The organism is Stenotrophomonas veracruzanensis (assembly GCF_032911525.1).
Taxonomy (GTDB): domain Bacteria; phylum Pseudomonadota; class Gammaproteobacteria; order Xanthomonadales; family Xanthomonadaceae; genus Stenotrophomonas; species Stenotrophomonas africana.
Window position 1 is genome coordinate 57,672 of sequence record NZ_JAWJTI010000002.1, and the last position, 113,089, is coordinate 170,760.

The 113,089-nt window shown below is 66.0% G+C and carries 108 protein-coding genes, 1 tRNA gene and 1 pseudogene (2 of these 110 only partly in view); 57 read left to right on the plus strand and 53 right to left on the minus strand.

The features are described 5' to 3' along the window. The 7 genes from R1H25_RS02040 to R1H25_RS02070 form a co-directional block, all read left to right on the plus strand. A protein-coding gene (locus R1H25_RS02040) for a hypothetical protein (RefSeq protein WP_317222507.1) crosses the window boundary here: on the plus strand, positions 1-189 show its 3' portion. It extends 171 nt beyond the left edge of the window; 189 of the gene's 360 nt are visible here — the last part of the coding sequence; the start codon falls outside the window, past its left edge; its stop codon occupies positions 187-189. Next, the gene (fliP, locus tag R1H25_RS02045) at positions 179-922 is read left to right on the plus strand and encodes a flagellar type III secretion system pore protein FliP (RefSeq protein WP_317222508.1); all 744 of its coding nucleotides are present in this window, start codon (positions 179-181) and stop codon (positions 920-922) included. The genes R1H25_RS02040 and fliP overlap by 11 nt, the downstream gene beginning before the upstream one ends. A gap of 1 nt (position 923) precedes the next feature. Further along, entirely contained in the window at positions 924-1,598 is a 675-nt protein-coding gene (locus tag R1H25_RS02050; RefSeq protein WP_317222510.1) for a sigma-70 family RNA polymerase sigma factor, read from the plus strand. Between the two features lie 258 nt (positions 1,599-1,856). Then, positions 1,857-2,762: a TIM barrel protein gene (locus R1H25_RS02055; protein WP_317222511.1), complete on the plus strand. Its 906-nt coding sequence runs from the start codon at positions 1,857-1,859 to the stop codon at positions 2,760-2,762. A 27-nt stretch (positions 2,763-2,789) separates the two neighbouring features. Next, entirely contained in the window at positions 2,790-4,475 is a 1,686-nt protein-coding gene (locus tag R1H25_RS02060) for a GMC family oxidoreductase (RefSeq protein ID WP_317222512.1), read from the plus strand. Further along, complete coding sequence (locus tag R1H25_RS02065) at positions 4,475-5,050, plus strand: gluconate 2-dehydrogenase subunit 3 family protein (protein WP_049446037.1); 576 nt, start codon at positions 4,475-4,477, stop codon at positions 5,048-5,050. The genes R1H25_RS02060 and R1H25_RS02065 overlap by 1 nt, the downstream gene beginning before the upstream one ends. Then, positions 5,050-5,808, plus strand: a complete 759-nt coding sequence (locus tag R1H25_RS02070; protein WP_317222513.1) for a DUF1080 domain-containing protein — start codon at positions 5,050-5,052, stop codon at positions 5,806-5,808. The genes R1H25_RS02065 and R1H25_RS02070 overlap by 1 nt, the downstream gene beginning before the upstream one ends. Positions 5,809-5,838: 30 nt before the next feature. On the opposite strand, the gene R1H25_RS02075 is transcribed toward R1H25_RS02070, so the two are convergent. The 5 genes from R1H25_RS02075 to R1H25_RS02095 are packed head-to-tail and all read right to left on the minus strand — an operon-like array spanning position 5,839 to position 10,471. After that, positions 5,839-6,135: a cytochrome c gene (locus R1H25_RS02075; RefSeq protein ID WP_049446035.1), complete on the minus strand. Its 297-nt coding sequence runs from the start codon at positions 6,133-6,135 to the stop codon at positions 5,839-5,841. Between the two features lie 18 nt (positions 6,136-6,153). Continuing rightward, positions 6,154-7,017 carry a sugar phosphate isomerase/epimerase gene (locus tag R1H25_RS02080; protein ID WP_317222514.1) on the minus strand — a complete coding sequence of 288 codons (864 nt, stop codon included), beginning with the start codon at positions 7,015-7,017 and terminating at the stop codon, positions 6,154-6,156. Between the two features lie 19 nt (positions 7,018-7,036). Further along, positions 7,037-8,161, minus strand: coding sequence for a Gfo/Idh/MocA family oxidoreductase (locus tag R1H25_RS02085; protein WP_317222515.1), 1,125 nt, complete (start codon positions 8,159-8,161; stop codon positions 7,037-7,039). Positions 8,162-8,173: 12 nt separating this feature from the next. Beyond that, on the minus strand, positions 8,174-9,391 hold the full coding sequence (locus R1H25_RS02090; RefSeq protein ID WP_317222517.1) for a nucleoside permease: 1,218 nt from the start codon (positions 9,389-9,391) through the stop codon (positions 8,174-8,176). Positions 9,392-9,418: 27 nt separating this feature from the next. Next, on the minus strand, positions 9,419-10,471 hold the full coding sequence (locus R1H25_RS02095) for a sugar phosphate isomerase/epimerase family protein (protein WP_317222518.1): 1,053 nt from the start codon (positions 10,469-10,471) through the stop codon (positions 9,419-9,421). A 95-nt stretch (positions 10,472-10,566) separates the two neighbouring features. On the opposite strand from R1H25_RS02095, the gene R1H25_RS02100 reads away from it, so the two are divergent. The 4 genes from R1H25_RS02100 (at position 10,567) to R1H25_RS02115 (ending at position 15,820) form a co-directional block, all read left to right on the plus strand. After that, positions 10,567-11,574 (plus strand): LacI family DNA-binding transcriptional regulator, encoded by a 1,008-nt coding sequence (locus tag R1H25_RS02100; protein ID WP_317222519.1) that lies wholly within the window; start codon positions 10,567-10,569, stop codon positions 11,572-11,574. 145 nt (positions 11,575-11,719) lie between these two features. Beyond that, a complete protein-coding gene (locus tag R1H25_RS02105; protein WP_099589043.1) occupies positions 11,720-12,772 on the plus strand; it encodes a sensor domain-containing diguanylate cyclase in 1,053 nt (350 codons plus the stop codon). Positions 12,773-12,890: 118 nt separating this feature from the next. Further along, the gene (locus tag R1H25_RS02110) at positions 12,891-13,916 is read left to right on the plus strand and encodes an AI-2E family transporter (protein ID WP_057499742.1); all 1,026 of its coding nucleotides are present in this window, start codon (positions 12,891-12,893) and stop codon (positions 13,914-13,916) included. Between the two features lie 161 nt (positions 13,917-14,077). After that, positions 14,078-15,820 (plus strand): GGDEF domain-containing protein, encoded by a 1,743-nt coding sequence (locus R1H25_RS02115; protein ID WP_317222521.1) that lies wholly within the window; start codon positions 14,078-14,080, stop codon positions 15,818-15,820. A gap of 155 nt (positions 15,821-15,975) precedes the next feature. On the opposite strand, the gene R1H25_RS02120 is transcribed toward R1H25_RS02115, so the two are convergent. After that, positions 15,976-16,335 carry a PaaI family thioesterase gene (locus R1H25_RS02120; RefSeq protein ID WP_317222522.1) on the minus strand — a complete coding sequence of 120 codons (360 nt, stop codon included), beginning with the start codon at positions 16,333-16,335 and terminating at the stop codon, positions 15,976-15,978. Between the two features lie 36 nt (positions 16,336-16,371). Continuing rightward, positions 16,372-16,770, minus strand: a complete 399-nt coding sequence (locus tag R1H25_RS02125) for a hypothetical protein (RefSeq protein ID WP_317222523.1) — start codon at positions 16,768-16,770, stop codon at positions 16,372-16,374. A 324-nt stretch (positions 16,771-17,094) separates the two neighbouring features. On the opposite strand from R1H25_RS02125, the gene R1H25_RS02130 reads away from it, so the two are divergent. The 6 genes from R1H25_RS02130 (at position 17,095) to R1H25_RS02155 (ending at position 21,900) form a co-directional block, all read left to right on the plus strand. Continuing rightward, complete coding sequence (locus R1H25_RS02130) at positions 17,095-17,526, plus strand: pyridoxamine 5'-phosphate oxidase family protein (RefSeq protein WP_107379266.1); 432 nt, start codon at positions 17,095-17,097, stop codon at positions 17,524-17,526. A gap of 94 nt (positions 17,527-17,620) precedes the next feature. After that, a complete protein-coding gene (locus R1H25_RS02135) occupies positions 17,621-18,202 on the plus strand; it encodes a hypothetical protein (RefSeq protein ID WP_317222525.1) in 582 nt (193 codons plus the stop codon). Between the two features lie 184 nt (positions 18,203-18,386). Continuing rightward, on the plus strand, positions 18,387-18,854 hold the full coding sequence (locus R1H25_RS02140) for a DUF2975 domain-containing protein (RefSeq protein ID WP_295558100.1): 468 nt from the start codon (positions 18,387-18,389) through the stop codon (positions 18,852-18,854). Beyond that, the gene (locus R1H25_RS02145; RefSeq protein WP_094002110.1) at positions 18,854-19,078 is read left to right on the plus strand and encodes a helix-turn-helix transcriptional regulator; all 225 of its coding nucleotides are present in this window, start codon (positions 18,854-18,856) and stop codon (positions 19,076-19,078) included. The genes R1H25_RS02140 and R1H25_RS02145 overlap by 1 nt, the downstream gene beginning before the upstream one ends. 43 nt (positions 19,079-19,121) lie before the next feature. Further along, on the plus strand, positions 19,122-20,660 hold the full coding sequence (locus R1H25_RS02150) for a TerC family protein (RefSeq protein ID WP_317222526.1): 1,539 nt from the start codon (positions 19,122-19,124) through the stop codon (positions 20,658-20,660). A 103-nt stretch (positions 20,661-20,763) separates the two neighbouring features. Beyond that, positions 20,764-21,900: a metallophosphoesterase gene (locus R1H25_RS02155; RefSeq protein WP_317222527.1), complete on the plus strand. Its 1,137-nt coding sequence runs from the start codon at positions 20,764-20,766 to the stop codon at positions 21,898-21,900. A 12-nt stretch (positions 21,901-21,912) separates the two neighbouring features. On the opposite strand, the gene R1H25_RS02160 is transcribed toward R1H25_RS02155, so the two are convergent. The 5 genes from R1H25_RS02160 to R1H25_RS02180 form a co-directional block, all read right to left on the minus strand. Further along, positions 21,913-22,584: a hypothetical protein gene (locus tag R1H25_RS02160; RefSeq protein WP_317222528.1), complete on the minus strand. Its 672-nt coding sequence runs from the start codon at positions 22,582-22,584 to the stop codon at positions 21,913-21,915. Positions 22,585-22,635: 51 nt separating this feature from the next. Beyond that, on the minus strand, positions 22,636-23,370 hold the full coding sequence (locus tag R1H25_RS02165; protein WP_317222529.1) for a putative DNA-binding domain-containing protein: 735 nt from the start codon (positions 23,368-23,370) through the stop codon (positions 22,636-22,638). Then, the gene (locus R1H25_RS02170; RefSeq protein ID WP_317222530.1) at positions 23,363-24,208 is read right to left on the minus strand and encodes a DUF692 domain-containing protein; all 846 of its coding nucleotides are present in this window, start codon (positions 24,206-24,208) and stop codon (positions 23,363-23,365) included. The genes R1H25_RS02165 and R1H25_RS02170 overlap by 8 nt, the downstream gene beginning before the upstream one ends. A gap of 56 nt (positions 24,209-24,264) precedes the next feature. After that, positions 24,265-24,741 (minus strand): EF-hand domain-containing protein, encoded by a 477-nt coding sequence (locus R1H25_RS02175; protein ID WP_317222531.1) that lies wholly within the window; start codon positions 24,739-24,741, stop codon positions 24,265-24,267. Between the two features lie 95 nt (positions 24,742-24,836). After that, a complete protein-coding gene (locus tag R1H25_RS02180) occupies positions 24,837-25,481 on the minus strand; it encodes a DoxX family protein (protein ID WP_317222532.1) in 645 nt (214 codons plus the stop codon). A 342-nt stretch (positions 25,482-25,823) separates the two neighbouring features. Here R1H25_RS02180 and R1H25_RS02185 point away from each other — a divergent pair, with 342 nt between their 5' ends. The 6 genes from R1H25_RS02185 (at position 25,824) to R1H25_RS02210 (ending at position 31,731) form a co-directional block, all read left to right on the plus strand. After that, positions 25,824-26,618, plus strand: a complete 795-nt coding sequence (locus tag R1H25_RS02185) for an alpha/beta hydrolase (protein WP_317222533.1) — start codon at positions 25,824-25,826, stop codon at positions 26,616-26,618. A 3-nt stretch (positions 26,619-26,621) separates the two neighbouring features. Further along, a complete protein-coding gene (locus tag R1H25_RS02190; protein ID WP_049445995.1) occupies positions 26,622-27,167 on the plus strand; it encodes a redoxin family protein in 546 nt (181 codons plus the stop codon). A gap of 58 nt (positions 27,168-27,225) precedes the next feature. Then, on the plus strand, positions 27,226-27,966 hold the full coding sequence (locus R1H25_RS02195) for a response regulator (RefSeq protein WP_032960784.1): 741 nt from the start codon (positions 27,226-27,228) through the stop codon (positions 27,964-27,966). Further along, complete coding sequence (locus R1H25_RS02200; RefSeq protein WP_317222534.1) at positions 27,963-29,276, plus strand: HAMP domain-containing sensor histidine kinase; 1,314 nt, start codon at positions 27,963-27,965, stop codon at positions 29,274-29,276. The genes R1H25_RS02195 and R1H25_RS02200 overlap by 4 nt, the downstream gene beginning before the upstream one ends. Before the next feature lie 103 nt (positions 29,277-29,379). After that, positions 29,380-30,393: a hypothetical protein gene (locus R1H25_RS02205; RefSeq protein ID WP_317222536.1), complete on the plus strand. Its 1,014-nt coding sequence runs from the start codon at positions 29,380-29,382 to the stop codon at positions 30,391-30,393. A gap of 78 nt (positions 30,394-30,471) precedes the next feature. Then, the gene (locus R1H25_RS02210; protein ID WP_317222537.1) at positions 30,472-31,731 is read left to right on the plus strand and encodes an MFS transporter; all 1,260 of its coding nucleotides are present in this window, start codon (positions 30,472-30,474) and stop codon (positions 31,729-31,731) included. A gap of 4 nt (positions 31,732-31,735) precedes the next feature. Here R1H25_RS02210 and R1H25_RS02215 read toward each other — a convergent pair whose 3' ends face one another. Beyond that, positions 31,736-32,683: a nucleoside hydrolase gene (locus R1H25_RS02215; protein WP_317222538.1), complete on the minus strand. Its 948-nt coding sequence runs from the start codon at positions 32,681-32,683 to the stop codon at positions 31,736-31,738. Between the two features lie 151 nt (positions 32,684-32,834). Here R1H25_RS02215 and R1H25_RS02220 point away from each other — a divergent pair, with 151 nt between their 5' ends. Beyond that, positions 32,835-33,167, plus strand: a complete 333-nt coding sequence (locus R1H25_RS02220; RefSeq protein ID WP_317222539.1) for a hypothetical protein — start codon at positions 32,835-32,837, stop codon at positions 33,165-33,167. 71 nt (positions 33,168-33,238) lie between these two features. Here R1H25_RS02220 and R1H25_RS02225 read toward each other — a convergent pair whose 3' ends face one another. The 13 genes from R1H25_RS02225 to R1H25_RS02285 all read right to left on the minus strand — a co-directional run bounded on the left by R1H25_RS02225 (position 33,239) and on the right by R1H25_RS02285 (position 47,593). Then, positions 33,239-33,958, minus strand: a complete 720-nt coding sequence (locus tag R1H25_RS02225) for a GntR family transcriptional regulator (protein ID WP_088480563.1) — start codon at positions 33,956-33,958, stop codon at positions 33,239-33,241. A gap of 56 nt (positions 33,959-34,014) precedes the next feature. Next, complete coding sequence (locus R1H25_RS02230; protein ID WP_049445977.1) at positions 34,015-35,382, minus strand: SLC13 family permease; 1,368 nt, start codon at positions 35,380-35,382, stop codon at positions 34,015-34,017. A 104-nt stretch (positions 35,383-35,486) separates the two neighbouring features. Beyond that, positions 35,487-36,407, minus strand: a complete 921-nt coding sequence (gene mdcH / locus R1H25_RS02235) for a malonate decarboxylase subunit epsilon (RefSeq protein WP_049445975.1) — start codon at positions 36,405-36,407, stop codon at positions 35,487-35,489. Further along, positions 36,404-37,261, minus strand: a complete 858-nt coding sequence (gene mdcB, locus R1H25_RS02240) for a triphosphoribosyl-dephospho-CoA synthase MdcB (RefSeq protein WP_317222542.1) — start codon at positions 37,259-37,261, stop codon at positions 36,404-36,406. The genes mdcH and mdcB overlap by 4 nt, the downstream gene beginning before the upstream one ends. After that, complete coding sequence (gene mdcG, locus R1H25_RS02245; protein ID WP_317222543.1) at positions 37,258-37,899, minus strand: malonate decarboxylase holo-[acyl-carrier-protein] synthase; 642 nt, start codon at positions 37,897-37,899, stop codon at positions 37,258-37,260. Before mdcG ends, mdcB begins: the two co-directional genes overlap by 4 nt. Next, positions 37,892-38,596 (minus strand): biotin-independent malonate decarboxylase subunit gamma, encoded by a 705-nt coding sequence (gene mdcE / locus R1H25_RS02250; RefSeq protein ID WP_317222682.1) that lies wholly within the window; start codon positions 38,594-38,596, stop codon positions 37,892-37,894. The genes mdcG and mdcE overlap by 8 nt, the downstream gene beginning before the upstream one ends. Before the next feature lie 2 nt (positions 38,597-38,598). Next, complete coding sequence (locus tag R1H25_RS02255) at positions 38,599-39,507, minus strand: biotin-independent malonate decarboxylase subunit beta (protein WP_317222544.1); 909 nt, start codon at positions 39,505-39,507, stop codon at positions 38,599-38,601. Continuing rightward, positions 39,504-39,824: a malonate decarboxylase acyl carrier protein gene (gene mdcC, locus R1H25_RS02260; protein WP_164158067.1), complete on the minus strand. Its 321-nt coding sequence runs from the start codon at positions 39,822-39,824 to the stop codon at positions 39,504-39,506. Before mdcC ends, R1H25_RS02255 begins: the two co-directional genes overlap by 4 nt. Positions 39,825-39,834: 10 nt before the next feature. Continuing rightward, positions 39,835-41,478, minus strand: a complete 1,644-nt coding sequence (gene mdcA / locus R1H25_RS02265; RefSeq protein ID WP_057499715.1) for a malonate decarboxylase subunit alpha — start codon at positions 41,476-41,478, stop codon at positions 39,835-39,837. Between the two features lie 156 nt (positions 41,479-41,634). Continuing rightward, positions 41,635-43,827: a TonB-dependent siderophore receptor gene (locus R1H25_RS02270; RefSeq protein WP_317222545.1), complete on the minus strand. Its 2,193-nt coding sequence runs from the start codon at positions 43,825-43,827 to the stop codon at positions 41,635-41,637. A gap of 324 nt (positions 43,828-44,151) precedes the next feature. After that, positions 44,152-45,840, minus strand: coding sequence for a malate dehydrogenase (quinone) (gene mqo / locus R1H25_RS02275; protein ID WP_088480557.1), 1,689 nt, complete (start codon positions 45,838-45,840; stop codon positions 44,152-44,154). 231 nt (positions 45,841-46,071) lie between these two features. After that, positions 46,072-46,518 carry a GNAT family N-acetyltransferase gene (locus R1H25_RS02280; protein WP_049445959.1) on the minus strand — a complete coding sequence of 149 codons (447 nt, stop codon included), beginning with the start codon at positions 46,516-46,518 and terminating at the stop codon, positions 46,072-46,074. A gap of 169 nt (positions 46,519-46,687) precedes the next feature. Further along, positions 46,688-47,593 carry a LysR family transcriptional regulator ArgP gene (locus R1H25_RS02285; protein ID WP_317222546.1) on the minus strand — a complete coding sequence of 302 codons (906 nt, stop codon included), beginning with the start codon at positions 47,591-47,593 and terminating at the stop codon, positions 46,688-46,690. A gap of 138 nt (positions 47,594-47,731) precedes the next feature. Between R1H25_RS02285 and R1H25_RS02290 the strand changes: the two genes are divergently transcribed. The 3 genes from R1H25_RS02290 (at position 47,732) to R1H25_RS02300 (ending at position 52,567) form a co-directional block, all read left to right on the plus strand. Next, a complete protein-coding gene (locus R1H25_RS02290; RefSeq protein ID WP_005408523.1) occupies positions 47,732-48,367 on the plus strand; it encodes a LysE/ArgO family amino acid transporter in 636 nt (211 codons plus the stop codon). A gap of 165 nt (positions 48,368-48,532) precedes the next feature. Further along, positions 48,533-50,518 (plus strand): S9 family peptidase, encoded by a 1,986-nt coding sequence (locus tag R1H25_RS02295; protein ID WP_317222547.1) that lies wholly within the window; start codon positions 48,533-48,535, stop codon positions 50,516-50,518. 66 nt (positions 50,519-50,584) lie between these two features. Continuing rightward, positions 50,585-52,567: a prolyl oligopeptidase family serine peptidase gene (locus R1H25_RS02300; RefSeq protein ID WP_317222548.1), complete on the plus strand. Its 1,983-nt coding sequence runs from the start codon at positions 50,585-50,587 to the stop codon at positions 52,565-52,567. Between the two features lie 48 nt (positions 52,568-52,615). Here the strand turns inward: R1H25_RS02300 and R1H25_RS02305 are convergent, their stop codons facing one another. Then, on the minus strand, positions 52,616-54,370 hold the full coding sequence (locus R1H25_RS02305; protein WP_317222549.1) for an oligopeptide:H+ symporter: 1,755 nt from the start codon (positions 54,368-54,370) through the stop codon (positions 52,616-52,618). Between the two features lie 255 nt (positions 54,371-54,625). On the opposite strand from R1H25_RS02305, the gene R1H25_RS02310 reads away from it, so the two are divergent. From R1H25_RS02310 to R1H25_RS02320, 3 genes are all read left to right on the plus strand, one after another. Next, the gene (locus R1H25_RS02310) at positions 54,626-56,590 is read left to right on the plus strand and encodes an OPT family oligopeptide transporter (protein ID WP_057500138.1); all 1,965 of its coding nucleotides are present in this window, start codon (positions 54,626-54,628) and stop codon (positions 56,588-56,590) included. 182 nt (positions 56,591-56,772) lie between these two features. Continuing rightward, positions 56,773-58,851: a S9 family peptidase gene (locus R1H25_RS02315; protein WP_317222550.1), complete on the plus strand. Its 2,079-nt coding sequence runs from the start codon at positions 56,773-56,775 to the stop codon at positions 58,849-58,851. A gap of 93 nt (positions 58,852-58,944) precedes the next feature. Next, the gene (locus R1H25_RS02320; protein WP_373695545.1) at positions 58,945-60,201 is read left to right on the plus strand and encodes a DUF819 domain-containing protein; all 1,257 of its coding nucleotides are present in this window, start codon (positions 58,945-58,947) and stop codon (positions 60,199-60,201) included. Between the two features lie 112 nt (positions 60,202-60,313). Here the strand turns inward: R1H25_RS02320 and R1H25_RS02325 are convergent, their stop codons facing one another. The 5 genes from R1H25_RS02325 to R1H25_RS02345 are packed head-to-tail and all read right to left on the minus strand — an operon-like array spanning position 60,314 to position 63,335. Further along, positions 60,314-60,793: a hypothetical protein gene (locus R1H25_RS02325; protein WP_317222552.1), complete on the minus strand. Its 480-nt coding sequence runs from the start codon at positions 60,791-60,793 to the stop codon at positions 60,314-60,316. Positions 60,794-60,839: 46 nt separating this feature from the next. After that, positions 60,840-61,100 (minus strand): cell division topological specificity factor MinE, encoded by a 261-nt coding sequence (gene minE / locus R1H25_RS02330; protein WP_004148073.1) that lies wholly within the window; start codon positions 61,098-61,100, stop codon positions 60,840-60,842. Positions 61,101-61,102: 2 nt separating this feature from the next. Next, entirely contained in the window at positions 61,103-61,912 is an 810-nt protein-coding gene (gene minD, locus R1H25_RS02335) for a septum site-determining protein MinD (RefSeq protein ID WP_049445948.1), read from the minus strand. A gap of 35 nt (positions 61,913-61,947) precedes the next feature. Next, positions 61,948-62,793, minus strand: coding sequence for a septum site-determining protein MinC (gene minC / locus R1H25_RS02340; RefSeq protein WP_317222555.1), 846 nt, complete (start codon positions 62,791-62,793; stop codon positions 61,948-61,950). Beyond that, entirely contained in the window at positions 62,739-63,335 is a 597-nt protein-coding gene (locus R1H25_RS02345) for a GNAT family N-acetyltransferase (RefSeq protein ID WP_005408535.1), read from the minus strand. Before R1H25_RS02345 ends, minC begins: the two co-directional genes overlap by 55 nt. A 150-nt stretch (positions 63,336-63,485) precedes the next feature. Here R1H25_RS02345 and R1H25_RS02350 point away from each other — a divergent pair, with 150 nt between their 5' ends. From R1H25_RS02350 to R1H25_RS02365, 4 genes are all read left to right on the plus strand, one after another. Beyond that, complete coding sequence (locus R1H25_RS02350; protein ID WP_049445944.1) at positions 63,486-64,682, plus strand: sensor histidine kinase; 1,197 nt, start codon at positions 63,486-63,488, stop codon at positions 64,680-64,682. Continuing rightward, a complete protein-coding gene (locus tag R1H25_RS02355) occupies positions 64,682-65,323 on the plus strand; it encodes a response regulator transcription factor (RefSeq protein WP_049445942.1) in 642 nt (213 codons plus the stop codon). Before R1H25_RS02350 ends, R1H25_RS02355 begins: the two co-directional genes overlap by 1 nt. A gap of 233 nt (positions 65,324-65,556) precedes the next feature. Next, the gene (locus tag R1H25_RS02360) at positions 65,557-66,630 is read left to right on the plus strand and encodes an SRPBCC family protein (protein ID WP_049445941.1); all 1,074 of its coding nucleotides are present in this window, start codon (positions 65,557-65,559) and stop codon (positions 66,628-66,630) included. Positions 66,631-66,735: 105 nt separating this feature from the next. Beyond that, positions 66,736-67,107: a DUF423 domain-containing protein gene (locus R1H25_RS02365; protein WP_317222559.1), complete on the plus strand. Its 372-nt coding sequence runs from the start codon at positions 66,736-66,738 to the stop codon at positions 67,105-67,107. Between the two features lie 496 nt (positions 67,108-67,603). Here R1H25_RS02365 and R1H25_RS02370 read toward each other — a convergent pair whose 3' ends face one another. From R1H25_RS02370 to R1H25_RS02390, 5 genes are read right to left on the minus strand one after another with little or no spacing between them, the layout of a single operon-like run. Then, positions 67,604-68,413, minus strand: coding sequence for a D-alanyl-D-alanine carboxypeptidase family protein (locus R1H25_RS02370; protein WP_317222560.1), 810 nt, complete (start codon positions 68,411-68,413; stop codon positions 67,604-67,606). Positions 68,414-68,422: 9 nt separating this feature from the next. Then, the gene (locus tag R1H25_RS02375) at positions 68,423-69,016 is read right to left on the minus strand and encodes a PH domain-containing protein (protein WP_057500067.1); all 594 of its coding nucleotides are present in this window, start codon (positions 69,014-69,016) and stop codon (positions 68,423-68,425) included. A 3-nt stretch (positions 69,017-69,019) separates the two neighbouring features. Next, positions 69,020-69,199 carry a DUF4177 domain-containing protein gene (locus R1H25_RS02380; protein WP_005408542.1) on the minus strand — a complete coding sequence of 60 codons (180 nt, stop codon included), beginning with the start codon at positions 69,197-69,199 and terminating at the stop codon, positions 69,020-69,022. Further along, positions 69,196-69,375, minus strand: coding sequence for a hypothetical protein (locus R1H25_RS02385; protein WP_005412615.1), 180 nt, complete (start codon positions 69,373-69,375; stop codon positions 69,196-69,198). Before R1H25_RS02385 ends, R1H25_RS02380 begins: the two co-directional genes overlap by 4 nt. A gap of 45 nt (positions 69,376-69,420) precedes the next feature. After that, the gene (locus tag R1H25_RS02390) at positions 69,421-70,302 is read right to left on the minus strand and encodes an SPFH domain-containing protein (protein ID WP_024956284.1); all 882 of its coding nucleotides are present in this window, start codon (positions 70,300-70,302) and stop codon (positions 69,421-69,423) included. 137 nt (positions 70,303-70,439) lie between these two features. Here R1H25_RS02390 and purT point away from each other — a divergent pair, with 137 nt between their 5' ends. Beyond that, the gene (gene purT / locus R1H25_RS02395; protein ID WP_317222561.1) at positions 70,440-71,627 is read left to right on the plus strand and encodes a formate-dependent phosphoribosylglycinamide formyltransferase; all 1,188 of its coding nucleotides are present in this window, start codon (positions 70,440-70,442) and stop codon (positions 71,625-71,627) included. A 62-nt stretch (positions 71,628-71,689) separates the two neighbouring features. Here purT and R1H25_RS02400 read toward each other — a convergent pair whose 3' ends face one another. The 3 genes from R1H25_RS02400 to R1H25_RS02410 form a co-directional block, all read right to left on the minus strand. Next, positions 71,690-71,926 carry a hypothetical protein gene (locus tag R1H25_RS02400; RefSeq protein WP_317222562.1) on the minus strand — a complete coding sequence of 79 codons (237 nt, stop codon included), beginning with the start codon at positions 71,924-71,926 and terminating at the stop codon, positions 71,690-71,692. A gap of 67 nt (positions 71,927-71,993) precedes the next feature. Further along, a complete protein-coding gene (locus tag R1H25_RS02405; RefSeq protein ID WP_164176469.1) occupies positions 71,994-73,211 on the minus strand; it encodes an endonuclease/exonuclease/phosphatase family protein in 1,218 nt (405 codons plus the stop codon). Between the two features lie 38 nt (positions 73,212-73,249). Continuing rightward, positions 73,250-74,005, minus strand: coding sequence for an arginyltransferase (locus R1H25_RS02410; protein ID WP_049447050.1), 756 nt, complete (start codon positions 74,003-74,005; stop codon positions 73,250-73,252). Between the two features lie 156 nt (positions 74,006-74,161). Between R1H25_RS02410 and R1H25_RS02415 the strand changes: the two genes are divergently transcribed. Then, the gene (locus tag R1H25_RS02415; RefSeq protein ID WP_088480548.1) at positions 74,162-74,728 is read left to right on the plus strand and encodes an EF-hand domain-containing protein; all 567 of its coding nucleotides are present in this window, start codon (positions 74,162-74,164) and stop codon (positions 74,726-74,728) included. Positions 74,729-74,780: 52 nt separating this feature from the next. On the opposite strand, the gene R1H25_RS02420 is transcribed toward R1H25_RS02415, so the two are convergent. From R1H25_RS02420 to R1H25_RS02435, 4 genes are all read right to left on the minus strand, one after another. Further along, positions 74,781-75,998 carry a sigma-70 family RNA polymerase sigma factor gene (locus R1H25_RS02420; protein ID WP_317222563.1) on the minus strand — a complete coding sequence of 406 codons (1,218 nt, stop codon included), beginning with the start codon at positions 75,996-75,998 and terminating at the stop codon, positions 74,781-74,783. Between the two features lie 208 nt (positions 75,999-76,206). After that, positions 76,207-76,716, minus strand: a complete 510-nt coding sequence (locus R1H25_RS02425) for a pathogenicity-like protein (RefSeq protein WP_049447046.1) — start codon at positions 76,714-76,716, stop codon at positions 76,207-76,209. A 3-nt stretch (positions 76,717-76,719) separates the two neighbouring features. Beyond that, positions 76,720-77,628 carry an acyl-CoA thioesterase II gene (tesB, locus tag R1H25_RS02430; protein ID WP_005412623.1) on the minus strand — a complete coding sequence of 303 codons (909 nt, stop codon included), beginning with the start codon at positions 77,626-77,628 and terminating at the stop codon, positions 76,720-76,722. Positions 77,629-77,768: 140 nt separating this feature from the next. Beyond that, positions 77,769-78,545 carry an enoyl-CoA hydratase/isomerase family protein gene (locus R1H25_RS02435; RefSeq protein ID WP_317222564.1) on the minus strand — a complete coding sequence of 259 codons (777 nt, stop codon included), beginning with the start codon at positions 78,543-78,545 and terminating at the stop codon, positions 77,769-77,771. A 34-nt stretch (positions 78,546-78,579) separates the two neighbouring features. On the opposite strand from R1H25_RS02435, the gene R1H25_RS02440 reads away from it, so the two are divergent. Further along, positions 78,580-79,026 (plus strand): copper chaperone PCu(A)C, encoded by a 447-nt coding sequence (locus tag R1H25_RS02440; protein WP_317222565.1) that lies wholly within the window; start codon positions 78,580-78,582, stop codon positions 79,024-79,026. A 42-nt stretch (positions 79,027-79,068) separates the two neighbouring features. Here the strand turns inward: R1H25_RS02440 and R1H25_RS02445 are convergent, their stop codons facing one another. The 3 genes from R1H25_RS02445 to uvrA form a co-directional block, all read right to left on the minus strand. Beyond that, a complete protein-coding gene (locus R1H25_RS02445) occupies positions 79,069-79,794 on the minus strand; it encodes an enolase (RefSeq protein ID WP_317222566.1) in 726 nt (241 codons plus the stop codon). A gap of 124 nt (positions 79,795-79,918) precedes the next feature. Further along, positions 79,919-80,326: a thioesterase family protein gene (locus tag R1H25_RS02450; protein ID WP_317222567.1), complete on the minus strand. Its 408-nt coding sequence runs from the start codon at positions 80,324-80,326 to the stop codon at positions 79,919-79,921. Continuing rightward, a complete protein-coding gene (gene uvrA / locus R1H25_RS02455; protein WP_317222569.1) occupies positions 80,326-83,319 on the minus strand; it encodes an excinuclease ABC subunit UvrA in 2,994 nt (997 codons plus the stop codon). Before uvrA ends, R1H25_RS02450 begins: the two co-directional genes overlap by 1 nt. Positions 83,320-83,659: 340 nt before the next feature. Between uvrA and rplU the strand changes: the two genes are divergently transcribed. The 3 genes from rplU to cgtA all read left to right on the plus strand — a co-directional run bounded on the left by rplU (position 83,660) and on the right by cgtA (position 85,480). Continuing rightward, positions 83,660-83,968, plus strand: coding sequence for a 50S ribosomal protein L21 (gene rplU / locus R1H25_RS02460; RefSeq protein ID WP_005408557.1), 309 nt, complete (start codon positions 83,660-83,662; stop codon positions 83,966-83,968). An 18-nt stretch (positions 83,969-83,986) separates the two neighbouring features. Beyond that, positions 83,987-84,250 carry a 50S ribosomal protein L27 gene (rpmA, locus tag R1H25_RS02465; RefSeq protein WP_005415704.1) on the plus strand — a complete coding sequence of 88 codons (264 nt, stop codon included), beginning with the start codon at positions 83,987-83,989 and terminating at the stop codon, positions 84,248-84,250. Between the two features lie 177 nt (positions 84,251-84,427). Then, positions 84,428-85,480, plus strand: a complete 1,053-nt coding sequence (gene cgtA, locus R1H25_RS02470; RefSeq protein ID WP_317222570.1) for an Obg family GTPase CgtA — start codon at positions 84,428-84,430, stop codon at positions 85,478-85,480. Between the two features lie 153 nt (positions 85,481-85,633). Here cgtA and rpsT read toward each other — a convergent pair whose 3' ends face one another. Beyond that, on the minus strand, positions 85,634-85,903 hold the full coding sequence (gene rpsT, locus R1H25_RS02475) for a 30S ribosomal protein S20 (protein WP_005408560.1): 270 nt from the start codon (positions 85,901-85,903) through the stop codon (positions 85,634-85,636). Between the two features lie 117 nt (positions 85,904-86,020). Here rpsT and murJ point away from each other — a divergent pair, with 117 nt between their 5' ends. The 7 genes from murJ to R1H25_RS02510 all read left to right on the plus strand — a co-directional run bounded on the left by murJ (position 86,021) and on the right by R1H25_RS02510 (position 95,726). After that, positions 86,021-87,625 carry a murein biosynthesis integral membrane protein MurJ gene (murJ, locus tag R1H25_RS02480; protein WP_317222684.1) on the plus strand — a complete coding sequence of 535 codons (1,605 nt, stop codon included), beginning with the start codon at positions 86,021-86,023 and terminating at the stop codon, positions 87,623-87,625. Between the two features lie 75 nt (positions 87,626-87,700). Further along, positions 87,701-88,648, plus strand: coding sequence for a bifunctional riboflavin kinase/FAD synthetase (locus R1H25_RS02485; protein ID WP_049447038.1), 948 nt, complete (start codon positions 87,701-87,703; stop codon positions 88,646-88,648). Beyond that, positions 88,645-91,476, plus strand: coding sequence for an isoleucine--tRNA ligase (ileS, locus tag R1H25_RS02490; RefSeq protein WP_317222571.1), 2,832 nt, complete (start codon positions 88,645-88,647; stop codon positions 91,474-91,476). The genes R1H25_RS02485 and ileS overlap by 4 nt, the downstream gene beginning before the upstream one ends. Beyond that, on the plus strand, positions 91,476-92,000 hold the full coding sequence (lspA, locus tag R1H25_RS02495; RefSeq protein ID WP_049434638.1) for a signal peptidase II: 525 nt from the start codon (positions 91,476-91,478) through the stop codon (positions 91,998-92,000). The genes ileS and lspA overlap by 1 nt, the downstream gene beginning before the upstream one ends. 27 nt (positions 92,001-92,027) lie before the next feature. Continuing rightward, positions 92,028-92,978 (plus strand): 4-hydroxy-3-methylbut-2-enyl diphosphate reductase, encoded by a 951-nt coding sequence (gene ispH, locus R1H25_RS02500; protein WP_317222572.1) that lies wholly within the window; start codon positions 92,028-92,030, stop codon positions 92,976-92,978. A gap of 202 nt (positions 92,979-93,180) precedes the next feature. Continuing rightward, on the plus strand, positions 93,181-95,064 hold the full coding sequence (locus tag R1H25_RS02505) for a peptidase M61 (protein ID WP_317222573.1): 1,884 nt from the start codon (positions 93,181-93,183) through the stop codon (positions 95,062-95,064). Beyond that, positions 95,061-95,726, plus strand: coding sequence for a lysoplasmalogenase (locus R1H25_RS02510; RefSeq protein ID WP_049447031.1), 666 nt, complete (start codon positions 95,061-95,063; stop codon positions 95,724-95,726). Before R1H25_RS02505 ends, R1H25_RS02510 begins: the two co-directional genes overlap by 4 nt. An 83-nt stretch (positions 95,727-95,809) precedes the next feature. Here the strand turns inward: R1H25_RS02510 and R1H25_RS02515 are convergent, their stop codons facing one another. From R1H25_RS02515 to R1H25_RS02535, 5 genes are read right to left on the minus strand one after another with little or no spacing between them, the layout of a single operon-like run. Beyond that, a complete protein-coding gene (locus tag R1H25_RS02515) occupies positions 95,810-96,529 on the minus strand; it encodes a hypothetical protein (protein ID WP_317222574.1) in 720 nt (239 codons plus the stop codon). After that, positions 96,526-97,482 carry a hypothetical protein gene (locus tag R1H25_RS02520; RefSeq protein ID WP_317222575.1) on the minus strand — a complete coding sequence of 319 codons (957 nt, stop codon included), beginning with the start codon at positions 97,480-97,482 and terminating at the stop codon, positions 96,526-96,528. The genes R1H25_RS02515 and R1H25_RS02520 overlap by 4 nt, the downstream gene beginning before the upstream one ends. A 46-nt stretch (positions 97,483-97,528) precedes the next feature. Next, positions 97,529-100,315 carry a TonB-dependent receptor domain-containing protein gene (locus R1H25_RS02525; protein ID WP_317222576.1) on the minus strand — a complete coding sequence of 929 codons (2,787 nt, stop codon included), beginning with the start codon at positions 100,313-100,315 and terminating at the stop codon, positions 97,529-97,531. A gap of 14 nt (positions 100,316-100,329) precedes the next feature. Beyond that, positions 100,330-101,298, minus strand: coding sequence for a FecR domain-containing protein (locus R1H25_RS02530; RefSeq protein WP_317222577.1), 969 nt, complete (start codon positions 101,296-101,298; stop codon positions 100,330-100,332). After that, positions 101,295-101,822 carry an RNA polymerase sigma factor gene (locus R1H25_RS02535; protein ID WP_080354881.1) on the minus strand — a complete coding sequence of 176 codons (528 nt, stop codon included), beginning with the start codon at positions 101,820-101,822 and terminating at the stop codon, positions 101,295-101,297. Before R1H25_RS02535 ends, R1H25_RS02530 begins: the two co-directional genes overlap by 4 nt. 237 nt (positions 101,823-102,059) lie before the next feature. Between R1H25_RS02535 and R1H25_RS02540 the strand changes: the two genes are divergently transcribed. The 10 genes and pseudogenes from R1H25_RS02540 to R1H25_RS02580 all read left to right on the plus strand — a co-directional run. Further along, on the plus strand, positions 102,060-104,933 hold the full coding sequence (locus R1H25_RS02540; RefSeq protein ID WP_317222580.1) for an autotransporter outer membrane beta-barrel domain-containing protein: 2,874 nt from the start codon (positions 102,060-102,062) through the stop codon (positions 104,931-104,933). A gap of 97 nt (positions 104,934-105,030) precedes the next feature. Continuing rightward, complete coding sequence (locus tag R1H25_RS02545; protein ID WP_049447021.1) at positions 105,031-106,035, plus strand: 2-hydroxyacid dehydrogenase; 1,005 nt, start codon at positions 105,031-105,033, stop codon at positions 106,033-106,035. A gap of 50 nt (positions 106,036-106,085) precedes the next feature. Beyond that, positions 106,086-106,161 (plus strand) — tRNA-Thr (locus R1H25_RS02550). 251 nt (positions 106,162-106,412) lie between these two features. Beyond that, positions 106,413-106,736 (plus strand): hypothetical protein, encoded by a 324-nt coding sequence (locus R1H25_RS02555; protein ID WP_317222582.1) that lies wholly within the window; start codon positions 106,413-106,415, stop codon positions 106,734-106,736. 146 nt (positions 106,737-106,882) lie between these two features. Beyond that, positions 106,883-107,581: a hypothetical protein gene (locus R1H25_RS02560; RefSeq protein WP_317222583.1), complete on the plus strand. Its 699-nt coding sequence runs from the start codon at positions 106,883-106,885 to the stop codon at positions 107,579-107,581. 103 nt (positions 107,582-107,684) lie between these two features. Further along, positions 107,685-107,906, plus strand: a pseudogene (locus R1H25_RS20345) (Arm DNA-binding domain-containing protein); the annotation flags it as partial. A gap of 217 nt (positions 107,907-108,123) precedes the next feature. Beyond that, a complete protein-coding gene (locus R1H25_RS02565) occupies positions 108,124-111,099 on the plus strand; it encodes an Ig-like domain-containing protein (protein ID WP_317222584.1) in 2,976 nt (991 codons plus the stop codon). Between the two features lie 74 nt (positions 111,100-111,173). Further along, positions 111,174-111,614, plus strand: a complete 441-nt coding sequence (locus R1H25_RS02570) for a hypothetical protein (protein ID WP_141097680.1) — start codon at positions 111,174-111,176, stop codon at positions 111,612-111,614. 161 nt (positions 111,615-111,775) lie between these two features. After that, entirely contained in the window at positions 111,776-112,735 is a 960-nt protein-coding gene (locus tag R1H25_RS02575; protein ID WP_088480531.1) for an RHS repeat-associated core domain-containing protein, read from the plus strand. After that, a protein-coding gene (locus R1H25_RS02580; protein WP_154348697.1) for a hypothetical protein crosses the window boundary here: on the plus strand, positions 112,732-113,089 show its 5' portion. It continues 227 nt past the right edge of the window; the window shows 358 of its 585 coding nt (coding positions 1-358); its start codon is at positions 112,732-112,734; its stop codon lies beyond the right edge, outside the window. The genes R1H25_RS02575 and R1H25_RS02580 overlap by 4 nt, the downstream gene beginning before the upstream one ends.

Genomic DNA, 113,089 nt, shown 5'->3' on the forward strand with positions numbered 1-113,089 from the left:
GTGGTGCCGGCCGCAGCGGACATGCCACTGGGCCTGAGGGTGGAGCAGGTGGTGCGGCTCAGCCCGCGCACACGGCTCTATCGGGTCAGCGACGGTGTAGCGGTCTTCACGGTGGTGGAGTCCACCGCGCATGCGCAGATCGTGCCCGGCACCGGACGCGCTGAGCCGGAGGCTACCGATGCAGGCTGACCGCCGCTGGCGCGTACTACCGCTGGTCGCTGTCCTGATGCTGGTGGCCGGCCAGGCGTGGGCGGGCCCGACCGAGGACGCCGTGGCTGAGGCACTGAAGCAGGATTACTCGCCCGCACTGCGCAACTTCGTGATCCTCACGATGTTGTCGCTGATTCCGGTGCTGATGATCGGCATGACCGCCTTCACCAGGATCATCATCGTGCTGTCCCTGCTGCGGCATGCGCTGGGTATTCCGCAGACGCCGCCCAACAGCGTGGTGATCACCCTGGCAATCTGCATGACCTACTTCACCATGTCGCCAGTACTTGATCGCATGAACCATGATGCGATCGCGCCCTACATGAGTGAGCAGATCACCGCCCAGCAGGCCATCGATCTGGGCAGCCGACCGCTGCGTGAGTTCATGGTGTCGCAGACGCGCGAATCGGACCTGCGCACGGTGATCGAGATGGCCAAGGCGCCGGCGCCCAAGACCATGGACGATATCCGCTTCGGCCACCTGGTCACTGCGTTCCTGCTGAGCGAGCTGAAGACCGCCTTCCAGATCGGCTTCGTGATCTTCCTGCCTTTCGTGCTCATCGACCTGGTGGTCGCTGCGGCACTGATGGCGCTGGGCATGATCATGCTGCCACCGACCACCATCAGTCTGCCCTTGAAGATACTGCTGTTTGTACTGATCGATGGCTGGGTGTTGCTGTCCAAGGCGTTGCTGGGCAGCTATTGGAACTGACATGGACACGCATGCCACGGATGGCGAGGCGGCACTTTGGTCCCAGCTCAGGGAGCAGCGCTGCTCGCAGGCGCGTGATGCGCTCTATCTGCGCTACAGGCCGTGGGCGACTGCGATCGCGCGGCGGGTACACCGCCGCTTCCCGCGGCTGGGCGCGGATCGGGACGACTTCATCCAAAACGCCAGCATTGGACTGCTGGAGGCGATTGATCGGTTTGATCCGGCACGCGGCATTGCCTTCCAGGCCTATGCAATGACCCGGGTACGCGGCTCTGTTTTCAATGGGCTTCGCGTGATCCTTGGGAGCACATCGAGCGAGCGTTATCAGGAGCGGCTGGACACCCTGCAGGGCGTGTCCGATGACCCCTTCAATGAGTTGGTCGCTTCGATCGTCGGGTTGGGCCTGGGCTACATGCTGGACGATGCGGCCAATCCGCTGGCCATCGATAGTCACGATGCGCTTCGCTTCGCCGAGGATCAGCAGGTCGTAGGCCAGTTGCTGGCCGGAGTGGAGCAGCTACCGCTAAGGTTGAAGGCGATCATCGTCCGCCACTACTTCGAGTTCACACCGTTCATCGAGCTTGCCCAGGAGTGGGGACTGAGCAAGGGACGCATTTCGCAGCTGCACCGTGCGGCGCTCGATGCGCTGCGACTCAGCATGCAGGCAGTTGATTGAAACCCGTTTTCCCGTAGGGGGACATAGCCGGACCCTAGTGCCTTGTCTCTGAGCTGCTGGCCGTCTCCCCATACCACGAAAAGAAAGCCCTGGCCATGCGGGGCTTTTCTTTTTCCGCGCTTGCATCGGAGTTGTGCCTCGCAGCATCAGTTTTCGTGCACCGCGACTTGCAAACAGACAATTTCCTCCCCTATGGTGCAATCGATTGCATTGCTGTGAATCGTTGCGTTTGATACCGGTTGGGAGGCCGGAAGGTGGATGTCCATCCATTCGATCAGACCGGCCCCGGCGACGGGCCTCACGCGGCGCGATGCGCTGCGCCTCGCAGTTGCCGGCAGCATTGGCCTGGGGGCCGTGACGGCCGCGCGGGCGTTGCCCGCATTCGCCGCCACGGCGCCGCTCAAGGGCAACCTGAAGCACTCCGTCGCACGCTGGACCTTCCCGCAGCTGTCGGTCGCCCAGCTCTGCGCGACGGTAAAAGACATCGGCTTTGCCGCGATCGACCTGGTCGGCCCGGAGGACTGGCCCACCCTGAAGGCGCACGGCGTGGACAGTTCGATGTGCAACGGCGCGGAGCTGGGCCTTACCAAGGGCTTTGCCGGCCGTGAGTTCCACGACCAACTGGCGGAGCGCTACACGCGGCACATCGATCTGGTGGCCGATGCCGGTTACCGCAATCTCATCTGCTTCTCCGGCAACCGCAACGGTATGGAGCCGCATGACGGCATGGCAAACGCCGAGGCCGGCCTCAAGCGCATCCTCGGGCATGCCGAGAAGCGTGGCGTCGTGCTGGTGATGGAGCTGCTGAACTCCAAGGTCGATCATCGCGACTACCTGTGCGACCACTCTGCGTGGGGCGTGGAGCTGTGCCAGCGGCTGGGCTCAGACAATTTCGGCCTGCTCTACGACATCTACCACATGCAGATCATGGAGGGCGACATCATCGCCACCATCGGCAAGCATCACGCCTGCTTCAAGCATTACCACACCGCAGGCGTGCCTGGCCGGAACGAGATCGGAGACCAGCAGGAGCTCCACTATCCGGCCGTCTGTCGCGCGATCCGCGACACCGGTTTCAAGGGGTATCTGGCGCAGGAGTTCACGCCTGCAGCGCCGGATCCCGTTGCCTCATTGCGCGAGGCGATCCGCCTCTGCGACGTCTGAAACGATATCCACCCAGGTGAGAAACCCATGGCAGATAATCACTACGACGCCATTGTTGTTGGCTCGGGAATCAGTGGCGGTTGGGCAGCGAAGGAGCTGACCGAGAAGGGCCTGAAGGTCTTGATGCTGGAGCGGGGCCGCAACATCGAGCACGCCAAGGACTACGTCAACGCGATGAAGGAGGCGTGGGATTTCCCGCACCGAAACCGTCCGACGCAGGCGATGAAGGCCAAGTTCCCGGTGCTGATGCGCGACTACGGCCTCGCAGAGAACCTGGAAGGGATGTGGGCCGACGAGCAGGACTCGCCCTACATCGAGACCAAACGTTTCGACTGGTTCCGCGGCTACCACGTGGGCGGTCGCTCGTTGATGTGGGGCCGGCAGAGCTATCGCTTCTCCGATCTGGATTTCGAGGCGAATCTCAAGGACGGTATCGCCGCGGACTGGCCGATCCGCTACGCCGACATCGCGCCGTGGTACGACCACGTGGAGAAGTTCGCCGGCATCGCCGGCACGCGCGAAGGACTGGACGTGCTGCCGGACGGCGAGTTCCTGCCGCCGATTCCCCTGAACATCGTCGAGAAGGATGTGGCCGCGCGGATCAAGAAGGCCTTCGGCGGAACGCGCCATATGATCCACTCGCGCACTGCCAACATCACTCAGCCGATGCCTGAGCAGGGGCGCGTCAACTGCCAGTACCGCAACAAGTGCATCCTGGGCTGTCCTTTCGGGGCCTACTTCTCGACCCAGGCGGCGACGCTGCCAGCGGCGATGAAGACCGGCAACCTGACCTTGCGGCCGTTCTCCATCGTCAAGGAAGTGCTCTACGACAAGGACCGCAAGCGCGCGCGTGGCGTGGAGATCATCGACGCCGAAACCGGCCAGACCTACCAGTACACGGCCAAGGTGATCTTCCTCAACGCGTCGTCGTTCAACTCGACGTGGCTGCTGATGAACTCGGCCACCGATGTCTGGGAAGGGGGGCTGGGCTCCTCGTCGGGTGAGTTGGGGCACAACGTGATGGACCACCATTTCGGTGCGGGCGCCTCGGGCCGGGTCGAGGGTTACGAAGACAAGTACTACTTCGGCCGTCGTCCGTGCGGTTTCTACATTCCGCGGTTCCGCAACGTCGCCTCGGACAAGCGTGGCTACCTGCGCGGCTTCGGCTACCAGGGCGGTGCCAGCCGCACCGGTTGGTCGCGCGAGATCGCCGAGCTGAACATCGGAGCCGACCTGAAGGAGGCGCTGACCGTACCGGGCGACTGGCGCATCGGCATGACCGGGTTCGGTGAAATGCTGCCGCACCACGACAATACGATCCGCCTGGACCACGACCGGAAGGACAAGTGGGGGCTGCCGGTGCTGGCGATGGATGTTGCCATGCGTGCCAATGAACTGGCGATGCGCAAGGACATGGCCGCCGATGCCGCCGAGATGCTGGAAGCGGCCGGCGTCAAGGACGTGAAGATGCACGACAACGACTATGCCCCGGGCAAGGGCATCCACGAGATGGGGACCGCGCGCATGGGACGTGATCGGAAAAGCTCGGTATTGAATGCGCACAACCAGGTCTGGGATGCGCCCAACGTCTATGTGACCGACGGTGCCTGCATGACCTCCAGCGCCTGCGTGAATCCCTCGCTGACCTACATGGCGCTGACCGCGCGCGCGGCCGACCATGCGGTACGCGAACTGAAAGCGGGGAACCTCTGATGGATCGCCGCGAACTGTTGAAGATGATCGTTGCCGCCACCGGTGCGGCCATGGTTGGCCTGCCTGCGCTGGTGCAGGGGCAGGCGCCGGCGGGCGCCACGAAGATCCATTTCTCCGACGCCGATGTCGGCATGCTGGACGAGATCGCCGAGACCATCCTGCCGCGGACAAGGACACCCGGGGCCAAGGACGCGGGTGCCGGTGCGTTCATGGCGACGTTCGTCAGCGACTGCTACACGGCCCGGCAGCAGGCGACGTTCCGCGCCGGCCTGGCCGACATCGACAAACGCGCCGGCGGCCGCTTCGTATCGCTCACGCCGGAAGCCCGCACCGGGTTGCTGCGAACGCTGGACGCCGAAGCCAAGGCACGCAATGCCGACGTGACCGAGACCGGTACGCCTGAAGAGGGCGAGGCGATGCCGCATTACTTCACGATGCTCAAGCAATTGGCCATCTTCGGCTTCTTCACCTCCAAGGTCGGTGCGACCGGGGTGCTGCAGTACGTCGCCGTGCCGGGTCGCTACGACGGCGACCTAGCCTATGTTCCCGGCACGCCTGCGTGGGGGACCAGCTGATGGACACCAGCCTGATGACCCGATCTCTGTTGATTGTCACCGGCCTGCTGGCCGCCACATCTGCATTCGCCCAGGACAGTGCCGACGCCGCGCGCGATCCGAAGAAGACCGAAGTGTGGACCCCCGTGCCCGCAGTCGTCGCCACGCCACCAGGCAAGGCACCGTCCGACGCCATCGTGCTGTTCGATGGCAAGGATGTCTCCGCGTGGGAGTCGGAGCAGGGCGGACGCGTGCCCTGGAAGGTTGCCGATGGCGCCATGACCGTCGTGCCCGGCAGCAAGGGCATTCGCACCAGGCAACGCTTCTGCGACGTCCAGCTGCATGTCGAGTGGCGCACGCCTGCCGACACGAAGGGCTTCGACGGACAGAACCGCGGCAACAGCGGCATCTTCCTGCAGGAGCTGTACGAGCTGCAGGTGCTCGACAGCTACAACAACCCGACCTATGCCAATGGCCAGGCGGGCTCGATCTACAAGCAGGCCATGCCACGGGTGAACGCCTCGCGCGCACCGGGCCAGTGGCAGGTCTACGACATCATCTGGAAGGCGCCGCGCTTCTCGCAGGGCGGCGGCCTGGCGTCGCCCGCGCGCATCACGGTGCTGCACAACGGCGTGCTGGTGCAGGATGACACCGTGCTGGCTGGGAAGACGGAGTACATCGGTGCGCCGTCGTACGCGCCTCATGCGTGCGCGCCGCTGTATCTGCAGGAGCATGACTCCAAGGTCAGCTACCGCAATATATGGGTGCGCGAACTGTAGCCGCACACGGCCGGCGTGGTCGCCGGCCGCTTACTTCGCCAGGTAGCTGGCGATGTCATCGATTTCCTGTTGCGACAGCTGGGAGAAGGGCGGCATCAGTCCACCGCCCTTGCTGATCTTTTCCTTGATCTGCGCCGGTGCCATGCGCTTGCCGATGTCGGTGAGCGCCGGGAACGCGCCCGGCATGCCCGCACGATCGGCGCCGTGGCAGGCCACGCAGTTCGCGGTGTAGAGCTTTGCGCCCGCAGCCGGGTCGTCCTTGCACCAGGCTGCCGTCGCAACGCTCATGCCGCCCAGGCCGACAGCCATTGCCAGGATCATTCTCATGTGGGGCTCCTTGATGCGTCAGCGGCGCGCACGGGCGTGCACGCGGGTGGTCAGATGTTCACGCAGGTAGTCCGCACCGGTCTGGATGACCTTGGCCGGATCGCGTGGCTGGTCGTGCTCGATGATGTACCAGTGGACGCCGGCGGCTGCTGCAGCAGGCAGGATCGCATTCCAGTCCAGCACGCCCTGGCCCACCGCAGCGAATCCGCCTTCGTCCTGGGCCTGGCCCTTGGGCGCATTGTCCTTGGCGTGCACCGCGAATACGTGGCCGCGGAGCTTTGCCAGCATCACTGCAGGGTCCAGGCCCGCGCGCGCGACCCAGGCCAGGTCCAGCTCGGTCTGCAGGTCTGGACCGGCGGCGGCGAACAGCAGCTCCAGTCCGGTCCTGCCATCGAAGTCGACCAGTTCGAAGTCGTGGTTGTGATAGGCCAGGCGCATGTCCTTGCCGCGCACCTGCTTGGCGAGGCGGCCCAACTCCTGGCCCAGTGCCGTCCAGCCCGCCGCATCGGTCGGCCGGTCCTTCGCATCCAGGTAAGGCACCACCAGCGTGGTGTTGCCGATCGAGCGGTTGAAGGCCACCACCCCATCCAGATTGCCGCGCAGCTCGGCCAGCGGCACATGCGATGAAATCGCCTTGATCGAGTACCGGTCCAGCAGCTGCTTGAGTTCGGTGGCGCTGGTGTTCTGCGTACCGACCGTTTCCACCGCATGGACGCCCGCGTCGTGGACGATCTTCAATTGCTGCTCAAGCGGGCCTGCATCGCGCAGGGTATACATCTGCACCGCGATCGGCTTCTGCGTGCTGGCGGCTTCGCCTGCGAAGGCGGGCAGGGCAGCGAGCAGCAGGATGAGGCCTGCACTTCTACGGAAAAGGGCTTTCATCAACAGATCCTCCCGGCATTCAACCGATGGTGGTCCAGGCGCGTGACCTGGCCGATGCAATGACACGATCAACGATCTGCGCCGAGCGCAGGCCGTCTTCGAAGGTGGGCAGGCCCTGCGGCTGATCGCCTTCGATGGCGCGATAGGTGTCGGCGACAAACGCTTCGAAGCACTGGGCGTAGCCCTGTGCATGCCCGGCCGGCAGCGCGGACAGCCGGCGCTGTTCGGCACTGCCGGCGCCTGGCCCGCGTACGAAGATCTCCTCGCGCTGGTCGGGCAGGCCGATCCAGAGTCGTTCGGCGTCCTCCTGGTTGAAGGCCACGCTGGCCTTGGCGCCATCGATCTCGAACCAGAGGCGGTTGTGGCGCCCGGCCGAGACCTGGCTGACCGTCAATGAAGCCAGCGTACCGGCGCCGGTCCTGAACATCGCCGCGGCAACGTCCTCGCTCATGACGGCCTGCATCGCGCTGGCTGCCATTGGCGTGCTGAAACTCTGCCCGCTGACGGCGCCGCGCTTGGCGATCACCGTGGCGAATGCCGCGTTCACTTCGGCGAAGCGCTCGCCACTGATCCATTCCACCAGGTCGCACCAGTGCGAACCGATGTCGGCGAACACGCGCGACGTGCCGCCCAGCGCCGGGTCAACACGCCAGTTGTTGCTGGCGGGGTCAAGAAGCCAGTCCTGCAGGTAACTGCCGTGGATGAGGTGCAACGGCCCCAGTTCACCGTGGGCGATGCGGGCGCGCGCCTCGCGGACCACCGGGTGGTAGCGGTAGACGAAGGGGACCGTGGCAACCAATCCAGTCGAGGCGGCCAACGCCGCCAGCGCCTGCGCATCGTCCAGCGTCGTCGCCAGCGGTTTCTCGCAGATCACGTGCTTGCCGGCTTCCAGCGCGGCCTGTGCCATGGCGCGGTGCAGATGGTTGGGCGTGCACACATGCACGACCTGCACCTGGGGATCGGCGATCACGTCCTCGATATCCCGGTAGGCACGGGGGACATTCCAGGAGTGTGCTGCTTCATGCGCGCGCTGCGGTGACGAGGCGGCCACGCCGCGTACCTCGGCACCTGCCAGCAGTGCCGCACGACGATGCACTGCACCGATCATGCCGGCGCCAACGATGGCGATTCCAAGCTTGGGCATCGACGGGGATCCTCAGGGTGTGGAGGGCGCGGCCGCAGCCGCCGGCCGATCGCGGAACAGCAGCAGGAAGGCGACCAGCACCACCAGCGCAACACCGGCCGGGAACAGCCAGATCTGCTGCCAGTCGGGTCCGGCTTCGGTGGTGAAGTGCTCCACCACCGCGCCGGACAGGAAGGTGCCGATCAACATGCCCACGCCATAGGTGGCCAGGGTGATGAACCCCTGTGCGCTGCTGCGCGCGGCAGGGCCGGCATGGGCATCGGTGTAGATCTGGCCGGTGACGAAGAAGAAGTCGTAGCAGATGCCGTGCAGCATGATGCCGATCACCAGCAGGGAGAAACCGCTGCCCGCATCGCCGAAGGCGAACAAGGCGTAGCGCACCACCCAGGCGGCCATGCCGACCGCCAGCATGGTCTTCACCCCCAGCCGCACGAACAGGAACGGCATGGCCAGCATCAGCAGCACTTCGGAGACCTGGCCCAGCGACTGCAGGCCTGCTGCACCCCGCACGCCCAGGTCGTTGAGATACGGATTGGTGAAGTTGTAGTAGAACGACAGCGGGATGCAGATGGCGATGGAAGCCAGGAAAAACACCAGGTAGGCACGCGACTTCAGCAGACGCAACGAATCCAGCCCCAGGATCTGTCCCAGCCCGGCATCGCGCTGTTGCGCCAGCGGCGGCGTGTGCGGCAGGGTGAACGCATACAGGCCCAGCACCAGCGATGCCAATGCGGCCATCCGGAAGGTGAGTTCAAGCCGGTGCGCCTGTTCCCAGCCCAGCCAGCCGATCAGCACGCCGGCGACGATCCAGCCGATGCTGCCCGCCACCCTCACCAGCGGGAACTGTTTCTCGGGCGACTGCATGTGCCGCATCGCCACGCTGTTGGCCAGTGCCAGCGTCGGCATGAACAGCAGCATGTAGCCCATCACGCAGGCAGAGAACATGCTGAAGCTGGTGGCCGTGGACGCCAGCCACATGAGCACCGCACCGGCCAGATGCAGTACCGCAAGGATGCGCTGCGCCGCAAAGTAGCGATCCGCGATCAGCCCGACCAGGAACGGCGCCACGATGGCGCCGATGGATTGGCTGAGGAAGGCCGTGGCCACCTGGCTGGCGCTGGCCTGCAGCGGGCCCTGCACCAGGTAGGTGCCCAGGGTCACGAACCACGCTCCCCAGATGAAGAACTGCAGAAACATCATCGCGCCCAAGCGCGACATGGCGTGCGACATGGCTTGCCCTCCCGGGGCGGTAATGGCTCAGATTCCCAGCATGCGGTGCAGTGATGCGGCGTCCGTTCCGCTGTCGGCGAAGTCGTCGAAGGCGCGCTCGGTGACCCGGATGATGTGGTCGCGTATGAAGGCGGCACCCTCGCGTGCGCCGTCTTCCGGGTGCTTCAGGCAGCACTCCCATTCCAGTACCGCCCATCCGGGGAAGTCGTACTGGGCGAACTTGGAGAAGATTGCCTTGAAGTCGATCTGGCCGTCACCGGGTGAACGGAACCGCCCCGGGCGATCGATCCACTTCTGGTAGCCGCCGTACACGCCGCTGCTGGCACTGGCGTGGTACTCCGCATCCTTGACATGGAAGGCACCGATGCGCGCGTGGTAGCGGTCGATGAAACCCAGGTAGTCCATCTGCTGCAGCAGCAGATGGCTGGGGTCGTACAGGATCTTCGCGCGTGGGTGGTGATCGACCACATCGAGGAAGCGTTCGAAGGTCGCGCCGTCGTGCAGGTCCTCCCCGGGGTGGATCTCGAAGCACAGGTCCACGCCGCAGGCATCGAACGCATCGAGGATGGGGCGCCAGCGGCGACCGAGTTCGGTGAAGGCTTGCTCCACCAGTCCCGGTGGGCGCTGCGGCCAGGGATAGAAGTACGGCCAGGCCAGTGCGCCGGAGAACGTGGCGTGTGCGGTCAGTCCCAGCCGCTCGCTGGCTTTGGCGGCCAATAGAAGCTGCTCCACGGCCCAGGCCTGGCGGGCGGCGGGATCGCCGCGCTTGTCCGCGGGTGCGAATCCGTCGAACAGGCTGTCGTAGGCCGGATGCACCGCGACCAGCTGCCCCTGCAGATGGGTGGACAGCTCGGTGATCTGCACGCCATGACCGGCCAGCATGCCGGCAATGTCGTCGCAGTACGCCTGGCTGCGCGCGGCCTCGGCCAGATCGAGCAGATGAGGCGCGCTGGTCGGCACTTGTACGCCAGAATAGCCCAGACCCGCGGCCCACCCGGCCAGCGTGTCCAGCCGATCAAAAGGAGCTGCGTCGCCGATGAACTGCGCCAGGAACAGCGCTGGACCCTTGAGCGTCTTCAACGTGATTCGCCCTCGATGCAATCGATTGCATTATCCTAGCAGGGGCTCACGCAGGACCTGTTGTGCAGTGCACAGCGGGCAGGAGGACTAACGCCATGGCCACCATCTACGACATCGCAAAGCACGTGGGCGTCTCCGCAGGCACGGTGTCGCGGGCGCTTTCGCGGCCGGACAAAGTCCTGCCGGCCACCCGTGCGCGCATCGAGCAGGCCGCCGCCGCGCTGGGCTACGTGCCCAACACGGTTGCCCGCACGCTCAAGACCCAGCGCAGCGGCAAGATCCTGGTCACCGTCCCGGACATCGCCAATCCGTTCTTCGCGCAGATCCTGCAGGGCGCGGAGGAGGCTGCGCAGGCGGTCGGCTACGCGGTTCTGCTGGGCGATACCCAGCATCAACCCGACCGCGAAGAACGCTACGCGCAGATGCTCCGGCGCAACGAGGCCGACGGCATGATCGTGCTGGGCCATCGCCTGCCACCCACGGCGCGGGAGATCGTCGCACAGCGGGGCGCGGCCGCGCCGGTGGTCAACGGTTGCGAGTTCGATCCCGCATTGGGCATTCCCAGCGTCCACATCGATAATGCGGCCGCCGCGCGCGCGGTGATGGAACACCTGTATGGGCTGGGGCACGAACGCATCGCAGTGGTGGGCGGACCTCCCGACAATCCGCTGCACCAGCAACGGCTGGAAGGGGTCCGGGCAGCCGGCAAGGCGCGTGGACGCCTGCGCCAGTTGAACATCGTGCCGGGTGACTTTTCCGTGGAGTCGGGCCATGCAGCCGCGATGTCGATGTTGGCCGCCGCGCCGGTACCGACCGCGGTCTTCTGTTTCAGCGACCAGATGGCGCTGGGTACCCTGGCGGCCTGCCGGGAGCGGGGCATCCGCGTGCCGGAGGACCTGTCCATCGTCGGCTTTGACGACCTGGCCTCCTCGCGCTACCTCACGCCGCCGCTGACGACGATCAGGCAGCCGATGCGGGAGATTGGCGAGCGCGCGGTCAACCTGCTGCTCGCCATCATCGAGCACGTGGATGTGCCGCTGCAGCAGACGCTGGAGTTCAGCCTGATGCTGCGGGGCTCGACGGCTGCACCCAGGGCCGGGTGAAGGCAGGGCAGCGCTCGCTGCCTCATGATTGTCGCCAGACGGCTTCTGCAACCTTGATCCCGAATTGACGCAGAGCTGTCAGACTAACGGCAGGCAGCCCGGCAAGGGCCTTGGTGGCAGCTGCGATCGCTCAAGGGGGTCGGCAATGCCGTTCTTGACGGACTCGACCGAGGTCTCGGTCGAAGGCATCGGTGCGGCACGGCGCATCGGCTGGATGCGTTTCGTGGGCAACGGGTTGGGGGCGGTCCCCATTGCCTCGATCATGCTCGAACGCCAGGACGGCGCGCTGGCGTGGGTCCTGCTGCTGCTCAATGCGCTGGCCTGGCCGGCGCTCGCGCTGGTACTGACCCGGCGCTCAAGGCAGCCTGCCGTGGTCCAGTTCCGCTGCATGGTGATTGATTCCTACTTTGGCGGTGGCTGGATCGCCTTCATGGGGCTCAGCGTCGTACCCAGTGCGTTGTTCGCCGCGCTGCTGGTCGCCGACAAGATCGCCGCCGGCGGGGTGAAGCTGGCGGTACGGGCCACACTGGCCCTGGTAGTGGGGTTCGCGCTCACCTGGTGGGTGCTTGGGTTTCCCTACCAGCCGGTGTCATCGCAGCGCACGATCGTGCTCAGTGTGCCGTTCCTGTTCGTCTACGGCATCGGCCTCAGCATCCTCAGCTGGCAGCTGGCGCGACGGGTGAAATCGCAGAACCGCCAGTTGAAGCGGCTGAGCCGGATGGACCCGCTGGTGGAGCTGGCCAACCGCGGCTTCCTGATCGTCCGCGCGCAGCAGGCACTGGACAAGGCGCAGGGGCAGGGTGGTTTCGCCTGTCTGCTGATGCTTGATGTGGATGACTTCAAGCGCATCAATGACTCGTATGGTCACCGTGCAGGGGACGAAGTGCTGCGCCATATCGCGTCCACCTTGCGCGCCTTCGCCCGGCCCGGCGATACCCCCGCGCGGCTGGGAGGTGATGAGTTCGTCGTGCTGCTGCACGACTGTGCGCCCGGCGATGCGATGCATGTGGCAGAGCGGGTTCGCCTGCAACTTCTGGAAGCCGCGCGGCAGGCAACGCCGGGCATCGAATTCAGTGTCAGCATCGGGATCGCAGCGACGCCGCGTGGCGGCAGCGTCGAGGACTGGCTGGCACTGGCCGACCGCGCGCTCTACCACGCCAAGCGCCAGGGCAAGAACAACGCCAGCTATGGCGAATGAGTCGGCGCGGGCCGCAGCAGCGCTGTCGCAGCACGAGGCCTGATGCCCGTTCATCCTGCACCCGGAATCGTTGCCGCCAATCCTCTACCATGGGCCACCCCGCCCGGACGCGCCGCCCATGCAAGACGCCCTCGTTGCCCAGCCCAAGCCCCCTGTTCCGAGGATCGCGGCCTGGCTGATGATGCTGCTGGGCATGTGGCTGGCGTTGAAGCTGGGCCTGGTGGTAACCCTGCTGTCGGGGCTGCTGGTGTTCCAGCTGACCCACGTGCTGGCGTCCACCGTGGAAGGCAGGCTGCCGCCGGGACGGGCGCGGGCAATTGCGGTGATCGTGCTGTCGGCGATCATCATCAGCGGGCTGGTGCTGGCCGGGATCGGCGTGGCGTCGTTCTTCCGCAACGAAACCGGCGGGCCGGACGCGCTGCTGGCGCGGCTGATGGATATCCTCAATTCGTCGCGCCATCAGGTACCGGCGCTGCTGCAGCCGTATATCCCGGAGGACATGCCGGCGCTGCGTGCGGCGCTCAATGACTGGGCCGCCGAGCACCAGCGCCAGCTGGGCGTGGCCGGCACGTCGGTGGTGCAGGTGGGCGTACGCGTGCTGATCGGCATGGTGCTGGGCGCGATGATCGCGCTGTACGACGAACTTCCGCTGCCGAAGATGGGGCCGCTGGCGCAGGAGCTGGTCGGGCGCACCAGCCGCCTGGCCACCGCGTTCCGCCAGGTGGTGTTCGCGCAGCTGAAGATCTCCCTGCTCAATACCGTGTTCACCGCGATCTTCCTGCTGGGTGTGCTGCCGCTGTTCGGCGTGCACCTGCCACTGTCCAAGACGCTGGTATTGATCACCTTCATCGCCGGCCTGCTGCCAGTGGTGGGCAACATCATCTCCAACACGATCATCGCCATTGTCGCGCTGTCGGTCTCGTTCTACGTGGCAGTGGCCGCGCTGCTGTACCTGATCGTGATCCACAAACTGGAGTACTTCCTCAACGCGCGCATCGTCGGCGGTGAGATCCAGGCCCGCGCCTGGGAGCTGTTGCTGGCAATGCTGGTGATGGAAGCGGCGTTCGGCCTGCCCGGCCTGGTGGCGGCACCGGTGTTCTACGCCTACGTGAAGCGCGAACTGGTCGACCAGCGCTGGATCTGACCCGGCGTGACCTGTCGCATCTGACCGGCTGGACGGGGGGCGCCGGCGTTGTCGGCGCGTTCGCGCGCGCTGCGCTATATCCCCCCTGCGGATCGTACGGCGCTGGCTTGGCGCCGCCGGAGCCGCTCGCTACAGTGAGCCGCACTTCAGGGGAATTCTGCATGGCCGGCAAGGCATCGCCCATCAGGTTGCGGACCTGGGTCTGGATCCTGGCTGGGCTGTTCGTGGTGTGCACGTTGCCGTTGATGGCCATCGCTCTGGTCCAGGGCACGCTGCGCTACACCGCCGCCGAAGAGAACCTGGCCAGCCTGCGCCAGTTGCGGCAGACCTTCGATCTGGCAAACCTGGCTTCGGCCGAGCGCGGCCCGGCCAACAGCCTGCTGGGGGCTGACCCGGCCGACGCCGCCGAACGGGCGCGGCTGGCCGCGCAGCTGGCGGCCGCGCGCAGGCGGGTCGACACCGCTATGCTGCAGCTGGACACCGTACTCAAGAACGACCCGGGCGTGGTGGATGAGCATGGCCTGCTGGCCGACGCGCAACGTCGCCTGCGGTCGGCGCGCGCCGCGGTGGACCGGATGGCGGCGCAGCCGCACGGTGCGCGCCGGGTGGAGGAGGTGGAGCGTGCGATCAGCGGCATGTTCGCCGTGGTTGATCGCCTGCACCTGCTGACTTCGGCGCAGATCAACGTGCTGGTCAGTGCCGACCGTGAAGCGGCGATTCCGGCGATGCAGGGCCAGGTACTGATGGATCTTCGCGAGCATGGCGGCCGCCTGGCGTCGAACGTGATGGCGCCGGTGGCGGTGCCGGGGGCATGGCGCGAGGAACAGGTGCGCGCTGCGCAGCAGACCGAGGGCCGCCTGCTGGAACTGTGGCGGTTGGCGGTCAGCCATGAGTCGGTGTTCCGCAGTGACGCGGCATTGTCATGGCACTGGGACATGGCACGCCGGCAGTTCTTCGGTGAATCGCTGCCGATGATCGAGCAGTTGATCGAGGATGGCCGCCGTGGCGTACCACCGCCGTGGACCGCGGCCGAGTTCACCACGCGCTACGTGCCCACCCTGCAGTCGCTTGAGGCGTTGCGCGATGGCTACCTGAGCGTGTCCATCGCCCGCTTCGAACGCACCCGCGATCGCGAGGCCATGCGCCTGGCGGTGCTGGCGGCGACCGCGCTGGGCACGCTGGTGGTGCTGGGCGTGGCCCTGCGCATCGCCCACCTGCAGATCCTGCAGCCGTTGCTGCAGGCGCAGAAGCAGGTGATCCAGCTCGCCTCGGATGCACCCGGCCCGGAGCAGCATGTCACCCATCCGCTGGCCGAGATGCAGCGCCTGTTCGACGCCATCGAAGTACTGCGTGAGAAATCGCGCGAGCGCTCGGCACTGACCAGCGAGCTGCGCCAGCTCGCTGGCACCGACGAGCTGACCGGATTGTTGAACCGGCGCGCGCTGGATGAAGTGGTGCAGCAGAGACACGCGGAGGGCGATGCAAACGCCGTGGTGATCCTGCTGGATGTGGATCGCTTCAAGGCGATCAACGATGGCCATGGCCATGAAGCCGGCGACGAAGTGCTGGTGCAGGTGGCGCAGTTGCTGCAGCACCACCTGCGCCGCAGCGACAGCATCGCCCGTTATGGCGGCGAGGAGTTCCTGGTGCTGCTGGCCGACGGCGATCTGGCCGGTGGCCGCCAGCTGGCCGAGTCGCTGCGGGTGGCGCTGCAGCGGCTGGATATCGCCCTGGTCGGCGGCAAGGTGCTGCGGGTCACCGCCAGCTTCGGTGTGGCCGAGGGCGGTACCGACGCGCTGGGCTGGCGCACGTTGCTGCGCGCTGCGGATGCGGCCATGTACCAGGCCAAGGCGCAGGGCCGCGATCGCGTGCGCGTGGCGGTTGGCGCTCGCATCACGCGTTGAGGGCACGCGTCAGCCGATGCGTGCATGCACGCGCCGCAGCGTCCGCCCAATCATCCGGCGCGCTATGGGACGGGGTACCGAGAAGCCACGCCACCGCAGCGCACCCACCCGGAAGGTGGCGGTGGCGGTGGCCAGTACCTTGCCTGCCGGGTCGGTCAGCCAGCCACGCGTGAAGGCGATGCTGCCTTTGCTGTGTTCGACTTCGCCCAACCGATGATGCGCCCTGGTCGTGCCGGACTGACGAAACTGGTCTTGGATTCCACCGTGACCGCGATGCGGTTGGCGGGCAGTGTGGCGTAGATCGCCGGCCCCATGCAGTCGTCGAGCATCGCTGACAGGAAGCCGCCCTGCACGTTGCCCATCGGATTGGTCAACACCTGGCCAGCCTCGAATTCGACCTGGATGCGGCGCAGTGCGTCGTCGTAGTCGACGAATCGCCAGCCGAGCAGAGTACCCGCCCGGGAGGGCGGCAGATCACCGTTGACCACGCTGTAGAAGATCGATTCGGGATTCATCGTGGAGCCTCGTGGGGGAGGGGAGAGAAAGGGAAGTCACAGCGGTAGCGACAACAGGGCCAGCACGAATCCGATGACCGACAGCAGTACCACCATGGCGCCGGCGGGCACCGGTGTGCGCGCACCGGTACGCCGTCGCACGCCGGCAGCGACCAGGACCGGCGGCACGGTGGCGGCCAGGCAGAACAGCTGGAACGCCAGCAGCTGCGGCAGCGCGAAGTGACCCCCGAAGAAGATCAGCCAGGCCAGCATCACGCCAGCGCCGGCCAGTGCGATCCAACCTGCGCCGACCACGCGGATGAGTGCCATCAGCAGCACCTGCATGCGCGGCTCGATCTCGGTCCACGGCATGCCCACGGCCTGGCCGTGGTAGGTCATGAAGTCGGAGCGCTTCAGATAGGCGGCAGCAAACAGCGAGACAATGAAGAACGCCAACAGGTAACAGCCGAACGCGAGTCAGGCGAACAGGTCCATGTGGAGGCCATGCGGTTGCGGAGAAGTCGCAGCGTGCACGCCGGCAGCCATGCCGGTCATGCCACGGGGTTGCGCGATTCTCGGGCAGCCCCCCGTTAGAGGCGCGTCGCGGCGTGCAGGGCCATTCCTCCATCTGCTGTTAACGCCAGTGTGGTGGTGAGGAATGCGTCACGCACGCGCCATGCGCCCTATCTCGTTTTCTGTGAAGAGGCCGCAACTGCTCATCCACGCTTCGGTCACTGCTCCGCGCAGACGCTGGGATTCCATCCGAAGAAGGACGACGCCATGACCCAGCTCACCCTGCCCGAACTGGCCAAGAAAATGGCTGGCATTGATTTCACCCTGCTGCAGACCCACGCCGATGGAGAGATCGCGGGTCGTCCAATGAGCAACAACGGTGACGTGGACTACGACGGTGACAGCTGGTTCTTCACCACGGAGGACACCGACATGGTGCGCGAGATTGAAGCTGACCCCGCCGTTGCGCTGGGTTTTTCCGGCAGCAAATCGCTGCTGGGCAAGCCGCCGCTGTTCGTGCACGTGCAGGGCAGGGCTGTGCTGGTGCGCGACCGGGCCACGATGAGCCAGCACTGGGTAAAGGACCTGGAGCGCTGGTTCGAACAGGGAGTGGATACACCAGGACTGGTGCTCATTCACGTGCGTGCCAGCCGCATCCACTACTGGGATGGCGAGGATGAAGGCGAAATAGCCGTCTGACCTGGCAGAGGGAGGCTGGCGGCCGTCGCGGCCATTGCGCGGCGCACCCGGGCTTTGCCATCCTCCCTGCTGTTTTCCGTAGCGTGGAATCCCGATGCGTCCTGCGTTCTGGCTGGCTTTGGCCCTGCTGCCCACCCTGGCGGTGGCGCAACCCGCGCGTACTCCCAAGACCAAGGCTCCGGGGCAGGATCCCTTCAGCGAGCTGTTCGATACCGCCTGCATGCAGCACATCGGTGCCCCGGCGCGGTTGCAGTCGCTGATGGAATCCAATGGGCTGTCGCCGTTGCAGCCTGCCGAAGCCGCGACGCTGTTGCAGGGGCAACCGGGCGTGGCCTGGATGGTGCCTCTGGCCAGTGGCCGCTATGCGGTGAGCTGGGCTGACGATGGCACGTGTACGGTCTACGCCGAAAAGGCCGACGCGGCGGTCGTGCAGAAGGGATTTGCGCGGTTGGTGCAGGCCGCACCGAAGCCGTTGCAGGTACGGTCGCTGCCAGGGCGTGGGCCACTGTCGGCCGATCAGGTGGCCATCCAGTACGGCTGGGCGACGCCGGGGCAGGGCAAGCTGCAGGTGCGCTTCCGTCTGGTCACGCGGGAGGCGGCTGAAGCCGGCGTGCAGGCGATGGCCTCGGCGGCCCCGGGCGAAGCGATGCTGGAACAGGGCGCGCCTGGGCCCTGACAGGGGTCACGTTCCCGATTCAGACTTTCACGCGGCGGGTGATATATCGTTTATCGATAAATTCACCGTGGGGCGGCGAGGCCACCCCAATGCCGGAGGCCGCTTGACCGCTCGTCCCGCCCGCGCCAGACCCGCGCGAGGCCTGTTCACCCTGGCCCAGGCCGCCGTACAGGCCGTCCGGGCGATGTGCTGGCTGGGCATCCTGGCCGCACTGCTGGCCGTGCCACTGGTCGCCCACGACCGCCGCTGGCTGCTCGACAGCGTGCACGATGCCGCTGCCGCCGCCGCGCATGGCAACGATCTGTTCCTGCATTTCTGCCTGGGCCTGGGCGCGATCGTCGCGCTGCTGGTGCTGTGCCTGGTGTTCCTGCGCCATCTGCTGCGGCTGCTGAAGTCGGCGGCGCGCGAGCGGCCGTTCACCCATGCCAATGCACAGCGCCTGCAACGCATGGCGTGGTTGATGCTGTCGATGGAGGTGCTCTCGATCCTGATCGGCGCCTACGCCGCCTGGATGGGGCCGGACTTCACCTGGATGGAGGTGGGCGGGGGCATGTCGATCACCGGCCTGGTCGCGGTGCTGATGCTGTTCGTGCTGGCACGCGTGTTCGCCGTGGGCGCGGCGATGCGCGATGACCTCGATGGTGTCATCTGATGGCGATTGTGATCACCCTGGACCGCATGCTGCAGGAACGGGGCATGACCCTGTCCGAGCTGGCCGGGCGCATCGATATCACCCTGGCCAACCTGTCGATCCTGAAAACCGGCAAGGCGCGCGCCATCCGCTTTTCCACGCTGGATGCGATCTGCCGTGAGCTGCAGTGCACGCCCGGCGATCTGCTCGGGCATGACCCGATGCAGGCGCAGGACGCTGACTGAGTGCTTTCCCTTCTCCCTTACCTACTGACGAAACGGACCTGAAATGGAATGGTTGGCTGACCCCTCGATATGGATGGGCCTTGCAACCCTGGTCGTGCTGGAGATCGTTCTCGGCATCGACAACCTGGTGTTCATCGCGATCCTTGCCGACAAACTGCCGCCGCATCAGCGTGACCGCGCGCGGGTGATCGGCCTGGCGCTCGCCCTGCTGATGCGGCTGGTGCTGCTGGCCGCGCTGGCCTGGATCATGAAACTGACCGAGCCGCTGGTCACCTTGTTCGACCACAGCTTCTCCGGGCGTGACCTGATCCTGCTGGGCGGCGGCCTGTTCCTGCTGTTCAAGGGCACCATGGAGCTGCACGAACGGCTGGAAGGCCGCGAGCATCACGAGGATGGCAAGAAGGTCTATGCCAGCTTCGCGATGGTGGTGGCGCAGATCGTGGTGCTTGATGCGGTGTTCTCGCTGGACTCGGTGATCACCGCAGTCGGCATGGTCGACAACCTGGGCGTGATGTACGCCGCCGTGACCATTGCGATGGCGCTGATGCTGTTGGCCAGCAAGCCGCTGACCCGCTTCGTCAACAAGCATCCCACGGTGGTGGTGCTGTGCCTGGGCTTCCTGCTGATGATCGGTTTCAGCCTGGTGGCCGAAGGCCTGGGCTACAAGATCCCGAAGGGCTATCTGTACGCGGCGATCGCTTTCTCGATCCTGGTCGAGGCGTTCAACCAGTGGGTCCGCTTCAACCGCGAACGCAACGAGCGCCGCCAGCCGTTCCGCCAGCGCACCGCCGATGCCGTGCTGCGCATGCTGGGCGCGCGTCCGGCGAACGGCCACGACGACGAAGGCGTGGACGAGCAGGTGGACGCCGCCGAGCGCCTGCAGCCGGCCGAACACGAGATGATCCGCAGCGTGCTGGGCCTGGCCGATCGGCCGGTATCGAGCGTGATGACCGTGCGTGCCGATGTGCAGTGGATCGACCTGGCGCGCGGCGAGGAGGATGTGGTGGCACGCCTGGTGGCGTCACCGCATACCCGGCTGCTGGTGGGCGACGGTGATCTGGACAGCCTGCGTGGCGTGGTGCAGAGCCGCGACCTGCTGGCCGATCTGCTGCAGGGCAAGCCGCTGCAGCTGGAAGGCAACCTGCGTGAGCCACAGTACGTGCTGTCCAGCGCCAGTGCGCTGCAGGCGCTGGAGCTGATCCGCCAGCATCCGGTGCCGTTGGCGGTGGCGGTGGACGAGTACGGCAGCGTGGAAGGCCTGGTGACCGCCAACGACCTGCTGGCGGCCATTGCCGGTGACCTGGTCGACACCCAGGATGAGCGCTATGGCGTGGTCGCGCAGGGTGAAGATTGCTGGGAGGCCGATGGCGCGCTGACCCTGGACGACCTGCAGCGCCTGGCGGGCATATCGCTGCCGCGCAGCGCCGACTACATGACCATCTCCGGTCTGGTGCTGGAGCGTCTGGGGCGCCTGCCGGACATTGGTGACGCGGTGGAGATTGCGGATGTACGCATCACCGTACTGGCGATGGAGAAGCGGCGCATCGCCCGCCTGCGGGTTGAACGCCTGGGCCATCTGTAGCGTCGAGCCATGCTCGACTGCTTCCTGAGCAGCCGAGCACCGGCTCGGCTCTACACAACATCTCCCGCAACCGTCACCATGGCGGGCCCGCTTTCTTTTCCGGATGGTTGCAGTGCTGAGTACGATCGGTTTGTTGATGGGCCTCTATGTGGCCTGGCGCCTGTTCTGGCCACTGCGCATGCCCATCTGGATGAAGGTCGTGCTGTCGCTGCTGCTGGTGGGCGTTGCCGTGCAGTTACGCATCGTCGCCACATTCTGGGGCACGATGGCCTCGCCGGAGATACCGAAGCTGGCCATCGCCACGCTGGCCACCGGCTCCACCGCCGTGTTGCTGCTGGCGCTGGTGATGCTGGTGCTGGATGTGGGACTGCTGCTGTCGCGCCTGTTGCGCTGGCCACGTGCGGTAGCCGCAATGTGCACGCGGCGTCTGCGACCGGTGGCCGGCGTGCTGGCACTGCTGGTCAGTGGCTATGGTGTCAGCCAGGGCATGGCGGTGCCCAAGCCCCGGCAGATCGAGGTGAGCATCGCCGGATTGCCGGCCGCGTTCGACGGCTATCGTGTGCTGCAGCTGACCGACATCCATGCCAGCCGCCTGCTGACCGGCGACTGGGTGCGCAAGGTAGTGGATGAGAGCAACGCACTTTCGCCGGACCTGATCGTGATCACCGGCGATCTGATCGACGGCAGCGTCGAGGCGCGTCGCGAGGACGCCCGCCCGTTGGCTGATCTGCATGCACCGGACGGCGTCATCGCCATCACCGGCAACCACGAGTACTACGCGCAGTACCAGGCGTGGATGCAGGCGTTCCGCGCACTGCACATGCAGGTGCTGGAGAACAGTCATCTGCAGGTGCGGCGCGGCGATGCGGCGCTGACCATCGCCGGTGTCACCGATCCGGTGGCCGCGCGCTACGGCCTGCCGCTGCCGGATCTGGAGGCCGCGTTGGCCGGTGCCGATCCGTCCGCGCCGGTGATCCTGCTTGATCATCGCCCGCGCAATGCGCGCGAGGCGGCGGCGCGTGGGGTGAAGCTGCAGCTGTCCGGGCATACCCACGGCGGGCAGATCATCGGCATGGACCAGTTGGTGAAGCGGGCCAACGGTGGCTATGTCTCCGGGCGTTATGAAGTGGACGGCATGACCCTGTACGTGAGCAACGGTGCAGGCCTGTGGGCCGGTTTCCCGGCGCGCATCGGCGTTCCATCGGAGATTACCCTGGTGACGTTGCGCGGCGCGCCGTGATCTCTACTGGGGTCAGATCCCTTTGCCACCGGCGAAGGGCTCTGACTCTGTGCCCAACTGCGCGGGGCGCACATGCGCACTTCGGCGCAGCGCCTGTGCCCGCTTGGCGATCCAGCGCACCACGAAGGCGGTGAACAGCAGCGCCGACGGCACCGCATACCAGAAGTTGCCCGGCACGCGCTTGAAGTACGAGTAGGTAAACACCGCCGCGATGATCCACATGCCGGTGACGTGCAGGCGACGCCAGACGGTGGGTCCCATGCGCCGGGCGAGCCCCCGGTGCGAGGTGATGGCCAGCGCCAGGATGGCGATGTAGCCCACTGTGCCCGGGAGGTTTGCCAGCGCGGATCGTGCTGGCCAGAACGCCGGGTTTAGGATGCCGAAACTGGTGATGGCAATTGCATGCAGCAGGTGCGAGAACGCGAACGACAGGCCGATGACGCGCCGTTCGCGCAGCAGCAACCGCGTGAACGGGCCGGGCAGAAGGCTGGCGAACGACGATGCCGTGAACGCTGCCAGGAACAGCAGGAACGATGTGCGCGCAGTGACCCGGATCGCCGCTCGGCTGCCCTCGGCCACATCGGCATGCAGGGCGAACGCGACCAGCGCGAAGGCGATCAGTACCACCGCGATGGCCACGAACAGGCGCCAGCCGTGCAGGAAGGAAGTGTTGGATGGAGCCATGATGAGACCTCGGAGCAGGGGGATGGTAGTGCCGGCCGCTGGCCGGCAACTTCAGAAAGCAGGCCACGCGACCAGCACGCCTGCCGTGCACAGCTCGTCCAGAACGGGCGCGCAGGCCATGCGCAGTGCATCCGTTGCCACGCCATGTGTTTCGGACAGCACCTGCAGTGCCTCATCCACAGGCGCGCCGTCGTCGCCGAACACCGATAGCAGCGCGTAGGCAAGCGGTGACAGTTCCTCGACCTGCAGGCTGGAATCGGCGAGGCGCTGGATCACCAGCAGCGTGGGAGCTGCGCTCGATACCGGCTCCAGCACCTCGTCCTCATGTACCGGCCACTGGTAGCCAAGCACCCGCACCCACGGCGAAACCGCCAGCACATCGCTGCCCGCGGGAACGCGGTGCAGCGGCGGCCCGGCGTCACGCGCTTCAATATGCAGCGACTGCTGCGTGCTCTCGTAGTGGGCCATTTCCGCTGCCCAGGCCGGCAGCGCCAGCGTGTCCTGCACCGCCAGCCAGTCCGCGAACTCGCTGGCGATCCGTGGGAACAACGGGGTGTGACAGGCGTGGCTGGCGTAGTAGTGCTCCACTGTGTCGCGCCAGCAGGCGTCGCCCAGCTGCGACTTCAACCGCGGCAGACTGCCCGCCAGCAGGCTGTCCAGACTGTCAATGCACAGGCGGCGGTAGACCGCCATCCGCCGTGCCTCGACGCCATCGGGCGCAGGCATCGACGGGTCCCGCACATGATCGGCCCAGCGCCGTTGCAGGGTAGCCAGCGACTCAGCCATGGGCCACCTCGGGCAAACGTGCCTCGGCCTGCGCCTGGCGGATCTGCGCAACCTCGCCCAGCAGTTCTGCAAGCGGCGGGAAGTTGAAGTCGCGTTCGAGCAGCGTGGGGCGTACGCCCACCCGCGCATAGGCCTCGCGCAACAGCGCCCAGACCACACCTTTCACCGGCGCGCCGTGGGTGTCGATCTTGAAGCCATCGTCTTCATCGAAGTGGCCCGCTACGTGCAGCGAGGCGACACGGTGGGACGGCACGCGGGCCAGGAATTCGAAGGCGTCGTAACCGTTGTTGCAGGCGTTGACGAAGACGTTGTTGATGTCCAGCAGCAGGTCGCAGTCGGCTTCGGCGAGCACGGCGTTGATGAAGTCGATCTCACTCAAGTCCGCGCCGGCAACGGCGTAGTAGGAGATGTTCTCCACCGCGATGCGCCGGCCCAGCACGTCCTGTACCTGGGCGATGCGGCCGGCCACGTGGTGTACGGCCTCGGCGGTGAACGGCAGTGGCAGCAGATCGTAGAGATGGCCACCGGCGGCGCAGTAGCTCAGGTGTTCGCTGTACAGCTGCACCTGGTGCACGTCGAGGAAGGCACGGGTCTGTGCCAGCAGGGTGCGGTCCAGTGGATCAGGACCGCCCAGCGACAGTGATAGTCCGTGGCAGGTCAAGGGGTGGCGCTCGCTGAGTTGGCGCAGCGCAGCGCCGTGTGCACCGCCGACGCCGATCCAGTTGTCGGGGGAGACTTCGAGGAAGTCGATGGCACCGGCCGGCATTGCCAGCAGCTCGTCGATCAGGCCACGGCGCAGGCCGAGACCGGCGGCATTGAAGGGCAGGGGCAGGGACATGGCGGATGCTCCAGATGGAGGGCGCCGCCTCGAAGGCGGCGCCGGTTGAACGTCGATCAATCGGCAACGCGGGCGAACAGGCCCTTCGGCATCGGCTTGCCGTTGGCGGTGTAGACGCTGCGCAGGTAGTCGTGCGCTTCCTGCTCGCTGATGTAACCGTCGTGGTCGGTGTCGATGCGGTCGAACTCGGCGGCACGCTTGGCGGCCACAGCGTTGAACTCGGCGCGCGAGACCTTGCCGTCGCGGTCACGGTCGGTGCGGGCAAACGAGGCATCGCCGCACTTGCCTTCGCCACACTGGCCCTCGGCCACCTTGGCCTTGCCGGCGGGCTTGCCGGTGGTGGCCTTGTTGGCCCCGCACTTGCCTTCACCGCATTTGCCTTCGGCGGCGGCGCTCATGGCCACCGCGCTGATCGCCAGCGGCTGGATCGCCGCGGCCTGGCCGGCCAGCAGCAGGCCACCAGCCAGGGCGATGCCGATGGCACCGATGCGCGGCAGGCGGGGGGAAGGGGTGTTCTTGGTCGAAACGGACATGGTGGTGACTCCTTGGGAATGCACGCGGGGCGTGCGGGATGGACGCCGCCGAAGAGGCGACGGAAAGCGAAACGCTCGGGAACAGGGGAATCGGCTCAGGCGGCGCGGCGACGGCGCAGCAGATGGCCCAGCAGCAGCACACCGCCGAGCAGGGCACCGCCGAAGCCGATGCCGGGCAACAGCGCGGCAACCGGCAGCAGCAGGGCGATCAGGCTGACGCCCCAGCCCAGGCCGTCATTGCCTGCCGTGGCGCGGCCGGGGACGGCCAGCAGCCGGTCCACGCTGAGTGCGCCACCGCCGTTGAGGATCAATGGCAGCAGCATGGCCAGGAACAGCAACGGCAGCTTGAAGTTGCCGTAGCCCTGGTCGGTGATCGCATAGCCCTGCCAGAGTTCACCCAGGCCGTTCCATTGGTCGGGCCAGTGCACGGCGGCGATGGCGACCACGGTCAACACCCAGAAGATGTAGGCCACCGAGCGCGTCGCCAGGCCAAGCAGCAGCATCACCGCACCCACCAGTTCCAGCCAGGTGGCCAGCTGCCAGTTCAGCGACGCGGGCAGGGTGGAGAACGGGAACGGCAAGCGGCCTTCCAGGTCGGCGAACCAGTTCTGACCGCCCAGCTTCTCGCGGCCGGATTCAAAGAACTCCCAGGCCAGCAGGGTGCGCAGCGCCAGGGGTGACAGCCAGCGGCCGACGGCATCCAGGCGGGGGGTATACACGGAAGAGGCGGTGCTGATCATGGTGGTGTCCTGCGGGCCAGTGGTCGATGGAGGCCATTCCAGACGGCGCAGGTATCGGCAACGTGTGCCGTTGCCTGGGGTTTTGTCAGCGACTGTGGTCGCGGCCGGGATTTCGTACAGTCAGATACAAAGACGATGCGTTGATGCACATCGGGGCGTTGCGCGCCCGCGTGCAGGGAGCGATGTCCACCCGGCAGCGCCCGGCCAGGACCGTCGCCCGAATGTATCCCACTGTAGAAACCCGCCTGCGCCCTACAGTCCGGTACAACTCCGCGCTACGGAGAAACAGCGGCGATACACCGGCAGGCGGAAATGGCCACTCCCAACACCGGAGTGTCACCCATGATCCGTACCTCGCTGCTTGCCGCCGCGCTCGCCCTTGCCGGCGCCGCCGCCCCCGCCTTCGCTGCCCGGGCCGATACTGCTGCACCGCCCACCGTCATCCTGGTGCACGGCGCCTTCGCCGATGGCTCCAGCTGGAGCAAGGTCATCAGCACCCTGCATGACTGGAAGCTGCCGGCGGTGGCCGTACAGAATCCGCTCACCTCGTTGGCCGACGACGTCGCCGCCACCCGCCGCGCGATTGCCGCCGCGCCCGGCAAGGTGGTGCTGGTCGGCCATAGCTGGGGTGGCACGGTCATCACCGAAGCGGGCAATGACCCGAAAGTACAGGCGCTGGTGTACGTGGCCGCCTTCGCGCCGGATGCCGGGCAATCTTCGGCGCAACAGGGCGAAGGTTTCCCGGTCGGTCCGGGCCTGGCCCGACTGCAGGAAAGGGATGGCTACCTGACCTTGCCGGCGGATGCCATCGCCCAGGACTTCGCGCCGGACGTGATGAAAAAGTCGGCCGCACTGCTGTACAGCACGCAGGTCCCGTTGAAGGCCAGCGCGCTGGGCGAGGTGGTGAACGTTGCGGCGTGGCGCAGCAAGCCGAGCTGGTACGTGCTCAGCCGCGATGACCGCATGCTGTCGCCGCAGTTGCAGGCCGCGACCGCACGTCGCATTGGTGCACAACTGCAATCGGTCGGCAGCAGCCATGTGTCGCTGCTTTCGCATCCAGCGCAGGTGGCCGACAGCATCCTGGAAGCAGCGGGGGTGAAGCCGGCGGAACTGCCGCTGGCCGAGCAGGGTGGCTGAGCGATGGCCGGACTGCGAGGGTACGCATTGCCGCTGTTGCTGGGCCTGCTGGGCGGAGCGGCGTTGTTACTGGCATGGCCCGGTGCGGATGCCGGCGCGCAGCCGCTCGATGCAGTACCGATGGCGGGGTTCAACGGTGGCGGGCCCTGGCACAACAGCCCACCGCTCACGCTGACGCAGTTGCGGGGGCAGGTGGTGCTGGTTGAGTTCTGGACCTACACCTGCAGCAACTGCCTCAACGTGGCGCCGTATGTCCACCAGTGGCATGCACGGTACGCGCCGCAGGGCCTGAGGGTGATCGGCGTGCATACGCCGGAGTTCGCCTATGAAGGGCTGCCTGGCAACGTGCGCAAGGCCATCGCACGGTTGGATATCACCTGGCCGGTGGTGCAGGACAACCAGTACCGGATCTGGAACGCCTGGGGCAACCGCTTCTGGCCCGCGCTGTACCTGCTCGACCGGCAGGGGCGTGTGGTCTACCGCCATTACGGCGAGGGCGACTACGCACGTACCGAAAGCGAGATCCAGCGCCTGCTGGCCAACCCCTGAGCCGCGCTACCATGGCCGCGCCGCGCGGCGCTGTCCCCCTGCCTTCATCGAGAACGCAATGAACCACGTACCGCATATCCTGGTCGTCGACGATGACAGCGAGATCCGCCAGATGCTGGCTGACTACCTGCAACGCAACGGCCTGCGCGTGAGCCAGGCCGACGGTGGCCGGGCCATGCGCGCGCTGATGGATACCCATGCCGTGGATCTGGTGGTGCTGGACGTGATGATGCCGGGCGAGGATGGACTGAGCCTGTGCCGCAACCTGCGCGCCGGCAAGCATCGTGCGGTGCCTGTGGTGCTGCTGACTGCCCGCGACGACGAGACCGATCGCATCATCGGCCTGGAAATGGGCGCTGATGACTACGTGACCAAACCCTTCTCTTCGCGCGAACTGCTGGCACGCATCAATGCAGTGATCCGCCGCACCCGGATGCTGCCGCCGAACCTGCAGGTGAGCGAAGCAGGTCGCCAGCTGGCCTTCGGCGAGTGGCGCCTGGACACCACTGCACGCCATCTGCTGGATGCGCAGGACACCGCGTATCCGCTCAGTGGCGCCGAGTTCCGCCTGTTGCGCGTGTTCCTTGATCACGCCAATCGGGTGCTCAGTCGCGACCAGCTGCTCAGCCTCACCCAGGGCCGCGATGCCGAACTGTTCGATCGCTCGATCGACCTGCTGGTCAGCCGCGTGCGCCAGCGCCTGGGTGACGATGCACGCGAGCCGACCTACATCAAGACCGTGCGCAGCGAAGGCTATGTGTTCAGCGTGCCGGTGCAGTTGCTGGGGCCGGACGAATGAACACTGGCGCACGCCGTCCACGCTGGCCGCGCACGCTGTCGGCGCGGCTGCTGCTGGTGCTGCTGGGCGGACTGGCCCTGGCCCATGCACTGTCCTTCGGCCTGCTGTTCTTCGAACGCTACCAGTCCACCCGCAGCATGATGCTGCGCAACCTCGACGAGGATGTGGCGGTGAGTGTTGCGCTGCTGGAACACCTGCCTGCGGAGCAGCGTGAGGCCTGGGTGCCGCGGCTGGAGCGGCGCACCTACCGTTACCTGCTGCGCCCGGCCGCGGCCGGGCCAGGGCTGCAGACCGAACGTGCACGCCAGGTCACGGCGATCATCGATGACAGCCTGCAGCACCGCTATCCGTTGCAGGCACGGCAGGTGGCTCGCCTGCCGGAGCGGTTCGAGGTGGAACTGCGCCTGCACGACGGCACTCCCTTGACCATTGAAGTCACCCCGTCGGGCCTGCCGCTGGCGCGCTGGCTGCCCGCCGTGCTGCTGGTGCAGCTGGCGCTGCTGCTGGTGTGCGCGTGGCTGGCGGTGCGCCTGGCCATGCGCCCGCTGCAGCAACTGTCGCATGCGGTGGAGCATCTGCAGCCGGGCAAGGACGGGCCCGCACTGCCTGAAGATGGTCCTGCGGAAGTAGGCGGTGCGGCAGCCGCACTCAATGCACTGCAGGCACGCATTCGTGGCCATGTCAGTGAGCGCCTGCAGATCCTGGCCGCGATCTCGCATGACCTGCAGACGCCCATCACGCGCATGAAGCTCCGGGTGGAGACCCTGCCTGAAGACAGCACCCAGCAGCGGCTGCTGGCCGACCTCGACCACCTGGGTCAACTGGTGCGTGAGGGCGTGGCCTATGCGCGCAGCACCCACGTCGCCAGTGGCGCGCCGGTGGCGATGGACCTGGGCGCGTTCCTGGCCAGTGTGGTCGGCGATTACGAGGATATGGGCAAGCCGGTCAGTGGCGGTGCGCCCGCTGGACTGGTCGTGCAGACCTGGCCGCAGCCGCTGCGCCGGGTGGTCGGCAATCTGGTCGACAACGCGTTGCGTTACGCCGGTGCCGCCGAGATCGAGGCGGGCCGCGATGAGGCCGGAAGGGTGTGGATCAGCATTTCCGACCGTGGCCCCGGCATTCCCGAGGACCAGCTGCAGGCAGTGCTGGCGCCGTTCCACCGGCTGGAAAGCTCGCGCAATCGCGATACCGGCGGCACTGGCCTGGGCCTGGCCATCGCGGTGCAGCTGGCACAGTCGCTGGGCGGCTCGCTGCGGCTGCACAACCGCGAGGGTGGCGGCCTGCGGGCGGAGCTGCAGCTGCCGGGGTAACTGGCGGGGCCAGAGCGCCCACGCATGGCGTGGATCTACGGCATTCCTGCACGGCCTCGGGATCGGCGATCATCCAGCGGGTGTCGAAACCAGGAAACACGCAATGCAGGGAACGCATCATTCAATCCGGCGTGCGCGCCACGCCGCGCTGCTGGTCGGTCTACTCGCGCTGGCGGCATGCCAGCGCACATCGGATGCGCCGACCAGGGCGCCCGTAGCGGGCACACCGCTTGCCGCCCCGGCCACCGCAACAGACCTCTCTCCGCTGCTCGATGCCTTGCCGACCTGCGCGCTGGATGGCTGGTACATCGATCAGCAGACCGCCCGCCCGGCTCATCCCTGGTTGGCCGCGAACGCGTCGAAGCCCTGCAAGGAGGATGAGGAGAACGAGATCGCCACCTTCTGCGTGCAGGGGCAATGGAAGGGGCTGCCGGTGGAGGAAGTGATCCTGCCGACGATGACCTTTGTCTCGTTCCGTGGCGCGAAGATCGGCCTGCCGCTGGAGAAGGCACGTCCCATCGTCCGCCAGCGCTTCGGGCAGGAATTCCCGGGTGGCGCGGCGTACGAGGCGGGCCGTGAGCCGAAGCTGATGGCCGATCCCGAGGATGCGCAGCGCTCGTGGCTGCTGTGCAGCACGCCGGAACCGGGAGACGATCTGGGCAGCCAGGCAGGCGTGAGCTATTCCGGCATGAACCTGCCCTACGACCGCGACGGTTGCAGCTACCGCTACAGCCCGGTCGACTTCTGCGATGCGCCGCACCGGGCCGCCATAGAAGACGCGCTCCAGCACCAGGCGCCCAATTTCAACCAGCACTATCTGCTGGTGCAGGTCGATGATCGTCCCGAATACTTCCAGCGCACGTTGGTGCTGGTCGACACCCGCACTGGACGCGCCACGCCATTGCCGATCGATGCCTTCACCGGGCCGGCGGGAAAGGGCGGAGAGGCTACCGGCTACGGGACACTGGAGACGGGCGTGGATCAGCCGCAGTTCTGCCTTGATGGCGCGTTGCTGGTCTACCGCGTGTTCGAGGAAGGACGCTTCTGCTTCGGATTTGACGGTGAGCGCTTCACCGGCCATGAAACCCAGTACATGCAGGCGACGGATAGCCGATGACCGGTATTTCACCCCGACCATGCCACCCTGCTTCGAACCTGCACATCCGGGATCGAGGCTGTTGAAGGCGAACACGCAATGACTGCCGCGCGGCAGCGCTCAATGTGGGTGGCGGGCCTTTCCACTGTAGTGGAGTGGTACGACTTCACTCTCTACCTGTACTTCGCCACGGTGCTGTCGCGGGTGTTCTTCGGCGGCGGTAAAGAGGCGATGCTGGTCACCCTGGCCGGCTTCGCGGTGTCCTACCTGATGCGTCCGCTGGGCGCGCTGTGCTTCGGCCACCTGGGCGACCGCCTGGGCCGGCGCTGGATGCTGCTGGCTTCGATGGCGTTGATGGCAGCAGCAATGCTGGCCACTGCCCTGCTGCCGACAGCGTCCACGGCAGGTACGACGGCGGGCGTGCTGCTTCTGGTACTGCGCTGCGTGATGGCGTTTTCGGTGGGCGGTGAGTACACCGGGGTGGTGGCGTACCTGCTGGAAAGCGCGCCGGCGCGGCGGCGTGGCCTGGTGACCTCGCTGGCGTCGGCGGCCAGTGAAGTAGGCGCACTGCTGGCGGTGGCGATCTCCGCGGTTACCGTGGCGCTGCTCGCGCCCGTGCAGCTGGACAGCTGGGGCTGGCGTATTCCGTTCTTCGTCGGTGCCGCGCTGGCACTGGTGATCCTTGTCGCACGCTCGGGCATGCACGAATCGCCTGAGTTCGAGCGTCAGCGCCGTGCGGGCAGCATTCCGGCCACGCCGCTTCGCCATGTTCTGCGCAACCATCCGCTGGCGGTGGCGCGCACGTTTGCGATTTCGGCGCTGGGGTCGATCACCTACTACGTGGGCATCACCTATGTGCCCGCATTCCTGCATGCGCGGGGCCACGATGAAGGCGATGCGCTGTGGCTGTCGACGATCGCGGCAGTGGCGGTCATCGCGATCACGCCGCTGTGCGGCGCATTGTCCGACCGCGTCGGACGACGGCCGGTGCTGTTGGGCCTGACCGTGCTGGCAGCGGTGCTGCCGCTGTCCCTGTTTGCGTGGATGGCGCAGGCGACGGCGGTGTGCATCGCACTGGCCGCGGTGCTGCTGGCTTGCGTAGCCGGTGGCGTAAGCGCGGTGGCTGCCCCGGCCACCGCCGAGCAGTTCCCCGGCGAAGGCCGCGTAAGCGGGTTGGCACTGGGCGTGACCATGGCCACTGCATTCTTTGGCGGTGCAACACCCTGGCTGGCGCAATGGTGGGTGGAACGCAGCGGCTGGGCGGCGGCGCCGGGCGCGATGATCGCGCTGGTGGCGGTGCTGGTGCTGCCGGTGCTGTGGACCCTGCCCGAGACGACCCCGGGCAGGGGCAAGCGCTAGGCGATCAGACCGCCAGGGTCTGCTCGATGTCGGCCAGCACGGCCGGTGCATCCACGCCGATGGCGATCGACTGCAGTACGTGGCCATCCCACACGCTGGGGCCGAAGCCCATGCCCTCCGGCTTTGGAATGGTCATGCCGCGGGCGACGCCGTCGGTGGCCACGCGCACGCTGGCGCGCTCGAACTGGAACAGTTCCGGACGGGTCAGTGCGATGCAGGCGCAGCAGTCATGCACGACCATGCCCTTGTGGCCGGCCTGCAGGTAGAAGTCCACGTAATCCTGCGACAAGGCGCGGACCAGTTCGGCATCGGCGCCACCGATGGCGGCCAGTTTGTCCAGGCCGTCACGGTCCATTTCCACGCGGGTGGTGACGTCCAGGCCGATGGCAGTAACCGGCCAGCTGGCGGTGAACACCACGTCGGCCGCTTCGGCATCGCCCCAGATGTTGGCCTCGGCGGCCGGGGTGATGTTGCCGTTGACGTGGAAGGCGCCGCCCATGATCACCACGCCGCGCACCAGGCCGGCGATGTCCGGGGCTTGCTGCAGGGCCAGGGCCAGGTTGGTCATGCGGCCGACCGCGACCAGGGTCACCTCGCCCGGATGGGCGCGGACCAGGTCGATGATCAGCTGATGGGCCGGGCGGGCATCAGCAGCCACGTCCAGACTGGCCGGCACCGCGTGGTTGCCCAGGCCGTTGTGGCCATGGATGTGCACCGGCCAGGCTTCCGGGGTGGCTTCCGGCTGCAGCGGGCCCGCGGCACCGCGCGCGACCGGGGCGGCAAAGCCCCAGGCCTGCTTCAGGTACAGCGCGTTGTGCGTGGTCGACTCCACCGAGGCATTGCCGAAGGTGGTGGTGACGCCGATCAGGTCGATCTGGGCGTGCTTGTGCAGGTACAGCAGGGCCAGGGCGTCGTCGACGCCCGGGTCGGTATCAAAAATGACTTTCAGCATGTTGTTGTTCTTCTTCTTCCGTGTGGTGCGGGGGGCGCCGGCGGCCCGGAGGCAGGCCGGCGCGCCCTACATTGTCCCATCTTCATGACAGGCAGGGCCATTGCCGGGGTGACAGGCCATAATGCCCCCAGTCCAGGCACGGAGTCGCCGAATGCTGATCGTTGCCCTTCTGTTGGTCCTGCTGGTGCTGGGCCTGAACGTGGTGGCTACCGTGGTGATCGTCAGGCGGGATGGCCTGACGGCGGGCGGCCGGGCGGTGCAGTTGCTGCTGATCTGGCTGCTGCCGCTGGTCGGCGCCATCCTGTGCCTGGCGGTGGCCACGGCCGATGGCTCGGGCAGCCGGGAGGACAACGGTCTCGGCGGCGCCTACGATTACTCGGGCGGGTATTCCGGCGACAACTACAGCCAGCACAGCCACAGCAGTTCCGACTGCAGCAGTGATGGTGGTGGGGGTGACGGCGGCAGCTGCGGCGGTGGCGATTGACGAGATGTTCCGGGATGCCGGCCAAGGTCACGTCCTGGTAGTGCCGGCCGCTGGCCGGCAACCTCATCGGCTCAACCGCCGCCTTCGGTCGGCAAGGGCGCCGGCACGTTCAACAGCCCGCCTGCTGCCACATAGGCGGCCAGAGCCTGGCCCTGGCTCAGCAGGTGGCGTTCCATGGTGCGTTCGGCAGCCTGAGCGTCGCGGCGTCGGAAGCACTCCATCAACTCGCGGTGTTCGGCCAGCGACTGCGCGGTGCGGCCCGGTGTCAGCAGCTGGCGGCCACGGTGCATCTTCAGGATGCGATGCAGATCGTGGGTGATGCGGATCAGCCACGGGTTGCCGGCGTAATGCTGCACGGTTTCGTGAATGAGGTAGTTGTTGCGGTAGTACTCGGCGATGTTGCCTTCGGCCGCTGCCGTCTCCATTGCTGCATGCAGGTCTTCCAGCTGCTGCACACCGGCATCGTCGATGTGCTTCACCGCCTCGTGCGCGCAGCGGCCTTCCAGCATCGCCATCACCGGAAACAGCTGGTTGAGGTCTTCCAGCGTCAACCGGGTGACCCGGCAGCCACGGCCGGCATCGATCTGCACCAGGCCTTCGGCGGCCAGCAGCTTCAGCGCTTCGCGTAGCGGTGTGCGGCTGATGCCCAGTTCTTCGCACAGCGCGGGCTCGTCGATCCACTCACCCGGCGGCAGGCGGTAATCGTAGATGCGTTCGCGCACGTGTTCGGCAACCTCTTCATACAGAGGCGCGCGCTTCTTCGGTGACCGCGGGGCAGGGGCAATAGCCATGCGCAGAGTGTAACGCCAGGTCGTGCCGACCAGTGGCCGGCACGACCGTTCGGCGGTTACATCCAGCCCGGCACCACGAACACCAGCCAGGCCAACAACGGCCCCAGGGCCACCACCAGGCCGCTGTAGACCAGGAAGCGGCGGAACAGGGTTTCGCGCTCTTCCTTCGCGGCCGAAGCCACCACCAGCGCGCCATTGGTTGAGAACGGGCTGACATCGACGATGGTGGATGACACCGCCAGCGCACAGATCACGCCGGCCGCACTGAGGTGCCCCTGCATCAGGAACGGCACGGCCAGTGGAATCGTGGCGCCCAGCACTGCGGCCGACGAGGCGAATGCAGAGACGATGCCACCCACGTAGCAGACCAGCAGTGCACCCAGCAGCGGGATGCCGATGTCGGACACACCATTACCGATGAAGTCCACCGCGCCGGCATGTTCCAGCACGCCGATGTAGGTCACCACACCGCAGATCAGCAGCACGGTGGACCAGCTGATGCCATCGACCGCACCCTTCTGGCTTTGTGGCGACAGCAGCGCCAGCGCCACCGCCACGGTGATCGAGACCAGACCGACGTTGAGGTTGTAGATCAGCGCGGCCACGCCCAGGCCGAGCAGGCCGATCAGGGTGAACAGGCGCTCGCGGGTCAGGCCCACCGCATCCAGTGCCGCCGGATCATTGCTGAGCGTGCCGCCGCCTGCTGCGACCAGCGCGCCATGGCCTTCGATCGCGAACTGGCGTGACGACGCCTGCGGGCCACCGGCCATTGCCAGTTCGGCATTGCCGATCGTTCCTGCTGCGGTGATCGAGCCGCGACGCAGCAGGGCGATGCCACCGAAGGCGAAGAAGCAGATCGTCGCCATCATGAAGTTGAAGCCCAGGCTGGTCAGGAACACCGCCATCTCGGTCACTTCCAGCCCGGCCTTCTGCACCACGCCGTTGGTGATGCTGCCGTACACGCTGATCGGCGAGAAGCCGCCCGCCTGTGCGCCATGGATGACCAGCAGGCCCATCATCAGCGGGTTGATGTTGTACTGCTTGGCAAAACGCAGCGCGACCGGGCCGATGATGGCCACCGCTGCCGGGCCGAGCGCGCCGAAGGCGGTCAGCACCGCGGTGATCACGAACATCACCCACGGGATGGCCACGATATGGCCGCGCACGGCTTTTACTGCCCAGTGCACCAGCAGGTCGATGGTGCCGTTCTTCTGCGCGATGGCGAACAGGTAGGTGATGCCGACCAGGGTCAGGAACAGATCGCCGGGGAACCCGGCCAGGACCTCCTTGCCGCCCATGTCGACCCACAGCCCGCCGATGATGAAGGCCAGCGCGAAGGCGACCGCGCCCATGTTGATCGGCATCGCCGTGGCGACGATGAACATGATCACCAGACCGATGATCGTTGCGATTTGTGGACTCATGCGCCCTCCCAGACACGTGACTCACGTACAGCGCGGATGGAGACCCGCCATCCCGGGGTAAGGCGACGTACTGCGTGGTGCGTGATACGTACTGCTCGAACCCGTTACCGCAGCCGCTCCAGCGCACTGCGGACCCACGCCGCGGCGCCTTCAAGGCTCTGGAACTCTTCCACCGCGCGCACTTCGCAGCACGGATAGGCCGGTGCGACCATGCGCGCCAGCGCGTTGCCCGGGCCCAGCTGCAGGAAAACCCGCGCGCCGCGCTCGAAGGCCTGGCGCATCACCTGCGCCCATTCGATGGTCTGTGCCAGCTGCGCCGACAGCGTGTGGACCGCCATTGCGCGATCCCGCACCGGTCGCGCATCGATGCCGGCCAGCAGCGGCAGGCGTGGGGCCTGCAGTGGCGAGGCAGCGAGTGCGGCAGCAAACGGTGCTACCGCCGCCGCCAGCAACGGTGTGTGTGCAGGCACGTGCACCGGCAGCGGACGGATGTCCGCACCCTGCGCCTGCGCTGCATCGGCCAGCCGCAGCAACGAGGCGTGCGTGCCGCCCACGATGAAATGGTCCTGCCCGTTGGCGATGGCCACGTGCGCACCGTGCAGGTCGCACAGCGGCTGCAGTACATGGCGTTCCAGGCCAAGCACGGCCTGCAGGCCTGCATCGGCGGGGCTGGCGCCGTCCATCAACTGCGCGCGCTGCGCCGCCAGGGCAAGGCAGGTGGTCGCATCGAAGCTGCCGGCGATGGCATGCGCGGCCAACTCGCCGATGCTGTAGCCGGCGATCAGCGTCGGCGTTGGCACGCTGTCGCGCAGCCCGTGCCACTGCGCCAGGCTGGCCGCGCACAGCAGCGGTTGCGCCTGCGCATTGTCGAAACGGTCGTCGGCCGCAGCGGCGGAAAGCACATCGCGGCCGAGCACCGTGCTGGCCGCATCAAGGGTGTGGCGTGCGGCCGGAAGATCGCGCACGCGGTCGAACATCGCTGCGTGCTGCGCGCCTTGGCCGGGGCAGAGCAGGGCCAGGCTCATGCACGCTCCTGCTGCAGCAGGAACCCGCTGCAGGCCAACAGGTCTGCGCTGCCGCCCGGGCTCAGCCGGCGCGCGACGAAGCCATCACCGATGCGACGCAGATGTGTCTGCCAGTCCGGCGCGAAGGTGCCGCCCGCTTCCAGGAAGGTGCGGGCCTGTCGCTGGGCCCAGCGCAGGCCGTCGGCGCCGCCACGGTGCAGCAGGTTGAGGTCATCCACGCACGCGATCAGCTGCATCAGGGTCTGGCACATCGCGGCCTCGCGTGGCAGGCCGCTGGCCAGTGCGTGACGCAGGGTAGGCAGTGCCACGCCGCGCAGCAGCGGATAGCCAGCGGCCGCTTGTTCGCGCACACCCTGCACGCCGTGCCGTGCACGCGCGCGCTGGCCAGGGCTGTTCGCATCCAGGGGTGCGTCGGCGAGCTCGACAGACCAGCGGCGCACGTCCTGGCAGACCTGCTCACCCGTGGCGGCATGGCCCAGGCGGGAGCGACAGGCCGCGGCGGCCGCCACCAGCAGGCCGAGACTGAAGACCGCGCCACGATGGGTATTGACGCCGGCGGTTGCGCGCAGCATCGCGATTTCGGCGGCGATGCCACACCGGCGCAAGGCGTCGAAGTCCGCCCCGGCTGCACCGAGGTGGGCCACGGCGGTGAAATAGTGGCGCAGCGCGAACAGGCTGCGCAGGAATGTGCCGGCGTCCATGTCGTGATGGCTGCCGCTGTCGAATGGTGTGACCAGTCCGGGCTTGGGTGCCAGCGCCAGCTCCGCATGCAGGCTGGCGACGGCGAGGCGCCCCAGACGCGCGCTGTCCACGGCAGCTGCCGGCCTGACTACCGATTGCACGACGGCGTTCATGCGCTCACCCCGGCGGAGGCGAACAACGCATCGCGTAGTTCCAGTGCGGCACCATCGAGGCGCTTGACCAGTACCTCGCGGCTGCGTCCGGCGTACTCCCGCCAGTTCACGGCGGCGTCGTGGCCCAGGCACAGCTCGCCATCGACCCGCCGGTCGTGTTCGGCTTCCCATGCCTGTAGCCGTGCAGCCAGGGCATCGGCCTGCGCGGTGGTGTCGATCGGCCACAGCAGATCGACGTCCGAGCGCGCGTGCACATAGCGCAGGCCAGTAAGGTGCTGCCACGCGAAGGCACCGAATACGCGCGCCTCAGCGATGTTCTGCAGCACTTCAAGGGGCCGCCGCCAGTCCTGTGGAATGTCGCCTTTCAGCACCGTCTGAAGTGCCGGCGGCGGCGTGGTGCGCAGCACATCGTGTGCTGGCACGCGCAGGCCCAGGCGCAGTTTGCCCTCGGCGGGCGGCAGCGGCACGCCGAGACGCAGGCGTGGATCGGGATCGTCGGCGGCACGCCGCGCGACGATGGCCGGGCGGCCCTGCGCAAACCAGTCGGCCAGGCGCGACTCATGCGCGGCGATGTCCGCCTGCCAGCCGGCGTGCGCTGACAGCCAGACCAGCGTATGGCGGGGCAGCCGCTCAGGCATCGCCCTGACTCACCGCTTCAGCCACGCGTGCGGCCAGCATGCGCCCGCCACGTTCGGCTCCGCGCACGGCGCGGCGGTCGCCATCGGCGGGCGTGCGCAGGGCCTGCAGAAGGTGCTGGGCAAGATCGCCCTCCCACAGCGATTCCACCGCACCCATCGCCACGTAGTTCTCCACGCCCGGTGCGAACACCGGTGAGGTCTGGCTCAGCGCCTGCAGTTTATCCAGCGGCTGCTTGGTCACCCGGGCCATCGCGCGCAGGTCCATCACCCGCACCTGCGCATCCGGCAGGGCGTGGATGTGGTCGGCCATCAGCCCGAACGAGAGGAAGCCGCCACTGACGGATTCACCGTAGACCAGCGTGACCAGTCGCGCGCCACGTCGACGCGCGAGATCCAGCGTCTGCGCCAGGTGCGCGAAACAGCCGTTGATGCCGAGCAGTTCGTCGCGGCGTGCCAGGCGCTGGCCGGCGGTGTCGACCAGCATCACGATCGGTTGCTGCGGATGCGCGGCGGTGCTGGCCAGCACCGTTTCGGCCAGTGCCAGTGCATGGTCCACGCCCACTTCGAGCTTGTCGGCGGTGCCGATCACAGTCACGTCGCCGTCGTCGGTGGTGGCGCTGCCGGTCAGCACCGAATCGTTCACCGCAACGGCATGCCCATGCGGAAACAGGGCATCGAGCAGTGTCTGCAATGTCATGCTCATGGCAGGCTCCGGTCGGCGGTGGCGATGAGGAATTCATCGGTGTCGAGCAGTGGCAGGCGTTCGGGATGGGCAATGCCCAGCCGCGCCCAGATCTCCAGGCCATCGCGGCAATCACTCCAGGCCTGCACGCGCGCCTTCAATGCCACATGGCGTTCCTGCAGCGCGGCCAGTGCAGTATCCGCATCGGTACTGCTGGTATCAGGCTGCAGCGCATTGAATGCCGCTTGCGCGAACGCCTCGATGGCATCGGGCACCAGCACCTGCGCCTGGTCGATCAGGTAGCGGTGCTTGCCTCCCGTTACGCGCCAGACCAGTGCGCGGTCGCGGGAATCGAACTCTTCCACGCCACGCACGGTTTCGATCACCTCTGGCCCGGACAGCGACAGCCTGCCTTCCTCGGACATGATCACCATGCTGCAGCAACGAGCAACGATGCCCATGCCACCGAATGCGCCGTTGCCGCTGCCGATCAGCGCGATCACCGGCACGCCCGCTGCACGCGCGTCCAGAGTGGCGCGCATGATCTCGGAAATGGCGATGAGCCCAGCATTGGCTTCGTGCAGCCGCACACCGCCGGTATCGAGCAGGAGCAGCACGCCGTCAGGGCGGGTTTCCGCCGCACGACGCAGCAGCCCGGTCAGCTTGGCGCCGTGCACCTCGCCCACGCCGCCGCCCATGAATTCACCCTGCTGTGCGGCCAGCAGCACGCGTCGGCCGCGCAGTGTGGCTTCGCCAACAACAATGCCGTCGTCGAACGCCGCGGGCTGGTCGAGCTGTGCCAGGTGCGGGCTCATCATCCGCCGCGCCGGGCCGAGGAATTCACGGAACGAGCCGGCATCGACCAGACCGGCGATACGCTCGCGCGCATCGGCCTCGTAGTAGCTGTGGCGCTGCGTCCGGTTCATCGTTCTTCTCCAGCAAGCAGGGTTTCCACGGCCTGGTCCAGGCGCAGGCTGACCACCGCCGGGGTGGCACCGGCATCGTTGATCGAGATGCGTACATCGCGTAGCGGATGACGCTGTGCGAAGTCGTCGATCACCGCTTGCCACACGCTGCCGAAGCCCTTCGCGGCGGTGATGATGCGCACCGTCATCGCGCCATCCAGCGCAGCGGGTTCCAGCAGGATTTCCAGGTTGCCCGAGGCCAGCACGCCGACCAGCACCGCGTCGCGCGGAAACTGCACCGCAGTGTGTCCTTCGAATCGATAGTCGAGGGTTTCCATGCTCAGCCCCTTACCAGTTGCGGAAGCGCTTGGGCGGGTCGTACAGGCCGCCGGACCAGCGCACCAGGTCCTTCACCGAACGCGCCGCCAGCAGGTCACGGCTGGCATCGCGCACGGAGATGCCAAGGTCATCGGGACGGCGGATCACGCCGCGGTCGCGCAGGTTTTCCACCATCGTGCGGTCGCGGCCCAGGCCCACGGCGGTATAGCCGGCCACGCCGCGGATCGCCTGTTCGCGCTCCTCAGGGGTGCGGCACAAAAGCAGGTTGGCGATGCCTTCTTCGGTCAGCACATGGCTGACGTCGTCGCCATAGATCATCACCGGCGGCAGCGGCATCTGTGCGCGCTCGGCCAGTTCCCAGGCATCGAGGCGGTCGACGAAGGCCGGCGCCATGTGTTCGCGGAAGGTTTCCACCATCTGCACCACCAGCTTGCGCCCGCGAGGCATCTCACCCGGGCGTGCGGCCTGCTGGCCGGCCTTGATCCAGGCCTCGCTGGCATGGCGCCGGCCACGTGCATCGGAACCCATGTTCGGTGCGCCACCGAAGCCGGCGATGCGGTCGCGGGTGGCGGTGGAGCTGTTGCCCTGCAGGTCGATCTGCAGTGTGGAACCGATGAACATGTCGCAGGCGTACAGGCCGGCGGTCTGCGAGAACGCGCGGTTGGAACGCATCGAGCCATCGGCACCGGTGAAGAACACATCGCCTCGCGCGGCGATGTACTTCTCCATGCCCAGTTCCGACCCGAACGAATGCACCGATTTGACGAAGCCCGATTCGATCGCCGGAATCAGTGCCGGGTGGGGGTTCAGCGCCCAGTGCTGGCAGATCTTGCCCTTCAGCCCCAGCGATTCGGCGTAGGTCGGCAGCAGCAGCTCGATGGCCGCAGTGTCGAAGCCGATGCCATGGTTGAGGCGGTTGACGCCGTACTCGGCGTAGATGCCCTTGATGGCCATCATCGCCATCAGCACCTGGATCTCGGAGATCTGCGCCGGGTCGCGGGTGAACAGCGGTTCGATATGGTTCGGCTTCGGCGCCTGCACCACGAAGTTGACCCAGTCAGCGGGTATGTCGACGCGGGGGAGGGTGTCGACGATCTCGTTGACCTGGGCGATGACGATGCCGCCACCGAAGGCGGTGGCCTCGACGATCACCGGCGTGTCTTCGGTGTTCGGGCCGGTATAGAGGTTGCCGTGCCGATCTGCGGCCTGCGCGGCCACCAGGGCCACGCGCGGGGTCAGGTCGATGAAGTAGCGGCCGAACAGTTCCAGGTAGGTGTGGATGGCACCGATCTGGATGCGCCCTTCAGCCACCAGGTTGGCCAACCGTACCGACTGCGGGCCGGAGAACGAGAAGTCCAGTTTCGAAGCGATACCACGCTCGAATACATCCAGGTGCGACGGCAAGGACAGCACCGACTGCACCATGTGCAGGTCATGCACGCGGGCGGGGTCGAGGTCGGCCAGGGCTTGGGCGAGGAAATCGGCCTGCTTCTGGTTGTTGCCTTCCAGGCAGACCTTGTCGCCCGGTTCCAGCAGTGCATGCAGCAGTTCACCCACATCGGTGGCGGCGACCTCGCGTCCCCGGGCCCACGGCGCGGCACGTTCCAGGCGCCCCTGGCGGCTGCGTTCCAACGTATCCCAGCTCAGGTTCATCGACCGGCTTCCGATGGGTGTTGATGTAATTACGACATAATTACAAAAAAGGATGCAACCTGCAGTGCAGCAAAAGGAAGGGCCCGCGCGGAGGCGGGCCCATTCAGGTTGGGGGTGTGCCGACCAGCGGTCGGCACCCACCGGTTCGCGAGTCGCTCAGAACTTCCAGCGCAGGCTGGCCGACACGAAGCGCGGCTCGCCGAAGTTGTTGTAGTCCAGGTTGGCCCAGTAGGTCTTGTCCAGTGCGTTGCGCACACTCAGCGTTGCGGTCCAGCTGTCGCTGATGCGGTAGTTGGCGTTGAACTGCACCAGCGAATACGCCGGCTGGTTCACCGTCACCGTGCCGCCCAGCGGGTAGGCGATGTTGTAGCCCTGCACCTTGCTCTGCCACTGCACGCCACCGCCAACGCTCAGGCGTTCCAGCGCACCGCGCAGCTGCAGCTGGGTGTTGAGCTGCAGCAGATCCTTCGGCGGGTTGGCGTACAGCAGGTCGGTGGCGGCACGGGTGACCTTGACGTGGGTGTAGCCGGCATTGACCGTCCAGCCCGGCAGGATCTCGCCGTTGACGTCCATCTCCCAGCCGCGCGCCTTGGTGCCGTTGACGCCGATGTAGGCGGAGGTGCCATCGCTCAGCGAACCTTCCGGCACGCCCATGTCACGCACGGCGTAGTTGTCCTGCTTGGCCTCGAACACGGCAGCATTGGCGGTCAGGCGGCCGTCCAGCCACTGGGTCTTGATGCCCGCTTCCAGGTTCGAGCCCTGTACTGGTGCCAGCAGGTTCTCGTTGCGGTCCTTGAAGTTCTGCGGGTTGAAGATCTCGGTGTAGCTGGCATAGGCCGACACGTTCGGGGTGATGTCGTAGACCAGGCCCACGTAGGGGGTGACTTCATCGCTCACTTTGTACGCACCGCTGGTGCCGGTGTAGGCGCCTGCGGCGTTGTACGAGCGGCTGAGGGTTTCCCAGCGGCTCAGGCGTGCGCCGGCAATCAGCGACAGCGGATCGGCCAGGCGCAGGCGGGTGGCCAGATAGACGCCACTCTGCGTGGTCTTGGCCACGCGGCGCGCGCCGGTGCGGCGGTAGGTCACCTCGGAGATGTCGCCGTTCCAGTTGTACACGTTGGGAATGTAGTAGCAGCGCTCGCCGCCGCAGCGCGCCCAGTCGTTCGGGAAGTCCAGTGCCAGGGTGTTGGTGGTGCCTTCCAGGTCCGACCACTGCGCGCCGACGGTGAGGTCGTGGTCGCGGCCGAACAGCGGGAAACTGCCGGTCAGGTAGGCATCGACGTTGCGGCGGGTGTCCTTCGAATCACCGGCGGCGGCACGCAGGTAGATGCCCGAGCCGGTCACCGGGTCCGGGTTGCCGGTGCCGTACAGGCGCACGTTCTGCACGTTGCCGCGGGTGTAGGCGGTATTGATCTTCAACAGCCAGTTGTCGCCGAAACGCTGTTCCAGGTTGGCGAAGGCGGTATTGCTCTCGCGCTTCCAATAGCTCCACTTCGGCGACAGGTTGGTCGAGCGCGGCAGGTGCGCGAAATTGCCCTGGCTGTCGAAGAACGGCACGGTGCCCCAGGTTGAACCGGTGGGGTTGTTGTCCTGGCTCTGGTAACCCAGGGTGATTGTGGTGCTGTCGGTGATGTCGCCTTCCAGCACTGCCATGCCGGCCATCTTGTTCTCGTCGTAACGGTCGTAATACAGGCCACGATCGGTGTAGGCAGCGACCACGCGGCTGCGGAAGCGGCCGTCGGCGGTCAGCGGCGCGGTCACATCCGCCTCCATGCGACGGTAGTCCCAGCTGCCGGCGCTGACCGCGAACGACGCGTCGAACTCCTTGCCCGGGCGCTTGCGCAGCAGGTTGACCGTGGCCGAGGGCACGCCGGCGCCGCTGAGCAGGCCGTTGGCGCCGCGGATCACTTCGATACGGTCGTAGAAGGCGGTGTCGTACTCCTGGTTGGTGGAGCCGCTGTAGGTGGGGATGCCATCAACCTGGAAGTCGGTGATGGCAAAGCCGCGCGCGTAGTACAGCGGGCGCTGGGTGTCATAGAAGGACACGCTGACGCCGGTGACGTTGCGCATCACATCGTTAATGCTGAACAGCGACTCGTCCTGCAGGCGCTGCAGGCTGATCGCAGTGGCCGACTGCGGGGTTTCCTGCAGGGTGATCGGCAGGCGGGTGGAGCTGGAGGGCGGAGCGGACTGCTCGGCACGCACGCTCACCCGGTCCAGGGTCTTGGCGTCGGCAGCGCCATCGGTGGCGGCGAACACGCTGGGCGCGGCCAGCAGGGTCAACGACGAAAGCAGGGCAGCCGGCAGCAGCGCGCGGCGGGGCAGGCGGTTACGGAAGATCAGGGACATGGTGGGCTCGAGGCTCGGAAGCGGGGAAGGGCGGCAACAGTCGTCCAGCACCCGGGGCGGCGGCTTCGGGCACGGTCAGGTCCATCTGGAAGGGCGCGGTCACCGCGCAGGACGCAAATGTAAATAATTCTTAACAACATTACAATTCGCGTCATTGTGCGCAGGGTTCCCGGCACGGGGAATCGCTTTCCGTAGAGCCGAGCCATGCTCGGCTGCTTTTTGCCGGAGCCGAGCATGGGCTCGGCTCTACAGGCGGTAGCCTGCCCAAACGCGGACGGCCACCCGAAGGTGGCCGTCCGTCTGCATCGAAAGCAAACTGCGGGCTTACAACGCCTGCAGTTCCTCATTGGCGTTGCGCTTTTCCTTGGCCGCTGCCGGCACTGCAACCGGAGCGGGCGATGCCGCGTTCGCATCCACCGGCACCTCCAGATACGGCAGATGCAGGGTCTGGCTGGTCAGCGTACGGATCTCATTGACCAGCGCGGCGCTGTCGTTGAGCTTGCGCCCGTACGACGGCACGATCTCGCGCAGGCGGGTTTCCCAGCCGGCCTTCATCTGGTCCGGGAAGGCCTTGGCCATCAGGTCCAGCATGATCGGCGGCGAGGTCGACGCGCCCGGCGAGGCGCCGAGCAGGGCGGCGAGGGTGTGGTCCTTGTCGGTCACGATCTCGGTACCGAACTGCAGCACCGGGCCCTTCAGCGGATCGCGCTTGATGATCTGCACGCGCTGGCCGGCGGTGACCAGCTTCCAGTCACCCGGCTTGGCGTTGGGGAAGTACTTGACCAGTTCGGCCTGGCGGTCGGCATCGTTCAGGCGCGCCTGGCCCATCAGGTACTGCACCAGGTCCAGGTTGTCCTTGCCCACTTCCAGCATCGGGCCGACGTTGTTGTGGTTGACCGAGGAATACAGGTCCCACCACGAGCCGTGCTTGAGGAACTTGGTGCTGTACAGCGCGAACGGCCCGAACAGGACCACCGGCTTGCCGTCCAGCTTGCGTGCATCCAGGTGCGGCACCGACATCGGCGGCGAACCGGTCTCGGCCATGCCGTAGGCCTTCACGCCATGGCGGGAGGTCACGTCCTGGCCCTGGAAGGCGAGGAACTGGCCACCGACCGGGAAGCCGGCGTAGTCCTTCGATTCCGGAATGCCCGACATCTGCAGCAGCTTCAGTGCGGCGCCACCGGCACCGATGAACACGAAGCGGGCGTGGGTGGTGGACTCGGTACCGGCCTTGAGGTCCTTCACCGTCACGTTCCAGCTCTTGTCGGCGTTCTGTCGCAGCGCGCTCACTTCATGGTTGAGGTGCAGGCTGAAGTTCGGGCTGCGCTGCAGGCCGGTGGTCAGCTGGCGGGTGATCACACCGAAGTTGACGTCGGTGCCCAGCGGCATCCAGGTCGCGGCCACCTTCTGCTTCGGGTCACGGCCTTCCATCAGCAGCGGTGCCCACTGCTTGATCTGTGCCGGATCCTCGGAGTACTGCATGCCATAGAACAGCGGATTCTTCACCAGGGCCTGCTGGCGCTTGTGCAGGTAGGCAATGTTGTCATCGCCCCAGACGAAGCTCATGTGCGGGGTCGGGTTGATGAAGTCGCTGGGCTGGCTGAGCCGGCCTTCCTTCACCTGGTGCGACCAGAACTGGCGCGAGACCTCGAACGATTCGGCGATGCCGACCGCGCGCTTGGTCTCGATGCTGCCGTCGGGCAGTTCCGGGGTGTAGTTCAGTTCGGCGAAGGCCGAGTGACCGGTGCCGGCGTTGTTCCAGCCGTCGGAGCTTTCACCGGCGACGCCGTCGAGGCGTTCGTAGACCTGGATGTTCCAGTCCGGCTGCAGTTCCTGCAGGTAGGTGGCCAGGGTGATGCTCATGATGCCGGCGCCGACCAGCACAACATCGACGGGCTTGTCGTTGCTGGCGGCGGGCACCGAGCGCTGGGTCAGCGGCCAGTACAGGAACAGCGCGGCGGCCAGCAACAGCAGCACGAGCAGGGCGAGAAGAGCCTTGCCAAATTTCTTCATGGGGGCGGGATCGTTGGCGGAGGGGAAGGGGTCAGGATGCGCGTGGGGCAGGGAAAGGGCGTGAAGAAACAACGCCTTGCAACATCCTGGCGCGATTCTAACTGGTTCCGGTCCTTTTTTGATGCAACGCAGCATCCGATGTTTCGCGGTCCCGTCACCAAGGCGGGCGGGGCCGCTCTGGCGATCGCATCCGTGGTAGCGCCAAGCCATGCCTGGCGGCGACGCCTTCAATCAGACGAGCTCAAGAATCTCATCGCCGGCCTCATCAATCTCGCCGGTCGGGCGCCAGCCCAGGCGCCGGTAGAAGCCATGCGAGCGCGAACGCGGGTCGGCCGAACAGGCCAGGAACAGGCGGGTGTGGCCGGCATCGCGGGTCAGGCTCACCACTTCCTGCAGCAGTTGGCGGCCGATGCCGCGGCCTTCGTACTCTGGAAGCAGGGCCAGCACCAGCACCTCGCCGCTGTCGCGGTCGGCAAAGCAGTAGCCGGCCATGCGCTCGCCCTCCCAGGCGACGCGGCCAATCGAATCGCCCTGGGCGATGCCGGCCGCCCAGCTGTCCCCGGTGATGCCCAGCTGTGCCAGCTGCTCGGCACTGAAGGCGTTCTCGCGGGTGCGCCCACGCAGGTCGATGCAGGCGGCGGCATCTTCGGGGCGGGCATCGCGCAGGTACACGGGCATGCCGGACATCCTTGTAATGGTCGGCCCGCCAGTATCCGCATCGCGCATGGACCCGGTGTGTAGGCTCGATGGAGATCCGGTGGAGCAGAAAAGGGGACGGAGGGGATTAAGTCGTCTTTGCCCCGTATGTCGTTTGGCCTTGAACGCCTTGATCCCCTCCGTCCCCTTTTCAGCGCTTGCGTCGGATCAATGCCGAGGATGCATCCAGCACGGCGCGGGTCAGCAGCGCCATGGTCTGCACGTCGCCCTTCCAGTGCTGCCAGTACAGCGGCACGTCTTCCCACGCGCGCTGGCGTACGTAGACCAGCCGGCCGGCGTCCAGGTGGCGCTTGACCAGCGGCAACGGGTTCATGGTCCAGCCCATGCCGCCTAGGTTGGCCTGCACGAAGGCGCGGGTGGAGGGAATCCACCAGGTTGGTGCAGTGCTGGGCAGGTCGTCGCCGGCCATGCGCCGGGCGAAGCGCGACTGCATGTCGTCCTTGCGGTTGAACACCAGCACCGGCGCCTGCGCCAGCGCCTGCGCGGTCACGCCCTTGGCGAAATGACGCTCGCGGAACTCCGGCGTGCAGGTCGCCGCGTAGCGGATGCTGCCCAGCGCATGGATCTGGCAGCCCTGGACCGGCTCGTCCAGCGTGGTCACCGCGCCCAGCACCGTGCCCTGGCGCAGCAGCTCCACGGTGTGGTCCTGGTCCTCCACGCGCAGGTCCAGGGTGGTGCCGGTGCTCTGTGCGAACTGCGAGGCGGCCTGCGGGAACCAGGTTTCCAGGCTGTCGTGGTTCACCGCTACCGGGATGCTGGCCTGTGGCAGATCCTCGTCGGCCAGACCCATCCGGTGCAACGCATCATGTTCGAGCAGGGCGGTCTGCTCGGCCAGCTGCACCAGCAACTGGCCTTCGGCGGTGGCGGTGGCCGGGGTGCCACGCTTGACCAGCAGCCGGCCGATCCGGTCCTCCAGCGCCTTGACGCGCTGCGAGACGGCCGACGGCGTGACATTGAGCGACTGCGCGGCGCGGTCGAAGCTGCCTTCGCGGATCACTGCGGCCAGGGCACGCAGCTGGGCATGATCGATACGCATGGAATTAAGTTCCGCTAATGTTGGTTTAGGAAGTTTAGCTCGTCTTTTCCATGTTGCGGCGCGACAATGGCGCTCGTTCCGGTGCTGTCCGCCTTCGCGAGGCACCGTCCCCCCAGGCAAGCAAAGGCAGTGAATCCCATGTTCTCGGTCATCTCCGCCAGCACCGGCCTCGGTGCCTGGTTCTCTGGTGCAGCTACCGGCATCGGCCTGTTCGCCGTGGTCGGCGCCCAGAGCGCCTTCATCCTGCGCCAGGGCATCCTGCGCAAGCACATCGTGCCGGTGGTTGCCACCTGTGCGGCCATCGATGCGATCTTCATCTTCGCCAGCGTGGCCGGCCTGCGCACGCTCACCTCGGCACTGCCGTGGCTGACCACCGCCGTGCTGTGGACGGGCGTGGCTTTCCTGGCCTGGTATGCGATGAAGTCGGCACGTCGTGCGATCGCCGGCGGCGGCGGCATGGGCGAGGCTGACAGCGACGACGGCAGCCGCCGCGCGGTGCTGATGGCTGCGGTCGGTTTCTCGCTGATCAACCCGCACTTCTGGCTGGACATGATGGTGATCGGCTCGATCGCCGAGAACTTCGGCAACGCCCGCATGGCTTTCGCCGCTGGTGTGGTCACCGCCAGCTGCCTGTGGCTGACCGCGCAGGGCCTGGGCGCACGCCTGCTGGCACCGCTGTTCACCAAGCCCAGTACCTGGCGCGTGCTCGACGGCACCATCGCGGTGATCCTCAGCATCCTGGCCCTCACGTTGGCGGTGCGCGGGGTCCACTGACCCGGCGCACGCCCCCCGAACCCACGTCCTGACTCTCTCTCCAAGGTAGTGGTAACGACGGCACCGGCAACGGTGCCGTCGTTTTTTGTGCCCACTGGCGGGGCGGCCGCTGGCCTGCCTAGAATCGGCAAATCTGGACAGGGTGTCCGGCAGGGAGGGGGAAGGATGCGCAGGACTGTATTTGCCGCGCTGCTGTGCGCGGTGGTGGGCGGAACGTCGGCGGGGAACGGCGGGGTGGACCTGGAGAAGTACCTGAAACCAGAGTCGTTTTCGGACGTCAAGCTGTCGCCGGGGGGCGACTATGTGGCCGGCACCGTACCGCTGGACGATTCCACCGCGCTGGTCATCCTGCGCACGTCCGACCGCAAGCCTGCGGGTGTATTCCGGCCACAGGCGAAGAACCATGCCAACAGTTTCGAATGGGTAAGCAATGAACGCCTGCTGGTCGGCCTGGCCGAGAAGCTGGGCGCGCTGGATACTCCGCAGCTCACCGGCGAACTCTACGGCGTCAATGTCGATGGCAAGGGCGGCGAACTGCTGGTCGGCTACCGCGTGCAGGGCCGTGGGCTGGGCACGCGCATCCAACCGAAGAAGGTCGAGGCGGTCGCGGCGTTCCTCACCGACGAGCTGCCCGGCGATGACCGCAATGTACTGATCGCGGTGTGGCCGTTTGCCGATGATCCCTATACCCGCGTGGAGCGGCTGGATGTGGTCAGCGGGCGCCGCGTGCGCGTTTCCGGCTCACCGGTGCAGCGCGCCGGATTCACCACCGATGACAAGGGCGAAGTGCGTTTTGCCCTCGGTGCGGCGTCGGACAACGTCCAGAAGCTGTACTACCGCGCCGGCACCAACGCGCAGTGGTCGCTGGTCAATGACGAGTCGCTCAGCCACAGGGTCGAGGGCGCGCTGGGCTTTTCCGAGGATGGCACGCTGGCTTACCTGCAGGTCGAGCAGCCCAGCGGCCCCGACACCATCGTCAGCTGGAATCCGCAGAGCGGCGAACGGCGTGAGGTGCTGCGGGATGCGGTGGTCGATCCTTCAGCGATCATCCGTCGCCCGGGCACCCGCGTGCCCGTAGGCGCACTGTACCTGGGGGATGCACCGCGCACCCGGTTCTTCGATGAAAAGGGTGCCGATGCCCGTCAGTACCGCAGCCTGGAAGCGGCGTTCGGTGGCCCGGTATTCATCACCTCCAGTACCCGCGATGGCGGCAAGGTGGTGGTGCAGACGTGGTCGGGCAGCAACCCCGGCGATTTCTACCTGTTCGATACCCGCGCCAAGGCCGCCGAACATCTGGTCAGCCGCAGCGAGTGGATCGATCCCAAGCTGGCCGCCAGCGTGCGTCCGTTCTCGTTGAAGGCGCGCGACGGTACGGCACTGCATGGCTTCCTGACGTTGCCCAACGGCAGCAGTGGCCGCGATCTTCCGTTGGTCGTGGTGCCACACGGTGGTCCCATCGGCGTTTTCGACAGCGGCGGTTACGACCCTGAATCGCAGATGCTGGCAGCGGCCGGCTATGCCGTGCTGAAGGTCAATTTCCGTGGTTCGTCCAACTACGGCCGTGCCTTCACCCAGGCCGGCGCCAGGCAGTGGGGCGCGGCCATGCAGGACGATGTGACCGATGCTACGCGCTGGGCCATCGCCGAAGGCATCGCCGACAACAGCCGCGTCTGCATCTACGGTGCCAGCTACGGTGCGTATGCGGCAATGATGGGCCCGATACGCGAGCCGGGGTTGTACCAGTGTGCGGCCGGCTATGTCGGCGTGTACGACCTGCCGCTGATGTTCACCAATGACGCCCAGTCCAGCGATTCGGCCATGACCTGGCAGCGCGAATGGGTGGGTGATCCTAAGACATTGGGGGCCAGTTCACCGGTGAACCTGGCCAAACAGGTAAAAGTGCCGGTGTTCCTTGCTGCAGGTGGCGAAGACACACGCGCGCCGATCAAGCACACCGAGCGCATGGAAGCCGCGCTGAAGGCGGCCGGCTCGCCGGTGGAGAGCCTGTATTACCGAACCGAGGGCCATGGATTCTACCGGCCAGAGCACCAGCGCGAGTACTACCGCAGGCTGCTGGCCTTCCTGTCGCGCAGCCTGGGCGGCAGCACCGCCAACGCCAGTCCAGCCGCAGGTGCTGACAAGGCGCCGTGAAGCAGACCCGCCGCGATCAGCGGACCCGGTGCCGGGCAGGGGGAGCCCGGCTTCAAGGAGGACGTCATGAAGCATGCAAGGGTACTGGCCGCATTGATGGCCATATGCGGCTGGGCTGGGGTGGAGGCTGCGGAAGTTTCGCTGGACGGCTATGTGCGTCGTGCGGAGTTCAATGACATCCAACTCTCGCCTACCGGCGAATACATTGCCATGACCTTGCCGCTGGAGGGCGCGACCGCCGTGGCGGTCCTGCGTACCGACACGATGGAACTGGTCGGCAATTTCCGGCCGCCACGCAACAATCATGCTGCCGAGGTCGACTGGGTGAGTGACACCCGTCTGCTGATCGGGCTGGCCGAAAAATGGGGACCGCTGGACCAACCGCGGCCGACGGGCGAACTGTACGCCATCGACGCCAATGGCAAGCGCGGTGATCTGCTGGTCGGTTACCGTGCGCGCCCGGACGAGCCCGGCTTCGTGACCGGACGGGTGGCCGAGCAGGTCGCTGCATTCCTGGCCGATCCGCTCGCTGCCGACGAGCGCAACGTGTTGATCTCGCTGTGGCCATTTGCCAACGACACCAATACGCGGTTGGAACGGATGGATGTCATCACCGGGCGCCGCGTCCTGGTCTCGCGCTCGCCGGTGCAGCGCGCAACGTTCACCACCGACAATCAAGGTGAACTGCGCTTCGCCCACGGTGCCGCCGCCGACAACGTCAACAAGCTCTACTATCGCCAAGACCGCGAGTGGACCCTGGTCAACGACGAAGGCAGCAGTCATCGCATCGAACGCCCGATTGGCTTCTCCGCCGATAATCGGCTGGCCTACCTGGTGGTGGAGCAGGCCCGCGGCCCCGATACGGTGGTCAGCTGGGATCCGGTCAGCGGAGAACGGCGTACGCTGCTGCAGGACGACACCGTCGACCCCACCCGCGTGGTCTACCAGCCCGGCACGCGCGTGCCGGTGGGTATCCAATTCGTCGGCGCCGTCACGCGCACCGCCTTCTTCGATGAGCAGTCGCCGACCGCCAGCATCCAGCGCAAACTTGAAAAGGCGTTTCCAGGGCAGGCGGTGAGCCTGGTCTCCGGCACCCGTGACAACACGCGGCTGCTGATCAAGGTGAGCTCGGCGACCAATCCAGGCGACTATTTCCTGTACACCACCGCCACCCGCAACGCCGCTTTTCTCACCAGCCGTCATCGCTGGTTTGATCGCGAGGGCGGTGCCAGCGTGCGTCCGGTCACCCTGGCTGCGCGCGATGGCCTGCCGCTGCAAGGCTTCCTGACCCTGCCCAAGGGCAGTGATGGCCGCAACCTGCCGATGGTGGTGGTCCCGCATGGTGGCCCGATCGGCGTATTCGATGACGGTGGTTTCGAGCGCGAGAACCAATTGCTTGCCGACGCCGGTTATGCGGTGCTGCAGGTCAACTTCCGTGGCTCGGGCAACTACGGCCGTGCACATACCCAGGCGGCTGCCCAGCAATGGGGCCGCGCGATGCAGGACGATGTGACCGACGCCACCCGTTGGGCGATCAGCCAGGGCATCGCCGACAGCGGACGCATCTGCATCTACGGCGCCAGCTACGGTGCGTACTCAGCCATGATGGGCGTCGTGCGCGAGCCCGGGCTGTACCGGTGCGCGGCAGGCTACGTCGGCGTGTACGACCTGCCGTTGATGTTCAAGCGTGGCGATATCCAGGATCGTGCTTCGGGCGTGACTTACCTGCAGCAGTGGCTGGGCGACCCGGCCACGCTGGGGGCGGTGTCGCCGGTCAATCTGGCAGCGGGCATCAACGTACCGGTACTGCTGGCCGCCGGTCGCGAGGACCTGCGTGCGCCGGTTCAGCACACCGAGCGCATGGAAGCGGCGTTGAAGCAGGCCGGTGTGCCGGTGGAGGCGGTCTACTATCCGCGCGAAGGGCATGGCCTGTACAGCGAAGCGAACCAGCGCGATTACTACACCCGGTTGCTTGCCTTCCTGTCGCGTAGCCTCGGGGGTGGTACAGCAGCTGCGGCGACGGCTTCGAGCAAGGTCAAGGCACCCTGAAACACGCGCGGCGGCAACCATCGTGGTTACCGCCGCAGTGAGCGGGTGTCACTTCACCCCGTGCATCATCCGCTTCAGCAGCGGCGCGGCGATGAAGGCCAGCACCGCGCAGCCCAGGCCGATCCACATCAGCAGCCAGAACAGGTGCGCATAGGCGCCGGCGGCCGCGGCCATGTCCATTGTTTCGCCTTCGGGCACGTCAATCGCCGCCAGTTTGCCGAACAGGGCGGCCAGCGTTTCCGAAAATGCCGTGGCGAGGAACCAGGTGCCCATCATCAGGCTCATCACCCGCGGTACCGCCAGTTGGGTGACCGCCGACAAGCCGACCGGCGACAGGCACATCTCGCCACTGGCCAGCAGGAAGTAGGCCAGCACCAGCCACCACACGCTGGCCATCTCGCCGGTGGCGCCCACCTGCTGCGCGGCCAGTGCCAGCGGCACGAACGACAGCGCGCCGATCACCAGGCCCCAGGCTGATTTGACCGGCTTGCCCGGTTCCCAGCCGCGGCGGTCCATCCACGTCCACAGTGCGGCGAAGGCCGGTGCCAGCAGCACCAGGAACAGGCCGCCGAGGTAGGTCAGCGAGCCGGCGGTCTGCGGAATCACCAGGCAGTCGCGTACCAGCAGCACCAGCATCAGCACGACGATGGCGGCGAAGAACGTGCGTGGCGCAGATGAGCCCGGACGACGCTCGGACAGCCGCGCGCTGACCACGAAGCCCAGCGGTGCCAGCAGCAGCGAGATGATCGACCAAGGCAGCGGCGTACCGCCGGTGATCACCAGCGAGGGCACGATGTCCTTGGTCAGCAGGCGGTCGGTGAAGGTCACCCACGAGCCGTAGGACTGCTCGTACATCGTGAAGAACACCAGCGCCATGAAGATCAGCACCATCAGCGCGATCATCTGCTGGCGCTGCACCGGCGTGCACTTGCTGCCGGTGAACCAGGCGAACCAGACCAGCACGCCGCCCAGCACCACCAGCATCAGCATCAGCGCCAGGCTGACTTCACCACCCAGCGCGAACGCGCCGTTGCCGGCCGCCCACATCAGCCACGCCACCGGCAGCACACCGAGCACCGCGCATAGATAGATGAGCCATTCGCGCGGCAGGCCCAGCACCTTCTGCTTCAGCGCAGCCGGCTGCGGTGGCTCGGCGTGACCCTGCAGGTATTTCTGGCCCCACAGGAACATCGCCAGGCCGGCCAGCATGCCGATACCGGCCGCACCGAAACCGTACTTCCAGCCGTAGGCCTCGCCGAGGAAGCCGCACACCAGCGAAGAGAACAGCGCGCCGAGGTTGATGCCGGCGTAGAACAGCGAGAAGCCCGAGTCGCGGCGCGGGTCGTCCTTGGGGTAGAGCTTGCCGACGATGGTGGAGATGTTCGGCTTCAGGAAACCGACGCCCATGATGATCAGCGCGAGCGAGAGGTAGGTCACTGCCAGCGCCGAGGTGTCGCGCACCACTTCACCGTTGACCCGGTAGGCCGCGTGACCCTCGAACGCCATGCCGAGGTGGCCGAGTACCAGCAGGATGCCGCCGAACAGCACCGCCCGGCGCATGCCCAGCCAGCGGTCGGCCAGCATGCCGCCGAACACCGGGATGCAGTACACCAGGCCACCGTAGGCACCGAGCAGGTCCAGGCCGGCCTTGTCGCCGAACAGGTGGTACTTGGTCAGGTAGAGCAGCAGCAGCGCCTTCATGCCGTAGAAGGAGAAGCGCTCCCACATTTCGGTGAAGAAGCAGACGTATACGCCCTTGGGATGGCCCAGGAAGTCGTCGGAAGCGGTAGCGGCAACGGTCATTGACGGCGGGGACTGCGGAAAGGGCGCGATTATAGAAGGGGAGGGGCCGGATCACGGTGCTTATGACAAATGCGACTTAATCCCCTCCGTCCCCTTTTTGCTGCAGGTGTGGCCTGGCCTTGCCGGATCGGCCGGTTGGCGTTGCCGGGCGGGTCGGGGAAGGCGTTGGGCCATGTCCGGCGGTGACCATGCGCACTGGACTTGCCGGCCCCTGAACGCTAGCGTGATCGGGATTTTTTGCCAGCAGGGGCTTCCATGAACCACGACGCTGCGCCCAAGCAGCTCACCTTCCGCGCAGTGGCCCTGGCCATCGTGCTGGCGGTGGTGCTGTCGGCCGCAAACGCCTACCTCGGTCTGTTCGCAGGCCTGACCATCGCCACCGCCATTCCCGCCGCGGTGATATCCATGGGCGTGCTGCGCCTGCTGGGCGGTGGCTCCATCCTCGAAAACAACATCGTGCAGACCGGCGCTTCGGCCGGTTCGTCGATCGCCGCCGGTGTGATCTTCACCATCCCGGCGCTGGTGATCATGGGGTACTGGCCGGACTTCAAGTACTGGTGGGTGCTGGGCATCGCCGGTCTCGGCGGCCTGCTGGGCGTGCTGTTCTCGGTGCCGCTGCGCCGTTCGATGATCGTCGAAGACCCGCTTCCGTTCCCGGAAGGCAAGGCGGCGGCAGAAGTGCTCAAGGCCGGTGAAAACCCGGGCCCGGGCCTGAAGATCCTCGGCCTGTCGGCGGTGATCGGTGCCTTCGTCAAGCTGGCCGCGGAAAGCGGTATGCGCCTGATTCCCGATGCCTGGGCTACCTCGGCCTACGTCGGCAGTTCCAAGATCACCGCCTTCATCGGCACCAACCTGTCGCCGGCGTTGCTGGGCGTGGGTTACATCGTCGGCCTCAACGTCGGCATCGTGGTGGTGTCCGGTTCGATCCTGACCTGGCACATCGCCATTCCGATCTACCAGGCGTTCTTCATGAACACCGATCCGGCACTGGCCGCGTCGGTTGCCGCGGCTTCGTCCACCGAGGCGGCGTTCGCCATCTGGGGCGCGAAGATGCGCTACCTGGGTGTCGGCGCAATGCTGATCGGCGGCATCTGGACCCTGATCTCGCTGCGCAAGTCGCTGCTCAACGGCGTCAAGAGCGGCTTCGCCGCCGCCCGCAAGAGCGGCGGCCCGGTACTGGCGCACACCGAGCGCGACCTGCCGATGAAGTGGATGCTGGTGGCCCTGGTGGTGTTCGTGCTGCCGCTGCTGGCCCTGTACCAGGCCATTGTCGGCCAGTGGCACGTGTCGATCCCGATGACCCTCATCATGATCGTCGCCGGCTTCCTGTTCGTGTCGGTCTCGGCCTACCTGGCCGGCCTGATCGGTTCGTCCAACAACCCGGTCTCGGGCATCACCATCTCCACCATCCTGTTCGCCTCGGCCGTGCTGGTCGTGCTGCTCGGCAAGGATGGCCTGCAGCCGGTCGGCGCCTTCGGCGCGCCGCTGGGTGCGGTGGCCGCGATCATGATCGGCGCGGTGGTGTGCTGTGCCGCAGCGGTTGGCGGTGACAACCTGCAGGACCTCAAGGCCGGCTACATCGTTGGCGCCACCCCGTGGAAGCAGCAGCTGATGCTGGGCATCGGTGCGTTCTCGTGCGCGCTGATCATGGCGCCGGTGCTGAACCTGCTGGCCACCGCCTACGGCATCGGCGTGAAGTCCGAGCTGCACCCGAACGCACTGGCCGCACCGCAGGCCAACCTGATGGCCTCGGTGGCCAAGGGCCTGTTCGGTGGAGAACTGCCCTGGACCTTCATCGGCATCGGTGCCGTGGTCGGTGCCGCCATCATCGCGTTCGACAGCTGGCTGAAGTCGCGCAATGCCCGCTTCCGCGTGCCGGTGCTGGCTGCCGCCATCGGCATCTACCTGCCGCTGGAACTGATGGTGCCGATCTTCCTCGGCGGCCTGATCGCCTACCTGGTCGAGCGCTTCCACAAGGTGCGTGCCGATGACGAGGAAGGCCGCGACCGCGTGCACAAGCCGGGCGTGCTGTTCGCCGCCGGCCTGATCACCGGTGAGGCACTGATGGGCATCGCCATCGCGATTCCGATCGTGGTCAGCAGCCGCGCCGACGTGCTGGCCGTGCCGTTCCACCTGCCGGGCGCACAGTGGATCGGCCTGGCCGTGCTGTTCCTGGTTGGCTGGCTGATCTACCGCACCGGCAAGCGCGCCGTGGCGTAAGGGATGGGTAGTGCCGGCCAGCGGCCGGCACTATCGTCGCCCCCCCCCGACAGACCGCGCTACGGCGCGGTTTGCTTTTTCTGGCGGCGGGACCGCCCCCAACGGCAGCCATGACCGATGGCCTTGGCAGCCCCGGCCGCACGGGCCTACCATCGGTTTTTTGCCGTCCTGCGGAGACCCCGATGAAACTGCGTCATGCCCTGCTGCCACTGAGCCTGCTGGCCGCCCTGCCCAGCGTTGCTGCTGCCCGTGGCCTGGAAGTCCGCGACATGGTGGCCATGGACCGCGTCTCCGCACCGGTGCTGACCGCTGACGGCGGCACCGTGGTGTTCGCCAAGCGCAGCGTGGACGCCAACCTGAAGGCCTCCACCGCGCTGTTCGCGCGCAACCTGCGTACCCGCGATGCGGCCCCGCCGAAGCAGATCACCCCGGCCGGCTGGAACGTCAATTCTGCTTCGCTGTCGGCCGATGGCCAGACTGTGTACTTCCTCAGCGCCAAGAACGGCAGCCAGCAGCTGTACGCGCAGCCGATCAGCGGCGGCACCCCGCGCCAGCTGACCGATTTCCCGGTGGACGTGGACAGCTACCACGTGTCGCCGCAGGACGACCGTGTGCTGTTCAGTGCCGGCGTGTTCCAGGCCTGTGCCTCGGACCTGGCCTGCACCGAGAAGAAGCTGAAGGACGTTGCCGGCGCCAAGGCCAGCGGCAAGGTCTTCGATTCGCTGTTCGTGCGCCACTGGGATACCTGGAACGACGGCCGTCGCAACACCCTGTTCGTGGCACCGCTGCCGATGGCCAAGGCTGGTGCGGTCAAGGGCGCTTCGGCACTGAGCGCGACCATCGATGGCGATGCACCGTCCAAGCCGTTCGGCGGCAATGATGATTTCGCGTGGTCGCCGGATGGCGCCAGCGTGGTCGCCAGCATCCGCGTGGCCGGCAAGCAGGAGCCGTGGTCGACCAACTTCGACCTGTACCGCTTCGACGCTGCGGGCAAGCAGGCACCGGTCAACCTGACCGCCTCCAACCCGGCCTGGGATGCCGGCCCGGTGTTCAGCGCCGACGGCAAGACCCTGTTCTACCGCGCGATGAAGCGCCCGGGCTTCGAGGCTGACCGCTTCGGCCTGATGGCGATGGACCTGGCAAGCGGCAAGACCCGCGAGATCGCCCCGCAGTGGGATCGTTCGGCCGGCGGCATCACCCTGTCCGCCGACGGCGCCAGCATCTACACCACTGCAGATGACCTCGGCGAACACCCGCTGTTCCAGATCGACGTGGCCAGCGGCAAGGCCACCAAGCTGATCGGCGACGGCAGCGTGACCTCGGTGGACGTGGCCGGCAACAGCGTGGCCATCACCCGCAACAGCCTGAAGAGCAACGACCAGGTGCTGGTCGGCCTGCTGCCGGCTGCGGGCGAAGCCATCGGCGAACTGCGCGCGCTGACCCCGGCCGCCGGTGACGTGCTGAAGGACGTCAACTTCGGCGACTTCGAACAGTTCGAGTTCAAGGGCTGGAACAACGACACCGTGCATGGCTACGTGGTCAAGCCGCACAACTACCAGGAAGGCAAGTCGTACCCGGTCGCGTTCCTGATCCACGGCGGTCCGCAGGGCAGCTTCGGCAATGGCTGGAGCTATCGCTGGAACCCGCAGACCTATGCGGGCCAGGGCTACGCCGTGGTGATGATCGACTTCCACGGTTCCACCGGCTACGGCCAGGCGTTCACCGATGCGATCAGCCAGCACTGGGGCGACCGCCCGCTGGAAGACCTGCAGAAGGGCTGGGACGCAGCGCTGAAGAAGTACTCCTTCCTCAACGGTGACAAGGCCTGTGCGCTGGGCGCCAGCTACGGCGGCTTCATGGTCAACTGGATCGCCGGCAACTGGAACAGCCCGTTCAAGTGCCTGGTCAACCATGACGGCGTGTTCGACCAGCGCATGATGGGCTACGCCACCGAAGAACTGTGGTTCACCGAGTGGGAGCAGGGCGGTACCCCATACCAGAAGGCTGCGAACTACGAGAAGTTCAACCCGGTCAACCACGTCGCCGACTGGAAGAAGCCGATCCTGGTCATCCATGGCCAGCAGGACTTCCGCATTCCGGTCGAACAGGGCCTGGCCGCGTTCACCGCTGCCCAGCGCCAGGGCATCGAATCGAAGTTCCTGTACTTCCCGGATGAAAACCACTGGGTGCTGAAGCCGAACAACAGCATCCTGTGGCATGACACCGTCAACGCCTGGCTGAAGCAGCACATCGGCAACTGATGACTGCAGCGCCGCCCTCCGGGGCGGCGCTTTTGTCTCCGCCGGTGGGTGCCGACCGTTGGTCGGCACACCTTCCACCAACAGCAGCCGAGCATGGCTCGGCTCTACACGAGCACCTGCATGATCCAGAACGACATCGTCGTCTTCGGTTTGATCGCCGCCACGCTTGGCGCCGTGTTCTGGACCGCCTCGCGCGAGCAGGGCCTGTGGAAGCGCTTCTATACCTTCGTCCCAGCGCTGCTGCTGTGCTACCTGATTCCCGGCATCTACAACACCGTCGGCCTCATCGACGGGCAGAACACCAAGCTCTACAACCCGATCGCGCGCGACATCCTGCTGCCGGCGGCGCTGATCCTGCTGACCCTGGCAGTGGACATCAAGGGCATCCTGCGGCTCGGCCCGAAGCTGGTGCTGATGTATCTGGGCGCTTCGGCCAGCATCATGCTCGGTGCGGTGGTGGCGTTCCTGGTGATGCGCGCGATCCATCCCGACACCGTGGCCGGTGACACCTGGGCCGGCATGGCCGCACTGGCCGGCAGCTGGATCGGCGGTGGCGCCAACATGCTGGCGATGCGCGAAGTGTTCGACGTCAATGCGACCACCTTCGGTCAGTTCGCGGTGGTCGATGTCGGCGTGGGCTATGTGTGGATGGCCGCGCTGATCTTCCTGGCAGGACGTGCGGCGAAGATCGATGCACGCAGTGGCGCTGATACCTCGGCCATTGATGAACTGAAGGAGCGCATCGCGCGATTCCAGGCCGAGCACGAGCGTATTCCCAGCCTGACCGACCTGATGCTGATTGTGGCGGTCGCCTTCGGCGGTGTTGGTCTGGCGCATGCGATCGGTGCACCGCTGGCAGCGTGGTTCAAGGCCAATGTCGGCTGGGCCTCGCAGTTCAGCCTGGATGCGCCGTTTGTGTGGGTGGTGGTGCTGTCGACCACGCTGGGCCTGAGCCTGAGCTTCACCCGTGCACGCAATCTCGAAGGCGCGGGCGCATCGCGGCTGGGCTCGCTGCTGCTGTATTTCCTGATTGCCTGCATCGGCATGCAGATGGATCTGCTGGCGTTGCTGGATCGCCCATGGCTGTTCCTGCTCGGCCTGATCTGGATCGCCGTGCACATCGCGCTGCTGTGGTGCCTGGGCAAGCTGCTGAAGGTGCCGTTCTTCTACTTCGCCATCGGTTCGCAGTCGAACATCGGTGGCCCGGCTTCGGCACCGGTGGTGGCCGCGGCGTTCCATCCGGCCCTGGCGCCGGTGGGCGTGCTGCTGGGCACGATGGGCTATGCCACCGGCACGTACCTGGCCTACATCGTCGGCATCACCCTGCGCGCGCTGGCCGGGCAGGGATGATCCTGTAGGGCCGAGCCCATGCTCGGCTTCTCTTCGTCGTCACCTGCACGAATACAAAAGCAGCCGAGCATGGGCTCGGCTCTACAGTAAATCCACGCCACGCGTGTGCGCTTTACGCCACCGGCAATCCGCGTTCGACCAGCCACGCCTTCGCGTCTTCGGCGTCCTGTTCGAACCACGCCTGGGTAGACCCCAGCCGATACGTATACCCCCAGGTATCCATGTCGGCCATCAGACGCGCACTGCCGACACCGGGCAGCTGCCCGGCCAGCACGATCTGCAGGTAGCAGGTGGCATCTTCCTCGGCAACCGAGTCGGTGGCGTCGGTGTGCACCTGCGCACGTCGCTCCGGCGGCAGCACGATCAGGTGGCAGGCTTCGTGCAGCATCGAGTGCACCGGCGTGTCATCGCGCACGTAGACGTTGCTGGCGATGATGCCGGCCTCGGGTTCGCCCCAGTAGCTGCCGGGAATCGGTTCACCGGCCGCCACGTGGTGCAGCCGCAGGCCATGCGCGGCGAGCAGGCACTGCGCATCGGCGAAGGCGATATCGCCCACGCAGGTGATGTCCACGGCGGTTGTCGTATCGGTCATGCGGGTCGGGCAGCCCCGCCCATGCAGGCACGGGCGGGGCAGGAGATCAGGGTTTGTCCGGGCCTTCAGGCAGCGCCACGGAGATGTCCAGCACATCGTGCTGGCCATCCTTCACCAGGTCGACCTTCACTGCATCGACGTCGATGTTCACGTACTTCTTGATCACTTCCAGCAGCTCGCGCTGCAACAGCGGCAGGTAATCGGGGCCGCCGCGGTTGCTGCGTTCCTGCGCGATGATGATCTGCAGGCGGTTCTTGGCGGTTTCGGCGGTGGTCTTCTTCGCTTTGAGGAAATCAAACAGGCCCATGCTTACCCTCCGAACAGCTTGCTGAAGAAGCCCTTCTTCTCGACGTTGGTGAAGCGCATCGGGCGTTCTTCGCCGAGGATGCGCGCGACGGCGTCGTCGTAGGCCTGGCCGGCTGCAGACTCGACATCCAGGATGACCGGCTCGCCCTTGTTGGAGGCGTTGAGCACGTCACCCGACTCGGGGATCACGCCGATCGCCTTCAGGCCCAGCACTTCCTCGACGTCGGCGATGCTGAGCATCTCACCGCTTTCCACGCGCACCGGGGTGTAGCGGGTCAGCAGCAGGAAGGCCGGCACGTCCTGGCCGGACTCGGCCTTGTGGGTCTTCGAATCGAGCAGGCCGATGATGCGGTCCGAGTCGCGCACCGACGACACTTCCGGGTTCACCACCACCACGGCGCGGTCGGCGAAGTACATCGCCAGGAAGGCGCCCTTCTCGATGCCGGCCGGTGAGTCGCAGATGATGTAATCGAAGCCGTCGGCGGCCAGGTCCTTCAGGACCTTGCCCACGCCTTCCTGGGTCAGTGCGTCCTTGTCGCGGGTCTGCGAGGCGGCCAGCACGTACAGGTTCTCGAAGCGCTTGTCCTTGATCAGGGCCTGCTTGAGGGTCGCTTCGCCGTGCACGACGTTGACGAAGTCGTACACCACACGGCGTTCGCAGCCCATGATCAGATCGAGGTTGCGCAGGCCGACGTCGAAGTCGATCACCGCCACCTTCTTGCCGCGCCGTGCCAGGCCGCAGGCCAGGCTCGCGCTGGAAGTGGTCTTGCCGACGCCGCCCTTGCCGGAGGTGACTACGATGATTTCAGCCAAAGGACTTCTCCTGATGATTCTGTTTGGGTGCTGCGTCAGTCCAGCGCAGCGATCTTGATCTGGTCCTGTTCCAGCCACACCTGAACGGCCTTGCCGCGCAGGGAGTCCGGGACATCGTCCAGTACCTTGTAGTGGCCAGCAATGGCGACCAGTTCCGCATGGAAATCACGGCAGAAGATGCGTGCCGCGGTGTTGCCCTGGGCCCCTGCCAGCGCGCGGCCGCGCAGGGTGCCGTAGATATGGATGCTGCCATCGGCGATGACCTCGGCGCCGGCGCCGACGGTGGCCATCACGGTCAGGTCGCAGTTCTCAGCGTACAGCTGCTGGCCTGACCGCACGTTGCCCAGCTGCATGCGGCCCGGCTGCGGTGCAGCGGCGTCGGCCGACTTGGCCACCGGCGTGGCGGGGGCCGGCTTCGGCTCGGCACGCACCGCGCGGCGCGGTTCCGGCGCGGGCGGCGGCGGGGCCGGTTCGGCCTCCGCACGCTCGTACTGCGCACGGAACTTGGCCAGCAAAGGCAGGCCGAGCTGCTGCGAGAGCAGGTCGACCGCACTGGTGCCGTAGGCCAGTGCCACCGGCAACACACCGGCGTTGCGCAGGCCATCAACCAGCGCCTGCGCGGTGGCCACGTCCGGCACCTGGCTCAGGCCGCCGAAGTCGAGGATCACCGCAGCGCGGCCGAACAGCTTCGGCGCACGGGTGACGCGCTCGCGCATTTCCTGCACGAGGCGCTCGACATCAAGGGTACGGATGCGCAGGTTGGCGATGCCCACTTGGCCGATCTTCAGTTCACCAGCCTGTTCGTAATCGAAATTCACCGCCACGCTCAGGTCCCCGTCGGCCGCTGTGCCTGCGCCGGCAGCTGCCGGGCACGTGTCCATGCCACATCCGGCAGCTTGCCGCCATAGGTCTCCTGGACCCACGGGTAGCTGCACAGTTCCTTGGCCAGCATGCTGGCGCGCACATCGACCTGGGCCATGGTGTTCTGGCCCAGCTCGCGGAAGCCGAAGCTGCCGTGGAAGAGCAGGGCGGCATCGGCGCCATGGTCGAGGAAGACCTCGCAGGTCATCTGCGGGTAGCGCAGTTCGGCGAAGCTCTGCGCGTCGGCATAGAACGCACGGCCGACGCCACCGCCGCGACGGCGACTGGCGACCACGATGCGGTCGATGTAGAAGAACGGGGTGTCCAGCTGCTGCTTGAACCAGGCGAAATTGCTGCTGTCGTGCTGGCTGTCGCTGCCGAAGCCGATCAGGAATCCGGCCAGGTTGCCGTCGCGCTCGGCGACGCGGAAATACTCAGCGGTTTCGTAGAACAGGCGCAGACGGGCCGCATCCAGGGGAAGGATGGCCAGGCCAGCGTTGTTGTTCAAAGCCAGGACGGAATCGAGCTCGTGCTCGCGCACGTCGCGGATGACAATCGACATTGTGACTCCGTGGGGTAACGCGGTTGGTCCATCAAGGGACCCTGCGCACGATTATTGCATGCCCGGGGTGGGCTGCGGCATGAACAGGCGACCGGGCAGGCATTACTTCCGTGGGGTGCGGTACGCAGGCGCGGCCCGTAGAGTGCTGGCATGTTGGGAGTCCTCAGCCATACCCGTGTCCTCCGCCTGGCCGGCCTGTTCACCTGGGTCATGGTCGGCCTGCCGTTGGCATACTCGCAGTTCGAGAACCTGCACAGCCGCAACGACATGGGCGGCTGGGCGATCCTGCTGTTCGTCGCCTACCTGTCCTTCGGCACCGCCTATTACTGGCTGACCCGTATCCTGCGCAGCGACAGCCACACCAGCTGGCTGGACCGTGGTCTGTTGCTGCTGCTGACGATCTCTGCGCTGGGGGTCAGTTTCCTGAGCGGCTCGGGCCTGGGCAGCATCCTGATGATGGTCGCCGCCGGAGTCATCCCGTGGATGCTGTCGGTACGGCTGGGCGTACTCTGGCTGCTGGTCAGCCAGCTGGCGGTGGCGCCGGTCTACTACATGCTGCTGCGCTTCCCGCTGTTCGAAGCGGTGATGCAGTCGCTGCTGTATGGCGGCTTCTCCATGTTCATCTTCGTGACCAGCCTGGTCGCCCGCCAGCAGACCGAGGCCCGCGATGAGCAGCGCCGGCTCAATTCGGAACTGCGCGCCACCCGCGCCCTGCTGGCCGAGAGCGCCCGGGTCAACGAGCGCACCCGTATCTCGCGCGAGCTGCATGATCTGCTGGGCCATCAGCTGACCGCGCTGACCCTGAACCTGGAAGTGGCCGGGCACCTGGCCGAGGGCCAGGCGCTGGAGCATGTGAAGCGATCCCACGCGTTGGCCAAGCTGCTGCTGGGCAATGTGCGCGAGGTCGTCAGCCAGCTGCGCGAGACCGGTGCCATCGATCTGGCTGCGGCCCTGCGCCCGTTGACCGAGAACGTGCCCTCGCTGGACATCCAGCTGGAGATCGAGGATCCGCTGAACGTGGAGGATCCACAGCGGGCCCACGTGCTGCTGCGCTGCACCCAGGAAATCATCACCAATGCGGTACGCCACGCCGGTGCGCGCCACCTGTGGATCAAGGTGTACCGTGAAGCCCCCGACCGGGTGGTGGTCGAGGCCCGCGACGACGGCGTCGGCGCGGATATGGTCAATGTGGGCAATGGCTTGCGCGGCATGCGCGAGCGCCTGCAACAATGTGGGGGCCAGCTGCAGATCGAGACCCGCCCCGGCGAAGGTTTCCGGCTGCGGGCGACGGTGCCGGCAACGGTGCTGGTGGCCGCCCTTACCAAGGTTCCTGAAGGAGTGCGTTGATGATTCGCGTCTGCCTGGTCGACGACCAAACCCTGGTGCGGCAGGGAATCCGCTCCCTGCTGGCGCTCGACGACGGTATCGAGGTGGTGGCCGAGGCCGGCGATGGCCGACAGGCGGTCGAGCTGATACCGCAGGTGCGTCCCGACGTGGTCCTGATGGACATGCGCATGCCGGTGATGTCCGGCCTGGAGGCGCTGCAGATGCTGTCGCGCCAGGAGCAGCTGCCGCCGACCATCATCCTCACCACCTTCGATGACGACCAGCTTGTGCTGGCCGGGCTCAAGGCCGGTGCCAAGGGCTATCTGCTCAAGGACGTCACCCTGGCGCAGCTGGTCGGTGCCATCCGCACTGTGGCCGACGGCGGCTCACTGGTGCAGCCGGCCGTGACCCAGCGCCTGCTGTCCGGCCTGGAGCACATGCGCAACGAGTTCGTCAGCCTGGACCGTCCGGACCCGCTGACCGACCGTGAGACCGAGATCCTGCGGCTGATGGCCAGTGGCTTCTCCAACAAGGAGATCGCCAATTCGCTGGGTGTCGCCGAAGGGACCATCAAGAACCACGTGTCCAACATCCTCTCCAAGCTGGGCGTGCGCGACCGTACGCGCGCCGTACTGAAGGCGTTCGAACTCCAGCTGGTCTGAGGAAAATCGTTCTGGTACAAAGACTTGGGTGAAGGTCGGAGGTTGCGGCCAAGGTTGCCCCCTACTGGCCGGTAGCCGTATGCGTTACCCTTCGAATTCTTTGTCCATACAAATACGCAGCCGGCAGGGAAACCGGTGCGCCAATCCCGATAAACAATGCCCGCGAAGCCTGCTAGGATTGGCGCTTCGCTTCAATCAACCCGGCCGTGGGATCGGCCCCGGAGACTCTCTGAATGACCCGTATTATCGAGTTCCTGATCGCCTTGGGGATCGTGGCTGGCCTGTTCGTCATCATTGGCGTATGTCTGCCGGGCGAGCGTCACATCACCGAAAGCATCGAGACCAACCGCAAGATGACGATCGTGTACGACACGGTCAGCAGCCTGCGCCGCTTCAAGGACTGGAACCCGCTGGTACTGCGCGATCCCGCCGTTGAACTGAAGCTGTCCGGCCCGGCCTCCGGCGTCGGTGCCACCCTCGACTTCACTTCCAAGGACCTGGGTACCGGTTCCTGGAAGATCACCGAAGCCGAAGAGAACAAGCGTGTTGCCATCGCCATCGAAGACGCCACCAAGGGTCACGACAAGATCAGCACCTTCACCCTGGAGCCGACCGGCAAGGGTGGCCGCAACGTCAAGATCACCCAGGACTACTCGGTGAAGTACGGCTTCGACCTGTTCGGTCGTTACGCCGGCCTGTATGTCAGCCGCCAGATCGGCGACGACATCAAGATGGGTCTGTCGCGTATGGCCAACATGCTGGCCAGCGTCCCGAACGTCGACTACCGCACCCCGGAAGCCCCGCTGACCGACCTGGCCATCGTCGATGTGCCGGCTGAAGACCTGCTGGTCGTCAACGCCGGTAACGTGGACCGCGGTCAGGACACGATCACCAAGTCGATCAAGGACAACCAGGAGTGGATCAAGCGCGTGATGGAGGCCAATGGCCTTGAAGCCGCCGGTCCGTTCCGCATCATCACCACCGACTTCGGTCAGGAGAAGTACGCCTTCGACATCGCCCAGCCGGTGAAGAAGAAGGGTGCTGAAGGTGCCACCGCTGAAGAGCTGACCGTCAAGATCGACGGCGGCGCTCCGGTCAAGTACGTGCACGTGGCTCCGCACCGTTCGGCGCATGCGGCCTACACCGGCCACATGGCGGGTCTGGACGTGGCCCGCAACGGCCTGCGCGCCTGGGCCGTGACCTCGGGCAACGAAGTCATCGACCGTCCGTACGAATCCTGGAAGGACGGCATCGACAAGTCGTTCACCCCGGAAGGTACCTACGACATCTACTGGGCCGTCAAGTAAGCCTCGGCTGACCCATGTGATGTTGGACACGAAAACGCGCCGCTCATTGCGGCGCGTTTTTTTTTGATCTGGCGCCCGGCAAGGGGCGCTGCGCAAGGAGCCCACATGTTCAATCTGGAACGTCGCGCACGTAAGCCTTCGCTGCTGGCCTGCCTGGGGGCATTGCTGGCCGCTGCCTCGATCGGCCTGTCTGCCTACGCCTCGCACGGTGTGACCGACCCGCTGGCGCAGCAGCATCTGAACATGGCGGCGCTGTACGCGTTCGCACACGGTGCGGTGCTGGTAGCGATTGGCCCGCGCGCGCAGGGCGCGATCGCGCATCTGGCGCTGTATGTGCTGCTGCTGGGCGTGCTGTTGTTCTCCGGCAGCCTGGTGGGCGGCGCGCTGTGGCAGTGGCCGACGCGGATGGCGCCGATCGGCGGCACCAGCATGATGGCCGGATGGGTGTTGCTGGCGATCAATGCGTTGAGGCGGTAACTGAGTCGACATTGTCGCTTCAATCCATGCTGATGCGATCTGCAGCGTTCAGGGGCGTTACTTTTCTTTTCGCGCGAAAAGAAAAGTAACCAAAAGAAACGCGCCGCCGGCCGCGAGCCGATGCTGCGCATCGGTACCCTGTGCTCCTCGGTCCGCCGAGGGACGGTGCGGGAACTCGCTGCGCTCAGACACCCGCACCTCTTCGCCCTCGCCGGACCTGCGGTGCTCGGCTCGCTTGAAGGCGAACCCAACAGCTGCACGCTGATTCGTTGTAGAGGCTTCGAGCGAAGCGACCCGCTTTTGTCTTTGCTCTCTTGTTCCATTCCGTGGCGGACGCACACGGAAACTGTCAGAGGCCGGGCGGGTAGGCTGGGCAGGGGTATCCGCGCCATGGATGGCGCGGCTAAGCCTCCAGGGACGGATTCACGGCGTCCCCTGCCCAGCCTACCCGTCCGGACAGCTCCATGAATTTCGCATTGCTTTCGCCACGAGGGGCTCAGCCGTTGGCCGGTTTCCAGCACCAGTGCCAGGGTTCGTAGACGATGCCGTGCGGATTGTCGCGCGGGTAGCTCAGCTGGAAGCCATGCCCGCCCGCATGTGCCTGCAGCCACGCGAACGCGTCGGTGGCTTCGAAGGTCTCTTCGGCGGGAGCATCGCCGGGGGTACCAATGTCCAGCGCATGGCCGCTGTGGTGTTCGCTGAAACCCGGGGCGGCATTGACCTTCAGGATCTCCGCCACGCTCAGTCCGCGCGCCAGTTTCCGTTCAAAGATGCCCAGCTGGTAGGCATGGCTGCGGAAGCCGGAGATCGCGTCCAGCGCAATGCCATCCCGTGCCGCATGCAGTCGCATCCGTCGCCAGCCCTGCGCGGCGCCACGGCGCAGCCATAGTGGCCGGGCGAAGCGGTCGCGGCCGGCAAAATGCAGCAGGCACGGTTCGGGCTCCAGCGGCAGGCCGCTCTCGTCGGCGTAGCGCTGCGGGTCCAGGCCGAGCTGCTGCAGGCGCTGCTGCAGCCCGGCCAGCGGAAGCCATTGCTCTCCCAGCGCAGCGCCAACCGGGCGCGCCGCCGTGGCGTCGAGCAGTGTCAGTGCGTCCTCGACCCCGGGCTCTCGCGGCAGGCGCGGCACCATCGAATGCAGGCCGTGCGGCAGTACGGCCGCCAGATAGCGGCCATCGCGCTTGCGTCGCAGCACCCATTGCGCCCGTGCCAACAGGCGTGCGTCGAGGTTGCTGCGTGCGCGCAGCAGGTGGGCAGGCCACAGTTCGATGGCCTCGGTATTGATCAGCAGGGGCAGGCGTCGTTGCATCGCCTCAGCTTACTGCCGTGGTGCCGGTGCGGCCACCTTGCGTAGTGCATCGAGCAGCGACTGCGGCCGGTCCAGACTGAGCAGCAGCGTGCTGCCATCGCTGACCGGCAGGGCGAGAACGCGCGTGCGGTCGGTGACCAGCGCGAAACCCTTGCCGCCGCCCTGCAGGCGGAAGTGGCCGGAATAGAAACCCGGCATTGCATAACCGTTGGTCTTGAAGCGGATGCCATAACGAGGGTCACGTTGCAGGTCGACCACCTCGGCCTGGTCCAGCCGCAGTTGCGCCACCGGCACGCGCCGTCGGTACATCGTCGAGCGCACGTCCAGCACGTCGCCGGCCAGTTCCACCCGACGGCGGAAGAAGGCTGTGCCCAGTCCGATGCCGAGCAGGGCGATCACCAGCAGGCTCCATGCCGCACTGCCGCCCATCCGGAACCAGGGCGGCGACAGCGTTACTTCGATCCAGGGTGCCGTGGCAGGCGCCTTGTACAGTTGTGCATACAGGCAAGCGACGAAGGCTGCCAGCAATGGCAGCACGACCCACAGCACGCGTAACGGCGAACTCTCGGCCACGTCGAACGGTTTCGGGTCACTGCCGCCCACGGCTCAGGCCTCCTTCTTGAACACCAGCATCGCCGGGCGCATCGGCGCCGGGATGATGATGTTGACCAGCTCCCAGCCCAGTTGGCCCTGGCGGCTGAGTTCGGCCTGGACATCCTCAGGCTTCAGCACGCCCATCATGGACGTCTTGACCTCGATCGTCTGGTAGCTCCAGCGCTTGCTCATTCCTTGTCCTCCGGCGATGGCTTGGGTTTTGGCAGGCGTCCTGCCTTGCGCAATGCGTCGCGCAGTACGTATTCGATCTGTGCGTTGAGGCTGCGCAGCTCGTCGTCAGCCCAGCGCTGTGCCGCGGCCAGGACCTCGGCATTGATGCGCAGCGGATAGGCTTTCTTCTCACTCATGAAAACTCCTGGCGGGGCGGTGGGGCGCCCCGTTGCGAGGGTGGTTCAGTACAGGGAGCCGGCGTTGACGATCGGCTGGGTGCCGCGGTCCGAGCACAGCACGGTCAGCAGGTTGCTGACCATGTGCGCCTTGCGTTCCTCGTCCAGCTGCACCACGCCGTTCTTCTGCAGTTCGGCCAGGGCCATCTCGACCATGCCCACCGCACCGGCCACGATGCGCGTGCGCGCGGCGATCACCGCGTTGGCCTGCTGCCGCTGCAGCATCGCCTGGGCGATTTCGGCGGCGTAGGCCAGGTGGCTGATGCGCGCATCGATCACCTGCACGCCCGCATCGGCCAGGCGCTCGGCCAGTTCGTTCTTCAGGTGCTGGGAGATCTCGCTGGCGTGGCTGCGCAGCGCCAGCTGGCCGTCCTCGTGCTGGTCGTAGGGGTAGCTGGTGGCCATCGCGCGCAGCGCCGATTCGGACTGGATGTGCACGAAGCTCTCGTAATCGTCCACGTTGTAGACCGCCTCGGAGGCATCGACCACCTGCCAGACGATCACCGCGGCGATCTCGATCGGGCTGCCGTCCAGCTCGTTGACCTTCAGCTTGCCGCTCTCGAAGTTGCGCACGCGCTGGCTGACCCGGCGCTTGGCAAAGAAGGGGTTGTTCCAGCGCAGGCCGTTGTCCTTCACGGTGCCCACGTACTTGCCGAACAGGCTCAGCACGGCCGCCTGGTTGGGCTGGATGGTGTACAGGCCGGCCAGGATGAACACGCCCAGCGCCACCAGCAGGGCGCCCAGCAGCATCAGCAGGAGGTTGGGCGAGCCGGCGCTGGCCTTGGCTGCCACGCCCAGTACGAACAGGGCGGCGCCAGCGAGGGCGACGAGCAGGGCGCCGGCCAGCGTGCCGAGGCCGTTGAGGGAAGACAGCGACTTCTCTTTCATGGCGGTACGTCCTTGAGGGTTCGGAATGAAGATATCAAAGTGATATCACTTTTCGACTACCGTTCGTCGGATGCCATGGCCAGGGGGCGTGGCCAGCTAGAATGCCCATCCGCCTTCACATTGCTGCTGGAACCGCCATGGCCAAGCTTGGAACTCCGTTGTCCCCCTCCGCCACCCGCGTGCTGCTGCTGGGCTCGGGCGAACTCGGCAAGGAGGTGGCCATCGAGCTGCAGCGGCTGGGCGTGGAGGTGATCGCCGCCGACCGCTATGCTGATGCCCCGGCCATGCAGGTCGCGCACCGCTCGCATGTGATCGACATGCTCGATGCAATGGCCCTGCGCGCGTTGATCGCGCAGGAGCAGCCGCACCTGGTGGTGCCGGAGATCGAGGCCATCCACACCGAAACCCTGGTCCAGCTGGAACAGGAGCAGGGCCTGCGGGTGATCCCGACCGCGCGCGCTGCACGCCTGACCATGGACCGCGAAGGCATCCGCCGCCTGGCCGCCGAGACACTGGGCCTGCCGACCTCGCCGTACCGCTTCGTCGATACCGAGGCCGAATACCGTGCTGCCGTGGCCGCCATCGGCCTGCCGTGCGTGGTCAAGCCGGTGATGTCGTCCTCGGGCAAGGGCCAGAGCACCCTGCGCAGCGAAGCGGACATCGCCCCGGCGTGGGAGTACGCGCAGACCGGTGGCCGTGCCGGTGCCGGTCGCTGCATCGTCGAAGGCTTCATCGATTTCGATTACGAGATCACCCTGCTGACCGTGCGCCATGCCGGCGGCACCTCGTTCTGCGCGCCGATCGGGCATCTGCAGAAGGATGGCGATTACCGCGAAAGCTGGCAGCCGCAGCCGATGTCGAGTGCTGCGTTGGCGCGTGCCGAAGAGATCTCGCGTGCGATCACCGACGACCTCGGCGGCTGGGGCCTGTTCGGTGTGGAGCTGTTCGTGAAGGGCGACGAAGTATGGTTCAGCGAAGTGTCGCCGCGCCCGCACGACACCGGCCTGGTGACGCTGGTATCGCAGGAGCTGAGCGAGTTCGCGCTGCATGCGCGCGCCATCCTCGGTCTGCCGATCCCGGTGATCCGCCAGAGCGGCCCGTCGGCCTCGTGTGCGCTGCTGGCACATGGCGAGGGCGTGCCGTATTTCAACAACGTGGCCGCCGCCCTGCAGGTGCCGGATACCGCCGTGCGCCTGTTCGGCAAGCCGAGCGTGCACGGCCATCGCCGCGTAGGCGTGACCCTGGCGCGCGCGGAAACCATCGACGAAGCACGCGCCATCGCGCGTGATGCCGCCGAAGTCATCGGCGTCGAGCTGCGCCCTTAAGCCTGCATCTGCTTTTTGCAGAGCCGAGTCCAGGCTCGGCTCTGCAACCGCCGTGGCAGGTACTAGCGTCTACGCCAGGGCAGAACGGTCACATGAATGATGGCCACGATGCCCAGCGTCGAACCATAGAGCCACCAGGTACCAAAGCGGTCGGCGTAGCCCTTCCAGCAGGCAACTGCGGCCGGAATCAGGCCGATCAGCATCAGGGGCAGCAGGGTGAATACCCATCTTTGGCGCATGGCCATCAGCAACGCAATCACCGCAGCAACGCCGGCAATGATCAGCAGATTCTTCTTCAAGTGCGGCTCCCCTTGCCGTTCCGTTGCTGGACTCTAACAAAGGGGCGCCGCCTTCTGTAAAGACGCCTTACGGCTTCACGTCCACCCACACCAGGTGGTGGTCGCTGCCGTCGGCGATCTTCGCTTCCGGGCTTTCATTGGCCGGCCAGAAGATACCGCTGCCGACGTATTCGAAACCGGTCGAGGGCAGTACGTAGTCCAGGCGCATGGTGCCGGACTTCGGGCCGAAATCGCCGGTGGCGTGGAACGGTGCGCCCTTGCGCTCGATGCCCTTGGCCGCATAGGCCAGGCTGGTCTGCTCGCCGCCGACGCTGCGCGGGGTGGGGTAGCGCAGCACGCGGGCGTTCTCGATCAGCTCGACGATCGCCTCATGGCGGCCATCGCCGTCGACCGGGTCGTTGTTGAGGTCGCCGAGGATCACGAAGCGCGCATCCTGCGCCAGGCCACCGCACTGGCCCTTGTCGTCGCACAGCCACGGCTTGTCACCCTTGGACAGGTACTCCTGCCACAGGCGCAGTTCGTCGTGGTTGCGTGCTGCGTTGCGCTTTTCCGGGCCGTCGAATACCGGCGGCGTCGGGTGTGAGACCAGCGCGTGGACCACGCCACCCGGGGTCTTCACCGGCACGTCCCAATGCGACTTCGACGACAGGCGCAGCTGCGACCACACATGGTCGTTGTAGAAGCTCTTGCCGGTGCGCGGGTCGACCGGACGGATCGCGCCGGGCATCGCGCTCCACTTCAGCAGCTGGAAGCTGCGCACCTTGGCTTCGTCGATCGGGTAGCGCGACAGCACCAGCATGCCGTACTGGCCCGGGTGCAGGCCGTAGCCCCAGGCATCGTTGCCGCGGCTGCGGCCTTCGCCGCCGACCACGCCGTTGTTGTCCAGGTCCAGTCCACTGGGCACGCCGGTATTGACCGGGGCCAGGTAGCGGTAGGCGAAGTGCAGCGGCTTGCCGCCGCCGGGCTGGGCCACTTCCAGGTAGCGCTTCTGGAACAGGTCGGCGGCACGATGGGCGTCGTCGAAATCGAATTCGTTCAACAGCACCAGATCCGGACGCACCTGCTGCAGTACCGCGGCGATCTTGCGTGCGTGCTCGCTGTCACCTTCCAGTTCCTTGATCAGGCCACCGGCGTCGTCGGAATACAGCGAGGTGTTGTAGGTGGCCAGGCGCAGCGCAGCGGACGGCTTTTCGGTCATCGCGGGGGACGTGGCGAAGGCAGGGGCGCTGGCGCCGCAGAGCAGGGCCAGGGCGAGGATCAGGGGATGGCGGCGGGTCATGTTCATGGGCCGTATTGTGCACCCGGCCCGGTGTCAGCGGTTTGTCAGCGCCCGTCCAGATCGTTGTCGAAATCGTGCCAGCGGCGGCCATCGTAGGCTTCCAGCGGATGGAAGCGGCGCTTGTAGTCCATCTTCTGGTGGCCACGGATCCAATAGCCCAGGTACACGTGCGGCAGTCCCTCGCGGCGTGCCCATTCGATCTGCTGCAGGATCGCGAAGGTGCCCAGTCCACGTGCGGCGTGGTCCGGGTCGAAGAAGGTGTAGACCGCCGACAGGCCGTGCTCGGTGACGTCGGTCACCGCCACCCCCAGCAGTTGGCTGGGCTGACCGTCGTGGCCGGGCAGGCGCATTTCCATGAAGCGGGTGTGCGACCAGCTGCCGATCAGGAACTGCTCGAATTCGTGCGGGCCATGGTCGTCCATGCCGCCGTTGGCGTGGCGGTGGGTGAGATAACGGTGATACAGCGCGAACAGGTCGTCACGGGCGGTGGCGGCGGTGATCCGCACCTCCAGGTCGTCATTGCGGGCGGCACAGCGGCGCTGGCTGCGGTCGGGGGCGAAGCGGGCCACCGGGATGCGCACCGCCACGCAGGCCTGGCAGTGCGCGCAGTGCGGCCGGTAGACCAGATCGCCACTGCGGCGGAAGCCCCAGCTCAGTGCCAGCGGGTACAAGCCACCAAGGCGACGATCGTGCGGATCCAGCACCAGGTCACGTGCCACCCGGTCCGACCAGTACCCGCAGGGGTGCTCGCCGGTCTGGAAAAGTCGCAGTTCGTCGTCTCTGTCGCCATGAATCGCCATGGGCACAGCATAGCCCCAGGTTGTCGCAGTGGCGGCGACTGTCCGCCGGATGAATGGAACCGGCAGCGGCGTCAACCGATGTCGCGCCCGGGCGTTGTCGTCTCCCGAGGGTGAAGTGATCACCCCGACGCTGTTCCCATCCCCAGGAGTGACCTCATGATCCGTACCCCCCTGCTGCTGGCCCTGCTGCTCGGCACCTCCGCTTCCGGTATCGCGCTCGCGGCCGACACCCCGACCACGCCGGCGCAGCGCCCGGCCAGGCTGGACACCAACGGCGACGGCGTCATCGACCGCAGCGAGGCCGCTGCCCACCCGCGCCTGGCCGCGAAGTTCGACGAGCTGGACAAGAACAAGGATGGCAAGCTCTCGCGCGATGAGCTGCCGCGCTGGCAGCATGGTCGTCGTGGCCATGGCGGTGAGCGCTGGGCCAAGCTGGACGTCAACAAGGACGGCCGCATCAGCCGCGAGGAAGCCAAGGCCGACCCGCGCCTGGCAGCTCGCTTCGACCAGCTTGATCTGAACAAGGACGGCTACCTGGACAAGGCTGACCGCGAGCTGCGCATGAAGCAACGTCGTGATGCCTGGTTCGCTGCCGCCGACACCAACAAGGACGGCCAGCTGAGCAAGGCCGAGTTCGACGCAGCCAAGGGCCCGATGCACGGTGGCCCGCGCCATGGCGGTCCGCGTGATGGCGCTGCGCCGAAGCCGCAGCCGCAGCGCTGAGGGTCAACGCGGTGAAATGACGACAACGCCGGCAGACTGCCGGCGTTGTCCGTTACACGTTTCCGTTGCGCATCAGCGCATATACCACCAGACCGATCACGAATACGTTCGCCCCGATGATGCCGGTGCGCCCGTACACGGATTCGTATTTCCAGTTGGTTCCGCTGCGGCCGCGCCGCGCTGAATCGCGCGCGATCATGGGTGCCATCACGCGCTGCAGCGGCACCAGGCACTGGTAGTTCACCGTACCCAGGCCGATGACGAGAATCGCAAGTTGCAGCCAGAATGGCACCTGCAGCATCAGCGAGATCAGCAGGCTGGTGCAGACGACCATCGCGGTGAACGTATTGAGGTGCACGAAGCGTCGCACTGCTGTTCGTTCCTGCTGGGTGTCTGCGAAGCGCAGCAGGAAGCGGCCACCCAGATAGCTGCCGATGATGCCGCCGACGACGCCACCGGCAACGGTGGCCCAGTCGCTGGCGGGAATCAGGTGCAGCTGGCTGGCGGCGGCCGTCAGTGAACCCATGGCGGCCCCGCCTGCGGCACTGACGCCGCCCAGGCCCAGCTTGCTGCCGCCCACGCCGATACCGGTGCCGAGCAGGATCGCTGCGCTGGCAGTGCCGGGCGCGGCCACCAGTACCATCGAAACCACCGCCGTAGCGAACGCGGCACTGGGTGCGCTGCTGCGCGCGAACTCGCCGAAGCGCTGCAGCAGGCCGTCGCGCACCAGGGCGCGGGCACGCGACAGGCGCTTGCGCACGGCGGCGTCACTGAGCCCAAGCAGGTCGGCCACCTGCTGCGAGCGCTGGCCTTCGCGGTAGTACAGCAACAGCACTTCGCGGCTGTCGGCGGGCAAGGCGGAAATGATGTCCTCGGCGGCGATCTCTTCCTCCACCCGCTGCAGGCGGTCGGCCGCGCCCGGCGACGGGTCGGCGGCCATGCCCATCGCCACCTCGGCCGCCTCGCCGGTCAGCGGCCGGCCACGTTGTGCACGTATCCAGTCGCGGGCCAGGTTGCGGGTGATCTGCCGAAGCCAGGGCAGGAAACTGGTCGAACTGCGCAGCTGGTGCAGCTGCTGCCAGCCCTTGACGAAGGCCTCCTGGGCGATGTCCTCGCTGGCCTGGCGGTCGCGGGTGATGGCCAGCGCGATGGCGGTGACCGTGTTCTGGCAGGCCAGCACGATACGGCCATAGGCGTGCTGGCACCCGCTGGCGGCGGCGGGCAGTTCGCGTTCCAGGGTCTGGTCGATCGATGCGGCGAACGTCGTCATGGCGGCGGCTCTCCTGCTGGGATTGTGTCCCATGACGGAGCCGCGCGCGAAGTGTGACCGGCCTTCTGCACGGTAGTGCCGGCCGCTGGCCGGCAACCTCATGACAAAAAAGGGGACGGAGGGGATTAAGTCGTTTGTGCCTCAAACGACTTAATCCCCTCCGTCCCCTTTTTGCGGCTGCCGGCCAGCGGCCGGCCCTACCCGTGCGTCACTTCGAGGGCTGGATGCGGACCCGGACTTCTTCCTCTTCCGGTGCGGCCTGCGGAGCCGGTTGCGTCTGCTGCGGCTGGGCCTGCGGGGCAGGGGCCGGTGCGACCGGCGCCGGGGCGCCGCGATGGCGCAGGCCGATCACCAGCGCCACGCCGGCGATCACCACCAGCAGGGCGATGCGGATGCGCCAGGCCCAGCTGCGGCCACCGCTGCCCTGTTCTGGCGCGTCGCGGAAGGCGAATTCGGCGGTCGGATGGTCGCGGCGGGTGGTGTCGAGCAGTCGCGCCTCGCGCAGGATTTCACGCGCGCGCGGCTGGTCGTCGGCGCGCACGATCCATACCGCTGGGTAGGCGTTGGCGTTGCCCAGGTCGGTGTAGCTGAACTGGCCGCGGCGGCGGGTCTTGTACGAGCGTCCATTGGTCACTTTGACGTCGATGCCATGCCCGCGCAGGAGCTCGGCCACGCCTTCGACGGTTTCCACGCGCTGGCTGCTGAAGATCTGGCGCATGGGTTACTCCTTGGCTGGCACGGCGGCGGCCGCGGCCTGGTCGGGAACGACGCGGATCAGGCCTTCCTGCGCGGTGCTGGCCACCAGTACGCCATTGCGGGTGAAGAACTGGCCGCGTGCCAGGCCGCGCGAATCCTGCGCGCTGGGGCTGTCCAGCGAGTACAACAGCCAGTCGTCGGCACGGAACGGGCGGTGGAACCAGATTGCGTGGTCGAGCGAGGCCATCTGCACGTGCGGGTGGTAGTAGCTGATGCCGTGCGGGAAGGTCGCCGTGCCCAGCAGGTGGAAGTCGGAGGCGTAGGCCAGCAGCGCCTGGTGCAGCTCCGGCGCATCGCCCACCGGTTCGCTCAGGCGCAGCCACACCTGGTGGTAGGGCGGGCGCTTGGGCGGGTTGAGTTCGTCACGCGGGTAGACGTGGCGGAACTCGAACGGGCCGCCGCGCGACAGCCAGCGCTGCACCTTGATCGGCAGCCGCTCCAGCACTTCGGCCGGCAGCGGACGGTTCGGTTCAATGTCTTCCGGCTGCGGCACTTCGGGCATCTTGTGCTGGTGCTCGGCGCCGGTCTCGGCCTGCTGGAACGAGGCCGCGCAGAAGAAGATCACCTTGCCGTGCTGGATCGCGGTGACCCGGCGCACCGAGAAGCTGCCGCCATCGCGGGTGCGGTCCACGTCGTAGACGATCGGGTGGTCGATGTTGCCCGCGCGCAGGAAATAGGCGTGCAGCGAGTGCACGTGGCGGCCGTTGTCGACCGTGGCCTGCGCCGCGGCCAGCGCCTGGCCCAGTACCTGCCCGCCGAACACGTACTTGGTGCCGATGTCGCGGCTCTGGCCGCGGAACAGGTTGTCCTCCAGCCGCTCCAGCGTGAGCAGGTCGATCAGCTCGGAGACGACGGGTTCGGGCGTGTCGTTCAAGGGGGGCGGCCACAGCAGTGAAGAGGCCCCGATTATACCGGTGCAGGCCAGCCCATCATCGGTAGTGCCGGCCGCTGGCCGGCAGCCTCATGAGCCAGTTGGGGCGCCTGCGGTGGCCGGCCAGCGGCCGGCACTACCGTTCACTTGCCGAGGCGCGCCACCAGTGCGTGCAGCGCGTTCTGCGCATCCGGGGCGAACCATGCCTCGACAAAGCGGTCCAGCTGGATCAGGTCCGGGTGCAGCGCCTCATGCAGGTCGGCACGGGCAATCGCGCGGGTCAGCAGCATCGGCTGGCGCGGCTGCTTGAGCAGGTTCTGCAGCCAGGCAATGGCGCGTGCCACCACCAGGTCGCCCTCGGCCAGCTCATCCACCAAGCCGATCTGCAGCGCCTGTTCGGCCGGCACCAGCGAACCGGTGGTCAGCAGCACGCCGGCGCGGTGCACGCCCACCGCACGGCGCAGCAGGCGCTGGATGCCCTCCGGCGCGATCAGGCCGACCTGCACTTCGTTCAGGCCGATGGCATATGGCCGCGACGGATCGGCGCTGCGCGCCATCACCCGGTAATCGCAGCACAGGGCCAGCACGCAGCCACCTGCCGGGGCGTGGCCGGTGATCGCCGCGACCACCGGAATGCGACTCTCTGCCAGTGTGCGCACGGCGCCAAAGAAGGCGTTCCAGGTGTCCAACAACTTGTGCTTGTCATCGCCATGCGAGAGCAGGTGCGGCACGTCCATGCCGCCGGTGAAGACGCGCTCGCTGCCCGACAGCACGATGCCGTGCGCGTCTTCGGCCATGGCCAGCTCGATGGCATGGATCAACTGCCGGCACAGTTCGGTGTCCAGTGCGTTGACCGGCGGCCGCGCCAGTCGCAGTTCGCGGATGGGGCCATGGTTGATCACCTCGATGAGCGTCGTCATGCTGCGGTCTCGTTGCGAAGAAGGAACCCGGGCGATGATAACCAAACCATTCGTTGGCGTACTGTTGGTTCTGTGTGCGGCCGCAGCATCGGCTTCGGTGCCCGAACCGGCCTGCGTCACTGTGGAGCAGGGCTGGGCGCGGCTGCCACCGAATCCGGCGATGCCGATGACCGCCGGCTATGGCGTGATCCACAACGGCTGCAGCAAGGCGGTAGTGATCACCGGCGCGGCCAGCAGCGGCTTCGGTGATGTGTCGCTGCACGAAACCACGATTGTCGATGGCGTCAGCCGGATGCGCGCGATCGAACGCCTGCCGCTGGCACCGGGTGCCCGCGCGGAACTCAAGCCCGGTGGCCTGCACCTGATGCTGATGCAGGGCAAGGGTGCGCTGAAGGAAGGCCAGGCGCTGCCGCTGCGGCTGCAGCTGGAAGGCGGTGGCGAAGCAGGCGCGACGTTGACCGTGCGCAAGGCCGCGCCGTAGCGGGATGGTAGTGCCGGCCGCTGGCCGGCACTACCCGGGGGCTTACGACCAGTCGTACGAGAACAGCACCGTGCGGCTGACCGGCTCGTACAGCATCACGATCGCGTCGGCACCGGTGGCGCACCAGTTGTAGCCGGCTACGTCGGCCACGGCGAAGAATCTGTTGCCATTGCGGGTGATGATCACCGTTTCGGCATCGTCCGCAGCGTTGGGGTCATCGGCTGCCTCGGTGAAGCCCAGTTCGAAGGCCGCGGGAATCTCCGCGGTCTCGGTCCAGTTGCCGAAACCAATCGGGCCACCCAGCGTATCCAGATAATCGCGCTCGCTGGCCTCACCCTTGCCATAGCGCGAGTAGCAGGCGAGGCGACCGTGCACGGTATGGTAGTCGCGGGCCTTGGCGTAGCTCTCGCGCATCTGCGCGATGTGTTCCTGCGCGTGCTTGTCCTGCACCGCGTCGCCGATGAAATAGCCCTCGTTGCCGAGGAAACGCATCTCGTTGCCGGCGGTCAGTTCGAAGGCGATCCAGTTGGTGCCGGTGAAATCGTTGTGGTGTTCTTCGGTGGTCTCGCCGATGCAGCCGTCGTAAGGCTCGATCGGGCACAGCATCGTCGCCACCTGGCCGGCCAGTTCCGGGCGCAGCACACCCAGATCGATCTTCAGCAGCGGCAGCAGGTGCTGGCCGAGCCAGGCCTGGTCGGCGGGAAAGACGTCGGTGGGGAAGGGGACCATGCCGGGTAGCAGGTCGCGCAGTTCGGTCTGGTGGATCATGTCAGTCCTTTGAGCCGGGCGGGTAGAGTCGAGCTTGCTCGACTGATCCGGCAAGCAGCAGTCGAGCAAGCTCGACTCTACGAGTCACAGGGTCGGGCATGCCGGCCAGCGGCCGGCACTACCTTCAGGTGGAAGCGTTGCGGATCGCGTCCGGCAGCGGTGCGCTCCTGCCGGTCTGCGTATCCATCCACACCACCACTACGTTGCCATCCGAGTACAGTTTTGAGTCGTCCTGCTGGTCGACGATGCGGTGGCCGATGGTCACGCTGCTGTTGCCCAGGCGCTCGACGAACAACTCGACCAGGATGTCGTTGGGCCACACGATCGGCAGCCGGTAGTTGACGTTGGTCGCGGCCACCACCGGTGCGATGCGGTCGGTCATCGACACGCCTTCAACGCCCAGCATCCAGCGCACGCGCGCTTCCTCCAGATAGGAAATGTACTTGGCGTTGTTGACGTGGCCCATGCTGTCCATGTCACGCCAGCGCACGCTGATCGGGATGCGGGCCAGGATCTTGTGTTCGCTGCTCATCAGGCGTCCTTTTTCTTCTTGCTGGCAGTTGCGGTCTTGCTGGCCTTGCCGGTGCTCTTGGCGGCGGCGACCTTCTTGGCGGGCTTCTCAGGCTTCACCTTGCGCGGCGGGCGTGCATCGGGCTTGTTGGCCACGGCGGCGGGCTGCTCCGGGCGCGCGCTGGTGGACGGCAGCATGCGCGCAAGGAACTGGCCGGTATACGATTGCGGGCAGGCCGCCACGTCTTCCGGCGTGCCGGTCACCAGGATGGTGCCGCCGCGATGGCCGCCTTCCGGACCCAGATCGACGATCCAGTCGGCGGTCTTGATCACGTCCAGGTTGTGCTCGATCACCACCACCGTGTTGCCTTCGTCGCGCAGCTTGTGCAGCACGCCCAGCAGCGCTTCGATGTCGTGGAAGTGCAGGCCGGTGGTCGGCTCGTCGAGGATGTACAGGGTGCGGCCGGTATCGCGGCGCGACAGTTCCTTGGACAGCTTCACGCGCTGCGCTTCACCACCGGACAGCGTGGTCGCGCTCTGGCCCAGCTTGATGTAGCTCAGGCCGACGTCGACCAGCGTTTCCAGCTTGCGTGCGATCGACGGCACCGGCTCGAACAGCTTCAGTGCATCCTCGACGGTCATTTCCAGCACGTCGTTGATGTTGAAGCCCTTGTACAGGATCTCCAGCGTTTCGCGGTTGTAGCGCTTGCCATGGCAGACATCGCACGGCACGTACACGTCCGGCAGGAAGTGCATCTCGACCTTGATCAGGCCATCGCCCTGGCAGGCTTCGCAACGGCCGCCGCGCACGTTGAAGCTGAAGCGGCCCGGTGAATAGCCACGCGCACGCGCTTCGGGCACCTGTGCGAACAGTTCGCGCAGGGGGGTGAACAGGCCAGTGTAGGTGGCCGGGTTCGAACGCGGGGTGCGGCCGATCGGCGACTGGTCGATGTCCACCACCTTGTCGAACAGGTCCAGGCCATCGATCTCCTTGTAGGGGGCGATCGGATGCGAGGCGCCGTTGATCTCGTTGGCGGCCAGCGAGAACAGGGTGTCGTTGATCAGGGTCGACTTGCCCGAGCCGGATACACCGGTCACGCAGGTCAGCAGGCCCGACGGAATCGCCAGGTCCACGCCCTTCAGGTTGTTGCCGGTCGCCCCACGCAGGTGCAGGGTCATCTTCGGGTTCGGCGTGTGCCGGCGCGCCGGAATCTCGATCGCGCGCTTGCCCGACAGATACTGGCCGGTCAGCGAGCGCGGCGCCTCCAGGATGTCCTGCAGGGTGCCCTGGCCGACGATCTCGCCGCCATGCACGCCCGCGCCCGGGCCGATGTCCAGCACGTAGTCGGCCAGCCGGATCGCATCCTCGTCATGTTCGACCACGATCACCGTATTGCCCAAGTCACGCAGCCGGGTGAGGGTGCCGAGCAGGCGTTCGTTGTCGCGCTGGTGCAGGCCGATCGATGGCTCGTCGAGCACGTACATCACGCCGACCAGGCCGGCACCGATCTGGCTGGCCAGACGGATGCGCTGCGCTTCGCCACCGGACAGGGTGTCGGCCTTGCGCTCCAGGGTCAGGTAATCCAGGCCGACATCGACCAGGAAGCCGAGGCGTTCGCCGATCTCCTTGACGATCTTCGCGGCGATCTCGCCGCGCCAGCCCGGCAGGCTCAGTTCACTGAAGAACTTCAGTGCCTCATCGATCGGCAGCACCACCAGGTCCGGCAGCGGACGGTCGGCAACGAACACGTTGCGCGCTGCCTTGTTCAGGCGCGCGCCGTTGCATTCCGGGCACGGCTGTTCGCTGATGTACTTGGACAGCTCCTCGCGCACCGCCGGCGACTCGGTTTCCTTGTAGCGGCGTTCGAGGTTGGGAATGATGCCCTCGAAGCGATGCTTGCGCTGGGTGCGGCCACCGGCTTCGGTGAAGTAGGTGAAGGTGATCGTTTCGTCGCCGCTGCCGTACAGCACGGCCTGCTGCACCTTGGCCGACAGCGAGTTCCACGCGGCGTCCACGTCGAACTTGTAGTGCTTGGCCAGCGAGGCGATCAGCTGGAAGTAGTAGGCGTTGCGACGGTCCCAGCCGCGCACCGCACCAGCGGCCAGCGACAGCTCCGGATGCACCACCACGCGCGAAGGGTCGAAGAACTCGGCGATGCCCAGGCCATCGCAGCCGGGGCAGGCGCCCATCGGTGCGTTGAACGAGAACAGGCGCGGTTCCAGCTCCGGCAGCGAGTAGTCGCACACCGGGCAGGAGTACTTGGAGGAGAACAGTGCCGGCGTGGCGTCGGCGGTGTCCAGGCTCTGCACCGAGGCCATGCCATCGCCCAGTTTCAGCGCGGTCTCGAAGCTCTCGGCCAGGCGCTGCTTGATGTCCTCGCGCGGGCGGAAGCGGTCGATCACCGCCTCGATGGTGTGCTTCTGGCGCAGCGCCAGCGGCGGCACCGCATCGATTTCATACAGCTCGCCGTCCACGCGTACACGCACGAAGCCCTGCGCGCGCAGCTGGTCGAAGACCTGTGCGTGTTCGCCCTTGCGATCGCGGATGACCGGCGCCAGCAGCATGTAGCGCTGCTCCGGGTCCAGCGTCAGCACCTGATCGACCATCTGGCTGACCGTCTGCGCTTCCAGCGGATAGCCGTGGTCCGGGCAGCGCGGGGTGCCGACGCGGGCGTACAGCAGTCGCAGGTAGTCGTAGATCTCGGTGATGGTGCCGACCGTCGAACGCGGGTTGTGCGAGGTCGACTTCTGTTCGATCGAGATGGCCGGGGACAGGCCTTCGATGTGGTCCAAGTCCGGCTTTTCCATCACGCTCAGGAACTGGCGTGCGTAGGCCGACAGCGACTCGACATAGCGGCGCTGGCCTTCTGCATAGATGGTGTCGAACGCCAGCGAGGACTTGCCCGAACCGGACAGGCCGGTGATCACGATCAGCTTGTCGCGGGGCAGGTCGAGGTCGAGGTTCTTCAGATTGTGCGTCCGCGCGCCGCGGATGCGGATGAAATCCATCGCCATGGGGGATCCGGTTGTGGGGGCGTTGGCTGGGTGCCGGGCCAGCAGGGAACGGCAATCGGTCAGCCTACCGAGGTGACCAGATGGGGGCAATGGGCCACAATGCCAGCCCGATGTCTCACCTGATGAGACAGGCCGACAGCTTTGTGTAGAGCCGAGCCATGCTCGGCTGCCTGGACCCCGAACCGTTCAGCCGGGCATGGTTCGGCCCTGCAGGGGCCGGCCGTCCAGGCCGTTCGGGGGTTGACTTGACCCGCGGCCATTGATCTGCGTACAATTCCGCTCCTGTCCGCCCTCGATGGCGGCAGCTCAGACCACAATAACTACAGAGGAAGGCCTGGTCATGTACGCAGTACTGGTCACCGGCGGTAAGCAATACCGCGTGGCGCAGGGCGAAAAGCTCCGCATTGAAAAGCTCGAAGTCGAAGTCGGCAGCGAGATCAAGTTTGACAACATCCTGATGCTGGGTGACAGCGACGGCGTGAAGCTGGGCGATGCGCTGAAGGGCGCTGCCGTCACCGCCAAGGTCCTGTCCCAGGGTCGTGCTGACAAGGTCCGGATCATCAAGTTCCGTCGCCGCAAGCACCACATGAAGCGTCAGGGTCACCGTCAGTACTACACCGAAATCGAGATCACCGGCATCGCCGGCTAAGCATCAGGAGAAGCAGTCATGGCACATAAAAAGGGCGTAGGCTCCTCGCGCAACGGTCGCGACTCCAACCCGAAGTACCTGGGCGTCAAGATCTTCGGCGGCCAGGCCATCGAAGCCGGCAACATCATCGTGCGTCAGCGCGGCACCCAGTTCCACCCGGGTTCGGGCGTTGGCCTGGGCCGTGACCACACCCTGTTCGCCCTCGTGGACGGCAAGGTGGAGTTCTCGGTCAAGGGCGCCAAGAAGCGTCGCACCGTCAGCATCGTCTCGGCCGACGCCTGATCCAGGCATCGCCGGCACCCATGCCTCGGCATGGGGGTGCTGCATGAAGAGCCCCGCTTCGGCGGGGCTTTTCGTTAGAGTTGAAGCAAGACCGGCCAGGCCGGGCTGCCGGCCATCGGCAGGCATAACATCCAAGGTGACGGCCGGCAGGCCGCGCCCATCGCAGGCATCGAAACAATGAAACTGGTAGACGAAGCAGAAATCGAAGTGTTCGCCGGCAACGGCGGCAACGGCTGCATTGGCTTCCGTCGCGAGAAGTTCATTCCGCTCGGCGGCCCGGACGGCGGCGACGGCGGTGCGGGCGGCAGCGTGTACATCCGCGCCGACGAAAACCTGAACACCCTGGTCGACTTCCGCCATGACCGCATCTTCAAGGCGCAGCGCGGCGAGAACGGCATGGGCCGCCAGGCCTATGGCAAGGGCGGCGAAGACCTGACCATCACCGTGCCGGTCGGCACCGTGGTCATCAATGTTGCCACCGATGAAGTCATTGGCGACCTGACGCAGCATGGTGACCGTCTGCTGGTGGCCAAGGGCGGCCGCGGCGGTTTGGGCAACATGCACTTCAAGAGCTCGACCAACCGCTCGCCGCGCCAGGCGCTGCCGGGCGAGCCGGGCGAAGAGCGCACGCTGAAGCTGGAGCTGAAGCTGCTGGCCGACGTCGGCCTGCTGGGCTTCCCCAACGCGGGCAAGAGCACCCTGATCCGCGCCGTTTCGGCGGCGACGCCGAAGGTGGCCGATTACCCGTTCACCACGCTGTACCCGAACCTGGGTGTGGTGAAGGTGGAGAATTACCGCAGCTTCGTGATTGCCGACATTCCGGGCCTGATCGAGGGCGCCGCGGATGGTGCCGGCCTCGGTGCGCAGTTCCTGCGCCACCTGCAGCGCACCCGCCTGCTGCTGCACCTGGTGGACATCTCGCCGATGGAAGGTGGGGTGGAAGGCATTTCCCCGGTCGAGCAGGTGCGCGCGATCGAGCGCGAACTGGAAAAGCACGATCCGGAACTGCTGCAGAAGCCGCGCTGGCTGGTGCTGAACAAGGCTGACCTGATGTTCGAAGACGAAGCGAAGGCTGCGGCCGAGCAGATCGTCGCCGAGCTGGGCTGGACGGAGCCGTGGTTCCTGGTTTCCGCGCTGGGCCGCGAAGGTACCTTCCCGATCATGAGCCGGATCATGGCCTTCTTCGATCGCCAGAAGGAAGACGAGCTGGAAGCCCGTAACGCGCAGTAGAGTCGACTGTCAGTCGACTGGCGTTGGCAAAAACCCGGCTTCGGCCGGGTTTTCTGTTGGCCGGCACTACCGGATCGCAGGCAACAAAAAACCCGGCCGGGGCCGGGTTCTTGTCTGCTGCCCAACCCCGAAGGGAAGGGCGGCAACGCCGGATCAGGCGGCCTTGAGGGCCTTGATGCGGTCGTTCAGGCGGCTCTTATGACGAGCAGCCTTGTTCTTGTGGATCAGGCCACGCGCGCTGAAGCGATCCAGGATCGGCTGGGCAACGGCGAAGGCGGCTTCGGCGCCGGCGGCATCGTTGGCGTCCAGCGCCTTGATCACTTTCTTGACAGCGGTGCGCAGCATCGAGCGCTGAGCCACGTTGCGCGCGTTGCGCACGACGGTCTGCTTGGCGCGCTTCTTGGCGGACTTGATATTGGCCACGGTGGTGGTTTCCTGAAAAAATCGGTGTTATGGGAACAGCAAGCTAGCTAGTATGATGGCGTAAGAAATGCACGTCAAGTCGATTGTCAAGAGGGACGCTGAGTGAGTTCACCCAAGTTGTTGCGGGGCCTGCTGTCGTTCAGCAGCATGACCATGGTCTCGCGCGTTCTCGGACTTGTCCGGGACTTCGTGGTGACCACCACGTTCGGCACCAACGCCATCACTGATGCTTTCTGGGTCGCCTTCAGGGTACCCAATTTCCTGCGGCGTTTGTTCGCCGAGGGCTCTTTCGCCACCGCTTTCGTGCCCGTGTTCACGGAGGTGAAGGAGACCCGCAGCCATGCTGAGCTGCGTGAACTGATGGCCCGCACCGCCGGCACTCTGGGTGGGGTGCTGATGCTGGTCACCGCCGTGGCACTGATCTTCGCGCCGCAGCTGGCCTCGGTCTTCTCCAGCGGCGTTGATACCGATCCGGTGAAGCAGGGCCTGCTCGTCGACCTGTTCCGTCTGACCTTCCCGTTCCTGCTGTTCGTCTCGCTCACCGCCCTGGCCGGTGGTGCGCTGAACAGCTTCCAGCGCTTCGCGATGCCGGCGCTGACCCCGGTCATCCTCAACCTGTGCATGATCGCCGGCGCGCTGTGGCTTGCGCCGCGGCTGGGCGGCACCCCGGAAAAGCAGATCCTGGCACTGGGCTGGGCGGTACTGGCCGCCGGCATCCTGCAGCTGCTGTTTCAGCTGCCATCGCTGAAGGGCATCAACCTGCTGACCCTGCCGCGCTGGGGCTGGAGCCACCCGGGCGTGCGCAAGGTGATGACGCTGATGGTGCCGACCCTGTTCGGCTCGTCAGTGGCGCAGATCAACCTGCTGCTGGACACCGTCATCGCGGCCAAGCTGACCGACGGCTCGCAGTCCTGGCTGTCGCTGGCCGACCGCTTCCTGGAACTGCCGCTGGGCGTGTTCGGCGTGGCGCTGGGCACGGTGATCCTGCCGGCACTGGCCCGCCACCACGTGAGCACCGATCGCGAGGGTTTCTCGCGCTCGCTGGACTGGGGGCTGCGCATGACCCTGCTGATTTCGGTGCCGGCCATGCTGGGCCTGCTGCTGCTGGCAGAACCGCTGATCGCGACCATCTTCCAGCACGGCCAGTTCAGCGCCTTCGATACCCGCATGACCGCGCTGTCGGTGTACGGCCTGAGTTTCGGCCTGCCGGCGTTCGCCCTGCTGAAGGTGGTGCTGCCGGCCTTCTACGCCCGTCAGGACACCAAGACCCCGGTGCGTGCCGGTGTGGCCGCGCTGGTGGCCAACATGGTGTTCAACTTCGCGCTGCTGGCCGTGCTGTACCAGGTGATGGTGCCGGACGAGCTGAAGGCGCAGGGCGTGATGGCCGCCATCGGCAAGCAACCCGGCCTGCACCTGGCGCTGGGCATTGCCAGCGCGCTGTCCAGTTACCTGAACCTTGGCCTGCTCTGGTACTGGCTGGGCAAGACCGATGTCTACCAGCGCCGGCCGGGCTGGGGCGGCTATCTGCTGCGCCTGCTGCTGGCCTGCGCGGCCATGGTCGCTGCGCTGCTGGCCCTGCTGCACTGGCTGCCCGCGTTCTCGGCGATGGGCGTATGGGAGCGGATCGGTGCGCTGGCGCTGCTGGTCGGTGGTGGTGGCGCTACCTATGCGGTGGCCATGGTGGCGATGGGCTTCCGCCCGCGCGACCTGCGCGGGCATTGATCGCCGCGTGTGGCGGCTATACTTCAGGGTTACACCATTGAAGCGGCGGCCCCGGTCGGGCCGGAACGAGAGTTGATGAGCAGGCTGTTCAGAAGCGTCGAGGGCGGGGAGCTGTTCCCCAACGGAAGCGTGGTCTGTATCGGTGCATTCGACGGCCTCCACCTGGGTCATCGTGCGCTGGTCCGCCACGCGGTTGCCCGTGCGCGCGCCTTGGGCGTGGCCGCGGTGGCCGTGGCGTTCGAGCCGCTGCCGCGTGAATTCTTCGCCCAGGGCACGCCGCCGCCGCGGCTGACCCTGGCACGCAGCAAGGTCGAGATCCTGCGCGAGCTCGGTGTCGATGCGATCGGCCTGCTGCGTTTCGACGCGGCGATGGCGGCGATGCCGGCCGAGACCTTCGTGCGCCAGCTGCTGGTCAATCGCCTGAGTGCGCGTGAGGTCTGGATCGGGCCGGAGTTCTGCTTCGGCAACCGCCGTCGCGGCGACCTGGCCCTGTTGCAGCAGCTCGGTGCCGAGCTCGGTTTCAGCGCCGGCGAGATCGAAGCGGTGGACCTGCATGGCGAGCGCATCTCCAGCACCCGCATCCGCCAGCTGCTGCAGGAGGGCGACTTCGCCCGTGCCGGCGACCTGCTCGGGCGTCCGTATGCGATCAGCGGCCGGGTGGTGCGCGGGCGCCAGCTCGGCCGTACGCTGGGCTTCCCCACCGCCAACCTGCGCTTCCCGAAGACCCCGGCGCTGTCGGGCATCTACGCGACCTGGGTGCACGGCGTGTTCGACCAGCCGTGGCCATCAGTGTCCAGCTTCGGCACGCGGCCGACGGTGGAGGGCGTGGAGCCGCTGCTGGAAGCCCACCTGTTCGATTTCCAAGGCGACCTGTACGGTCGACACATCGAAGTCGAATTCGTCGCCAAGCTGCGCGACGAAGAGAAATTCAATGATCTGGCGGCCCTGACCGACCAGATGCACCGCGACGCCGAACAGGCGCGCGCCATCCTTTCCGAACATAGATTGCGAGCCACTGCGTGAGCCAGGACTACAAGACCACCCTGAACCTGCCAGCCACTGAATTCCCGATGCGCGGCGATCTGCCCAAGCGCGAGCCGGGCATTCTGGCGCGGTGGGAAGAGCAGGGGCTCTACCAGCAGCTGCGCGACAACGCCGCCGGCCGCCCGCTGTTCGTGCTGCACGATGGCCCGCCGTACGCCAACGGCCGCATCCATCTGGGCCACGCGGTCAACAAGATCCTGAAGGACATCATCGTCAAGTCGCGTTACCTGGCCGGCTTCGATGCGCCCTACGTTCCGGGCTGGGACTGCCATGGCCTGCCGATCGAGATCGCGGTCGAAAAGAAGTGGGGCAAGGTCGGCACCAAGCTCGACGCTGTTGAATTCCGCCAGAAGTGCCGCGAGTTCGCCGAAGAGCAGATCAACATCCAGCGCGTGGACTTCAAGCGCCTGGGCGTGACCGGTGACTGGGACAACCCGTACAAGACCCTGAGCTTCGACTTCGAAGCCAACGAGATCCGTGCGCTGGCCAAGGTCGTGGCCAACGGCCACCTGGTGCGTGGCGCCAAGCCGGTGTACTGGTGCTTCGACTGTGGCTCGGCGCTGGCCGAGGCCGAGATCGAATACCAGGAAAAGGAATCGCCGGCGATCGACGTGGCCTACGCCGCGCGCGACGCGCAGGCCATCGGCCAGGCGTTCGGCGTGAGCGTGCCGGCCGACGTCGAAGTGGCCGTACCGATCTGGACCACCACCCCGTGGACGCTGCCGGCCTCGCTGGCGGTGTCGCTGGGCGCGGAGATCCGCTACGTGCTGGCCGAGGGCCCGGCCCACAACGGCAAGCGCCGCTGGCTGGTGCTGGCCGCCGCCCTGGCCGAGCGCGCGCTGCAGCGCTACGGCGTGGAAGCGGTGGTGCTGCACGGTGAAACCACCGGCGCTGCGCTGGAAAACCAGCTGCTGGCGCACCCGTTCTACCCGGAACGCGAGATCCTGGTGCTCAACGGCGACCACGTCTCCGACGAAGACGGTACCGGTGCGGTGCACACCGCCCCCGGCCACGGCCAGGAAGACTTCGTGGTCAGCCAGAAGTACGGCCTGCTGGACAAGTACAACGCCGGCCAGGTGACCCCGATCGACGGCCGTGGCGTGTACCTAGAATCGACCCCGCCGGCCGGTGACGTGGTGCTGGCTGGCCAGCACCTGTGGAAGGCGCAGGAGGCCATCGTCGGGGTGCTGCGCGACAACGGCGCGCTGCTCGCCTTCCACCCGATCCGCCACAGCTACCCGCACTGCTGGCGCCACAAGACGCCGGTGGTGTTCCGCGCCACCCCGCAGTGGTTCATCTCGATGGACAAGGCAAACCTGCGCAACGATGCGCTGGCCGCCATCGACACCGTCGGCTGGTTCCCGACCTGGGGCAAGGCGCGCATCCAGAGCATGGTCGACGGTCGTCCGGACTGGACCATCTCGCGCCAGCGTACCTGGGGCGTGCCGATCGCGCTGTTCACCCATCGCCAGACCGGCGAGATCCACCCGCGTTCGGTGGAGCTGATGCAGCAGGTCGCCGACCGCGTCGAAGCCGAGGGCATCGACGTGTGGTATTCGCTGGATGCCACCGAACTGCTGGGCGCCGAAGCGGCCGATTACGAGAAGGTCACCGACATCCTCGACGTCTGGTTCGATTCGGGCGTGACCCATGAAGGCGTGCTCGCCGCGCGTGGCTTCGGCAAGCCGGCCGACCTGTACCTGGAAGGTTCCGACCAGCACCGCGGCTGGTTCCAGTCCTCGCTGCTGACCGGCGTGGCGATCGACAAGCGCGCCCCGTACAAGCAGTGCCTGACCCACGGCTTCACCGTGGACGAGCACGGCCGCAAGATGTCCAAGTCGCTGGGCAACGGCATCGAGCCGCAGGACATCATGAACAAGCTGGGCGCGGACATCCTGCGCCTGTGGATCGCCTCGGCCGACTACAGCAACGAGATGTCGCTGTCGCAGGAGATCCTCAAGCGCAATGCCGACGCCTACCGCCGCCTGCGCAACACCGCACGCTTCCTGCTGGGCAACCTGGACGGTTTCGATCCGGCCCGGCACCTGCAGCCGCTCGACCAGATGGTCGCGCTGGACCGCTGGATCGTGCATCGCGCGTGGGAGCTGCAGGAGAAGATCAAGGCAGCCTACGACGGCTACAACATGGCCGAGATCGTGCAGCTGCTGCTGAACTTCTGCAGCGTTGACCTGGGCTCGCTGTACCTGGACGTGACCAAGGACCGCCTGTACACGATGCCGACCGATTCGCAGGGTCGCCGTTCGGCACAGAGTGCGATGTACCACATCGCCGAAGCGTTCACCCGCTGGGTCGCGCCGATCCTGACCTTCACCGCCGACGAGCTGTGGGGCTACCTGCCGGGCGAACGCACCGGGCACGTGCTGTTCACCACCTGGTACGACGGCCTGGCGCCGCTGCCGGCCGAGGCCCAGCTCAACGCCGCCGACTTCGACCAGCTGCTGGCCGTGCGCGAGCAGGTGGCCAAGGTGCTCGAACCGATGCGTGCCAACGGCGCCATCGGTGCCGCACTGGAGGCGGAGATCACCATCGCCGCCAGTGAAGAGCAGGCCACGCGCTGGCAGCCGCTGGCCGATGAACTGCGCTTCCTGTTCATCAGCGGCGACGTGCAGGTGCGCCCGGCGACCACCGACGAGGTGTTCGTCAGCGCCCAGCCGACCACCAAGGCCAAGTGCGTGCGCTGCTGGCACCACCGCGCCGATGTCGGCAGCAACGCCGATCATCCGGAACTGTGCGGCCGCTGCGTGACCAACATCGCCGGTGCCGGCGAAGTGCGGAGCTGGTTCTGATGGCCGCGCCCCGTCCGCATCCGAACGCCCTGGTCTGGCTGCTGCTGTCGGTGGCCATCATCGGCCTGGACCAGTGGTCCAAGGCCTGGGTTCTGTCGAGCCTGCCGGAGTTCCAGCCGGTGGTGGTCATCGACGGCTTCTGGAACTGGTACCGCACCTACAACACCGGTGCGGCGTTCAGTTTCCTGAGCGACGCCGGTGGCTGGCAGAAGCACTTCTTCACCGTGCTGGCGATCGTCATCAGCGGCCTGATGGCCTGGTGGCTGCGCGGTACCGCCCGTGGCAACTGGAAGGCGGCCGTGCCGTATGCGCTGATCATCGGCGGTGCGATCGGCAACGTGATCGACCGCCAGGTGCATGGCCATGTGGTCGACTTCATCCAGTGGTACGTGGGCAGCTACACCTGGCCCTCGTTCAACATCGCCGATTCGGCCATCGTGGTGGGTGCCATCGGCATCGCCCTGTTTGGCCTGTTCGACGGCAAGTCCGCCAAAAAGGCGGATAATGCCAATCCGAAACCGTAAGCCGGCCGCTGCCGGGAGATTGAACTGATGGATGTGCTGCTCGCCAACCCGCGTGGTTTCTGTGCCGGTGTCGATCGTGCGATCGAGATCGTCAAGCGCGCGATCGAAACGCTGGGCGCGCCCATCTACGTCCGCCATGAAGTGGTGCACAACCGCTTCGTGGTCGACGACCTGAAGCAGCGCGGCGCGATCTTCGTCGAAGAACTCGACGAAGTGCCGGACAACAACACGGTGATCTTCAGTGCCCACGGTGTGTCCCAGGCGGTGCGCCAGGAAGCCGAACGCCGTGGCCTGAAGGTGTTCGACGCCACCTGCCCGCTGGTGACCAAGGTCCACTTCGAAGTCGCCCGCCACTGCCGTGCCGGCCGTGACGTGGTGCTGATCGGCCACGCCGGTCACCCGGAAGTGGAGGGCACCATGGGGCAGTGGAACCGCGAAGCCGGCACCGGCCAGATCTATCTGGTCGAGGATGTCGAGCAGGTCGCCACGCTGCACATCAACCAGCCGGAAAACTTTGCCTACACCACCCAGACCACGCTGTCGGTGGACGACACGCGCGGCATCATCGATGCATTGCGCGAGCGTTTCCCGGCGATGCAGGGCCCGAAGAACGACGACATCTGCTACGCCACGCAGAACCGCCAGGATGCCGTACGCGATCTGGCCAAGCGCTGCGACCTGGTGCTGGTGGTCGGTTCGCCGAACAGCTCCAACTCCAACCGTCTGAGCGAGCTGGCCCGCCGTGAGGGCGTGGAGTCGTACCTGATTGACGGCGCGCACGAGATCGATCCGCGCTGGGTCGAAGGCAAGCAGCACATCGGCGTGACTGCCGGTGCCTCGGCGCCGCAGGTACTGGTCGATGGCGTGCTGGCACGCCTGACCGAGCTGGGTGCCAGTGGCGTGGGTGAGCTGGATGGTGAGCCGGAATCGATGGTGTTCGCGCTGCCGAAGGAACTGCGCCTGCGCCTGGTCGACTGACCGGGAAAGGGCGCATCCACGCATGGCGTGGATCTACTGAAACCGCTCTGGTGGGTCCGAACCAGCACAAGGTGGGTGCGAACCTTGGTTCGCACGCTTTTGGGCATGCACCGATGGGCGCACCGCCCATGACCTTTGGCCATGGGGCAGGGCGCTTTACAGGCCTAGCATCGGAAGATTCTCCGTTGTTGGAATCTGCCCGATGAAGACCCGTGCTCTGGTGATGTCCCTGCTGTTCGCGCTGGCGGCCACGCCTGCGCTGGCGCAGACCTCGTCGCCGGCCAGCGCCGCCGCTCCCGGCCTGCTGCGCATCGATGTCGACGCGCGCGACCTGGCCCGTCGCATCTTCAAGGTGACCGCCACGGTGCCGGCCAAGCCCGGCCCGATGACCCTGCTGTACCCGCAGTGGATTCCCGGCAACCATTCGCCCACCGGCCCGATCGACAAGCTGGCCGGCCTGCGCGTGACGGCCAACGGCAAGCCGCTGGCCTGGCAGCGTGACCAGTTCAACGTCTATGCGTTCAAGGTGAACGTGCCCGAGGGCGTGAGCGAGATCGTCGCCCACTTTGATTTCCTGTCCTCGCAGGGCGGCAGTCAGGGGCGGGTGGTGATGACCCCGGAAATGCTCAACCTGCAGTGGAACGCCAACTCGCTGTATCCGGCCGGCGTCGATGCGCGCAGCCTGCAGGCGCAGGCCAGCGTGACCCTGCCCAAGGGCTGGTCGTTCGCCACTGCGCTGGAGACCGCGCGCCGCGACGGCGATACCGTGGTGTTCAAGCCGATCTCGTATGACCATCTGGTCGATTCGCCGTTGTTCGCCGGTGAGCACTACCAGCGTATCGATCTCGACCCGGGCGCGAAGGTGCCGGTGCATCTCAACGTGTTTGCCGACGAAGCCAAGTCGCTGAAGCCGACCGACGCGCAGATCACGATGCACCGCGCATTGGTGCAGCAGGCCGACAAGCTCTATGGCGCACGCCACTACAACCACTATGAATTCCTGCTGGCATTGACCGACCGGCTGGGGGGCATCGGCCTGGAGCATCACCGCTCCAGCGAGAACAGTGCCGATCCAGGCTACTTCACAGAGTGGGACAGCAACGCGTGGATGCGTGATCTGCTGCCGCACGAGTACACCCATTCCTGGAACGGCAAGTACCGTCGTGGCGCCGACCTGGCCACCGCCAACTTCAACGTGCCGATGGGCGACAGCCTGCTGTGGGTGTACGAGGGCCAGACCCAGTTCTGGGGCCAGGTGCTGGCCGCGCGCTCGGGGCTGTGGTCGACGGCGCAGGCGCGCGACATGCTGGCCAATGTGGCCGCGACCTATGACCGTGGCCGCCCGGGGTTGGCCTGGCGCCCGCTGCAGGACACCACCAACGACCCGACCATCGCCCAGCGCCGCACGCTGCCCTACCGCAACTACCAGATGAGCGAGGACTACTACTCCGGCGGCCAGATGCTGTGGCTGGAAGTGGAGGGCAAGCTGCGCGAACTGAGTGGCAACCGTCGCAGCCTGGACGATTTCGCACGTGCATTCTTTGGCGTCGGCAATGGCGACTGGGACGTCAACCCCTATACCTTCGACGACGTGGTTGCGACCTTGAACGGCATCGCGCCGTACGACTGGGCGACGTTCCTGCGCGGGCGCCTGGACGGCCATGGTTCGTTGACCGGTGGCCTGGAACTGGCGGGCTGGAAGCTGGTCTACCGCGATACGCCGAACGACGCCTACAAGGCACAGGAAAAGCGCGCCAAAGCGGCGTTGCTGGCCTATTCGCTGGGTGCGACCGTGCTCGGCAACGGCACGGTCGGTGACGTGATCTGGGACAGCCCGGCCTTCAACGCCGGTCTTGCACCCGGCATGAAGGTGATCGCGGTTGGTGGGCGCGAGTACAGCAGCCAGCGCCTGAAGGACGCGGTGGCTGCGGCAGCGAAGGACAAGGCGCCGATCGTGCTGCTGGTGAAGCAGTTCGATCGCATCGAAACGATGAGCATCGCCTACCACGGCGGCCTGCAGTATCCGGTGCTGGAGCGCATCGCCGGCAAGCCTGACCGTCTTGCGGATCTGTGGAAGGCACGATGAAGCCGCGCGCCCGCGATGGCGTGATCCTGTTGATGGCGATCCTCGCCATCGTGGGCGCATTCCTGCACGGCGATGGGCGTTGGCTGCACTGGCTGGCCAAGCCGGCCACCACGCTGCTGATCGCCGCCATCGTCTGGCGCGTGCATGATCCGGCGCCGCCGTTCTACCGCCGCGCAGTGCTGGCCGGCATGCTGCTGTCGTGCGTGGGTGACATTGCTTTGATGCTGCCGATGGATGCGTTCGTGCCAGGGCTGGTCGCATTCCTGTTGGCGCACGTCTGCTACATCGTCGCCTTCCGCGATGGCCTGCGTGCCGGGCGTGGGCTGTTGGCCGCCAGCGTCCTGCTGGCGGCCTTTGCCGTACTCAATGTGCTTGGCCTGTGGCCGCACCTGCCGGTGCCGATGCGTGTGCCGGTGCTGGCATACGTGGTGGTGCTGGCATCGATGGCAGTGCTGGCCCTGGCACGGCAGTGGCGCAGCCCGCAGCCCGATGCCGTGGAAGCCCGAAGCGCCCGCTGGGCCGCGGCAGGCGCATTGCTGTTCGTCGCCAGCGATTCCCTGCTGGCCTGGGACCGCTTCGCCGGTGGCCTGCCGTTGGCCAGCCTGCTGGTGTTGTCCACCTACTACGGCGCGCAGTACGCCATCGCTCGCTCGGTGAAATAGCAAAAAAAGGGGACGGAGGGAATTAAGTCGTATACGCCTTGATGCTGCATACGACTTAATTCCCTCCGTCCCCTTTTTGAGGCCTACTGACGGCTTACGCCGCGGGCGTTGCCCTGTGCGTCGAACTGCAGGCGCACCGATTCGCGATCACCGGCCACTTCGTCCGGCAGCCATACCAGTCTTCCGGCTTTGCGCACGATCACGTAGACATGGCCGACTTCGGATGCGGGGTTCTGCAGCGCATTGCGCTGTCCCTGCAGCGCTTTGGCCACGCGTGGCACGGCATCGAAATCAACGTTGGCCAGAGGCGTGCTGCTGCGCTGCAGGCTGATGGTGGGGGCGAACTGTTGTGGGTTCACTGGATTGCCCTTGCGCCATTGGCCACGCTCGAAGTGGTAGCTGTCGACGTGGGTCGGCTGCTGCGGATCGACCAGATCCAGGTTGATGCGGCCATCGTCGTAGAAGTGGATGCTGTGGAAGACCGTCAGCCTCTGGCCGGCCAGTGCCGGCAGCTGCTCCAGTGCCTGGCGCGCAGCCTGCAGGTAGTCCGCATCGAACAGGCGATTGTTGCGCTCGGGCGCCGCAGCGGTACTCGCCGCGGGGAAGGGGGCCGGGGACGGCACAAGCGATGCGGGTTGCTCGCGCGGCGGCTGAGACCAGACGGAGGGTGGCAACCGGTCCGGCTGTACCGAATACCCCAGCGTTTCGCTGATGGTCTGCACTGCACCGCCGGCAGCGGCCACGCCCGCCAGAACCAGCAGCAGTACCAGGAACACGGTGCGGGTTGAGGGCGGCTGTTTCATACTCCCTCCAGACGCACGTTGCTGCGGTCATCCGGGTCGTACAGCAGCGTCACGTGCTCGCGCGGGATGTTGGCCAGTTCAATCATCGGGACGAAGCGGCGCACGCGGGCCTGCTGCACGTTGCCTTCGCGGTCGGTGTATTCCAGCTGGAACTCCACCTGCGGCTGTTCGTTGAGGTAGGTGCCGGTCTGGCGCACCTTCAGCACTTTGGCCTCCACGCCGATGCCGCGATACTTCAGCGCATCGCCGCGGGCATCGGCGTGCAGCAGGCGGCCGAGCAGGCGCAGGCCCAGCGCATAGCCACACAGCACCAGCGGGCACACCAGCAGCGGGTGACCGAACGACAGGAAGGTCCAGCCCAGCCCCTCGCTCTGCAGCTGGTAGGCCCCCACATAGGCAGCGGCAACGGTGGCGATGCCGAGTGCCGCACCGATGCCCCGCCGCCACAGGCTGGCAACATTCAGTTCGGGCTGGGCACCGTCCAGCACGATGTTGGGAAATGCCCCGGGCGTCCGGCCCAGGCGCGCATCGATGTGCCTGCCCACCTCGAAGCGATGCAGCTGGGGTTTGCTGTCGACCACCAGCATCTGTTCGTGGATCGGCGTACCGGACAGGTTCTTGAAGGACACCTGCAGTTTCCATTGCGCGAAGCCGCGTACCTGCACACCGGTCTGTTCGGCCTGCTCGATCAGCGCACTTCGCGATTCACCGTCGGCCAGGATCGACTGCACCCGGTGCAGTGCGCGCGGTGGCCCAAGCAACAGGTAGTGCAGGAAAGCGAACAGCAGGGTCAGCCACAGCGCCAGCGACAACGCGAGCAGCAGCAGTGCCAGCCACGGCGTGCTGCGATCGGCCAGCGCCACCGGCCACGAGGTGCCGAGATAGAGGATGCAGGGGAAGGGCAACGCGAAGAAAAGCAGGAACGCGCCCCAGAACCAGAGATAGGCTTTCATGGGGGAAGGGGACCGCGGTGGAACAGGGCGCGTAGATTACTACGCTTCAGCGGAACTGCAGGGTAAGCAGGTAATAGCGACCGAGCGGATCGTCCAGCCCGGGCATCTGCCCGCCGTTGCCGACCAGATAGTTCATCGGTTGTGCATCGAGCACATTGTGCACGTCCAGTGCCGCGACGACACGTGGGCCGAGGCGGCGGGCCAGGTGCAGGTTCCAGCGCAGCTGGCGTGGGTTCATGCAGTGATTCTGTTCGACCTGATCCTGCGGGCACTCCGCCCCCGGCAGCCAGGCACGGGTGCGACCGACCTGGTTGCCGCGCAGGGCGATGTCCCAGTTGCTGTTCTGCCATTGCACGTTCAACACCGCCGCCAGCTCGGGTGTCACATGGCCGCGCAGGTCCACGGCGGCCTCGTGGTCACGGCGGCGACGCAGTTCCTGCTGTTTCAGCGCATCGAGCGAAAACAACCATTGGCCGTCGCTGCCGCTGTCGATGCGGTACTCGCCACGCAGCACCCAGTTGCGGGACGTGGTGCGGCCGATGTTGTCAAACGACAGTCGCAGACTGCTCAGGTGGCCGTCTTCATCCAGTTCCCAGGTGCTGCGGTTCCACACTGCATCGCTCGGCTGCAGGGCGAGGATCTCGTTGCGCAGTTCCACGATGTTGTGGGTCAGCGACAGCGAGAACGTGTCGCTGGGCGTCCACGTGGCTGCCAGTGAATGGCTGCGCGATCGCTCGGCCTTGAGTGCATCGTTCTCAACCACGTTGGCCGTGACGCTGCAGCCGCCACCGCGTGTGGCGATTGCACATTCCGGAAGCGCACTGGAAACCGGAAGCGTGATCGAGCCGAAGTAGCCGGGGGGCCGCCGTTGCTCGAACAGGCTCGGTGCACGGTAGCCGCGCCCGCTGGCCAGCAGGAACGACCAGTGGGGTGTCGGGCTCCAGCGCAGCCCGGCACGCGGCGAAAACGCCATGAAGCCGCCGTCGCGGTCCCAGCGTGCAGCCAGGTCCGCGCGCAGCGTGGGTGCCAGCGGCAGGCCCAGCTCGGTGTAGACGCCACTGCTTTGTCGCGACAGGCTGCGTTGCTGCTGTGGCAGGCCCAGCGCAAGGTCGCCCTGGCTCAGCAGCGCGTCCGGACGCGAGACCCAGCGTTCATGGCGCAGGTCGATGCCGGTGGCCAGCTGCGCATTGCCCCCGGGCATTGCCATCAGCTCACGCTGCAGGCCCCACCAGCCCTGCCATTGTGCGGTGCTGCCGCGGTTGCGGATGGATGGAAACAGCGCGTCCACATCTGCTGCCGGCGGCGCGTCGAAACCCGGAGTGAACCTGCGTGCCTGTGTTGCTTCAAGCAGGCGCGTCGTGCGCACGGTACCCGCAGTGGACAAGGTGACTTCGCTGCGCTGCGCGCTGATGCCCGCCTCCCAGCTGCGCCGGCCCTGGTCACGGCCGATGCCGAAGGTGACGTCCGCATCGGTGGCGCGGACGCTGGGGCGCACGTTCCCAGCCTCGCGCAGCACGGTGTTGAAGGTGATTCCCCGCGAGACCACCGCAACGGCTGTCGGGCCCAGGTCGAAGCGCTGGCGGTTGTGACTGGCCCGTGACTCGACATAGGCATAGCGTCCCTCACCACGTTCATGCCGGTAGCGCAGGTAGGCCGATGCAGTATCCGAGGCGGGCTGCAGCGAACGCGGCCGCGCGCTGTCAAACCAGCAGCCGTCCTCGCGCCGCTTCAGGGGCGGCTCGCAGCGCCGGGCGGGCACGTACCAGTTGCCGAATATCGCGCCGATCGGATACAGCGAGGTTTCCGCATGCCAGTCACGCTGGTCTCCGGCGACGTGCTCGACACGGTGCAGATCGAGGCCGGCGAACCAGCGGTCCCCGTTGCCGCGCGCGCCGCCGGTGGCGGCCTGCAGGCGGTACTGGCCGGCATCACCGCGGCTGCTCAGGCCGGTCTGCAGCATGGCTTCGGGCCCATCGGCCTGGTCGCGCAGGATGATGTTGACCACGCCGGACATGGCATCGGCCCCATAGATGGCCGAGGCGCCGCCGCGTACCAGTTCGATGCGGTCGACGAAGCTCAGCGGAATGCCGCCGAGGTCGGTGAGCCCGCCTTGCTCCAGCGACACCATCGGATAGCGTGGCAGGCGCCGGCCATTGACCAGGAACAGGGTGGCACGCGGTCCCATGCCGTCGAAGCTGGTGGTGGCCGCAGCACCCACCGGCAGGTACTGCGAATCACCGCTGCGTGCGCTGCTCATTGCGGGCAGGCCATTCATGCCGGGCAGGTGCCGCAGCAGGTCGAACAGACTGCCGTAGCCACTGCGCAGGATGTCGGCGCGGTCGATCGTGGTGACCGGCAGCGTGGTCTGTACCGAGGTGCGTGGCAGGCGGCTGCCGGTGACGTGGATCGGTGCCAGTTCCACCTGGCGCGGCGATTCGGGGAGGCTGTGCAGAGGTGCCGGCGCCGCCACAGGGGCGGGTGCTGCAGCGATGGGCGCGGTGCGGACACGGCGAACCACGAAACCACCGGAAGGCGTGCGCAGGATGGTCACCGGCATGCCGGCAACCAGCTGTTTCAGGGCGCTGGCCGGATCGGTCTGGCCATGCGCGCCGTCGGTGTGAAGTCCTGCCAGCTCACGGCCATCAAACATCAGGGCGATACCGCTCTGCCGTGCCCATTGCTGCAATGCCGATGGCAAGGGGCCGGCGCCGATACGGTAATCGTGGGCGGCAGCGGGTTCACCGGCCATGGCCGCAGGCACTGCCGCCAGCAACAGCGCCACGCACAGCAGTGGCCGGAGCAGCCTCCACTGCAGCGCGCCCGGTCCTGCCATCACCACAGACCTCCTCAGTACGTGCGGCGCAGTTCCAGCGCGCCATCCGGGCGCGTCTGGCCAGCGACGGACCAGCCCAGTTCCAGCGCGGACAGCAACTCCTGTGCATCGCCTGCGCGGAACGTGCCACTGACCGCCAGATCGGTGATCTCCGGATCTGCGATCACCAGCGGTGTACGGCCATAGCGGTTCATGCGTTCGACCACGATCGACAGCGGCGTGGCATCGAATACCAGTTGCCCATGCAGCCAGCCCTCGGCCGCCGCCGTGGACGACAGCGCTGGGCCGGGCTGGATGCGCCCGGACGGCAGCACCTGCAGTTGCTGGCCGGGTGCCAGCGTGTGCTGGGCCACACCGCTGCTGACCTCCACCGCACCTTCCAGCAGTGCGACTTCGACCAGACCATCCTGCAGGCGCTCGACCTGGAAGGTTGTGCCGATATCGCGGATCGTGCTGCTGCCGGCACGCAGCTGCAGCGCCTTGCGCGACGGCGCGACCTGCAGCTGCAGGCGGCCGCGTTCGAGGTCCAGCTCGCGATGGCGCCAGCCGAAGCGGGCACGCAGCGCGGTGCCGGCATCGAGCGTGACCACGCTGCCATCGGTCAGCGTCAGCTGTTGCGGTAGATGGCCGTCATTGGCATAGCGCCGGGGTGGGGGATTGCCATCCACGGCCACCATCCAGCCCATGCCGATGGCGAGGCAGACGCCGGCGGCGGTGGCGAGCGCAGGCAGCCAGCGGCGTCGGGGCGGTCGCGCCGCGCGTGCCGCCGCGGTACGCAACCAGGGATCAGCGGCCAGGCCCTTGCCCTGCTGGAACAGGTTCTCGGCCCGCACCCAGGCTTTGACATGGGCAGGATCTTCAGCCAACCAGTCTTCGAACGACTCGCGCTCGGCCGGCGTGCAGTCCGGGGCTTCCAGCCGCGCCACCCAGGTGCTGGCACGCTCGAACAGCGAGGCGTCTTCCCTGTGCCGGTGGCTGTTCATTCCGCATCCCTGTCGTTGTGCAGTGGGTCTGGTCCCAACTCCTGGCGCAGGCCCTGCAGGGCGCGGGCGATGTGTTTTTCCACGGTCTTGGCTGTAATTCCACAGTGCCGCGCGATCTGTGTGTAGCTCATGCCGGTGATCCGGTTGAGCAGGTACACCTCGCGCGCGCGCTCGGGCAGTTTGAAAAGGGCCTGCCGCAGCAGGGAGAGCATCTGCCCGGACTCGGCCTGGCGCAATGGATCCGGTGACGAGCTGGTGGGCTCGTCGCTGCCATCGTGCTCGGCCAGTGACAGGTGCGGTCGCGATTGCGGCGAGCGGCCGCGATCCGCCAGGCGGTTGCGGGCGATACGATACAGCAGCAGGCGCAGTTCGTCGGGGGCATGCGCACGATAGCGGATCAGCCGCTCCATGCAGTCCTGCGCGATGTCCTCTGCATCCTCCGGCCCGACGCCCCGCGTGCGCAGGAACGCGCACAACGGCGCACGTTCTTCACGTACGAACGCGATGAAGGCGTCCGCAGGCACGGGCGGCTCTGGCGCGCGATGGATCAGGGGGGACGGGGCGGACAGGGCTGGCCTCGACGGACATTTGGCGGATGCGTCATCGAGTTTTACGCGACGATGACCGGATGGGGAAGAGTGTGTAGTACTGTGCGCCACATTGTGAATGCGTTCATGTTCATCGACGGGGCATGCTGGGGGAGTTCGCTGTACTCCGACGTTTGACTCTGTACCCGCGTGTTGCGGGTGGAGAGAGAACGTATGAAGCATTCGAAGTTGAGCCTGGCCCTGGCCGGGCTGATCGGCGTTGGTGCCATCGCGGCGGTTGATGACGTCATGGCAATGAATTATCACGTGCAGGGTGACCGCATCTTCCTCAGTGGCGGCGTCACCTATGCCGACGTTGTGTCGCTGCCGGCGTTGCTGGCCAAGGCGCAGGCCGAGGGCCGGCCGATCCGTGAGGTGGTGCTGCGCACGTCCAATGGTGGTGCGTTGATCGCCGGCGAGTGGCTGCAGGGCATCATCCGTACCTCCGGACTGAACACCATCGTGTCCGGCAATTGCATTTCATCCTGCTCGATCATGCAGTCTGGTGGCGTCGAGCGCTATCTGGCCGGCGACCTGCCGATCATCGACTCGGTGCAGATACACGCGGCCAGCAACGGCGGCAAGGTGATCTACACGCCGTCGCCGCGCATGACCCAGATCTATACCGGCAACTATGGTGGTGGCATGGATGCCGGCCTGCTGCACAAGGCCATGTACGAGGTGGTGCAGCCGAACGGCCTGCTGGTGTTCCGCGATCCGGCTCGCGGCACGGGCCCCTCGGTCACCTTCGATCCCGATGGCAGCGGCAGCAAGCTGGAGTCGTTCCCCGGCCAGGACATCTACAGCAACAGGATCATCACCGCGAGCGGGTACCGCGATCCGGGCGATACGTTGAATGTGAGCGCGAACGTGAGCGGCGACATCAATCCCGGCTATCTGCGCACCGGTCGCCAGCTGCAGACCTTCGTCGACGATGATTTCGCGCGCTGGAACACCAATTGGCAGTCCAGCTACATCAACCTGGCGCAGAGCATCTACAACGCCTCCAGCAATGGTCCGCAGGGAATCGGCGCGAACTCGGTACAGGACTACCAGAACGATCCCACCTACAAGGCCCTGCTGCTGTCCAAGCTGCGCCTGGGCGACCTGGATGTGTCCACGCTGGACAACGCCATGGGCGTGATCCGCGTGACCAATGGCGCCACCTGGCGGACCTCCGCGACCATCGGTGCCGACTTCATGCTGGTCGACAACGGCACCATCGCCCTGGAGGGCGGCGCCCTGCGTGCTTCAGAAGTGCGCGTGATGAGCGCCGGCATGCTGGTTGGCCACGGTGACGTGGCAGGGACCGCGATGGATCTCAGTGCACTGGCCAGCGGCACGCGACCGTCCTGGCGCGAGGATGGCTTCAACCGCCTGCGTGTCTACGGCACGCTGATGCCGCGCGGTGGCGATCTGGTCACCCACGGCTACGTCAACATCATGCCGGGCGGCAAGGTGTTGTTCGACGTCACCGAAAACGGTGGCACCGGTAGTGGCCGCATCCGCGTGGGCAGCTTCTTCGACAGCAAGCAGACCGATGGGGCGCTGGTGATCTCCAAGGGCGCCTTCCTCGAACTGAACGTGGCGCAGGGCTACTACGGCCAGGATTTCCGCCGCGATCTTGTGCAGGGCCCGATCTACCAGGGCGGGTTCGAAGAGGCCGTGCGCCTGGGCGATACCGGCTACCGCGCCAGCATCACCGGCGGTGAGGTGTTCCGGCCGCGCCACAACTCGCTGCTGAGCTTCAACGTGAAGCAGACCGCCGATGGCCTGTGGCTGACCGCCAACCCCGGTTTCGATCAGCTGGGCCTGTTCGCCAACGGCACCTCGGGTGATGGCCTGGGCCGCGCGCTGGCCACGGCTTCCGACCGCCAGGACAGCAGCCTGAAGTCGCTGCTGGGCGCGCTGCAGTTCGCCGACCGTGATGTGATCGCGCAGCAGGCCGGTACCCTGCGCGGTGACGCGCACGCGAGCCTGCGCCTGGCCGACAACGCGCTGGTGGGCAGCATCGGCAACGTGGTGCAGCAGCACCAGACGGCGATGCGCAGCGGCGGTGATGCCGACGGCCTGGCCTCGCAGGTGGCGCAGTCGGTCTCCTCCCAGCCGGGCATGCGCCATGGCAGCCTGTTCAACCAGCTGGCGATGCACCTGGTCGAGCCGGCATCGGGCAGCGCTGCGGCCAGCGGTGATGCGGGACGCAGCCACGGCATCTGGGCGCGCGGTTTCGCCAGCCATGGCCGCATCGATGCCGATGGCGGCGTCGCTGGCCTGAGCCACAACATCGGTGGCATCGTGATCGGTGCAGACACCCGCGTGGCCGATGACCGCGTCACCCTGGGCGTCAGCGTGGCGGCGGCCGATATGTCGACCAAGGGCAGCGACGGCTCCGACTTCAGCGGTGACGTGCGCGCGCTGGACGTGGGTGGCTATCTGGACGCGACCTATTCGCGGGGCTACCTGTCGGCAGCCGTGCGCTACACCGACCTGCGGCATGACACCCGCCGCAGTGTCAGCGGCATCGACGGCCTGCAGCAGCCGCTTCGCGCCAAGTACAGCAACGATGCGATCTCCGCACGAGTGGAGCATGCGTTCTCCTTCACGACCGGGAAGGGCCTGGTGATCCAGCCGTTGCTGCCGGTGGTGGACTACGCGCGTACCTCGGCCACCCGCTTCAACGAAGGGCAGGGCGCTGGCGCGCTGGTGGGACGCAGTGGCAGCCTGGAGAGCATCCGCGTAGGTGCCGGCCTGCAGCTGTTCAAGACGTTCGAAGGCAACAACGGTGAGCGCATCACCCCGCGCGCCCGGGTGGTCTGGCAGAAGGAACTGGGCGATTCGCAGGCCCGCTACAGCACCGGCTTCGCCGCGGCACCGGATCTGGTGTTCGGCGCCAGCAGCCAGCGCGTGGGCGAGCAGGTGCTGGCCTGGAACCTGGGCGTGACCAGTCGCGCCAGCGAGCGCCTGTCGATCATGGCCGACTACGTGGGTGAGCGCCGCGATGGGCAGATCCAGAACGGCGTGATGCTCGGCCTGGGCTACAGGTTCTGAGTGGCACCCGGCACCGGCGATGACGGCATCGCCGGTGCCATCCCAACGCGGGCGCTGCTGCGGTATGGTCGGCAGGGCATTCCACCCAGGCCCAACCATGCAGATCGCCGTCTTCAGTGCCCGCCCCTACGACCGCCGTTTCCTTGATGAGGCAAACCAGCGCGATGCGGCTGGGGACGGCTTTGCGTTCGTGTACTTCGATGTGGCGCTGGACGTGCACACGGCTGCGCTGGCACAGGACTGCGCCGCGGTCTGCGTGTTCGTCAACGACCGTCTGGATGCACCGGTGCTGCACGTCCTGTATGCGATGGACGTGCGGGCCGTGCTGCTGCGCTGCGCGGGTTTCAACAACGTGGATCTGGCGGTTGCGAAAGCGCTGGGCTTGTTCGTCGCACGCGTACCGGCCTATTCGCCGGAGGCGGTGGCTGAGCATGCGCTGGCGCTGGTGATGACCCTCAACCGCCAGACCCATCGCGCCTACAACCGCGTGCGCGAAGGTAACTTCATGCTTGATGGCCTGCTTGGGCGCACCCTGCATGGCCGCACGGTCGGCATTGTGGGTACCGGCAAGATCGGCCTGGCCACCGCACGCATCTTCAAGGGCATGGGCTGCATCGTGCTGGGGCATGATCCGTATCCGTCACCGGACTTCGCAGGTGTGGGCGAGAGGGTGGGCTTGGATGAACTGCTGGCGCGCGCCGACATCGTCTCGCTGCATTGCCCGCTGACGCCTGAGACCCACCACTTGATCAATGATGCGTCACTGGCCCGGATGAAACCGGGCGCGATGCTGGTCAACACCTCGCGCGGCGGGCTGGTCGATACCCATGCGGTGATCCGCGCGCTGAAGTCGCGGCGGCTCGGTCATCTGGCCATCGACGTGTACGAGCAGGAAAGCGCGCTGTTCTTCCAGGACCTGTCCGGCGAGATCATCGACGACGAGGCCTTCCAGCGCCTGATGACCTTCCCCAACGTGCTGGTGACCGGCCACCAGGGCTTCTTCACCGTGGAGGCGCTGCAGGAGATCTCGGCGATCACGCTGGGGAACCTGCAGGATTTCGCGGCTGGGCGGGTGTGCGCCAACCGGGTAGAAGCGAGCTGAGCCGGATGGATTGACCGCCGGGGCGCCCAGCCCGTAAAATCGCGGGCTCCGCCGGAATAGCTCAGTTGGTAGAGCGGCGCATTCGTAATGCGTAGGTCGCAGGTTCGACTCCTGTTTCCGGCACCAGTTGTAGAAAAGCCCCGGCCTTTGGTCGGGGCTTTTTTTGTGCTCTGGTAGCGCGGGGCCATGCCCGGCGGAATGCCGGCCCCAGTAGTGCCAGCCCATGGCTGGCAGCCCCCAATTTCCGAATCTCGCGGCCAGCCCGGCTTCCCAGGCGCTTAGCGCCGCGCCCTGTTCCTGATCTGGCAACCGCACCCGGCCATTCCTGTGCTGTGAATACCCAGCCTTGCTTCAAGGCTCTTTCAGGGATTGGAAGGATGCGCAGGTTCGGGGGAACTGCAGGCGGTGTGCCGACCCGCTTCAGGGGATTTGAAGAACGATTTCGGAAGCTGGGGGCCTTGGGTGCCTGGCTGTGCTGCGTGCTGCTGATTGGCCTTGGCCTGTCACCAGCCGCAGTGGCACAAACGACGGTCACCTACATCCACACGGGCGCGCTTGGCTCGGTTGTTGCTGAGAACGATGCCAACGACAACGTGATCAAACGCTACGACTACGAGCCTTACTGTGCTGTGGTGGGTGAAGGGGGGGGGCAGGATCGGAAGTTCGCAGTTCGTTTGGAGCCGTCCTTGATATGGGGGTAGAACCCCATCCAAGTAGGCTGTAAGAAGACGGGGAGCTGAGCCTCTGCCCTACAACGGAAGTGTCGAACTCGAATAAGGGGGATGTAGTGAGAATGTTGCTTAACTGTTTTGAGTGCCAAAATGGTCGGGGCTTTCCCAACGTATCCATGGCTGAGTACAACGATAGTGGCGTCTTTCACCTGGCTTGTGACCAGGGGCATCAGAGCGTCACTGTGCTTCAGCAAAATAGATTCGAGCTGCTGTTTGAAATCGCCTGTAACGCCATTAATGATGGTTACTACCGGGAGGCGGTGTCGTCGTTCGCTGCTAGCTTGGAACGATTCTACGAATACGCCATTCGAGTGATGCTCAAGGACGCGGATACTTCGCCTGATGTCTTCAGCAAGTCCTGGAAGGAGGTATCCAATCAATCAGAGCGACAGCTCGGTGCCTTCATTTTTCTATGGGCGGCTTGTTTTGGTGAGAAGCCGGGAATTTTGGATCAAGACAAGCAGGGCGATTGGCCGAAGTTCCGAAATCGTGTGGTCCACAAGGGTGCTATTCCGAGCAAGGAAGAGGCGATCCTATTCGGTGAAAAAATTCATCGAGTGATTGCGCCGCTTAGAAGTAGCCTTTCGCACAAAATGGCCGACGCTTGCGCTGCGGTCATGCTTGAGGCCCTCCGGGAGATGACGCCTAAAGATCACAAGGGTCCTGTTGCAACTGCATCGGTGAATTTTTTTATGCGGGACAGTAATGGGGTACCTGCGAAGGATCTTCGTGGACACCTGGCCCTTCTGAAGGAGCAGGCAAGCACGATGAGGACGTTTTCTTTGCTCCTCGGTGGGGGCAAAAGTCAAGACTGAGATCTTGGGGCTGCGACGTTAAAAAACGGAAGATCCGCATCCAAACACCGCCTTGCATCCTGTCCTAAGTTGGCTCTACCGCCACTTACGGACAGTCTGCGCAATGTCATCCGCCATCACCAAACGCATCGTTCTCACAGCTGAGCCCCGAGAGCGCCCCTATGAGCTGAGGGACGCTCAGGCTCGCGGCCTGATCCTGCGTGTGCAGCCATCAGGGCACAAGGCTTGGATCGTGACCTGGGCGCACGGTAAGCGTCGTACCTTGGGGTCGGTCGAGCATCTGACACTTGATCAGGCCCGCGACCAAGCCCGGCAAGCGGTCGCTGAGTACGTTCAGTCCGGATTGCCGGTGCTCGCAAAGTCCAAGCCCGCTAGCTGCACGCTCGAAACACTACTCAACGAGCATTTCGAGCCTTGGGCGATTGCTGAGCTGAAGGGTGGTCGTCAGTACTCGGACCGCATCCGATCAGTGTTCCCGTGGCTGTTGCGCCGTCAGATCATAGAGATTGACGTGCCCACAATGGAGCGATGGTGGCGCGGGCGTGTCACTGGTCCTGATGCCGTCAGGCGTGTTCGTGGTGCCGGCCAACCAGCAGCCTGTCGTAACGCTGGTATCTCCGGCGCATGGCGCCGTGTACTCAGAAGGCACGCTCATTCGTCTCTCTGCAACGGCCAGCGATGCGGACGATGGCGTTGCATCGGTGAGCTTCGTCGTGGACGGCGCCACGATCGGCGTGACGTCCCCGCCCAATCACTTTGTTGACTGGGTGGCATCACCGGGCAGCCATACGGTACAGGCATCTGTAAGCGATACGCGTGGAGCGGTGGCGTTGAGTGACTCCAGGACCGTGCACGCATCAAAGGTCTCAGGTGCGATCACGGGTCTGCGGGACGGCAATATCGTCGGCTGGGCCTGCTCGACGCATGTGCCTGGGCCGATCAAAGTGCGTGTGTTCATTGGAGGGCCTGAGGGCGCAGGACTATCTGCTGGAGAGTATCTGGCTGACCGGGCAGGTCCCACTGAAAGGGCGGCCCAGTGCGCAACGGGGAGCGCGCATGACTTCCTGATCACTCCTTCGGCTGAGGTGCTTCAGGCTGGCTTGGGAAAGACCATTCACGCCTATGGTGTTTCCGCGCTGACCGCACAGCCGGTTGCGCTCGAAGGCTCGGGGCATCACGCACTTTCAGCGAACCAGGCGCCAGTCGTCCGCATTACCGCCCCACAAGCGACGACTGCGCTGACCTCCCCTGCGACCACGCTCTTCAGCGCCTCGGCGAGCGACGCCGACGGCGTTGTCAGTGATGTCAGGCTTTACCGGGACGGAGCGCTTGTCGCGGAATTGTCCTCGGCTCCCTATCAGGTGCAGCTGACGGGGCTGGGCGAAGGACCGCACACGCTGCGCGCCGTTGCCCGCGATTCCAGGGGAGCATCGGGCAGCGACGAGATCACGATCAGCGTGAGCGCGCCGCAGTCACCCGCCAGTGCGGTCCGGCGATATGTGTATGACGCCCAGCAGCGACTATGCAAGGTGATCGAGCCGGAAACCGGTGCGACCGTGATGGAGTATGACGGAGCTGGCAATCTGACCTGGTCTGCTGCGGGCCTGGCACTGCCGGATGCCGGGCGCTGTGATCGCGAATCGGCCTGGTCTTCTGGACGTCGGGTCGATCGCGTCTACGACGTGCGAAACCGCCTTGTGGAACTGCGCTTTCCTGATGGCAGGGGCAATCAGCGCTGGGAGTACACGCCTGACGGGCTTCCCTCGAAGGTGATCACCAGCAACGATGGGCCGAACGCCGCGGTCGTCAACAGCTATCGATACTCACCAAGCCGGCAGCTCATATGGGAAGAGTCGACCCTCGATGGGGGCAGCCCGCTTTCAATAGGCTATGGCCACGATAGAAATGGGAACCTGTCCAGCGAGACACGACCAGGAGGGCTGACACTGAGCTATGAGCCCGACGCACTCGGCCAGCCCAGACGAATCTCTGACAGTGCTGGAGCGCTCTATGCCGAGAACATCGCCTGGCATCCCAATGGCGCGCTCGCTGGCATGCGCTATGGCAATGGCATCGAGCATCAGGGCGTGCTCAATGCGCGGATGCTTCCGTCGCAATTAAAGGATGGCACTGCCAGCGAGCTTCTGTATCAGTACGGCGCCAATGGTGATGCTTCGGCAATCATCGATCGGCAGCAGGGAACTGCGCATGATATCCGTATGGGTTACGACGGCCAGGGCAGGCTGACGCTTGCGCAGTCGACTTCCTTCGGGGGCGATGGCGCATTCCGCTACACCTATGACGTGCAGGACAATCTACTGAGCGTGCAACTGGCAGGCGTGCGCAGCCAGCAATTCTGGTACGACGCGCGCAACCAGCTGACCAATGTCCGCGATGATGCTGGCGCGACGGTGACCGGATTGGCCTGGGATGTTCAAGGCAATCTCTCGCTGCGCAACGGGCGCAAGTACGACTTCGACTTTGGCAACAGGCTGCGCGAGGTGAAGGAGGCCGAGCGCTATGCCTACGATGCCTATGGGCGGCGTGCCGTGGCGTACGATGCCCAGGGGCAACGCCTGCGCGCGATGTATTCGTTGGCCGGGCAGCTGGTGCATGAGGAGCGACGAGGCAAGGGCGCCTCGGAGTACATCCATGTAGGTGGTCGACTGCTGGCCACCCGCAGCCCGACGGGTGTTACCTGGACGCATGTGGATGCACTGGGCAGCCCGGTTGCGGTCACGGACAACACAGGAAGTGTTGTCGAGCGACGCCGGTTTGAGCCGTATGGTGCCGAGTTGGGCGGGCAGGTCAAGGACAGGCCGGGGTACACCGGGCATGTGAGCGATTCGGCCACAGGGCTGAGCTACATGCAGCAGCGGTACATGGATGCGCTGTTGGGGGTGTTCCTGTCGGTGGATCCGGTGACGGCATATGAGCAGCCAGTTGGGCAGTTCAATCGCTATCGGTATGCGAGCGGGAATCCGTATAAGTTCACGGATCCCGATGGGCGGATGAGTCGTAAGGATATTGAGGCGGCAAACCAATCTTTCCTCCTTGAGAAAAGCAAGAGGCCTGTCGATCGCCTTGTGGATATGGTCGCTTCGACGATTCAGGATGCTAGGGGCGATATTAAGGAAATTTCTTCGGCGGCCCATTCTGGGTCCGGGGAGGTTCCGATTGCGGCAGTGATCAGCATTGCGTCAATGGCAACTCCGGTTGGCCCGGAGATCAGGCCGGCTGTTGCCGAGGTGAGAAGCCTCATCGCGACTCACGGGAGGACCATGAGCAATAAAGCCCTGGATCGCCTTGTGAAAAGTATAAGAAGCGATGGAGCTGTGAGAGAGTCTCTGGTTGTCACGCGACATGAAGGGGCGCTTTACATTCTAGATGGTCACCATCGCGCATTGGCCGCGCCGCGAGCGGGAGTGTCTGAGGTCCCTGTAAGAGAGGTTCAGTTGCCGTGGGGGGCATATAAGAGCCCGGCGGATTTGGTGTATTCTGCGGGGCCTGGATACTGATATGGGTGTGAGGATTTGTCATATAGAGATCTTCATAGGGAAGGTCTCAAAATTTATATTTGACGGGGTTTCATGTGAATTCATTTGATCGTGTTGCCGCGGCCTTGGTTTCTGCAAGAAATTTTCTCCTTGTCGGGGGGCGGGCTGGTGATGCGCTAGCTGCTCTGAGTGGGGTTTCGGGAGACGTCGAAGCCATTGAGGTGATTCCCGCAAGGGCGTTGATTGAGTTTGCAATTGACGCTGCTGTTGCTAGTGTTTCTAATGGGAATATTCGCGGAGCTGTAATTATTTTAAATGTAGTTCACAATATTCCTTTGAGTGTCGAGAGGCTTGGAAATTGGGACTTCGATTATTTTGTGTCCGTTGAGGTTTCAGAGCTTTTGGATAATTATTCGTTTCTTGATGATGCGGAAGTGATGGTCCTTGCGCTATTTCGTGCTTCTGTAGATATCCGTGGATTTGGCGCATTTGGCGCACTTGGCTCTGAGAGTCTCGGGCCCGTTCCTTGCGAGTAGTGCCTGTCTGGCCCGTTGTTAGCCGCTTTGTTTGCTCGTGTGGCCTGTTTGCTGGATTCGTAATAAGTAGGTCACAGGCTCGACTCCTGTTCCCGGTGTCAGTTGCATGAAATGCTCCTGCCTAGGTCGGGGCTATTTGTCTCGGCTATGGGCGGCGTGCGGTGGCCTACGACGCCCAGGGGCAACGCCTGCGCGCGATGTATTCGTTGGCCGGGCAGGTGGTGCATGAAGAGCGACGAGGCAAGGGCGCCTCGGAGTACATCCATGTAGGTGGTCGACTGCTGGCCACCCGCAGCCCGACGGGTGTTACCTGGGTGCATGTGGATGCACTGGGCAGCCCGGTCGCTGTCACGGATGGCACAGGAAGTGTTGTTGAGCGACGCCGGTTTGAGCCGTATGGTGCCGAGTTGGGCGGGCTGGTCAAGGACGGGCCGGGGTACACCGGGCATGTGAGCGATTCGGCCACAGGGCTGAGTTACATGCAGCAGCGGTACATGGATCCGCAGTTGGGTGTGTTCCTGTCGGTGGATCCGGTGACGGCGTATGAGCAGCCTGTTGGGCAGTTCAATCGGTATCGGTATGCGAACGGGAATCCGTACAAGTTTACGGATCCCGACGGCAGACAGGCAGTCCCTGGCCAGCCGCTTGTCTTCTACCAGACAACTACGCGTACGACGACCGGCAGTGGGGCGGTCGATGTCGTGAGGACGAATGTTTCCAATTATGGAATCGTCCATGGAACACGGACGGAAGTTCGTGGAACTGTCACCCTTCTACCTCAGAAGTCATTGGGTGGTGCGCCAGCCAATCCCGGATCTGAAGTGACGACCAAATTGCTCAACTTCAGTGATAAATCCGGCAAGAATGTCGAAGTTACTAGCGGCCAAAGAACGGTGGATCAAAATCGAACGGTGGGTGGCGCGAGTCGGAGCCAGCACCTACAGGACAACGCGGCAGATATACGGATCAATGGGAGTACAGCTAAGCAGACCGCTGATGCGGCCCATAGCTCCGGCGAATTCAATCGGGTCAATCAATATACTGATGGACGTGGCGTGCATGTAGATCTTAAGCAGGATGGAACGCAGGGACGCTTCACTGACTGGAAACCCAAAGAATGAAGATCATCTCCGGCGGAGCTTGGCTCGTGATGCTAGTGGCATGCAGTCCTGCTCCCTCCGACGTAATGAATGTGGCGAAGCATACGCCTAATGAAGCTGTTCCCTTGGTGGCAGGAGTTGATGCCAATAGTGGCTCACTTGCGGGCCTGCGTATTGGGATGACCAAGAGCCAACTTTTAAAGGCCGGGAATCCCATAATTGAACGATCGGTTATGCAGGAAGGCGACGAATATATAGTCATGGATGTCTCGTTGCCCGACGGTTTGGTTGTCGAATGCTGGTTCGATCAAGGCCGGATAGAGAGGCTGCGAACTATGTCCGACGGATTGGTAGATGAGAAGGGAATTGGCGTTG

Bases quoted from the DNA above. Each gene is read 5' to 3' on its own strand.
- R1H25_RS02165 (WP_317222529.1), bottom strand. From the start codon at position 23,370: ATGGCTGAGTCGCTGGCTACCCTGCAACGGCGCTGGGCCGATCATGTG.
- R1H25_RS02210 (WP_317222537.1), top strand. From the start codon at position 30,472: ATGACTGCCGCGCGGCAGCGCTCAATGTGGGTGGCGGGCCTTTCCACT.
- R1H25_RS02075 (WP_049446035.1), bottom strand. From the start codon at position 6,135: ATGAGAATGATCCTGGCAATGGCTGTCGGCCTGGGCGGCATGAGCGTT.
- lspA (WP_049434638.1), top strand. From the start codon at position 91,476: ATGGCCGCGCCCCGTCCGCATCCGAACGCCCTGGTCTGGCTGCTGCTG.
- rplU (WP_005408557.1), top strand. From the start codon at position 83,660: ATGTACGCAGTACTGGTCACCGGCGGTAAGCAATACCGCGTGGCGCAG.
- R1H25_RS02485 (WP_049447038.1), top strand. From the start codon at position 87,701: ATGAGCAGGCTGTTCAGAAGCGTCGAGGGCGGGGAGCTGTTCCCCAAC.
- R1H25_RS02255 (WP_317222544.1), bottom strand. From the start codon at position 39,507: ATGAACCGGACGCAGCGCCACAGCTACTACGAGGCCGATGCGCGCGAG.
- mdcG (WP_317222543.1), bottom strand. From the start codon at position 37,899: ATGCCTGAGCGGCTGCCCCGCCATACGCTGGTCTGGCTGTCAGCGCAC.
- R1H25_RS02505 (WP_317222573.1), top strand. From the start codon at position 93,181: ATGAAGACCCGTGCTCTGGTGATGTCCCTGCTGTTCGCGCTGGCGGCC.
- R1H25_RS02175 (WP_317222531.1), bottom strand. From the start codon at position 24,741: ATGTCCGTTTCGACCAAGAACACCCCTTCCCCCCGCCTGCCGCGCATC.
- R1H25_RS02085 (WP_317222515.1), bottom strand. From the start codon at position 8,161: ATGCCCAAGCTTGGAATCGCCATCGTTGGCGCCGGCATGATCGGTGCA.
- R1H25_RS02090 (WP_317222517.1), bottom strand. From the start codon at position 9,391: ATGTCGCACGCCATGTCGCGCTTGGGCGCGATGATGTTTCTGCAGTTC.
- R1H25_RS02145 (WP_094002110.1), top strand. From the start codon at position 18,854: ATGGCGATTGTGATCACCCTGGACCGCATGCTGCAGGAACGGGGCATG.
- R1H25_RS02300 (WP_317222548.1), top strand. From the start codon at position 50,585: ATGAAGCATGCAAGGGTACTGGCCGCATTGATGGCCATATGCGGCTGG.
- R1H25_RS02185 (WP_317222533.1), top strand. From the start codon at position 25,824: ATGATCCGTACCTCGCTGCTTGCCGCCGCGCTCGCCCTTGCCGGCGCC.
- R1H25_RS02290 (WP_005408523.1), top strand. From the start codon at position 47,732: ATGTTCTCGGTCATCTCCGCCAGCACCGGCCTCGGTGCCTGGTTCTCT.
- rpmA (WP_005415704.1), top strand. From the start codon at position 83,987: ATGGCACATAAAAAGGGCGTAGGCTCCTCGCGCAACGGTCGCGACTCC.
- R1H25_RS02295 (WP_317222547.1), top strand. From the start codon at position 48,533: ATGCGCAGGACTGTATTTGCCGCGCTGCTGTGCGCGGTGGTGGGCGGA.
- R1H25_RS02405 (WP_164176469.1), bottom strand. From the start codon at position 73,211: ATGAACATGACCCGCCGCCATCCCCTGATCCTCGCCCTGGCCCTGCTC.
- R1H25_RS02065 (WP_049446037.1), top strand. From the start codon at position 4,475: ATGGATCGCCGCGAACTGTTGAAGATGATCGTTGCCGCCACCGGTGCG.
- R1H25_RS02230 (WP_049445977.1), bottom strand. From the start codon at position 35,382: ATGAGTCCACAAATCGCAACGATCATCGGTCTGGTGATCATGTTCATC.
- R1H25_RS02285 (WP_317222546.1), bottom strand. From the start codon at position 47,593: ATGCGTATCGATCATGCCCAGCTGCGTGCCCTGGCCGCAGTGATCCGC.
- R1H25_RS02315 (WP_317222550.1), top strand. From the start codon at position 56,773: ATGAAACTGCGTCATGCCCTGCTGCCACTGAGCCTGCTGGCCGCCCTG.
- R1H25_RS02220 (WP_317222539.1), top strand. From the start codon at position 32,835: ATGCTGATCGTTGCCCTTCTGTTGGTCCTGCTGGTGCTGGGCCTGAAC.
- mdcE (WP_317222682.1), bottom strand. From the start codon at position 38,596: ATGACATTGCAGACACTGCTCGATGCCCTGTTTCCGCATGGGCATGCC.
- R1H25_RS02060 (WP_317222512.1), top strand. From the start codon at position 2,790: ATGGCAGATAATCACTACGACGCCATTGTTGTTGGCTCGGGAATCAGT.
- cgtA (WP_317222570.1), top strand. From the start codon at position 84,428: ATGAAACTGGTAGACGAAGCAGAAATCGAAGTGTTCGCCGGCAACGGC.
- R1H25_RS02540 (WP_317222580.1), top strand. From the start codon at position 102,060: ATGAAGCATTCGAAGTTGAGCCTGGCCCTGGCCGGGCTGATCGGCGTT.
- R1H25_RS02135 (WP_317222525.1), top strand. From the start codon at position 17,621: ATGCGTCCTGCGTTCTGGCTGGCTTTGGCCCTGCTGCCCACCCTGGCG.
- R1H25_RS02160 (WP_317222528.1), bottom strand. From the start codon at position 22,584: ATGGCTCCATCCAACACTTCCTTCCTGCACGGCTGGCGCCTGTTCGTG.
- R1H25_RS02130 (WP_107379266.1), top strand. From the start codon at position 17,095: ATGACCCAGCTCACCCTGCCCGAACTGGCCAAGAAAATGGCTGGCATT.
- mdcA (WP_057499715.1), bottom strand. From the start codon at position 41,478: ATGAACCTGAGCTGGGATACGTTGGAACGCAGCCGCCAGGGGCGCCTG.
- R1H25_RS02370 (WP_317222560.1), bottom strand. From the start codon at position 68,413: ATGCAACGACGCCTGCCCCTGCTGATCAATACCGAGGCCATCGAACTG.
- R1H25_RS02560 (WP_317222583.1), top strand. From the start codon at position 106,883: ATGGCTGAGTACAACGATAGTGGCGTCTTTCACCTGGCTTGTGACCAG.
- R1H25_RS02270 (WP_317222545.1), bottom strand. From the start codon at position 43,827: ATGTCCCTGATCTTCCGTAACCGCCTGCCCCGCCGCGCGCTGCTGCCG.
- R1H25_RS02055 (WP_317222511.1), top strand. From the start codon at position 1,857: ATGTCCATCCATTCGATCAGACCGGCCCCGGCGACGGGCCTCACGCGG.
- R1H25_RS02150 (WP_317222526.1), top strand. From the start codon at position 19,122: ATGGAATGGTTGGCTGACCCCTCGATATGGATGGGCCTTGCAACCCTG.
- R1H25_RS02355 (WP_049445942.1), top strand. From the start codon at position 64,682: ATGATTCGCGTCTGCCTGGTCGACGACCAAACCCTGGTGCGGCAGGGA.
- R1H25_RS02545 (WP_049447021.1), top strand. From the start codon at position 105,031: ATGCAGATCGCCGTCTTCAGTGCCCGCCCCTACGACCGCCGTTTCCTT.
- R1H25_RS02350 (WP_049445944.1), top strand. From the start codon at position 63,486: ATGTTGGGAGTCCTCAGCCATACCCGTGTCCTCCGCCTGGCCGGCCTG.
- R1H25_RS02415 (WP_088480548.1), top strand. From the start codon at position 74,162: ATGATCCGTACCCCCCTGCTGCTGGCCCTGCTGCTCGGCACCTCCGCT.
- R1H25_RS02155 (WP_317222527.1), top strand. From the start codon at position 20,764: ATGGTTGCAGTGCTGAGTACGATCGGTTTGTTGATGGGCCTCTATGTG.
- R1H25_RS02440 (WP_317222565.1), top strand. From the start codon at position 78,580: ATGATAACCAAACCATTCGTTGGCGTACTGTTGGTTCTGTGTGCGGCC.
- uvrA (WP_317222569.1), bottom strand. From the start codon at position 83,319: ATGGCGATGGATTTCATCCGCATCCGCGGCGCGCGGACGCACAATCTG.
- mdcC (WP_164158067.1), bottom strand. From the start codon at position 39,824: ATGGAAACCCTCGACTATCGATTCGAAGGACACACTGCGGTGCAGTTT.
- mqo (WP_088480557.1), bottom strand. From the start codon at position 45,840: ATGAAGAAATTTGGCAAGGCTCTTCTCGCCCTGCTCGTGCTGCTGTTG.
- R1H25_RS02225 (WP_088480563.1), bottom strand. From the start codon at position 33,958: ATGGCTATTGCCCCTGCCCCGCGGTCACCGAAGAAGCGCGCGCCTCTG.
- ispH (WP_317222572.1), top strand. From the start codon at position 92,028: ATGGATGTGCTGCTCGCCAACCCGCGTGGTTTCTGTGCCGGTGTCGAT.
- R1H25_RS02515 (WP_317222574.1), bottom strand. From the start codon at position 96,529: ATGAAACAGCCGCCCTCAACCCGCACCGTGTTCCTGGTACTGCTGCTG.
- purT (WP_317222561.1), top strand. From the start codon at position 70,440: ATGGCCAAGCTTGGAACTCCGTTGTCCCCCTCCGCCACCCGCGTGCTG.
- R1H25_RS02410 (WP_049447050.1), bottom strand. From the start codon at position 74,005: ATGGCGATTCATGGCGACAGAGACGACGAACTGCGACTTTTCCAGACC.
- R1H25_RS02520 (WP_317222575.1), bottom strand. From the start codon at position 97,482: ATGAAAGCCTATCTCTGGTTCTGGGGCGCGTTCCTGCTTTTCTTCGCG.
- R1H25_RS02140 (WP_295558100.1), top strand. From the start codon at position 18,387: ATGTGCTGGCTGGGCATCCTGGCCGCACTGCTGGCCGTGCCACTGGTC.
- R1H25_RS02425 (WP_049447046.1), bottom strand. From the start codon at position 76,716: ATGCGCCAGATCTTCAGCAGCCAGCGCGTGGAAACCGTCGAAGGCGTG.
- R1H25_RS02115 (WP_317222521.1), top strand. From the start codon at position 14,078: ATGGCCGGCAAGGCATCGCCCATCAGGTTGCGGACCTGGGTCTGGATC.
- R1H25_RS02200 (WP_317222534.1), top strand. From the start codon at position 27,963: ATGAACACTGGCGCACGCCGTCCACGCTGGCCGCGCACGCTGTCGGCG.
- fliP (WP_317222508.1), top strand. From the start codon at position 179: ATGCAGGCTGACCGCCGCTGGCGCGTACTACCGCTGGTCGCTGTCCTG.
- R1H25_RS02180 (WP_317222532.1), bottom strand. From the start codon at position 25,481: ATGATCAGCACCGCCTCTTCCGTGTATACCCCCCGCCTGGATGCCGTC.
- R1H25_RS02190 (WP_049445995.1), top strand. From the start codon at position 26,622: ATGGCCGGACTGCGAGGGTACGCATTGCCGCTGTTGCTGGGCCTGCTG.
- R1H25_RS02345 (WP_005408535.1), bottom strand. From the start codon at position 63,335: ATGTCGATTGTCATCCGCGACGTGCGCGAGCACGAGCTCGATTCCGTC.
- R1H25_RS02170 (WP_317222530.1), bottom strand. From the start codon at position 24,208: ATGTCCCTGCCCCTGCCCTTCAATGCCGCCGGTCTCGGCCTGCGCCGT.
- R1H25_RS02280 (WP_049445959.1), bottom strand. From the start codon at position 46,518: ATGCCCGTGTACCTGCGCGATGCCCGCCCCGAAGATGCCGCCGCCTGC.
- mdcH (WP_049445975.1), bottom strand. From the start codon at position 36,407: ATGAGCCTGGCCCTGCTCTGCCCCGGCCAAGGCGCGCAGCACGCAGCG.
- R1H25_RS02120 (WP_317222522.1), bottom strand. From the start codon at position 16,335: ATGAATCCCGAATCGATCTTCTACAGCGTGGTCAACGGTGATCTGCCG.
- R1H25_RS02510 (WP_049447031.1), top strand. From the start codon at position 95,061: ATGAAGCCGCGCGCCCGCGATGGCGTGATCCTGTTGATGGCGATCCTC.
- R1H25_RS02420 (WP_317222563.1), bottom strand. From the start codon at position 75,998: ATGACGACGTTCGCCGCATCGATCGACCAGACCCTGGAACGCGAACTG.
- R1H25_RS02310 (WP_057500138.1), top strand. From the start codon at position 54,626: ATGAACCACGACGCTGCGCCCAAGCAGCTCACCTTCCGCGCAGTGGCC.
- minE (WP_004148073.1), bottom strand. From the start codon at position 61,100: ATGGGCCTGTTTGATTTCCTCAAAGCGAAGAAGACCACCGCCGAAACC.
- R1H25_RS02215 (WP_317222538.1), bottom strand. From the start codon at position 32,683: ATGCTGAAAGTCATTTTTGATACCGACCCGGGCGTCGACGACGCCCTG.
- R1H25_RS02205 (WP_317222536.1), top strand. From the start codon at position 29,380: ATGCAGGGAACGCATCATTCAATCCGGCGTGCGCGCCACGCCGCGCTG.
- R1H25_RS02390 (WP_024956284.1), bottom strand. From the start codon at position 70,302: ATGAAAGAGAAGTCGCTGTCTTCCCTCAACGGCCTCGGCACGCTGGCC.
- R1H25_RS02435 (WP_317222564.1), bottom strand. From the start codon at position 78,545: ATGACGACGCTCATCGAGGTGATCAACCATGGCCCCATCCGCGAACTG.
- minC (WP_317222555.1), bottom strand. From the start codon at position 62,793: ATGGACACGTGCCCGGCAGCTGCCGGCGCAGGCACAGCGGCCGACGGG.
- R1H25_RS02050 (WP_317222510.1), top strand. From the start codon at position 924: ATGGACACGCATGCCACGGATGGCGAGGCGGCACTTTGGTCCCAGCTC.
- mdcB (WP_317222542.1), bottom strand. From the start codon at position 37,261: ATGAACGCCGTCGTGCAATCGGTAGTCAGGCCGGCAGCTGCCGTGGAC.
- R1H25_RS02110 (WP_057499742.1), top strand. From the start codon at position 12,891: ATGCAAGACGCCCTCGTTGCCCAGCCCAAGCCCCCTGTTCCGAGGATC.
- R1H25_RS02365 (WP_317222559.1), top strand. From the start codon at position 66,736: ATGTTCAATCTGGAACGTCGCGCACGTAAGCCTTCGCTGCTGGCCTGC.
- R1H25_RS02360 (WP_049445941.1), top strand. From the start codon at position 65,557: ATGACCCGTATTATCGAGTTCCTGATCGCCTTGGGGATCGTGGCTGGC.
- R1H25_RS02080 (WP_317222514.1), bottom strand. From the start codon at position 7,017: ATGAAAGCCCTTTTCCGTAGAAGTGCAGGCCTCATCCTGCTGCTCGCT.
- R1H25_RS02525 (WP_317222576.1), bottom strand. From the start codon at position 100,315: ATGGCAGGACCGGGCGCGCTGCAGTGGAGGCTGCTCCGGCCACTGCTG.
- R1H25_RS02380 (WP_005408542.1), bottom strand. From the start codon at position 69,199: ATGAGCAAGCGCTGGAGCTACCAGACGATCGAGGTCAAGACGTCCATG.
- R1H25_RS02555 (WP_317222582.1), top strand. From the start codon at position 106,413: ATGCGCAGGTTCGGGGGAACTGCAGGCGGTGTGCCGACCCGCTTCAGG.
- R1H25_RS02530 (WP_317222577.1), bottom strand. From the start codon at position 101,298: ATGAACAGCCACCGGCACAGGGAAGACGCCTCGCTGTTCGAGCGTGCC.
- R1H25_RS02195 (WP_032960784.1), top strand. From the start codon at position 27,226: ATGAACCACGTACCGCATATCCTGGTCGTCGACGATGACAGCGAGATC.
- R1H25_RS02100 (WP_317222519.1), top strand. From the start codon at position 10,567: ATGGCCACCATCTACGACATCGCAAAGCACGTGGGCGTCTCCGCAGGC.
- R1H25_RS02325 (WP_317222552.1), bottom strand. From the start codon at position 60,793: ATGACCGATACGACAACCGCCGTGGACATCACCTGCGTGGGCGATATC.
- R1H25_RS02070 (WP_317222513.1), top strand. From the start codon at position 5,050: ATGGACACCAGCCTGATGACCCGATCTCTGTTGATTGTCACCGGCCTG.
- R1H25_RS02385 (WP_005412615.1), bottom strand. From the start codon at position 69,375: ATGAGTGAGAAGAAAGCCTATCCGCTGCGCATCAATGCCGAGGTCCTG.
- R1H25_RS02450 (WP_317222567.1), bottom strand. From the start codon at position 80,326: ATGAGCAGCGAACACAAGATCCTGGCCCGCATCCCGATCAGCGTGCGC.
- R1H25_RS02320 (WP_373695545.1), top strand. From the start codon at position 58,945: ATGGCTCGGCTCTACACGAGCACCTGCATGATCCAGAACGACATCGTC.
- R1H25_RS02105 (WP_099589043.1), top strand. From the start codon at position 11,720: ATGCCGTTCTTGACGGACTCGACCGAGGTCTCGGTCGAAGGCATCGGT.
- R1H25_RS02445 (WP_317222566.1), bottom strand. From the start codon at position 79,794: ATGATCCACCAGACCGAACTGCGCGACCTGCTACCCGGCATGGTCCCC.
- R1H25_RS02305 (WP_317222549.1), bottom strand. From the start codon at position 54,370: ATGACCGTTGCCGCTACCGCTTCCGACGACTTCCTGGGCCATCCCAAG.